This is a genomic window from Cryobacterium sp. (assembly GCF_026786305.1).
In the GTDB taxonomy this organism is placed as follows: Bacteria; Actinomycetota; Actinomycetes; order Actinomycetales; family Microbacteriaceae; genus Cryobacterium.
In genome coordinates this window covers 1-93071 of the sequence record NZ_JAJAYI010000108.1, presented here as the reverse complement: position 1 = coordinate 93071, position 93071 = coordinate 1, and the positions used below count along the sequence as shown (strand labels likewise).

Annotated in this window: 87 protein-coding genes; 28 read left to right on the top strand and 59 right to left on the bottom strand. The window is 65.9% G+C overall.

Annotation, left to right across the window (positions count from 1 at the left end; translation table 11 throughout):
• Positions 1–311: 311 nt before the first annotated feature.
• Together dapA and thyX are read right to left on the bottom strand one after the other, a co-directional pair.
• Complete coding sequence (gene dapA, locus LH475_RS14215) at positions 312–1289, bottom strand: 4-hydroxy-tetrahydrodipicolinate synthase (RefSeq protein WP_196844930.1); 978 nt, start codon at positions 1287–1289, stop codon at positions 312–314.
• A 35-nt stretch (positions 1290–1324) separates the two neighbouring features.
• Positions 1325–2035 (bottom strand): FAD-dependent thymidylate synthase, encoded by a 711-nt coding sequence (gene thyX / locus LH475_RS14210; protein ID WP_297414701.1) that lies wholly within the window; start codon positions 2033–2035, stop codon positions 1325–1327.
• Positions 2036–2163: 128 nt separating this feature from the next.
• Between thyX and LH475_RS14205 the strand changes: the two genes are divergently transcribed.
• The 3 genes from LH475_RS14205 to LH475_RS14195 all read left to right on the top strand — a co-directional run bounded on the left by LH475_RS14205 (position 2164) and on the right by LH475_RS14195 (position 3969).
• Positions 2164–2472 carry a hypothetical protein gene (locus LH475_RS14205; protein ID WP_196844928.1) on the top strand — a complete coding sequence of 103 codons (309 nt, stop codon included), beginning with the start codon at positions 2164–2166 and terminating at the stop codon, positions 2470–2472.
• A 165-nt stretch (positions 2473–2637) separates the two neighbouring features.
• Positions 2638–3069, top strand: a complete 432-nt coding sequence (locus LH475_RS14200) for an OsmC family peroxiredoxin (RefSeq protein ID WP_196844927.1) — start codon at positions 2638–2640, stop codon at positions 3067–3069.
• A gap of 9 nt (positions 3070–3078) precedes the next feature.
• The gene (locus tag LH475_RS14195; protein WP_196844926.1) at positions 3079–3969 is read left to right on the top strand and encodes a TIGR01777 family oxidoreductase; all 891 of its coding nucleotides are present in this window, start codon (positions 3079–3081) and stop codon (positions 3967–3969) included.
• Positions 3970–3984: 15 nt separating this feature from the next.
• Here LH475_RS14195 and LH475_RS14190 read toward each other — a convergent pair whose 3' ends face one another.
• The 4 genes from LH475_RS14190 to LH475_RS14175 form a co-directional block, all read right to left on the bottom strand.
• Positions 3985–4428: a hypothetical protein gene (locus LH475_RS14190; protein ID WP_196844925.1), complete on the bottom strand. Its 444-nt coding sequence runs from the start codon at positions 4426–4428 to the stop codon at positions 3985–3987.
• Complete coding sequence (gene dapB / locus LH475_RS14185) at positions 4425–5201, bottom strand: 4-hydroxy-tetrahydrodipicolinate reductase (RefSeq protein WP_196844924.1); 777 nt, start codon at positions 5199–5201, stop codon at positions 4425–4427. Before dapB ends, LH475_RS14190 begins: the two co-directional genes overlap by 4 nt.
• Positions 5202–5497: 296 nt before the next feature.
• A complete protein-coding gene (locus tag LH475_RS14180) occupies positions 5498–6100 on the bottom strand; it encodes a histidine phosphatase family protein (protein ID WP_196844941.1) in 603 nt (200 codons plus the stop codon).
• Between the two features lie 69 nt (positions 6101–6169).
• Complete coding sequence (locus tag LH475_RS14175) at positions 6170–7513, bottom strand: pitrilysin family protein (RefSeq protein WP_196844923.1); 1344 nt, start codon at positions 7511–7513, stop codon at positions 6170–6172.
• A 213-nt stretch (positions 7514–7726) separates the two neighbouring features.
• Between LH475_RS14175 and LH475_RS14170 the strand changes: the two genes are divergently transcribed.
• Complete coding sequence (locus LH475_RS14170; protein WP_196844922.1) at positions 7727–8317, top strand: TetR/AcrR family transcriptional regulator; 591 nt, start codon at positions 7727–7729, stop codon at positions 8315–8317.
• Between the two features lie 3 nt (positions 8318–8320).
• Here LH475_RS14170 and LH475_RS14165 read toward each other — a convergent pair whose 3' ends face one another.
• Positions 8321–9325 carry an aldo/keto reductase gene (locus LH475_RS14165; RefSeq protein ID WP_196844921.1) on the bottom strand — a complete coding sequence of 335 codons (1005 nt, stop codon included), beginning with the start codon at positions 9323–9325 and terminating at the stop codon, positions 8321–8323.
• Between the two features lie 333 nt (positions 9326–9658).
• On the opposite strand from LH475_RS14165, the gene LH475_RS14160 reads away from it, so the two are divergent.
• On the top strand, positions 9659–11272 hold the full coding sequence (locus tag LH475_RS14160; protein ID WP_196844920.1) for a peptide chain release factor 3: 1614 nt from the start codon (positions 9659–9661) through the stop codon (positions 11270–11272).
• A 68-nt stretch (positions 11273–11340) separates the two neighbouring features.
• Here LH475_RS14160 and LH475_RS14155 read toward each other — a convergent pair whose 3' ends face one another.
• Positions 11341–13026 (bottom strand): ribonuclease J, encoded by a 1686-nt coding sequence (locus tag LH475_RS14155; protein ID WP_297414688.1) that lies wholly within the window; start codon positions 13024–13026, stop codon positions 11341–11343.
• Positions 13027–13298: 272 nt separating this feature from the next.
• Positions 13299–13469: a hypothetical protein gene (locus LH475_RS14150; protein WP_196844918.1), complete on the bottom strand. Its 171-nt coding sequence runs from the start codon at positions 13467–13469 to the stop codon at positions 13299–13301.
• 305 nt (positions 13470–13774) lie between these two features.
• Between LH475_RS14150 and LH475_RS14145 the strand changes: the two genes are divergently transcribed.
• Entirely contained in the window at positions 13775–14278 is a 504-nt protein-coding gene (locus tag LH475_RS14145) for a glutathione peroxidase (protein ID WP_297414685.1), read from the top strand.
• Positions 14279–14362: 84 nt separating this feature from the next.
• On the opposite strand, the gene LH475_RS14140 is transcribed toward LH475_RS14145, so the two are convergent.
• The 5 genes from LH475_RS14140 to LH475_RS14120 all read right to left on the bottom strand — a co-directional run bounded on the left by LH475_RS14140 (position 14363) and on the right by LH475_RS14120 (position 20890).
• On the bottom strand, positions 14363–15316 hold the full coding sequence (locus LH475_RS14140; RefSeq protein ID WP_196844916.1) for a CoA ester lyase: 954 nt from the start codon (positions 15314–15316) through the stop codon (positions 14363–14365).
• Complete coding sequence (locus LH475_RS14135; RefSeq protein WP_196844915.1) at positions 15313–15846, bottom strand: MaoC family dehydratase; 534 nt, start codon at positions 15844–15846, stop codon at positions 15313–15315. Before LH475_RS14135 ends, LH475_RS14140 begins: the two co-directional genes overlap by 4 nt.
• Before the next feature lie 127 nt (positions 15847–15973).
• Positions 15974–17140: an acyl-CoA dehydrogenase family protein gene (locus tag LH475_RS14130; protein WP_297414682.1), complete on the bottom strand. Its 1167-nt coding sequence runs from the start codon at positions 17138–17140 to the stop codon at positions 15974–15976.
• Entirely contained in the window at positions 17137–19278 is a 2142-nt protein-coding gene (locus LH475_RS14125; RefSeq protein WP_196844913.1) for a biotin carboxylase N-terminal domain-containing protein, read from the bottom strand. The genes LH475_RS14130 and LH475_RS14125 overlap by 4 nt, the downstream gene beginning before the upstream one ends.
• 4 nt (positions 19279–19282) lie before the next feature.
• Positions 19283–20890 (bottom strand): carboxyl transferase domain-containing protein, encoded by a 1608-nt coding sequence (locus LH475_RS14120; protein WP_297414680.1) that lies wholly within the window; start codon positions 20888–20890, stop codon positions 19283–19285.
• An 82-nt stretch (positions 20891–20972) separates the two neighbouring features.
• On the opposite strand from LH475_RS14120, the gene LH475_RS14115 reads away from it, so the two are divergent.
• Positions 20973–21608 (top strand): TetR/AcrR family transcriptional regulator, encoded by a 636-nt coding sequence (locus LH475_RS14115; RefSeq protein ID WP_196844911.1) that lies wholly within the window; start codon positions 20973–20975, stop codon positions 21606–21608.
• Between the two features lie 42 nt (positions 21609–21650).
• Here the strand turns inward: LH475_RS14115 and LH475_RS14110 are convergent, their stop codons facing one another.
• From LH475_RS14110 to pdhA, 4 genes are read right to left on the bottom strand one after another with little or no spacing between them, the layout of a single operon-like run.
• Entirely contained in the window at positions 21651–22313 is a 663-nt protein-coding gene (locus LH475_RS14110; protein ID WP_196844910.1) for a 4a-hydroxytetrahydrobiopterin dehydratase, read from the bottom strand.
• A 38-nt stretch (positions 22314–22351) separates the two neighbouring features.
• Positions 22352–23854, bottom strand: coding sequence for a 2-oxo acid dehydrogenase subunit E2 (locus tag LH475_RS14105; RefSeq protein ID WP_297414676.1), 1503 nt, complete (start codon positions 23852–23854; stop codon positions 22352–22354).
• Entirely contained in the window at positions 23851–24909 is a 1059-nt protein-coding gene (locus LH475_RS14100) for an alpha-ketoacid dehydrogenase subunit beta (RefSeq protein WP_297414674.1), read from the bottom strand. The genes LH475_RS14105 and LH475_RS14100 overlap by 4 nt, the downstream gene beginning before the upstream one ends.
• Positions 24906–26009, bottom strand: coding sequence for a pyruvate dehydrogenase (acetyl-transferring) E1 component subunit alpha (gene pdhA, locus LH475_RS14095; RefSeq protein ID WP_196844908.1), 1104 nt, complete (start codon positions 26007–26009; stop codon positions 24906–24908). The genes LH475_RS14100 and pdhA overlap by 4 nt, the downstream gene beginning before the upstream one ends.
• Before the next feature lie 131 nt (positions 26010–26140).
• Between pdhA and LH475_RS14090 the strand changes: the two genes are divergently transcribed.
• The 7 genes from LH475_RS14090 to LH475_RS14060 all read left to right on the top strand — a co-directional run bounded on the left by LH475_RS14090 (position 26141) and on the right by LH475_RS14060 (position 33995).
• Positions 26141–26605: an Lrp/AsnC family transcriptional regulator gene (locus LH475_RS14090; RefSeq protein ID WP_196844939.1), complete on the top strand. Its 465-nt coding sequence runs from the start codon at positions 26141–26143 to the stop codon at positions 26603–26605.
• A gap of 195 nt (positions 26606–26800) precedes the next feature.
• Positions 26801–27286, top strand: coding sequence for an oxidoreductase (locus LH475_RS14085; RefSeq protein ID WP_297414672.1), 486 nt, complete (start codon positions 26801–26803; stop codon positions 27284–27286).
• Positions 27283–29301: a proton-conducting transporter membrane subunit gene (locus tag LH475_RS14080; RefSeq protein ID WP_196844906.1), complete on the top strand. Its 2019-nt coding sequence runs from the start codon at positions 27283–27285 to the stop codon at positions 29299–29301. The genes LH475_RS14085 and LH475_RS14080 overlap by 4 nt, the downstream gene beginning before the upstream one ends.
• A 64-nt stretch (positions 29302–29365) precedes the next feature.
• Positions 29366–30316: an NADH-quinone oxidoreductase subunit H gene (locus LH475_RS14075; protein WP_297414699.1), complete on the top strand. Its 951-nt coding sequence runs from the start codon at positions 29366–29368 to the stop codon at positions 30314–30316.
• 12 nt (positions 30317–30328) lie between these two features.
• Positions 30329–30988 (top strand): hypothetical protein, encoded by a 660-nt coding sequence (locus LH475_RS14070; protein WP_196844904.1) that lies wholly within the window; start codon positions 30329–30331, stop codon positions 30986–30988.
• Positions 30988–32436: a proton-conducting transporter membrane subunit gene (locus LH475_RS14065; protein ID WP_297414669.1), complete on the top strand. Its 1449-nt coding sequence runs from the start codon at positions 30988–30990 to the stop codon at positions 32434–32436. The genes LH475_RS14070 and LH475_RS14065 overlap by 1 nt, the downstream gene beginning before the upstream one ends.
• Entirely contained in the window at positions 32436–33995 is a 1560-nt protein-coding gene (locus LH475_RS14060) for an NADH-quinone oxidoreductase subunit C (protein ID WP_196844902.1), read from the top strand. Before LH475_RS14065 ends, LH475_RS14060 begins: the two co-directional genes overlap by 1 nt.
• 22 nt (positions 33996–34017) lie before the next feature.
• Here the strand turns inward: LH475_RS14060 and LH475_RS14055 are convergent, their stop codons facing one another.
• From LH475_RS14055 to LH475_RS14020, 8 genes are all read right to left on the bottom strand, one after another.
• Entirely contained in the window at positions 34018–34353 is a 336-nt protein-coding gene (locus LH475_RS14055; protein ID WP_196844901.1) for a metalloregulator ArsR/SmtB family transcription factor, read from the bottom strand.
• 134 nt (positions 34354–34487) lie between these two features.
• Positions 34488–35399 carry an SGNH/GDSL hydrolase family protein gene (locus LH475_RS14050; RefSeq protein ID WP_297414666.1) on the bottom strand — a complete coding sequence of 304 codons (912 nt, stop codon included), beginning with the start codon at positions 35397–35399 and terminating at the stop codon, positions 34488–34490.
• A gap of 171 nt (positions 35400–35570) precedes the next feature.
• Complete coding sequence (locus LH475_RS14045) at positions 35571–37859, bottom strand: polyribonucleotide nucleotidyltransferase (protein ID WP_297414664.1); 2289 nt, start codon at positions 37857–37859, stop codon at positions 35571–35573.
• 486 nt (positions 37860–38345) lie between these two features.
• Positions 38346–39884 carry an amino acid permease gene (locus tag LH475_RS14040; protein ID WP_196844898.1) on the bottom strand — a complete coding sequence of 513 codons (1539 nt, stop codon included), beginning with the start codon at positions 39882–39884 and terminating at the stop codon, positions 38346–38348.
• Between the two features lie 246 nt (positions 39885–40130).
• Entirely contained in the window at positions 40131–40400 is a 270-nt protein-coding gene (gene rpsO, locus LH475_RS14035; protein WP_092112143.1) for a 30S ribosomal protein S15, read from the bottom strand.
• Between the two features lie 448 nt (positions 40401–40848).
• Positions 40849–43794: an aminotransferase gene (locus tag LH475_RS14030; protein WP_297414658.1), complete on the bottom strand. Its 2946-nt coding sequence runs from the start codon at positions 43792–43794 to the stop codon at positions 40849–40851.
• Positions 43795–43856: 62 nt separating this feature from the next.
• Positions 43857–44972 (bottom strand): AI-2E family transporter, encoded by a 1116-nt coding sequence (locus LH475_RS14025; protein WP_196844897.1) that lies wholly within the window; start codon positions 44970–44972, stop codon positions 43857–43859.
• Between the two features lie 59 nt (positions 44973–45031).
• Positions 45032–45922, bottom strand: coding sequence for an LLM class flavin-dependent oxidoreductase (locus tag LH475_RS14020; RefSeq protein ID WP_196844896.1), 891 nt, complete (start codon positions 45920–45922; stop codon positions 45032–45034).
• 144 nt (positions 45923–46066) lie between these two features.
• Here LH475_RS14020 and LH475_RS14015 point away from each other — a divergent pair, with 144 nt between their 5' ends.
• On the top strand, positions 46067–47179 hold the full coding sequence (locus LH475_RS14015) for a M4 family metallopeptidase (RefSeq protein WP_196844937.1): 1113 nt from the start codon (positions 46067–46069) through the stop codon (positions 47177–47179).
• Between the two features lie 9 nt (positions 47180–47188).
• Complete coding sequence (locus LH475_RS14010) at positions 47189–47455, top strand: protealysin inhibitor emfourin (protein WP_196844895.1); 267 nt, start codon at positions 47189–47191, stop codon at positions 47453–47455.
• Between the two features lie 27 nt (positions 47456–47482).
• Here the strand turns inward: LH475_RS14010 and LH475_RS14005 are convergent, their stop codons facing one another.
• Positions 47483–49231, bottom strand: a complete 1749-nt coding sequence (locus tag LH475_RS14005) for a BCCT family transporter (RefSeq protein ID WP_297414654.1) — start codon at positions 49229–49231, stop codon at positions 47483–47485.
• Between the two features lie 245 nt (positions 49232–49476).
• Between LH475_RS14005 and LH475_RS14000 the strand changes: the two genes are divergently transcribed.
• Both LH475_RS14000 and LH475_RS13995 read left to right on the top strand, forming a co-directional pair.
• Positions 49477–49920: a pyridoxamine 5'-phosphate oxidase family protein gene (locus LH475_RS14000; protein ID WP_196844894.1), complete on the top strand. Its 444-nt coding sequence runs from the start codon at positions 49477–49479 to the stop codon at positions 49918–49920.
• Between the two features lie 117 nt (positions 49921–50037).
• Entirely contained in the window at positions 50038–50331 is a 294-nt protein-coding gene (locus LH475_RS13995) for a DUF167 domain-containing protein (protein ID WP_196844935.1), read from the top strand.
• Between the two features lie 17 nt (positions 50332–50348).
• On the opposite strand, the gene LH475_RS13990 is transcribed toward LH475_RS13995, so the two are convergent.
• From LH475_RS13990 to LH475_RS13980, 3 genes are all read right to left on the bottom strand, one after another.
• On the bottom strand, positions 50349–50720 hold the full coding sequence (locus tag LH475_RS13990) for an FKBP-type peptidyl-prolyl cis-trans isomerase (protein ID WP_196844893.1): 372 nt from the start codon (positions 50718–50720) through the stop codon (positions 50349–50351).
• A 250-nt stretch (positions 50721–50970) separates the two neighbouring features.
• Positions 50971–52155 carry a PrsW family intramembrane metalloprotease gene (locus tag LH475_RS13985; protein ID WP_297414651.1) on the bottom strand — a complete coding sequence of 395 codons (1185 nt, stop codon included), beginning with the start codon at positions 52153–52155 and terminating at the stop codon, positions 50971–50973.
• Between the two features lie 150 nt (positions 52156–52305).
• Positions 52306–53691 (bottom strand): FAD-linked oxidase C-terminal domain-containing protein, encoded by a 1386-nt coding sequence (locus LH475_RS13980; protein WP_196844891.1) that lies wholly within the window; start codon positions 53689–53691, stop codon positions 52306–52308.
• A gap of 74 nt (positions 53692–53765) precedes the next feature.
• Here LH475_RS13980 and LH475_RS13975 point away from each other — a divergent pair, with 74 nt between their 5' ends.
• The gene (locus tag LH475_RS13975) at positions 53766–55358 is read left to right on the top strand and encodes an AlkA N-terminal domain-containing protein (protein WP_297414648.1); all 1593 of its coding nucleotides are present in this window, start codon (positions 53766–53768) and stop codon (positions 55356–55358) included.
• Positions 55355–56230, top strand: coding sequence for a fumarylacetoacetate hydrolase family protein (locus LH475_RS13970; protein WP_196844890.1), 876 nt, complete (start codon positions 55355–55357; stop codon positions 56228–56230). Before LH475_RS13975 ends, LH475_RS13970 begins: the two co-directional genes overlap by 4 nt.
• Before the next feature lie 312 nt (positions 56231–56542).
• Here LH475_RS13970 and LH475_RS13965 read toward each other — a convergent pair whose 3' ends face one another.
• Together LH475_RS13965 and LH475_RS13960 are read right to left on the bottom strand one after the other, a co-directional pair.
• Positions 56543–57940: an NCS2 family permease gene (locus LH475_RS13965; protein WP_297414695.1), complete on the bottom strand. Its 1398-nt coding sequence runs from the start codon at positions 57938–57940 to the stop codon at positions 56543–56545.
• 152 nt (positions 57941–58092) lie between these two features.
• On the bottom strand, positions 58093–59664 hold the full coding sequence (locus LH475_RS13960) for a carboxylesterase/lipase family protein (protein WP_196844889.1): 1572 nt from the start codon (positions 59662–59664) through the stop codon (positions 58093–58095).
• Between the two features lie 140 nt (positions 59665–59804).
• On the opposite strand from LH475_RS13960, the gene LH475_RS13955 reads away from it, so the two are divergent.
• A complete protein-coding gene (locus tag LH475_RS13955; protein WP_196844888.1) occupies positions 59805–61082 on the top strand; it encodes a solute carrier family 23 protein in 1278 nt (425 codons plus the stop codon).
• Positions 61083–61137: 55 nt separating this feature from the next.
• Here the strand turns inward: LH475_RS13955 and LH475_RS13950 are convergent, their stop codons facing one another.
• From LH475_RS13950 to LH475_RS13940, 3 genes are read right to left on the bottom strand one after another with little or no spacing between them, the layout of a single operon-like run.
• A complete protein-coding gene (locus LH475_RS13950; RefSeq protein WP_196844887.1) occupies positions 61138–61470 on the bottom strand; it encodes a peptidase in 333 nt (110 codons plus the stop codon).
• Positions 61467–62663: an inorganic phosphate transporter gene (locus LH475_RS13945; RefSeq protein ID WP_196844886.1), complete on the bottom strand. Its 1197-nt coding sequence runs from the start codon at positions 62661–62663 to the stop codon at positions 61467–61469. Before LH475_RS13945 ends, LH475_RS13950 begins: the two co-directional genes overlap by 4 nt.
• On the bottom strand, positions 62656–63129 hold the full coding sequence (locus LH475_RS13940; protein ID WP_196844885.1) for an 8-oxo-dGTP diphosphatase: 474 nt from the start codon (positions 63127–63129) through the stop codon (positions 62656–62658). The genes LH475_RS13945 and LH475_RS13940 overlap by 8 nt, the downstream gene beginning before the upstream one ends.
• 57 nt (positions 63130–63186) lie before the next feature.
• On the opposite strand from LH475_RS13940, the gene LH475_RS13935 reads away from it, so the two are divergent.
• On the top strand, positions 63187–63441 hold the full coding sequence (locus tag LH475_RS13935) for a mycoredoxin (protein WP_196844884.1): 255 nt from the start codon (positions 63187–63189) through the stop codon (positions 63439–63441).
• A 68-nt stretch (positions 63442–63509) separates the two neighbouring features.
• On the opposite strand, the gene LH475_RS13930 is transcribed toward LH475_RS13935, so the two are convergent.
• The 10 genes from LH475_RS13930 to LH475_RS13885 form a co-directional block, all read right to left on the bottom strand.
• Positions 63510–64538 (bottom strand): 6-phosphofructokinase, encoded by a 1029-nt coding sequence (locus LH475_RS13930; protein ID WP_196844883.1) that lies wholly within the window; start codon positions 64536–64538, stop codon positions 63510–63512.
• Between the two features lie 159 nt (positions 64539–64697).
• The gene (locus tag LH475_RS13925) at positions 64698–66884 is read right to left on the bottom strand and encodes a DEAD/DEAH box helicase (RefSeq protein ID WP_196844882.1); all 2187 of its coding nucleotides are present in this window, start codon (positions 66882–66884) and stop codon (positions 64698–64700) included.
• 280 nt (positions 66885–67164) lie between these two features.
• Entirely contained in the window at positions 67165–67500 is a 336-nt protein-coding gene (locus LH475_RS13920; RefSeq protein ID WP_297414642.1) for a DUF6804 family protein, read from the bottom strand.
• A complete protein-coding gene (locus tag LH475_RS13915) occupies positions 67500–67925 on the bottom strand; it encodes a hypothetical protein (RefSeq protein ID WP_196844881.1) in 426 nt (141 codons plus the stop codon). Before LH475_RS13915 ends, LH475_RS13920 begins: the two co-directional genes overlap by 1 nt.
• A gap of 43 nt (positions 67926–67968) precedes the next feature.
• Entirely contained in the window at positions 67969–68529 is a 561-nt protein-coding gene (locus LH475_RS13910; RefSeq protein WP_196844880.1) for a GDSL-type esterase/lipase family protein, read from the bottom strand.
• Positions 68530–68616: 87 nt separating this feature from the next.
• Positions 68617–70137 (bottom strand): SDR family oxidoreductase, encoded by a 1521-nt coding sequence (locus tag LH475_RS13905; RefSeq protein WP_196844879.1) that lies wholly within the window; start codon positions 70135–70137, stop codon positions 68617–68619.
• A 57-nt stretch (positions 70138–70194) separates the two neighbouring features.
• Positions 70195–71058 carry an aldehyde dehydrogenase family protein gene (locus LH475_RS13900; protein WP_196844878.1) on the bottom strand — a complete coding sequence of 288 codons (864 nt, stop codon included), beginning with the start codon at positions 71056–71058 and terminating at the stop codon, positions 70195–70197.
• The gene (locus LH475_RS13895; protein ID WP_196844877.1) at positions 71055–72581 is read right to left on the bottom strand and encodes an aldehyde dehydrogenase family protein; all 1527 of its coding nucleotides are present in this window, start codon (positions 72579–72581) and stop codon (positions 71055–71057) included. The genes LH475_RS13900 and LH475_RS13895 overlap by 4 nt, the downstream gene beginning before the upstream one ends.
• A 9-nt stretch (positions 72582–72590) precedes the next feature.
• Positions 72591–73604, bottom strand: coding sequence for a deoxyribose-phosphate aldolase (deoC, locus tag LH475_RS13890; RefSeq protein WP_196844876.1), 1014 nt, complete (start codon positions 73602–73604; stop codon positions 72591–72593).
• Between the two features lie 43 nt (positions 73605–73647).
• Positions 73648–74592, bottom strand: a complete 945-nt coding sequence (locus LH475_RS13885; protein WP_196844875.1) for a sugar-binding domain-containing protein — start codon at positions 74590–74592, stop codon at positions 73648–73650.
• A 139-nt stretch (positions 74593–74731) separates the two neighbouring features.
• Here LH475_RS13885 and LH475_RS13880 point away from each other — a divergent pair, with 139 nt between their 5' ends.
• A complete protein-coding gene (locus LH475_RS13880; protein ID WP_196844874.1) occupies positions 74732–75676 on the top strand; it encodes an ROK family protein in 945 nt (314 codons plus the stop codon).
• Between the two features lie 7 nt (positions 75677–75683).
• Here the strand turns inward: LH475_RS13880 and LH475_RS13875 are convergent, their stop codons facing one another.
• From LH475_RS13875 to truB, 7 genes are all read right to left on the bottom strand, one after another.
• Positions 75684–76907 (bottom strand): MFS transporter, encoded by a 1224-nt coding sequence (locus LH475_RS13875; protein ID WP_196844873.1) that lies wholly within the window; start codon positions 76905–76907, stop codon positions 75684–75686.
• Between the two features lie 9 nt (positions 76908–76916).
• A complete protein-coding gene (locus LH475_RS13870; protein ID WP_196844872.1) occupies positions 76917–77570 on the bottom strand; it encodes a ScbR family autoregulator-binding transcription factor in 654 nt (217 codons plus the stop codon).
• A 458-nt stretch (positions 77571–78028) separates the two neighbouring features.
• A complete protein-coding gene (locus tag LH475_RS13865; RefSeq protein ID WP_196844942.1) occupies positions 78029–78205 on the bottom strand; it encodes a hypothetical protein in 177 nt (58 codons plus the stop codon).
• An 86-nt stretch (positions 78206–78291) separates the two neighbouring features.
• A complete protein-coding gene (locus LH475_RS13860; RefSeq protein WP_196844871.1) occupies positions 78292–79242 on the bottom strand; it encodes a bifunctional riboflavin kinase/FAD synthetase in 951 nt (316 codons plus the stop codon).
• Complete coding sequence (locus LH475_RS13855) at positions 79239–79697, bottom strand: hypothetical protein (RefSeq protein WP_196844870.1); 459 nt, start codon at positions 79695–79697, stop codon at positions 79239–79241. Before LH475_RS13855 ends, LH475_RS13860 begins: the two co-directional genes overlap by 4 nt.
• A 78-nt stretch (positions 79698–79775) precedes the next feature.
• Positions 79776–80144 carry a hypothetical protein gene (locus LH475_RS13850; protein WP_196844869.1) on the bottom strand — a complete coding sequence of 123 codons (369 nt, stop codon included), beginning with the start codon at positions 80142–80144 and terminating at the stop codon, positions 79776–79778.
• The gene (gene truB / locus LH475_RS13845) at positions 80141–81067 is read right to left on the bottom strand and encodes a tRNA pseudouridine(55) synthase TruB (protein WP_297414638.1); all 927 of its coding nucleotides are present in this window, start codon (positions 81065–81067) and stop codon (positions 80141–80143) included. Before truB ends, LH475_RS13850 begins: the two co-directional genes overlap by 4 nt.
• Before the next feature lie 87 nt (positions 81068–81154).
• On the opposite strand from truB, the gene LH475_RS13840 reads away from it, so the two are divergent.
• The gene (locus LH475_RS13840; RefSeq protein WP_196844867.1) at positions 81155–82147 is read left to right on the top strand and encodes a 2-dehydropantoate 2-reductase; all 993 of its coding nucleotides are present in this window, start codon (positions 81155–81157) and stop codon (positions 82145–82147) included.
• A 60-nt stretch (positions 82148–82207) separates the two neighbouring features.
• On the opposite strand, the gene LH475_RS13835 is transcribed toward LH475_RS13840, so the two are convergent.
• Positions 82208–82879, bottom strand: coding sequence for a hypothetical protein (locus tag LH475_RS13835; protein ID WP_196844866.1), 672 nt, complete (start codon positions 82877–82879; stop codon positions 82208–82210).
• A 23-nt stretch (positions 82880–82902) separates the two neighbouring features.
• On the opposite strand from LH475_RS13835, the gene LH475_RS13830 reads away from it, so the two are divergent.
• The 3 genes from LH475_RS13830 to LH475_RS13820 are packed head-to-tail and all read left to right on the top strand — an operon-like array spanning position 82903 to position 85180.
• Positions 82903–83841: an A/G-specific adenine glycosylase gene (locus tag LH475_RS13830; protein ID WP_196844865.1), complete on the top strand. Its 939-nt coding sequence runs from the start codon at positions 82903–82905 to the stop codon at positions 83839–83841.
• A 35-nt stretch (positions 83842–83876) separates the two neighbouring features.
• Positions 83877–84683: a thymidylate synthase gene (locus LH475_RS13825; RefSeq protein WP_196844931.1), complete on the top strand. Its 807-nt coding sequence runs from the start codon at positions 83877–83879 to the stop codon at positions 84681–84683.
• Positions 84683–85180 carry a dihydrofolate reductase gene (locus tag LH475_RS13820; RefSeq protein WP_196844864.1) on the top strand — a complete coding sequence of 166 codons (498 nt, stop codon included), beginning with the start codon at positions 84683–84685 and terminating at the stop codon, positions 85178–85180. Before LH475_RS13825 ends, LH475_RS13820 begins: the two co-directional genes overlap by 1 nt.
• Before the next feature lie 68 nt (positions 85181–85248).
• Here LH475_RS13820 and rbfA read toward each other — a convergent pair whose 3' ends face one another.
• From rbfA to LH475_RS13790, 6 genes are all read right to left on the bottom strand, one after another.
• Entirely contained in the window at positions 85249–85761 is a 513-nt protein-coding gene (gene rbfA / locus LH475_RS13815; protein ID WP_196844863.1) for a 30S ribosome-binding factor RbfA, read from the bottom strand.
• 119 nt (positions 85762–85880) lie between these two features.
• Entirely contained in the window at positions 85881–88739 is a 2859-nt protein-coding gene (infB, locus tag LH475_RS13810) for a translation initiation factor IF-2 (RefSeq protein ID WP_297414633.1), read from the bottom strand.
• A 76-nt stretch (positions 88740–88815) separates the two neighbouring features.
• Positions 88816–89073 carry a YlxR family protein gene (locus LH475_RS13805; protein ID WP_196844861.1) on the bottom strand — a complete coding sequence of 86 codons (258 nt, stop codon included), beginning with the start codon at positions 89071–89073 and terminating at the stop codon, positions 88816–88818.
• 8 nt (positions 89074–89081) lie between these two features.
• On the bottom strand, positions 89082–90119 hold the full coding sequence (gene nusA / locus LH475_RS13800) for a transcription termination factor NusA (RefSeq protein WP_196844860.1): 1038 nt from the start codon (positions 90117–90119) through the stop codon (positions 89082–89084).
• Between the two features lie 182 nt (positions 90120–90301).
• Positions 90302–92065, bottom strand: coding sequence for a proline--tRNA ligase (locus LH475_RS13795; protein ID WP_196844859.1), 1764 nt, complete (start codon positions 92063–92065; stop codon positions 90302–90304).
• A 4-nt stretch (positions 92066–92069) separates the two neighbouring features.
• Positions 92070–92375 carry a hypothetical protein gene (locus LH475_RS13790; RefSeq protein ID WP_297414630.1) on the bottom strand — a complete coding sequence of 102 codons (306 nt, stop codon included), beginning with the start codon at positions 92373–92375 and terminating at the stop codon, positions 92070–92072.
• Positions 92376–92756: 381 nt separating this feature from the next.
• Between LH475_RS13790 and LH475_RS13785 the strand changes: the two genes are divergently transcribed.
• The coding region (locus tag LH475_RS13785; RefSeq protein ID WP_297414628.1) for a hypothetical protein at positions 92757–93071 on the top strand (315 nt) is incomplete at its 3' end.

Below are 93071 nucleotides of genomic sequence, written 5' to 3'. Positions count from 1 at the left end.
GTTTCACACTGGGCCCAAAATGTTTCGAACTCGAGGCGTTCCGCGACCGACACTGGCGAGCATCCGTACGCCGCAACGAACGGATCGACGAAGCCCGGCTCGGGGGTGTCGCCGCTCTGGCTCATGGTTTCATTCTACCAAAACCATGAGCCAGAGTCGAGGGATTCTCAGATATAATCTGATTTCTGTGCGAAGTTGTATTCGGGCGGACTACCGCGTTAGCGAGAAGTACTCACGCGGATCGATGACTCTCGAGTAGGAATCTTTCTCGCAGATTCGACAATCACAACGGCACACAGCGCCGCGCACGCCTAACGGGTGGTGCCGGCAACCTTGGGCAGCGATCCGCCGGCGGCCGCGTTGCGGTCCGGGCGGAAGTTGGAGAAGTCCACGCCGGGAATGTCCACGACCAGCGACAGTTCGTCTTCGATCTGGGCGGCTTCGGAGTCCTCGGGGCCGACCAGGGGCAGCCGCACGCGCGGGCTGCCGATGCGGCCGAGGCCGTGCAGGATGTACTTTACGGCGACGGTGCCGGGAACGTGGGTACTGACGGCCCGCACGAGCGGTTCGAGCATCTGGTGTGCGGCGGTCGCGACTTTGAGGTCGCCCCGGTTGACCGCGTCGACCATGTGCCGATATGGGGTCGCCGTGATGTTGCCGGTGACGCCGATCAGGCCGGTCGCGCCAATGGCGAGGTGGCCGAGCACGTTGGGGTCGTCGCCGGAGAAGTACATGAGGTTGGTCTGGTTGAGCACCCGGCTGGCCTGCGCGAAGTCGCCCTTGGCGTCTTTGATCGCCAGAATGTTGGGGTGCTTGGCCGCGCGCAGGATGGTCTCGTAGGCGATCGCCACACCGGTGCGGGCGGGGATGTCGTAGAGAATGACGGGAAGATCGGTCGCGTCCGCAATCATGCGAAAGTGGGTGAGGATGCCAGCCTGCGTGGGCTTGTTGTAGTACGGGGTGACGATCATGTTGCCGTCTGCGCCGGCCTTTTCACTCTGGCGGGCGAGCTGCATGGCGTGTGCGGTCTCGTTGGATCCACCGCCGGTGATGATTTTGGCACGGCCGTTCGCAACCGACTTGCCGACCTCGACCAGACGGATCTTCTCCGGGTCGGTCAGGGTGCTCGTCTCACCGGTCGTGCCCGTGACGACGATGCCATCGGCGCCCGCATTGATGACGTCGTCGATGTGCTTCTCCACCCCGGCCCAGTCCACTTCGCCATCAAAGGTAAACGGGGTGACCAGCGCGACCAGCACCTGGCCAAAGGGATTCGTAGAGGTAGACACGCAGAACAGGCTATCGCTTTCCCGCTCACAGCTGACTAGGGGGAGACTCGGCCGTTCTGGTTAAAGGCGGCGTAGGTGAGCGGCATGAGCTTCTCGAAATGAGTTTCCATCTGTTCGGCGCACATTTCGATCTCGCGCTGTGGGAACGACGGGAATGAGGAGCCCCCACGCTTGGTGCGCAGGCTGAGAAAGTTCATGAGTGAGCGCGCGTTGAGCGTGACATACATCGAGGAGTAGATGCTCAGCGGCAGCACGATACGGGCGACCTCGCGGGCGACGCCGGCTTCGAGCATCCGCTGGTAAGCCTCGTAGGAGTGAATCGCGGCGGCGCGGGTCTGCTGCTGCACGAGCGCGGTCTGCTCGATCGAGCCGGGCAGAAAGTCGTAGGCGCCCGGCTTGCCGACCTGCACGAGGTTGCGTTTTGCAGACGGCACGTAGAACACCGGGTTGAGCTCCCGGTAACGGCCCGACTCTTCGTTGTAGGAGGCGATGCGGTGCCGCATGAACTCGCGGAACACAAAAATCGGCGCGCGCACGTAGAACGTCATCGAGTTGTGTTCGAACGGCGAGCCGTGCCGGTCGCGCATGAGGTAGTTGATCAGACCGCGGTCACGCTTCTCGTCGGCCTCGCTTTCGGAGCCGTCGAGCTGGCTCTGCTCCAGGGTCTGCTCCCCCAGGGTCGACACCCGGGCAGCGAACAACACGTCCGAGTCGTGGGCGCTGGCGCGCACCAACTCCACGGTCATTTCGGATCGGAACTCAATTTCAGACACGGCCTCAGGCTAGCCGGTCTGCCGGCCCAAACGCCGCCGCGCGCCCGCAATGTGCCGTCATAGTCCCTCGAGCGTGCTCGCGCCCACGTAACGTCGGCATCATGAACCCACTCGAAGCGATCGGACTGCTGTTGGCCCTGTTGGCTGCGACAACCGTTCTGGGCCTGGTCTGGCGGGAACGCCAGGGGCCAGTGGCCCGCCTGACCGGCGACGTCATCACCCCAGCGGATGTCGCCGCCACGATCACGTTTGGCCCCGCCGCCACCCTGCTGCAGTTTTCAACCGAGTTGCGCGCCCGCTGCCCGGGCACCCGTCGTCTGCTGGGAGCCGTGGCCGAGTCCCGACCGGGCGTGGTGCACGTGGACGTGGATCTCACCCACCGGGCCGGCCGAACGTTCGGGAACGCCTGAACCGCCACCCTCACGCTCACTCCAACCTGACCAGGACATGCCCGGTGCGACGTCCTTCGCGTCGCCCGGGCGTGTCGACTGGCTCTCAGGAAATTCCCAGACGAGACTCGTTCACGGGGCAGGTCCGACGGTTAGGGTGGAATTCAACCACCTGGAGGTAACACCATGCCCACGACGCTCACCAGTGAATCAACCACCGTCTGGACCGGCGATCTTCCGACCGGTTCCGGTACCGTCACCCTCGATTCCTCGCACGCCGCCGAATTCTCGGTGAACTGGAAGGCCCGCGCCGAAGGCGTTTCGAACACGACCAACCCCGAGGAACTGCTCGGCGCCGCCCACGCCTCCTGCTTCTCGATGGCCCTGGCCAACGCCCTCGGATCGGCCGGCCACACCCCGGAGAACATCCAGACCACAGCCGCCGTCACGTTCGCGGCCGGCACCGGCGTCATCGGCAGCCACCTACTGGTCAGTGCAAAGGTTCCCGGTCTGACCGAGGCCGAGTTCGAGGTCTTCGCCCAGGACGCCAAGGACAACTGCCCGATTTCGAAGGCACTCGCCGGGATTCCCATCACCATTGAGGCCGAGCTGGCCTAGGTCGCTCCCGTGCGCGTTTTGATCGCCGGAGCGTCCGGCCTCATCGGCAGTGAGCTGAGCCGCCAGCTGGCCGCCGCTGCCCACACCCCCGTCAGACTGGTGCGGCGGGAGGCCTTGGGAACCAATGAAATTCGTTGGGACCCGGCCGCCCTGGTTTTGGATCCGAGCGTGCTCGACGATATCGACGCCGTTGTCAACCTGTCGGGGGCGTCGCTGGCCCGACTGCCGTGGACAAGCGGGTACCGCAAAGAAATTCTGCGCTCCCGTCTGCAGGCCACCCGCACGCTGACCGACGCTCTCGGCCGGGCCGTGACGCCGCCGACCGTTCTGTTGAACGGCTCCGCGGTGGGAATCTACGGGGATCGTCCGGGGGAAGTCTTGAGCGAGGCATCCACTGCTGGAACCGATTTTCTCGCGGACGTCGTCACCCGCTGGGAGGCAGAGGCGCGGCTCGCGCCCGAACCAACCCGGGTGGTGATGCTGCGCACCGGCCTGGTACTTGCCAAGGGTGGTGCGCTGAAACCGGTGTTGCCCCTGGCTAAACTCGGCCTCGCCGGACCTCTCGGTGATGGAACCCAGCACTGGGCCTGGGTGAGCCTGCACGACGAGGCCGCCGCCATCGTGCACCTGCTGACCTCAACACTGTCTGGCCCGGTCAACCTGGTCGGGCCGACCCCGGCGACGTCCAACGACATCATCAGTGCTCTCGCCACCGCAGTGCGCCGCCCGTTCCTGCTGGCGGTCCCCAAACCGATCCTGACCCTGCTGCTGCAGGATGCCGCCCGCCAGCTGCTGCTTGCCGACCAGCAGGTCAGCGCCCAGAAACTCTTGGACGATGGGTTCGAGTTCGCCCATCGCACGCCGGCCACGGCGATAGCCTGGATGTTGCGCCAACCGTAGTCGGCCGGCCTGCCGCTACTTCGGGGTGCGCTCGAGGGCGATCGCGGTACGGATGGCGCCGCGAGCGCGCTTGCGGTCGCCCGACGCGTCGTAGGCCAGACCGAGGCGCAGCCAGGCGTGCCAGTTCTCGGGTTCGGCATCGACCGCGGCCCGCGCGGCCGGAAACTGCTCGTCGGCCGCGTCCCGATAGGGGCGACCGCTCGGGCGCACCGGCAGGTTGGCGGCGGGCAGCTCGCCGAGTTCGCCGAGCCGTCGTACCAAACGCTCCGAGCGGATGCCGAACGCAACCTCACGCGCGAGCGCCCAAAAACCAATCAGCGGCAGAATGAGCAGCGCGAGCCCGATGGCGATGCCAACCGGCTCACCGCTTTGGATGAAGAGCACGGCGCGCACCCCGACCAACACCAGGTAGAAGACGAGCAGCACCGCCATGAGGACGACAGCAACCTTGCCCTTCATTTGGAGGCCCCCGACTCGTTGGCGGTAGCAGCGGCCGAACGGAAGCCCAGATCGACGATTTGGTCAAGACCGACCGTGACTCCCCGAATGGTTCGCGCTGCGGCGAGAGCCAGCAGAATGCCGCTCTCGTAGGCGCTCGGTGACAGCGTGTTGTGGCTGATCGTGAGGGTTTCCCCGGTGCCGCCGAGAAACACGTCCTGGCGGGCCAGTAAACCGGACAGGCGCAGGCTGTGCACGGGCACGCTAGCGACCTGCTGGCCGCGCGCACGCTGATCGGTGTGCGGCGCCGAGACCGGGCCGAGTTCGGCGCGCACCCGGCCGATTAGTTCGGCGGTACGCACGGCCGTGCCCGAGGGTGAATCGACTTTGGAGGGCTGATGTGCCTCGACAATCTCGATGGAGTCGTAGAAACGGGCAGCCAGGGCCGCAAACGCCGTCGCGAGCACCGAACCGATCGAGAAGTTCGGAATGATGATGACCCCGGTATCGTCGCGGCCGGCAAGGCGTCGGGTGAGGGAGTCGATGCCGTCCTGGCTCCAGCCGGAGGTACCGACGAGCACCCGCACACCATGCTCGGTCGCAAAATCGACGACGTCCCGACTCACGTCGGGCCGGGTCAGGTCGACAGCGATCTGCGCACCGAGCATCTCGCTCAGCTCGCTGCGCGAGTCCAGCCGGGCGACGACCTCGAAGCCCTCGGTTCGGTCGATCAGGTCGGAAACCAGGCGGCCCATCTTGCCCGTTGCACCAATAATGGCCACCGTCGTTGTCATATAACCAATCTACCAATCGATCGCGGCATCGCGGTTTGCGCAACAGCCTACGGAAGTGCCTCAGTTTCACGCCGCGTCGGTCAGAGACACTGCGGCCCTCACCCTGCTCACCGAATATTTTCGCAGTCCCGAGCTGTCGTTTCGACAATCCCAGGGCACGTACCACCCGACCTACCAGACGGCAGAGCAGTTCGCACCGCCGTCGGGGCGCTCTATCAGAGCGCCGGGTACGAGAACGTCCATCCGTACAACGACAATCCCAATGCGACGCATTGGTATCGCAAGCGCCTGGACTCTTAGAACATCAGTGGTTCGGGCAGCCCGGTACGCAGCTCGACCGGCAGGTGACCGAGGTCGTTATGGGTGACGAGCGTCCACGGGCGGCCGGGCTTTTGCTGCAGCACGGTGAGGCCGCAATTGGCCTGGTTGATGCCGACCCAGCGCCAGTCGGGGGCCCCGAGCACTTCACGCACGAACCAGGCGATCACGAAATTGTGGGTGATCAGCAGGTCGTGCCGCTGGCTACGGCGCGGTTGCAGAAATTCGGCGACGGCGTCTTCCATTTGGGCCCGTCCCGCAGCGATCTCATCGTCGGTGACCGAGCCGAAAAACGGGTCGTAGGCCGAGGGTGTTTCGGCTGCCCGACCGGAGGGAATGCAGTCGAAGAGCAGCGCCGTCGGCTCGCTGTGCAGGGCTGGCAGCCGCTCGGTAATGAGTTCGGCGGTTTCAGCGGCCCGCTGCAGCGGCGAATGCCAGGCACCCGTGAACGGCACACCGCTGAGCCGGTCGGCGATCAGCAGCGCCTGACGTTTGCCGCGGGGCGACAGCGGGCCATCGTGCAGACCATGTTCGGCGTCCTGCTGCTCGCCGTGGCGTACCAGATAGATGTACTGGGGCATCATTGTCCATTTCGAAGTTCGGGAGTCCGGCCGGGCCGGAATGTGCAGAAGCTGGTGTGGGGTGGCCGGTCAGCCCGGGAGGATCCCCGCGAACGCGTCATCCTCGAGGGCGCCGACGGCGGAGATCGACACGGGTCCGCTCGCGAGCTCGGCGGCGAGCTCCTGCACGTCGGTCGCGGTGACGAGCGCGAGGCGCCGCAACGCCTCGTCGAGGTCGACGAACTCGCCGAGGGTGATCTCCGAGCGACCCAGCCGAGACATGCGGGTGTCCGAATCTTCCAGGGCGAGAGCGGATGCTCCGCTCAGCTGGCCAGACGCCCGCTTCATCTCGTCGGCGGTCACACCGCCATCGGCGAGGCGGTGCAGTTCGCTGAGCATGAGCTCGGCGACCTGCCCGGCTTTGGCCGGCGTGCACCCGGCATACATGCCGAACAGGCCGGCGTCGGAGTAGCCGGGCGCGAACGAATAGACCGAGTAGGCCAGGCCGCGCTTCTCCCGCACTTCCTGAAACAGGCGGCTCGACATGCCACCGCCGAAGATCGAGGTGAGTACGCTCATGGTGACGCGACGGTCGTCGGCAGCCAGCAGGCCGGGCATGCCGAGCAGCAGATTCGCCTGCTCCAGCGGGCGTTTGACGATGGTCAGGGCCCGGCCCTGGTGAATCTCGGCGGGCACACCGCCACGACGGCTGACCGGGGTCTGCGGACTACTGAGGTCCCAGCCGGCTTGTTCGAGGGCACCGGTGACAGCGGCGACGAGCACGTCGTGGTCGACGGCGCCGGCAACCGTGACGACGAGGTCCTGCGGCCGATAATTGGCCTGATAATGCTCCCACACGGCCGCGCGGGTGGCACCGCGAATGTCGTCGGCGCTGCCCCCGATGGGTCGACCGAGCGGATGCTTGCCCAATACGGCTTCGAAGAATCGCTCATTGGCGACGTCGGCCGGGTCGTCGTCGGCCATGGCGAGTTCCTCGAGAATGACCCCGCGCTCGGTTTCGAACTCACCGGCATCCAGCTTCGAGGAGGTCAGCATGTCGGTGAGAACGTCGATGGCCATGCGCAGGTCGCGGTCTTGCACCTTGGCGTAGTAGCAGGTGTATTCCTTGGCTGTCATGGCGTTGTGTTCGCCGCCGACCGCGTCGAAGGAGATGGCAATGTCGAGGGCGGACCGGGTTGGCGTGCCCTTGAACAGCAGGTGTTCCAGAAAATGGGTGGACCCGAAGTGGCCCGGTTGTTCGTCGCGGGATCCGACGGCTACCCAGTAGCCGATGGTGAGGCTTCGGGCACCCGGTACCTGCTCGCTGAGAATGCGCACCCCGCTGGGCAGAGCGGTTCGACGCACGAGGGCATCGCCGGCGGCCCGATACGAGAGTTCGGCTTGGTCTAGGGGAAAGTCCACTGCACCGTTCATGTCATCCCCCACCTTACAAGACCCGTTCATGGCGACGGGGTGCCCGGCGCCGAACCTCCGGCCTACCCCCACTTTGGCCGGAACTGCCCGTGCGGCCCGTTTCGACAGACTGGTCTGTCTAGGGTGTGTTACAGTCTGGAGGCCGACCGGGGAAACCTCCGGATTTACGTTCATCCGGGGCCGATTTCACCCCCTCACCAAAGGAGTGCCCGCATGACCATGCTGACAGATGAAGCCGTTCGGCCGGCGACACACGCCAAGGTGCGCATTCTCGCCACCGCCGACCGTCTGTTCTATACCGAGGGTGTACACACCGTGGGTGTGGACCGCATCATCAGCGAGTCCAAGGTCACCAAAGCGACCTTCTACAAGTACTACCGTTCCAAGGATGCCCTCATCGTCGTGTATCTACAGGGCCGGGACCGGCTTGCCCGCGATTTTCTCGCCAGCCTCGACACCCGCTTCGACACCCCCGAGCAGCGGCTGCGCGGCGTGGTCAACGAGATCTCAGCGCAGGTCATTCGCGAAGGCTTTCACGGCTGCCCGTTCATCAACGCCGCCGCGCAGTTCACCGACGCGGCCCATCCGGTGCGTCAGGCTGTTGCTGCACACCGGGACTGGTACGGCCGGTCGATTGAGGACATGTTTCGTGGCATGGGCCATGCCCGACCCGGTGACGCGGCCGATGACTTCTTTCTGGCCCGAGACGGCGCCTTCGCCGGCGCCAATCTCGGCGACCCGATCGGTGCCCACACCGCTTTGCTGCGCGCTATCCAGCGCGTTCTCGACGAGTCGGGCGACTAACGCTCAGTAGGCCGACACCCGGTCGAGGTCGAGCAGGTCGTTACGGCCCAGGCGGATGCCGGCCGCGGCGACCAGGGAGTGCACCTGGTCGGCCCGGCCGGCGCCAGCCACCGGTGCGACCACGTCGGGGCGGGCGAGCAGCCAGGCCAGGGCAATCGACGCCGGTGCCACGGCGTTCGCGGCAGCGATGCGGTCGACCACGGCGAGCACGCGCCGCGAGCGACGGTTCAGGTAGACCGCGGCGAGCTGCCCGCGAGCGGTGCCGGCGGCATCCGCTTTGGTGCGGAACGCACCGGCCAGAAACCCGTGGGCGAGGGCGAAGCCGGGCATCAGGGCGAGGTGTTGGGCGCGGGCAACGACGGCGACGTCTTTCTCGAGCTCGGCCCGGTGCACTAGATTGTAGGGCGTTTCGACGGCGACGAACTTGGGCAGGCCGAGGGCCGAGAGCACCCGCGCCTCCATGAGCCGGTCCGCCGCGAAGTTCGACGCCCCGAGGTAACGCACCTTGCCGGCGCGAACGAGGGCGTCAACGGCCACGAGGCTCTCTTCGAGTGGGACGGTCTTGTCGTCGAGGTGAAAGTAGAGCAGGTCGAGATAATCGGTGCCGAGCCGCACGAGGCTGGCTTCGACGGCGCCCACGATGCTGCGCTGGGTCAGTCCGGGGTTATCGAGATTGCGGCCGATCTTGGTGGCCAGAACGGTCTCGGCGCGCGCTCCGCGCGAACGCAGCCACGACCCGATAATCACTTCGCTGCGCCCGGCGGCGAAGCTGTCGGCGGTGTCGAGAAAATTGCCGCCGAGGCCCTGGTGCGCGTCGAGAATAGCGATGGAGGCTTCACCCGTCGCCGTCCAGCCGAAGGCGTTGCAGCCGAGGGCCAGCGGATGCACGCGCAGCTCGGTTCCCGAAATCTGGCGGCGAACCGGGCCCGCACCGACCGTCGTCTCAGCCTGGTCCAAACGGTCGATCGCCATCGCATCGAGAGAGGACGAGACAGCCTGTCGGGTCATTGCGTTCTCCTCCCGGTTGTTCGCCCGGCCCCTCAGGTGCGACGGGTTTTCTCTTCGTAGACTTCTCTGTGCCCGACAGTAGGCGAGGCCACCGACATTTTCCGGAGGCACGCGAAACTGTTACCAAAATGTACGTCGGTTGCGGGCTAATCGGGGTGGTGACTGTCGGCTGTGGCCCGCAAGTCGGCACGCGCCCGGTTTGTTAGACTGGAGGTTGCGCGAAAATTGGGCCGGATATGCAGGTGCACATCCGGCCTGGGCCGCCCGCTGTCGAATCTTCTGATCGATCGGCTGGCTAGGTATCCTGCCCGAATCAGCCGCAGGAAAGCAGCCATGACCACCCTCGCCGACGTGCCCAACCCCCAGGTTCCCCGTGAGGCTCGCAGGCGCCGCACCTTCGCCGTGATCTCCCACCCCGACGCCGGCAAGTCCACCTTGACCGAAGCCCTGCTGCTGCACGCCCGTGCGATCACCTCCGCTGGCGCCACGCACGGAAAGGCCGGTCGCCGCGGCACCGTCTCAGACTGGATGGAGATGGAGAAGGCCCGTGGTATCTCGGTCACGAGTGCCGCGATTCAGTTCGAGTACCACGATGCCGTGATCAACCTCGTCGACACGCCCGGCCACGCCGACTTCTCTGAGGACACCTTTCGGGTGCTATCCGCAGTGGATGCCGCGGTGATGCTCGTCGACGCCGCCAAGGGCCTCGAACCGCAGACCATGAAGTTGTTCGCCGTCTGCAAGCAGCGCGGGCTTCCCGTCATCACCGTCATCAACAAGTGGGACCGCCCGGGCGACACTCCCCTGGCCCTGATGGATGAGATCCAGACCCGCACCGGCCTGCTGCCGACCCCGCTCAACTGGCCGGTCGGCGAGGCTGGCGATCTGCGCGGAGTGCTCGATCGCCGTTCGGGCGACTTCCTGCGATACACCCGCACCGCCGGCGGCGCGACAGTGGCCGAAACGGTGCGGCTGGATGCGGCCGACGCGGCGATCGAAGAAGGCCCGGCCTGGGCATCCGCTGTCGAAGAATCGGAACTGCTCGACGCGGAATCCCAGAATCATGACGCCGAGCTGTTTCTCGACGGGCAGACCACCCCGGTGCTCTTCTGCGCCGCCGTGGCGAACTTCGGGGTGCAGCAGCTGCTCGACACCCTGGTCGAGTTCGCGCCGCCGGCCGAAGCCCGTATCGACATCGACGGGAACCCGCGCAAGGTGACCTCACCATTCTCCGGTTTCGTGTTCAAGGTGCAGTCCGGCATGAACTCGGCGCACCGCGACCACGTGGCCTTCGTGCGCGTGTGCTCGGGCGAATTTCGCCGCGGCATGGTCGTCACCCACGCGGCGACCGGCCGACCCTTCGCCACCAAGTATGCCCAGCAGCTGTTCGGCAAGGAACGTACCGTCACCGACCAGGCCTGGCCCGGCGACATCGTCGGGCTCGTCAACGCGTCGGCGCTGCGCGTGGGCGACTCGATCTTCGAAGACGAGCGCGTGGAGTTTCCACCGCTGCCGTTGTTCTCTCCCGAACATTTTCGTGCCATCCGCCCGGTCGACAGCAGCAAGCACAAGCAGTTTCGACGCGGCATCGACCAGCTCGACCATGAGGGCGTCATCCAGGTGATGCGCTCCGAGGTGCGCGGCGAGCAGGCTCCCGTGCTCGGCGCCGTCGGGCCGATGCAGTTCGAGGTCGTTGAAGACCGCATGGTGCACGATTTTCACGCCGACATTCGCATGGAAGCGCTCCCCTACCAGGTGGCCCGCAAGACCGATAAGGAAAGCGCGCTCCTGCTCGCCGGAACCCGTCAGGTGGAGGTGTTCACCCGCTCGGACGGCACGCTACTGGCACTGTTCAGTACGCCGTGGCGGCTGCAGGCGATCGCCAAGGAGAACCCGAAGCTCGTGCTGATCGACATCGCGAACGCAACCGCCGACGACTTCAGGTAGCTTGTTTAGTTATGGCGAAAGGCCGCATCCTCAACGAGGATGCGGCCTTTCGCCCGTGTCGGTGTTGGTTAGGCGTCGACGACCACGGAGGTGATAACCGGGCTGCGACGGTACTTGCGGTTCATCCAGCGGCTCACGGACTGCGTGAACAGGTCCTCAAGTTCGGCGCCGTCAACGATCTTGATGCGGTTCGCGGCCTTCATGGCTTCATCGATGACCTTGGTCGCGCCCTTGACCCACTCGTCGTCGTGCACGAAACCGCGGGCCAGGAACTCGACGGGCTCGGAGAGCGTGCCGGTCTTGGCGTTGAGAATTCCGAGGATGGTAATGGTGACATCCTCGGCGAGCTTACGACGGTCTTCCATCGCGGCAGTGGATGCCCCACCAACAGTCATACCGTCAACGAAGATGTAGTCGGCGACAACACGGCCGGTGACCTTGGCCTGGCCATCGATGAGGTCAACGACGACGCCGTCTTCGACAACGATAACGTTCTCGTCGGGGACACCGGTCTGGATGGCGAGGTCGGCGTTGGCAGTGAGGTGGCGCCATTCACCGTGGATCGGCATGACGTTGACCGGCTTGACGATGTTGTAGCAGTAGACGAGCTCGCCGGCGCTTGCGTGGCCGGAGACGTGCACCTTGGCATTGCCCTTGTGCACGACGTTGGCACCCCAACGAATCAGGCCGTTGATGACGCGGTAGATGGAGTTCTCGTTGCCGGGGATCAACGAGCTAGCGAGCAGCACGGTGTCGCCCTCGCCGATCTTGATGACGTGCTCGCGATTCGCCATGCGCGAGAGAGCAGCCATCGGCTCACCCTGCGAGCCGGTGCAGATGAGAACGACCTTGTCGTCCTTCATGCGCTCGAGCGCCTTCATATCAACGAGAAGGTCCTTGGGAATGTTGAGGTAGCCGAGCTCACTCGCGATCCCCATGTTGCGCACCATGGAACGGCCAACGAAGGCCACTTTGCGGTTGTGCGTCACGGCAGCGTCGATGACCTGCTGAATGCGGTGCACGTGGCTCGCGAAGCTCGACACGATAATGCGACGCGGGGAGGTGCGGAACACGGTGTCGATCGCCGGTCCAATGTCCTTCTCAGCGGTGGTGAAGCCGGGAACCTCGGCGTTGGTCGAGTCCGTCATGAACAGGTCGACACCCTCTTCGGCCAAGCGTGCGAAGGCACCGAGATCGGTGAGGCGCTTGTCGAGCGGGAACTGATCCATCTTGAAGTCACCGGTGGCGAGCACCAGGCCGGCTTCGGTACGAATGGCGATGGCCAGCCCGTCGGGAATGGAATGGTTGACGGCAATGAACTCAAGGTCGAACTGGCCGATGGTGCGGCGCTCACCCTCTTTCACCTCGATGAAGTTCTGGCTGAGACGATGCTCCTGCAGCTTGGCAGCGAGGAAAGCCAGGGTGAGCTTGGAGCCGACGACGGGAATGTCGCCGCGTTCCTTGAGCAGGTACGGTACGGCGCCAATGTGGTCTTCGTGGCCGTGGGTGAGCACGATGGCCTCAATGTCCTGCAGGCGGTCGCGGATGGCCGTGAAGTCGGGCAGGATCACGTTGATGCCGGGCTGGTTGTCCTCGGGAAAGAGAACGCCGCAGTCGATGATGAGCAGCTTTCCCTTGTGCTCGAAGACGGTCATGTTGCGGCCGATCTCGCCGAGGCCTCCGAGCGGGATGATGCGCATGCCGCGAGCCGGCAGTGCCGGCGGAGTGCTCAGGTCGAGGTAGTGGTTATTCATGAATCTCATTTCGTTGTCTGCGGTACTGCACGTCGAGGTGTGTGGGGACCGAGCTCGGGCATGCGAAGCCTCGAAGGATTACTCAGGGGGCTTCAGTGCGCATACGCGTTCCTCGCGTCGTGTCCGGCGGGCAGGCAAAATGCCGGCCAGATACCTCCTTAGTCTACCGATGCATCAACGATCGGCGTTTTCGGGTACGAAAGAGGGACCCCGCGCATGGCGGAGTCCCTCTCGTCGGGTTACCGACCGCCCGGGGACGGTCCAGCTGTTGACTAGGCGGCGCGGGGCGCGGCAGTGCGCGGCGAAACGTATTCGCCAGCCTCGAGGTGCTGCGCGGAACCGCTGACGTAGCCGGTGGCGGTGATCGCACGACGAACGTCGGGCGTGATGAACTGATTGGCAGTGTTGGTGCGGTTCGTGAACTTCGATACGTAGGAATTCATGGTGCTCCTGGTGCAATTGATGACTAGCGAATGCCGACCGTGGACCAGAGCAACGCGCGATCGTCGAAGCGTCCACGAAGATGGCATGTCTGCGCGGGACTTATTCGAGTGAAACTGGGGGGTGGCCCGGTCGGCGGGAAGAATGCGCTGCGCCGCGCGAGCTGAGAAACCCGGGTCCGCTACTGGACCGCCATGACTTCTGAACTGAGTCCAGACTACGTGACCGAGTTCCTGGTTGGGGCACACGCACGATCTACACAGGCGCTGTTCAGGCAGCGCGGAGGCGGTATCGATAATATTTTCGAATGACTTCTTCTGCGCTGTATGACATTCCCCTCACGCTCATCGACGGTGCAGAAACCACCTTCGGCACCTACTCAGGCAAGACGGTTCTTGTCGTCAACGTGGCCTCGAAGTGCGGCTTCACCCGGCAGTACGCCGGCCTGGAGGCGCTCTACCAGCGCTACTTTGACGAGGGCCTGGTCGTACTCGCACTGCCGAGCAACCAGTTCATGGGCCAGGAACCCGGCACCGAGGCGGACATCGTTGAATTCTGCAGCATGACCTACGGGGTGACCTTTCCGATGACGGCCAAGGTCGATGTGCGGGGCAAGCACCAGCATCCGCTGTATGCCGAGCTGACCAAATTCAAAAAGAGCATGCTGCCCGGACTGATAAAATGGAACTTCGAAAAGTTTCTGGTGAGCCCGACCGGTGTGGTCGTGGACCGTTTCGCCTCGTCGGTGGAGCCGGAGTCGACCGAGATCATCGACGCGATCGACAAGGTTCTGGCCGCAAAGGCCGCTTGAGCCCGCCTCTGCCTGTTCCGGGCCCGGGACCGCCACAGGGGCGCAGAACTTACCGTGTTCCCGGGTGGGCCCGGCGAGGCTCGCTCAGCGGGCGGCCCGACGCAGCACGGCCTCGGCGTGACGCAACACCGGGCCATCGACCATGCGGCCCTCGTGCTGGAAGACACCGCGCGCACTCGCGGCGGCCTCGAGCAATCCGAGGGCATAGTCCACTTCGGCGGCGGTCGGCTGGTACGCGGCGCGAATGACGGCGACCTGGCTGGGGTGAATGCAGGCGGAGGCGGTAAATCCGCTTGCGACGGCATCCGCTGCCTCGAGCGCGAGCCCGGCCGTGTCGGTGATGTCGAGGTGCACGGTGTCGATGGCGGCCTTGTCGTGGGCTCCGGCAGCGAGCAGCACCATCGACCGGGCCTGGCGGGCGACGTCACGGTAGCGCCCGTCGGGGTACCGGCTGGAGGTGCCGCCGAGCGAGGCGACGAGGTCTTCGGCACCCCACATGAGCGCGACGACGTTGCGTTCGGCGGCAATCTCGGTTGCCGAGATGACACCGGCTGCGGTTTCGCACAGGGCAATTACCCGAAACGCAGCGAGCAATTCGACCTGACCGGCGCTGACGGTCTTGGCGAGCATGACGTCACGGTAGTCCGTGCGCTCGAGCGCGGCCAGGTCAAGCGCGAAATCGACGCTGTCGGCCGGATTGATGCGCACGATCGTGCGCGCAGGGTCAAGCGGATGCTCGATCAGAGCGCGCCGCGCAGCGGCCCGGTCGACGGGCGCGACGGCATCTTCGAGGTCGAGGATGACAGCATCGGCGCGCTCGCTCGCCTTCGCGTAGCGCTCGGGCCGGTCGGCCGGGCAGAATAACAGGGCAGGGCCGAGGGTGAACGGGGCCGGGGTGAACGGGCTGAGCCCCGCGGTGCTGCCGTTGAAGGGGTCGGGGCCGTCCGGGTCGAAGTCCTGATCGAACGGGCCTGAATCGAACGGGCCTGAATCGAACGGGTCAGAATCGAGGGGGCCGCCATCGAACGGGCCGCTCATTCTGCAGCCTCGCGGCACCAGACCAGCACGGTGCGCACAGCCGTACCGACGACGACACCGTTCTGGTTGCGGCCGGTGTGTTCGAGCGTGATGATGCCCTGCCCCACTCGGCTGTTGGAGAGCCGTTTGTCGGTAACGATGGTCTCCGAATACAGGGTGTCGCCGTGATGAAGCGGATGCGGAAACGTCACGGTCGAAAAACCCAGGTTCGCCACGATCGTGCCCTGGGTCAATTGCGCGACCGAGCTGCCGACCATGGTTGAGAGGGTGAACATCGAATTCACCAGGCGTTCGCCGAACGGCTGGGTGGCCGACCAGGCCGCGTCGAGGTGCAAGGCCTGCGTGTTCATGGTCATCGTCGTGAACAGCACATTGTCGGCCTCGGTCACGGTGCGGCCGGGACGGTGCTGGTAGAGCGCGGCGAGGTCGAACTCCTCGTAGTAGAGGCCGCGCTGCTCCACGGGGTGGCGCTCGCCCGCACTGGGCACGACGACGACGGGCGGGCTATCGGGGGTACCGGGGTCGGGCATCCGCTTCTCCTCAGTCTTATCAGGCCGCTCAGTCTTATCAGGCCGCTCAGTCATATTAGGCCGCTCAGTCATATCAGGCCGCCCAGTCATATCAGGCCGCCCAGCCGATCCAGGCCGATCAGTTCGGTCAGGCCGCGAAGCCGAGCGTCCGGGCGATGACCATGAGCTGTACCTCGGTCGTACCCTCGCCCAGTTCGAGCACTTTAGAATCACGATAGTGCCGGGCGACCGGGTTTTCGTTCATGAAACCGTAACCGCCGAAGATTTGGGTGGCGTCACGGGCGTTGTCCATAGCCGCTTCGCTGCCGATCATCTTGGCGATCGACGCCTCCATCTTGAACGGGCGACCGCTGATCATGGTGAGCGCCGCGTCGTAATAGGCGAGGCGCGCGCTGTGCACACGCGCTTGCATCCGCGCGAGTTTGAACGCGATGTGCTGGTTGGATCCGATGGCGCGGCCAAACACGTTGCGGCTCTTGGCGTAGCGCACCGACTCCTCGAGGCAGCCCTGGGCCGCTCCGGTGCAGAGCGCAGCGAAGGCGATTCGACCCTCGTCGAGGGTTTGCACGAAGTTGGCGAAGCCGCGGCCACGCTCACCGAGCAGGTTCGCCTCGGGTACGCGCACATTGTCGAAAAGCAGCGGATGCGTGTCGGAGGTGTGCCAGCCGACCTTGTCGTAGGCGGGAAGCACGGTGAACCCGGGTGCCGGTGTCGGCACCAGGATGGCGGTGAGTTCTTTCTTGATCGAGCCGTCGCCGCGGGTCGATTGGCCGGTGGCCGCGGTCACCGTGACCAGTCGAGTGATGTCGCTGCCGGAGTTGGTGATGAACTGTTTACTGCCGTTGATCACCCATTCGCCGGCCACGAGTTCTGCCGTGGTCTTGGTGCCGGCGGCGTCGGAGCCGGCATCCGCTTCGGTGAGACCGAAGGCGGAGAGTGCCTTACCGCTCGCGAGCAGCGGAACCCACTCCTGCTTTTGTTCCTCGGTGCCTCGACGGTATACCGGCATGATGCCAAGTCCCACGCCGGCTTCGAGGGTGACAGCGATGCTCTGGTCGACGCGCCCGAGTTGTTCGACGGCGAGGCAGAGCGAGAAGTAGTCGCTGCCCTGGCCGCCGTATTCTTTCGGGAACGGCAGGCCGAACAATCCCATCTCGCCCATCTGGTCGATGATGCCGTAGGGCAGGCTGCGCTTGGTGTCGTACTCGTAGGCGGCGGGCGCGACAACCGTGTCGGCGAAGTCGCGAACCTGGTCGCTGAGGGCCTGCTGGGTGGGGCTGAGTTCGTAGCTCATTGTGGGTCTCCCTGGTCTGGGTGGGTACTGATGCCGGGTTCGGCAGCGGGTTTCGGGATTGCGGGGTCGGGGGTGCCGGGTTGGCGGGTGACGGGTTCGGGGGTGACGGTCGCGACGATCTGGTCGAGGCGCACGAGGTCGCCGGGAGTGACGGTGATGGTGACGGTGCCCGGCTGGTTTGCCACGAGTTTGTGCTCCATTTTCATGGCCTCGATGGTGGCGAGGGTCTGCCCGGCGACCACCCGGTCCCCGGTCGTGACCGGCACGGACACGACCGTGCCCGGCATCGGGGAGCGCACCTCGGGGGGCACCGTGCCCGCAACCCGATCGCGCCCGGCGAGCAGCTCGGCCAGTTGTTCGGCGCGGCTGGGCAGCCCGAGATCAAACACGACACCGTCGTGACCGAGGTGCAGGTGGCTGGTCGTGCGTGCCAGGTCGTACCGGCGCGTCACTCCCGCGAACTCGACTCGAACCCGGCCGACATCCACAGCCCGGATGCTACCGAGGGCCGGCGGGTGCTCGCCGACGGTGACGGATGCTGCGTCCGGTTCCCCAAGAACGCTCACGGTGACGACACCGCCACCCGCAGCCGCACCGCCCGCACCCGCACCACCCGCACCCGCACCAGCCACACCGAGCTGGTAGCGGGTTGGACGGTGCTCACCGAGTCGCCATCCGCTCGGCCGCTCCCAGATCGACGTCTTGGGCTCGGCGGCAACATGAAGCAGCAGGGCTGCGGCCGCGAGCACGTGGTCATCGGCCTGCCTGAAGGCCAGATGCGGCAGGGTGCGCTCGATCAGACCGGTATCGAGCTGGCCGGCACGCACGGCGGGTTCGTGCAGCAGCAGGCGAAGGTATTCCAGATTGGTATGTACGCCGAGCACGAGGGTGTCGGCGAGGGCACGGTCGAGGCGGGCGATGGCGGTGGCCCGGTCGGGACCCCAGGCCACGACCTTGGCGAGCATCGGGTCGTAGGCGCCGCCAATCTCCAAGCCCGGTAGGAGTGCACTGTCGACGCGAATTCCGTCGCCGACGGGCTCCCGCAGGGCCAGGACCGTGCCGGTCATCGGCAGAAAGTCGCGGTTTGGGTTTTCGGCGTAGACCCGCGCCTCGATCGCATGCCCACTGAGGCATATGTCGGTCTGTGCGAGGGTAAGTGGCTCCCCCGCGGCGATGCGCAGCTGCCAGTCGACCAGGTTGACGCCGGTCACGAGTTCGGTGACCGGGTGCTCGACCTGCAGACGGGTGTTCATCTCCATGAAGAAGAACTCGTCGGGGGCGTTGGCGGCGACCAGAAACTCGACCGTGCCGGCTCCGCGATAGTCGACGCTACGGGCGGCGGCGCAGGCGGCCTCGCCAATGCGTGCCCGGGTGGACGCGTCGAGCAGCGGTGACGGGGCTTCTTCGATGACCTTTTGGTGGCGGCGCTGCAGCGAACACTCCCGTTCGCCGAGGTGAATGACGGCACCATAATTGTCCGCGAGCACCTGCACCTCGATGTGGCGGGGCGTGGCGACGAGCCGCTCCAGAAAAAGGGTGTCGTCGCCGAACGCGCTCGCGGCGATGCGACGGGCGGTCACCAGGGCATCGGCGAGGAGCTCGGCGCCCTCGACGATCTGCATGCCCTTGCCACCGCCTCCTGCTGACGGTTTGATCAGCAGCGGATACCCCACCTCAGCCGCGGCCCCGATGAGCTCCTCGTCGCTGAGCCCGGGGCGAGCGATTCCGGGAATGATCGGCACCCCGAAGGCGGCGACGTGGTTCTTGGAGCGGATCTTGTCACCCATCACGGCCAGCGCGTTGACGCTCGGCCCGATGAACACGATGCCGGCGTCGGCGCAGGCCTGCGCGAAGGCCTGGTTTTCGCTGAGGAACCCGTAGCCCGGGTGAATGGCCTGGGCGCCGGTCTGCGCGGCGGCGGCGAGAAGAGCGTCGATGCTGAGATAACTCTGGGCCGGGGCGGCGGGGCCGATGCGCACCGCCGCATCCGCTAGCTGCACGTGCCTGGCCCCACGATCGGCGTCACTGTAGACGGCTATCGAGCGGATGCCCCGCTCGCGCAGGGTGCGCATGATGCGGCAGGCGATCTCGCCGCGATTGGCGACGAGCACGGTATCGAAGGCGGAGTTCTGGGGCATCAGCTCACATCCGAAACAGGCCGAAGGCGGGATCGGGCAGGGCGACGGCGGCGCATACTTCGAGGGCAAGACCGAGTACGGTGCGGGTGTCGGCCGGGTCGATAACGCCGTCGTCCCAGAGCCGAGCAGTCGAGTAGTACGGGCTGCCCTGCTGCTCGTACTGCTCAAGGATGGGTTTCTTGAACGTCGCCTCGGCCTCGTCCGACCACTTTTCCCCACGCGACTCGATCTGCTCGCGTTTAACGGTCGCGAGCACGGCGGACGCCTGCGGGCCACCCATCACCGAGATGCGGCTTCCCGGCCACATCCAGAGGAAGCGCGGCGAGTAGGCGCGGCCGCACATGGAATAGTTGCCGGCGCCGAAGGACCCGCCGATGACGACGGTGAGTTTGGGAACGCGGGTGGTGGCGACGGCGGTGACCATTTTGGCGCCGTGCTTGGCGATGCCGCCGGCCTCGGCGTCCGTTCCCACCATGAATCCGGAGATGTTCTGCAGAAAAATGAGGGGAATGCCTCGCTGGTCGCACAGTTCAATGAAGTGGGCGCCCTTCTGCGCCGATTCGGCGAACAGGATGCCGTTGTTCGCGACGATGCCCACAGGATGGCCGTGCAGGTGGGCGAATCCGGTGACGAGGGTGGTGCCGTATTCCTTCTTGAATTCGTGGAATTCGCTCGCGTCCACAAGCCGGACGATGACCTCACGCACGTCGTAGGGCTGCTGCACGTCGACGGGCACGGCGCCGTAGAGTTCGTCGGCGGGAGCGGTCGGCTCGCGCACCGGCAGCACCGGCCAGGCCGATGAGGCGGGCGGCGGCAGGGTTGCCACGATGTCGCGCACGATCTGCAGGGCGTGGTCGTCGTTCTCGGCGAGGTGGTCGGTGACGCCCGACACTCGGGAGTGCAGGTCGCCGCCGCCCAATTCCTCGGCCGAGACGATCTCGCCGATCGCGGCCTTGACGAGCGGCGGTCCGCCGAGAAAGATCGTGCCCTGGTTGCGCACAATCACGGTTTCGTCGCTCATCGCCGGAACGTAGGCGCCGCCAGCCGTGCACGAGCCCAGCACCGCGGCGATCTGAGGAATGCGGGCCGCGGACATCCGCGCCTGGTTGAAGAAGATGCGACCGAAGTGGTCGCGGTCGGGAAAGACCTCGTCTTGCCGCGGCAGGAAGGCGCCGCCGGAGTCAACCAGGTAGACGCACGGAAGGCGGTTCTCGAGGGCAATTTCTTGGGCACGCAGGTGCTTCTTGACCGTGAGCGGGTAGTAGGTGCCGCCCTTGACGGTGGCATCGTTGCAGATGACGAGCACGGGGCGGCCGTGAACGAGGCCGATTCCCGCGATGAGACCGGCGCCGGGACTGTCGTCGTGGTACAGCCCGGTGGCGGCGAGCGGGGCAATTTCGAGGAAGGGGCTGCCCTCATCGAGCAGCCGGTCGACGCGCTCCCGCGGCAGGAGCTTGCCGCGGGCGACGTGCCGCTGCCGGGAGGCCTCGGGGCCGCCGAGCGCAGCAGTGGCGAGGCGCGAGCGGAGATCGGCGACGAGGGCGCGCTGCTCGGTGTCGTTGGCGCGAAAGGTCGGGGCGCTGTGGTCGAGCTCACTCGTGAGTGCGTGCATCGCCGGCTGAGTCTCCTTCGACTTGACGCCAATCACAGTTAATGATTGGTAACTCAGATCAGGTTAGCTAGTATTAACTGAAATGTCCAGCGTTCAGAGAAGCACACCGCGCAGTCCAACAACTCCGCGCAGTCCAACAACTCCGCGCAGCCAGGCTAAGGCCGACCGGCGGAGCGCCCTGCTGCGCGCGGCGGCTACCCTGTTTGCCCGATCGGGCTTCAACGGTGTCTCGATCGAAGACCTCGGTGCGGCCGTCGGGGTGAGCGGACCGGCGGTGTACCGCCACTTCACCGGCAAGCAGGCCGTGCTCGCCGCCCTGCTCACTGACGTGAGCGAGGATCTCGTCGCCGGGGGCGGTTCGGTCGTCACGGCGACAACGGATGCCGCGGCCGCCCTGCGCGATCTCGTGCGTTTTCACGTGAACTTCGCCCTGTCGAACCCCGACGTGATCCGCGTGCAGGACCGTGACCTCGACAGCCTGGCCGAGTCGGACCGGCACCGCGTGCGAGTGCTGCAACGCGAGTACGTGGAACTCTGGGTACGGGTGTTGCAGCGAGTGCACCCCCCGGTCGACGAGGCGCAGCTGCGCATTCGCGCCCACGCGACCTTCGGGCTGTTGAACTCGACGCCGCACAGCGCGCGCGCCTCAGCGCAGCCCGCCGTGCGCGCCCTGCTCGAGGAGATGGCGCTCGCGGCCCTCGGCCTGACCGGGGACTAAGTTTCTTTGGCGAGCCGACCTTCACCGGTCCGTTCGAGCAGCTTAGAACGCGGCCGTACAGACGCAGAGCTCGTTGCCCTCGACGTCGGTGAGCACCCACCAGTCTGGAGCGTGTTCGTCGGTGAGCAGCACACCACCGGCCTCGAGCACGGCCGCGACCCGATCCTCGGCATCATCGCTGGGAACGTAGACGTCGAGGTGGATACGGTTGCGATCAGTGCGGGAGATTTCCATGTGCTGAAACCAGACCTTGGGGGCGAGGCCACGCGGGTCGACCAGCTCAACGCCGTCGTCGCCGGCAACCTCGATGTAGCCGAGGCCGACCCGCCAGAACGGGCGAACCGCGTCCGCGTCGGTGCAGTCGATGGCAATGTCGTAGCGGGTCGGCCGCGCGTCGCTCGCAGTGGCGCCGAGGGTGTCGGCGATCTGCTGCACCCGGGCCGCCAGATCAAGGTCGCGCGCGGTGACTCCCCCGACGTCGTGGGACGTCAGGGTGAGTGACACCGTGCCGTAGCCCAATCGCACGTCGGGGTGGTGATTCATGGCCTCGGCGACCTCGCCCACCCGGTTGACAAGTTCCAGAGCCGACGCGAAGTCTTTGGTGCGGAACGTGGCGTGCAGGCATCCGTCGAGGTGCACGAAAGCCGTCTCCGCCAGCTGCTTCGTCGTCGTGAAAGGGGCGAGGAGTGCGCCGTGAGCATTCATGACTCCACTCTGCTCCGCCCCCGCACCCCAGTCAACCGCTAGACCATGGTCAGAACCCGGGCGGGATTGGCGAGGACAGTTCCGATGTCGGCCAGAAAGCGTGAACCCTGCTCGCCGTCGACCAGGCGGTGGTCGAATGACAGGCTGAGCGTGAGCACCTTGCGCAAGGCGACCTGCCCACGATACTCCCACGGCTTGGAGCGGATGGCGCCCAGTGCGAGAATCGCCGCCTCCCCCGGGTTGATTATCGGCGTACCGGCGTCAATGCCGAACACCCCGATATTGGTGATGGTGATGGTGCCGCCGGACAGCGCCGCCGGGGTCGTCGTGCCGGCCCGGGCCGCAGCGGTGAGCTCGGCGAGCGCGTCGGCGATGCCGCGCAGGTCGAGGCGGTCGGCATCGACGATGTTCGGCACGAGCAGCCCGCGCGGCGTCGCCGCGGCGATGCCGAGGTTCACGTGGTGGAACTGCACGATTTCCCCGGCCGGCTCGTCCCACCGGGTGTTCACCGAGGGGGTGCGGCCCACGGCGAGACAGAGCGCCTTGGCCACCACGGCGAGGATGCCGATCCCGGCGTCGGCGAAGTGCCGGTCGGCGCGCAGAGCATCGAGCAGCTCGAGGGTTGGTGTGACGTCGACGGTGAGAAACTCGGTCACGTGCGGCGCCGTGAACGCGCTCTGCACCATGGCCGCAGCGGTGAGTTTGCGCAGGCTCTTGATCGGTGTGCGGGTCTCGCGCACCCCGACGTCGAGACTCGTGGCCGACGTGGCCCGGCCGCCCGTTGTCGTCGGGGGGGCCCCGTGCAGGGCGCGCGCCGGCACCGACTCGGTGCTGTGGGCACGCACGTCAGCGCGTGTGATCAGGCCGTCGCGACCGGTTCCGGTGACGGTGTTGAGGTCGATTCCGAGGTCACGGGCCAGGGCCCGTACCGGCGGCGTCGAGCGCGGCCGGTCCCCAGCGGATGCGGCGGCGGGCTGTTCGGTAGGGGTCGCGGCGGGCTGTTCGTCGGGCTGTTCTGCGGGCTGTTCGGCGGGCTGTTCGGCGGGCTGTTCGGCGGGCGTCGCGGCGGCCACAGGCTGGTCAGCCTCGGCTGACGGTGCGTGGTCGGCCGCGGGCTGATCTTCCGGCACCAGTGGACCGCTGCCCGGGCGAGCCCGACGCTGGGGGTGGCCGCCGCGCTCCACCGTCGGGCCGTAGCCGACCAGGTTGGCCTCGCGCTGCTCGGCCGGAGCGGAGTCCGAAGCCGACGCTGCGGCCGACGCTGCGGCATCCGTTGGTGGAGCGGAAGCGGGCTCGGCGGCGCCGCCGATGTCGAAGGAAACGATCGGTTCGCCGACGCGCACGACCACGCCGGCCGGCTGGTGCAGCACGCGCACCACTCCGGCGAACGGGCTCGGCAGCTCGACCACGGCCTTGGCCGTCTCGACGTCAGCGATGTGCTGGTTGAGCGTGACCTCGTCGCCCGGCGCCACGAGCCAGGCCACAATCTCACTCTCGGTGAGCCCCTCACCGAGGTCGGGCAGCTTGAATACCTTGATCATCGTCGCCCCATGACCCGGTCGACGCCGTCGAGAATGCGATCGAGGTCGGGCAGGTGGTGGCTTTCGAGCTTGGCCGGCGGGTACGGCACATCGAAGCCGGTCACCCGCACCGGCGCAGATTCCAGGTAGCTGAAACAGCGCTCGGTGACGGTCGCGATGATCTCGCCGCCGAGTCCGCCCGACTGGGCCGCCTCGTGGGTCACGACGAGACGCCCGGTCTTTCGAACGGATGCCTCCACCACCGCGTAGTCCACCGGTGACAGTGAGCGCAGGTCGATGACCTCGATCGAAACGCCCTCATCGGCGGCGGCGAGCGCCGCGTCCCGCGCGGTCGACACGAGCGCGCCATAGGTGAGAAGGGTGACATCCGTTCCGGGGCGCACGATGACGGCCTGCTCCATCGGAGCCCCCAGCTCGGGCACGACCTCGCCCTTGACGTGGTAGCGGCGCTTGGGCTCGAAGTAGAGCACCGGGTCGTCGCTCGCGATGGCCTGCCGAATGAGGCTGTAGGCATCCTGGGCGTTGGAGACGGCGATCACGCGCAGGCCGGAGGTGTGGGTGAAGTAGGCCTCGGGCGATTCGGAGTGGTGTTCGGCCGCTCCGATTCCGCCGCCGAACGGCACCCGAATGGTGATCGGCATGCGCACGGCACCCTGGGTGCGGTAGTGAAACTTGGCTACCTGGCTGACAATCTGGTCAAAGCCGGGAAATATGAAGCCGTCGAACTGGATCTCGCAGACCGGGCGGTAGCCGCGGTAGGCCAGGCCAACGGCGGTGCCGATGATCGCGGATTCGGCGAGCGGCGTGTCGATCACGCGGCGGGCGCCGAACTGGGCGAGCAGGTCGCTCGTCACGCGAAAGACACCGCCGAGGGCACCGATGTCCTCGCCGAGCAGCACGACCTTGGGGTCATCGAGCATGGCTTGGCGCAGACCCTCGTTGATGGCCTTGGCCACGGTGAGGGTCGTCGTTTCACTGAGCGGGCTGGGTTGCGGCGCGTTGAGGCCGGGCACCGTCGACACGATTGAGGGGGTCATCAGGGTCGTCATGGTCATCGTCCTTCTCCAGGCTGATCTGAACTTCCGAAGCTCGTGAGGTACCCGGCGTAGTCGGTGCGCTGGCGCTCGAGGGTGGCGTTGGGGGTGGCGTAGACGTGGTCGAATACGCTGAGCGGCTCGGGGTCGGGCATGCCGATGCAGCCCGCGCGCAGCTCGGCGGCCGCAGCATCGGCGAGGGCCTGGGTGGCCGCCTCGACCTCGGGGGTGATCTCACCGAGCTTCGTCAGCAGCCGGTGCAGGCGCACCAACGGGTCGCGCGTCTTCCACTCGGCGAGTTCGGCCGGGTCGCGGTAGCGGGTGGGGTCATCCGCTGTGGTGTGTGGCCCCATGCGGTAGGTGACCGCTTCGATGAAGGTGGGGCCATCGCCGGCTCTGGCGCGATCGAGGGCGATGCGGGTCGCCGCCAGCACCGCGATCACGTCGTTACCGTCAATGCGCAGGCTGGGAATGCCGAAGCCCGGCGCGCGATCGGCGATGTTGCGGTGCGCCTGCACCCCGACCGGCTCGGAGATGGCCCAGTGGTTGTTCTGGCAGAAGAAGATCACCGGGGCCTGGAAACTCGCCGCGAAGATCAAGGCCTCGTTGACGTCGCCCTCGCTCGTGGCGCCGTCACCGAAGTAGGTGATGGCGACGGAGTCGACCTCGTCGCGCTGGGCGCCGAGCGCCCAGCCGGTGGCGTGCAGGGTCTGCGCGCCGATGATGATCGCCGGGGTGGCCATATTGACCGTGTACGGGTCCCAGCCGGACTGGGCGTTGCCCCGCCAGACCCTGACGATATCGGTCAGTTGAACGCCGCGGCAGTAGGCGACCGCGTTCTCGCGGTAGCTCGGAAAGACGAAGTCGTCGTTGCGCAGGGCGCGAGCCGAGCCGACCTGGGCGGCCTCCTGGCCGAGCAGTGGCGGCCACAGGCCCAGTTCACCCTGGCGTTGCAGGGCGGTCGCCTCGGTGTCGATGCGGCGGACCACGACCATGTCGCGGTAGAGGGCCAGCAAAGCCGGCCCGTCGAGATCGGAGACCCACGGGTCGAAGTCGGGGCGGGAAATCCGCTCGCCGTCAAGCGAGAGAAGCTGCACCAGCGGGGGGGAAAAATCAATCATGGTTCGCTCCGAGCGTCATTGCTAAAGTTGTCGTGAGCCTATGTCGAGGCAACAGGGAGCACAACCGCTGTCAGAAATAGTGAGCAGAGTGCCCTATTCAGGCTCGCCAGACCGTGTTAATGTTTTGCACTATGTACAGCCTTGACAAGACCGACACGAAGCTCCTCCAAGCGCTCTCCGCCGACCCGCGCAGCACCTTTGTTGCGCTCGCCGATACCCTGGGCCTGTCACGCAACACCGTGCAGGCCCGCATGAAACGATTGGAAGATTCTGGCGCCTTTCTCGGCTTCGATCGCCGCATCAATCCGGCCGCCCTCGGCTACCCGTTGACCGCGTTCATCGAGGTACACGTGCAGCAGAAACGGCTCGCCCAGATCGTGCTCGACCTTGCGCTGATCCCCGAGATCGTGCAGGCGCACGGTATGAGCGGGCAGGCCGATCTGCTCGTGCGGGTGGTCTGCACCGACGCCGCCGATCTGTTTCGCATCGACGGCACAATTCTTGCCTGCAACGGTGTCGAGCGTACCGAGACCTCGCTCGCGATGGGCGAGGTCATCCCCTATCGGCTCACACCGCTGCTGGACCGACGCGGGTAGGCAGTGCTCGCCTCTCGATCTATTTGCTAAATTCTTCATATAGTTATATAAAGAAGTAATGAAGTTACTTGCGCTGGTAGTATTGCACTCAACCAGACGCACCGCAGAATCCGTCGCCTGCCCTTCACCCTTCGACTTCGCGCTCCCCACAGAAGGCACCAGCTTCGTGAACATGCATGCACACCGGGGACTCGTATGAGTTTCCTGCGATTGGCCACGCTTATTCGTCACGGCGCTCGCATCGCCGAACCGGCACCATCGGCCCCGCCGCTGTTTGAGGGTGCGCAGGTCTTCGGCGGCAGCGTGCAGGTGCGTTTCATCAATGCTGGCGGCTGTAATGACTGTGCGCTTGAAGTGTCCGCCGCGTTCGGCCCGGTTTACGACGTGGAACGCTACGGCGTGCGCCTTGTGCCTTCGCCGCGGCACGCCGACGTGCTGCTCATCGTCGGCAGCGTGACCCGCAACATGGCTGAGCCGCTGCGCCGCACCATCGAGGCCACCCCCACGCCCCGGTTTGTGATCGCGGTCGGTGACTGCGCCCTGCACGGTGGAGCCTTCCGCGACGGCTATGGCATCATGGGGCCCGTGTCGGACTTCGTGCACGTCGACATCGAGGTGCACGGCAGTCCGCCGGAGCCGGCCGACATCGTAGAGGCCCTGCGCAGGATGACCGGCCGATGACCGGCATCGGCGCAGGACTGCTCCTGCAACTGGGCCTCGGCGCGCTGGCCGTGGTGAGCGCCCTCGCGGGGGCACCGTCTCTGCGGTCGCGGGCGGGCGGCATCCTCTGCACCCTGATCGCGGTGACCGGTTTTCTGACCGGACTCGCCGCCCTGCTGGGCGCCACCGGCGGCCTGCTCATTCCGATCGCGCTTCCGATGGACCCGCTGCTGCTGGCCCCCGATCGTCTCGGCGGCCTGTTCATGCTCATCGTCTCCGGCGTCGGTATTCTCGTGTCGCTCTACGCCATGAGTTCCACCCGCGGCCCCGACGCGAGCCGTACCGCTTGGGCAGCCATGCCGGTGTTCCTCGTGGGGATGCAGCTCGTCCCAGCCGCGACAGACTCGGTCTCGTTCCTGCTCGCCTGGGAAATCATGACCCTCGGCTCGACCGTGCTGCTGCTCGCCGACCACGCGAGCCGCGCCACCGTCGCCTCCGCCGGCATCTGGTACTCGGCAATGTCGCAGCTGAGCTTCTTCTTCATTCTTGCCGGATTCGCCGTGCTCGCAGCCGCGTCGAATGGTACGAGCTTCACCAACCTGCAGGCGATTGAACCCGGCTCAGGGCCGGCGAACGTGGCCTTCGTGCTGTTCCTACTCGGCTTCGGCGGTAAGGCCGAACTCGTGCCGCTGCACGTCTGGGTGCCCCGGGTGTTGCCCGAAGCGCCCAGCCACGTCTCGGCCGCGATGAGTGGCGCCATGGTCAAGATCGGTGTCTACGGCGGTCTGCTGGTCTGCGTGCGCCTGCTGCCCGACGGCCCCGCCTGGTGGGCCATCGCGATCATGTTGGTCGGTGGCGCATCCGCTCTCTACGGCATTCTGCAGGCCTCCGTATCGAGCGATCTCAAGGTACTGCTCGCCTACTCGACGACCGAGAACATGGGCCTGGTCTTTCTCGGACTCGGCGCGAGCATGCTGCTGCGCGGGTACGACGCCACGGCGGCAGCGGATGCCGCGCTCGTCGCCGCCCTGCTCCTCGCCGTCAGCCACGCCGCGTTCAAATCGACGCTGTTTCTCGGCGCCGGTGCCATCATCCACGCCACCGGGGAACGCAACCTCGACCGGCTCGGCGGGCTCGGCGCACGCATGCCGGTGACCGCTTCGGCGTTCGGCATCGCGAGCCTCGGCGCCGCCGCCATCCCGATCACGAGCGGTTTCGTCGCCGAGTGGATGCTGCTGCAGTCACTCATTCACGGCGGTCGCCTTGACGGGGCGGTCGTCTCGGTCGCGGCATCCGTTGCCATGCCCCTCGCCGTTGCCGTGATCGCGCTCACCGCCGGCCTGGCCCTGCTTACCTTCGTCAAGGCCTACGGCATCGCCTTCCTCGCGCGTCCCCGCAGCGTTGAAGCCGCGGATGCCCGTGAGGTGCCGCCGCTCATGCAACTCGCCCTGGCCCTCGGCGCCCTCTCGGTGCTCGCCCTCGGGCTGCTCCCCGGGCCGATCGCCGCGCTCGTGGCGAACACGATCAGCTCGAACCCCACCGTCGCGGTGCAGTCGGTCGGCCTCGGCGGCGTGTCACTTCCGGGCATCGGGGCGGTCCTCGACCCGATCATACTCGTCGCACTGTCGGCCCTCGTCGCCATCCCGGTGATCGTGTCGATCATCGTGTCGGCTCGCCGGCATCCCCATCGCACCATTGACCTGCCATGGGGTGGCGGCGGCTCCCGAGCACGGCCGCGCATGCAGTACACCGCGACCTCCTACGCCGAGCCGCTCGTGCGGGTCTTCGACGACGTGCTCAAGCCGTCGCGCGACGTGCAGGTCACCCACGTGGCCGAGTCCCGCTATCTGGTGGAACACGTCCGGGTGGAACAGCGTGTCTCGGATGTCATCGAAACCCGGCTGTATCGGCCGGTGCTCAACCTGTTCCAACGCTACGGAATCGTCGTGCGCCACGTCGCCAACGGCAGCATCCACCGCTACCTGTCCTATTCTTTTGTTGCTCTCCTGATCGTGCTGATTGTGGTCTCGCTATGAACGCCCTCGGTACTCCCGCCACCGTCGCGCTGGCCCCACGCGAACTGAGCGCGGTGTCCCTGTGATGGCCGCCGTCAGCGCGATCATCATCGCTCTCGTTCAGGTTGTGCTGTTCGTCTTCCTCGCCCCGCTGCTCATCGGTGTGATCCGCCAGGTGCGGGCCACGATCGAAGGACGCGCCGGCGCCGGAATCTGGCAGCCCTGGCGTGACGTGCGCAAGCTGCTCGTGAAGAACCCGGTGCGCGCCGCCGACAGCAGCTGGATGCTGCGGGTCGGCCCGGTAGCCCTGATGGTCTCGAGCCTCCTGCTCTGCGTGCTGCTGCCGCTCGTGGGCACCATCCCGTTTCCATCCATTCCAAGCGATCTGTTTGTCATCGTCTCGGTCATGCTCATCGGCGTGGTCGCGCTCGCCCTGGTCGGGCTCGACGGCGGAACGGCATTCGGCGGCATGGGCTCGAGCCGGCACATGACCGTCGCCGCGCTCGTCGAACCGACACTGCTGCTCTCGGTCTACGCCCTGTCGATCCCGGCTGGAACCAGCACCATCTCTGCCATCGTCGAAACCCGGCTGTTCTCCCCCGAGGTCATCATCTCGCCGGTCAGCGTCCTCGCCCTCGTGGCACTGTCGATCGCGATCATGGCCGAAACCGGCCGCCTGCCGGTGGACAATCCGGGCACCCATCTTGAACTGACCATGTTGCACGAGGCAATGACCCTCGAAGCGAGCGGACGCGACCTGGTCTGGCTCGAAGTCGGCTCCTGGCTGAAGCTCGCCGCCCTGCTCGGACTGGTCAGCAACCTGATCGCGCCGTGGGGCGTCGTCACCGATTTCAGCGCCCTCGGCCTGCTGATCGGCGTCGTCAGCATCGCCGTGAAGGTGCTCGTACTCGGCGTGCTGCTCAGCGTCGGCGAGATCTTTCTGGCCAAGGTGCGCCTGTTCCAGGTGCCCGAGCTACTCGCGGGCTCCTTTGCCCTCGCCTTCCTGGCCGTCACCGCCTCCTATCTGGTCGCCTGAGGAGCATCCGTCGTGTTCGAAACGTTCTATCCGCAACTGATCGGCCTCTGCACCGGCGCCCTGCTCCTTACGAGCGCACTCATGGTCTGGCGTCACTCCCTGCTCGCCTCGATCCGGTTGCTCGCCCTGCAGGGCGTCGCCCTCGCCGCGCTCGTCGCGGTGATCGGCATCGCCGAGGGCGAATCCGAACTCGTGCTCGTGTCGCTGCTGATTCTCTCGGTCAAGGGCATCGGCCTTCCCTGGGTACTCGCACACCAGTCCAAAGCGTCGATCAAGCAGATTCAGGAGTCCCCCAGGCTCAACCCGACCGCCGCGCTACTCGCCGTCACCCTGCTGACCATCCTCAGCTACGTCGTGGTCAGCCGAGTCTTCGGCCTCGGCGACACCACGACCGGCCACGCCGCACCGATCGGCCTCGCCATGGTGCTCATCGGCTTTCTGCTGCTGATCAGCCGACGCCGCGCCCGCTCGCAGCTCATCGGCTTTCTGCTGCTCGATAACGGCATTGCCACGATCGCGTTTTTGACCAGCGGCGGCGTGCCGATTCTGCTCGAGTTCGCGGTCTCCCTCGACGTGCTGCTGGTCGTTCTCATCCTGCACGTGTTCGCCGGCCGCATGCGCACCAAGTTCGGCGGCACCGCCGTCGATCAGCTCAGAGAGTTGCACGATTAATGTCTGTTGTTCTGTGGATTCCCTTGGTCGGCCCCCTCTTCTTCGCCGGTCTCAGCCTGCTGCTGCGTACCTCGGAGCTTCGCCGTTTCGTCGGTGTTGCCGCCTCGAGCGCGGTGCTCGTCTCGGGACTGTTCCTGGTCAGCGCGGTACTGAACGGCACCGTGCCCGCCAGTGGCGGCGGCATGCTGCGCGCCGACGCCCTCTCGGCCTACATGCTCAGCGTCGTCGGAGCGGTCGGGCTCATCTCGACCTGGGGCGGCCTCAGCAGCGCCGCATCGAGCCGCACCAAGGACGCAGCCGGCTACGAGGCGCTCATCGCCCTGTTCCTCGCCGCGATGTCGCTCGCCGTACTCGCTGACAGCATCGGCCTGATGTGGGCCGCCGTCGAAGCCACAACCATCGCCACCGCGTTCCTGGTCGGCCACCACCGCACCCGCCGGTCCCTCGAAGCTGCCTGGAAATACGTCATCCTCGGCTCGGTCGGTGTGGCTATCGCACTGCTCGGCATCGTGCTGATCTACGCCGCCTCGGTCGGTACCGACACCCCAACCCTGTCCTGGTTGCTGCTGAGCCAGTCCGACCTCGGCCTCGACCCGGCGCTCATTACGGCCGGCGGCGCCCTCGCCGTGCTCGGTTTCGCCACCAAATCGGGCCTCGCCCCGATGCACAGCTGGCTACCGGATGCCCACAGCCAGGCCCCGGCCCCGGTCTCCGGCCTGATGTCCGGCGTGTTGCTGTCGGTCGCGCTCTACGCCATCCTGCGCATCCAGTCGATCACCAACCTCGTGATCGGCCCGGAGTTTCTGCGCACCATGCTCAGCATCGGCGGCCTGCTGTCGCTGCTCGTGGCAGCCTCCCTGCTCATTCGGCAACGCGACTACAAGCGGATGCTCGCTTACTCCAGCATCGAACACATGGGCCTCATGGCGATCGGTGTGGCCATCGGCCCGGCCGCCCTCCCGTCGGTGCTGCTGTACATTCTCGGCCACGGCCTGATCAAGGCGACCCTGTTCGTGATCTCCGGGCGAATCCTCAAGGTCGAGGGCACCCCGGTGATCTCCGATGTGCGCGCCCTGCTGGTCCGGCGACCTGGCCTCGCCGTGCCCTGGCTCATCGCCATGGCCGCCATCGTCGGCTTTCCCCCGTTCAGCATCTTCTTTTCCGAGGTCGGCATCATCATGGCCGGCTGGTCGGTGGGCCTCGGCGTCGTCGTCGGAGCAGCTCTCGTGCTGCTGCTCGTGATCTTCGCCGCGTTCACCCGTCTGACCGTGCAGATGACCATCGGCGCTCCCCCGCACGACGTTGCGTTCACGCCCGACTATTCGGCCCACGGCCCGCGCCTGCCGATCATCCTGGCCCTGGCAACGACGGCCGCGGTGGCCTTCGTCGCCGAACCGGTCGGCGCCCTTCTCCTGCAGGCCACAGCCGTTCTCGGAGGTTCCAACTAATGCGTGACGAGCGAACACCAGAAGACCTGACCGCCGCCAACCCGGCCGCCAGTCATCCCATCCCTGGCGGCCGGGCGGCTGGCGGAGCCGAACTGCGCCACCTCGACCGGGCACAGCTACCGGCCGCCGCTGGCGCGTTGCTCGACTCCGGCAGTCGCCTGGCCCTGGTCGCCTGTCACGAAGACGACGATGATTTTCGCATCGTGTACTCCTTTGTCGGCGCGACCCCGTCGCTACGCGCCGAGCTGTCGGTCAGCGTTCCGCGGGACGACGCGTGGATACCCAGCCTCGCCGAGATCTCCCTATCGGCCGGAAACTTCGAGCGCGGAATACGCGACCTGTATGGCGTTGTTCCTCTCAACCACCCGCAGCCGCACCGCCTGGTGCGGCATGGCCACTGGCCGCGCGGCTGGTACCCGATGCTGCGCGCCAACACCGTCGTGCCCGAGTTCGAGCCCGACGTCGAGTCATTCCCGTTCGTGCCGGTGGAGGGCCCCGGCGTCTACGAGATCGCCGTCGGTCCCATCCACGCCGGCATCATCGAACCCGGACACTTTCGATTCTCGGTCGTCGGTGAAACCATCGTGCGCATGGAAGCCCGTCAGTGGTACCTGCATCGCGGTGTCGAGAAGGTGTTCGAGGGCAAGTCCGCGGCCGAAGGGGTGTTCCTGGCCGAGCAGATCAGCGGCGACACCGCCGTGGGCCACTCCCTCGCCTTCGTCATGGCCGTCGAGCAGGCCGCCGGTATCGAGGTCTCCGAGCCCGACCGGCTGCTGCGTGCCCTGCTGCTGGAACTGGAACGCCTCTACAACCACGTGACCGACCTCGGCTCCCTCGCCAACGACGTGGGCTTCGGCATCATCGACGCCCACGCCCAAGGGTTGCGCGAACAGCTTCTGCGCATCAACAAAACGGTCACCGGACACCGCCTGCTCCGCGGCGCCCTCAGCGTCGGCGGCACCCGGGTGAACGCGCTCCCCGATGCGGCCGACCTGTCCCGCATCGCCGCGGCCATGGCCGAACTGGCTGGTATCACTCTCGGCCACGCCATCGTGCGCGGTCGTTTCAGCGGCACGGCCCGGCTCTCCACCGCGCGCGCGACCACGATCGGAACGCTCGGGTACGTCGCCCGGGCGTCCGGCATCGATACGGATGCCCGCAACGAGCATCCGTTCGTCAACCTCGGCGAAGCCTTCCACGTCGTGATCGAGGACGGTGGCGATGTGCTCGCTCGGTACACCGTGCGCGCCCGCGAGGTCGAGGTGTCGACGGCGGTCGCCCTCGACCTGCTGCGTCGGCTGCAGGGCCACACCGGAACCGCGTTCAGCGTGAACCCGACCACAGCCGGCACCGGGCTCGCCCTGGTCGAAGCGTGGCGCGGAACGGCGACCCACCGGGTCGAGCTCGCCGCGGACGGCACGCTCGCACGGGTGAAGGTCGTCGACCCGTCCTTCCTGAACTGGCCCGCCGTGCCGGACGCCCTGTCGGAGACGATCGTTCCGGACTTTCCGCTCGCCAACAAGAGCTTCAACCTGTCCTACGCGGGAAACGACCTGTAGACCGGGTTGCGCCCGGGCGGAACTACTCCTGCTCGAGGTGGCGGAGCAGGGCGTGTGAGTCGGTGAGGTTGGCCATGACCATGCGTTTGGCGGCGACGAGCAGCTCGGCCGCATCGGTGCCCCGCACCGCGTAGAAGATCGTGTTGCCGTCGCGCCGGGTGGTGACGACGCCGGCCCGGCGAAGCACGCCGAGCTGTTGGGACAGATTCGACAGTTCGCAACCGATGGCCTCGGCCAGGCTACCCACCGATCGTTCACCGGCTACGAGCTGTTCCAATACCTGCACGCGCAATGGATGCCCGAGCGACTTGAACAAGTCAGACTTGAGTTGGGCGGCGGGCAGACCAGAACTTAGCACAGCTTTATTATATAGCTAGTTTCTAATTCTTTCAATTAGTTAGCCGCTGCGTGGATCAGCGGGGTCGACCGGGCAGATGCTGCGCGGCACGTCGCGGACGCAGCATCTGTCGGTGGTTATCTGGCCGCGGTCAACTAGCGGCGAAGCAACCCGTCGTGGAGTAGGGCGCGATAGTAGCCGAGTGCATTACCCAGGGCGTTCGGGTGAAAGTTGGCCGGTGCTGCCGGGTTGCTCGGGTCGAAACTGATGAACGGAATCCTGGAGCCGATGCCGTGGCCGGCGAACTCCTGGGTCGGGTCGACATAGCGGATTCGGTTCCCGCCCAGGGCTGCAGGAACCAGATCCTCCGACGCCGCAATGACGCTATTGAGACCAACCGTGCCAGCGTTTACGAGGTCTCCGACCGGCGGAACCGCCGGTTCGAACAGCAGTGGATAGCCCAGAACGGCGATCCTGGCCCGGGGAAACTTCGCGGCGATGGCGACATAGAGCGTGGGCAGCGTGGTCGCCAGCGCGAGGGTCTTCTGTTGACTGAGAGCGATGGTGGCCAGGCACGTACTATTCGGATTCACTGGATAGTCCGCGCAGGCGGCCAGGACCTGATTGGAACCGGCATCGATGCCGCCGACGGTCAGTGTCACCAACCCGGGGGAACTCGTGATGGCATCCAGTTGTTGATATACGCTCTCCACGGTCGCGCCCGAGCACGCCCGGTTGGTGGGGAGTCGGAACGGACTGAGCACAGAAACAATGGTCGGGTAGCTCGAGGACCTGCTGCGCAGGCATACCCCCGAACTGAGATCATACGGGGGGGCACCCTGCCCGGCCGTGAACGAGTCTCCGATAGCCACGTAGTCGAGGGCTGGCGAAGCACCGGACCGCACAGAGGATGCTGCGGCCAGGCCTGATTGTGCGATGGTGGCGTTGGCCATCGCTGGCGTTGCCGCGGCGGGCATGGCAGACACGCCCGCGACGAGGCCGAGAACGAGCACGGACAGTGCAGCTGTGCGCGTGAGCAACCGCGCTTTGTTCTGAGGATTCATCATGTGGGCACCGTACCGCGCCACACTACGGCCGAGCAATAGGGCCGCATGACCAGTTGTTGGCCCAACACAGCGAAAAGGCCCGAACCGCCGAAGCGGCCCGGGCCTTCCGTCTACCCGACCGACCTGGCGAGAGGTGATCGGGAGATCTTCGGGGCTGGTTGGCCCCCTGTATTAAACCTCGGTCGAAGCGTCTGCACTGTCGGAGGCCGCAGCGCGACCTTCGGTGTCAGCGGCCTCGTCGAGAACCGGGGCGAGCGACAGCTTGCCACGGTCGTCGATCTTCGTGATTTCCACGAGCACCTTCTGGCCGACGCCGAGCACGTCTTCGACGTTCTCGACCCGCTTGCCACCAGCAAGTTTACGCACCTCGGAGATGTGCAGCAGACCATCCTTGCCCGGGAGCAGGGAGACGAAGGCGCCGAACGCGGCGATCTTCACGACGGTTCCGAGGAACTGCTCGCCGACCTCAGGGTTGGTGGGGTTGGCGATGGCGTTGACCTGGGCGCGAGCGGCCTCGGCCGACGGTCCATCGACGGCGCCGATGTACACGGTGCCGTCTTCCTCGATCGAGATGTCGGCACCGGTGGTGTCCTGGATCGAGTTGATCGTCTTGCCCTTCGGGCCGATCAGCTCGCCAATCTTGTCGACCGGAATCTGCACGCTGATGACGCGGGGCGCGGTGGGCGCCATTTCGTCGGGGGCGTCGATCGCGGCGTTCAGCACGGACAGGATCGTGGTGCGGGCATCCTTGGCCTGTGTCAGCGCGCCGGCCAGGACCGAGGCGGGGATGCCGTCGAGCTTGGTGTCGAGCTGGATCGCTGTGATGAATTCGCTCGTACCGGCAACCTTGAAGTCCATGTCGCCGAGGGCATCTTCGGCGCCAAGGATGTCGGTCAGGGCCGCGTAACGAGTCCGGCCGTCAACGGTGTCGCTGATGAGGCCCATGGCGATACCCGCCACCGGGGCGCGCAGCGGCACTCCGGCGTTCAGCAGCGACAGGGTCGAGGCGCAGACGGAACCCATCGAGGTGGATCCGTTGGAGCTGAGCGCTTCGGAGACCTGACGGATGGCGTACGGAAATTCCTCTCGCGAGGGCAGCACGGGAACCAGGGCACGCTCAGCGAGGGCTCCGTGCCCGATCTCACGGCGCTTCGGGGTACCGACGCGTCCGGTTTCACCGGTCGAGTAGGGCGGGAAGTTGTAGTTGTGCATGTAGCGCTTCTTGGTGACCGGGCTCAGGGAGTCGATTGACTGCTCAAGCTTGAGCATGTTCAGGGTGGTGACGCCCAGGATCTGGGTTTCGCCGCGCTGGAAGATGGCTGAGCCGTGCACGCGCGGGATGACCGCAACCTCGGCGTCGAGCGGACGGATGTCTGCCAGCCCGCGACCGTCAATACGGATACCCTCGTCGAGCACGCGTGAACGCACGACGAGCTTAGTGACCGACTTGTAGGCCGCGTTGACCTGGTTATTGGCGCTCGAGTCGAGCTCGCCGGCGTCGACCTTGGCCGCGACGGCGGTCTTCACGGATGCCTTGAGAGCGTCGTCAGCGTTCTGACGTTCGACCTTATCGGCGATCATGTAGACCGCCTTCAGCTGGTCGTAGGACAGCGCCGCGACGGCGTCGTAGGTGGCGCTCTGGTACGGCGGGAACAGGGCGAAGTCGGCGGTCGGCTTCGCGGCCGCGTCGGCTACCTGCTGCTGCGCGAACACGAGCTGCTTGATGAACGGCTTGGAGGCCTCGATGCCCTGGGCAACGACCTCTTCGTTTGGCGCGATGGCGCCACCCTTGATCAGGTTCCAGGCGGCGTCGGTCGCTTCGGCCTCGATCATCATGATCGCGACGTCCTGTGCCCCGGCAGCATCCGTGACGACGCGGCCGGCGACGACCATGCTGAACACGGCGTCAACGATCTGCGAGTGCTTCGGGAAGGCAACCCACTGCCCGCCACCGTTCTCGTTGGGAATGAGGGCGACGCGAACGCCACCGATCGGTCCGGAGAACGGCAGTCCGGCGAGCTGGGTCGACATGGAGGCCGCGTTGATCGCGAGCACGTCGTAGAGTTCGTCGGGCTCGATGGCCAGAACGGTGATGACAACCTGGATCTCGTTGCGGAGACCGTCAACGAACGACGGGCGCAGCGGCCGGTCGATCAGACGGCAGGTGAGGATTGCGTCGGTCGAGGGACGACCTTCGCGACGAAAGAAGCTGCCCGGGATGCGTCCGGCAGCGTACATACGCTCTTCGACATCGATGGTGAGCGGGAAGAAGTCGAAGTTGTCCTTCGGCTGCTTGCTGACGCTCGTGGCGGAGAGCAGCATCGTCTCTTCGTCAATGTACGCGGCAGCTGAACCCTGCGCCTGCTGGGCGAGACGCCCGGTTTCAAAACGGATGGTGCGCGTGCCGTACTTGCCGTTATCGATAACGGTTTCGGCGAACGTGATCTCTGGACCCTCCATGTGGGGGTTTTCTCCTTTAAGTATGCTTCTCGCCATTCTGGCGACGAAGGCTCGCGTGCCCATGTGGCGCACGAGTGGGACGAGGAGCCCGAACAGGCAGGACTAAGCCGCATGTCAACGCTTACGCTTTGCTGGCCACCAGTAGAAATTCACCAGGAGCTACGCGTCTGGGAAACCACCACCGAGGACCAGCTTCCTGCCAGCCTGCTCCGGTTGCTCGGCCACTTCCGAAGAAGGGCCGGTGTCAGCTTATCAGACAGCCGGTTTTTGCCGGTCCTGAGCCGCTGTGCGCGTGTGAGTCCGTGGTGCAGCCGGCGCGGGACGGATGCCTGGCTCCAGCTCGGAGCGATTGTCGTAGGCGATACCCATGTGGACGATCGATTTCGCGGCAGGCGCTGTGTTGTAGGTCCGCGGTAGATTCGGCTCTATCCGGGGTTTCCCATTGGGTCGCCGTTGGGCAAGCGATGAGTTCACCGACAGCAAGAGCTAGTCGATGGGCCTGGATTCAACGGACCTGGGGTCGAAGGCTGCCTCCGCAGCCGCCGCTGTGGCAGCGCGCTGCTTGATGCCGAGCACCGAGTGGCGTCGACCGTAGGAAAAGTACACGACGAACCCGATCGCGAGCCAGACCAGGAACCGTACCCAGGTCAACGTGGTCAGGTTGAGCATGAGCCACGTGCAGAGCACCGCCGAGAGAATCGGCAACACGGGAGAGAACGGCACCTTGAACGCGCGCGGCAGGTCGGGGCGATTCTTGCGCAGCACGACAACGGCGATGCTCACGAGCACAAAGGCCGAGAGGGTTCCGATGTTGATCATCTCTTCGAGTACGCCGACGTCGGTCAATCCGGCGATGAGGGCGACGGCGGTGCCCGCGATGATCTGGATGCGGGCCGGCGTGCGGCGCTTCTCACTCGTCACGCTCAGCCAGCGTGGGAGCAGACCATCACGGCTCATGGCGAACAGCACCCGCGAGAGCCCGAGCAGCAGCACCATAATGACGGTCGTGAGACCGACGAGGATACCCACGGAAATGATCTGGGCCGCCCAGCCCGCACCGACGGCCACGAAAGCCGTCGCGAGCGAGGCATTGGGATCGTCGGCGAGCACCGTGTACGGGACCATGCCGGTGAGCACCAGGCTCACGCCGAGGTAGAGCACGGTGACGATGGCGAGCCCCGCGAAGATACCGCGCGGCAGGGTCTTCTGCGGGTTCTTGACCTCTTCAGCGCTCGTGGCCACGACGTCGAACCCGATGAACGCGAAAAACACGAGCGAGGCGCCGGCGAGCAGTCCGAACAGGCCGTACTGGGCGGGCGCCGCGCCGGTCATGAACGAGAACAGTGACTGCATCCACACGTCGCCCTCGCCCGGCTTGGACGGCACGGACTCCGGGATGAACGGGGTGTAGTTCTTCGGGTTGATGAAGAACGCGCCGACGATGATGACGAAGACGACGATGGCGACCTTGATGATCGTGAAGACGCTCGCGACCCGGGCGGAGAGCTGGGTGCCGAGCACGAGCAGCGCGGTGAAGATCGCGACGATGACGAAGGCACCCCAGCTCACGTCCAGGCCGAGCACATTGATCGTGGACGGAACGTTCCAGCCGGCCAGGTCGAACACGGTGCTGAGGTAGATGCCCCAGTACTTGGCGATCACGGCGGCCGCGGTGAGCATCTCGAGAATGAGGTCCCAGCCGATGATCCAGGCGAGCAGTTCGCCGAGGGTGGCGTAGGTGAAGGTGTAGGCGGAACCCGCGACGGGAACGGCCGAGGCGAACTCGGCGTAACACATGATCGCGAGCGCACAGGTAAACGCGGCCAGGAGAAAGGCGAGGGTGACCGACGGTCCGGCGTAGCTGCCGGCGGCCTTGGCACCGACCGAGAAGATTCCCGCGCCCACGGCAACGGCGACGCCCATGATCATGAGGTCCCAGGTGCCGAGGGTGCGTTTGAGGCTGTGGCCCTTCTCCAGCGAGTCTGCTATCGAATCTTCAATACTCTTGGTGCGCCAGAGACTCATGCGTAGTGGTATCCGTTCGTTTTTGCCAACTCCCCATGCTAGCAACCCCGTTCTCCCCCCGTTCAGTTGTAGCCGGCCCGTGCGGGGCTGATTCGAGAGAAAGGGCCGGGCGTGGGCAGAGCGCCGACAGACCCGAATGAGCACCGTTTCGGTCTACGTTGGGGAACGCAGAACGGGCCGCCACCCCGAGGTGACGGCCCGTTCTGAAGAAGTTCGCGGTATCAACGCTGCATTCGCTACGAAAAATTAGCGACGCAGGCCGAGGCTGCCGATCAGTGTGCGGTACCGAGTAATGTCGATGTCCGACAGGTAACCGAGCAGACGGCGACGCTGACCAACCATAAGAAGCAGGCCACGACGTGAGTGGTGGTCGTGCTTGTGCTCTTTCAGGTGCTCGGTGAGGTCGAGAATGCGCTGCGTGAGCATTGCAATCTGAACTTCCGGGGACCCGGTGTCGCCTGGGTGGGTAGCGTACTTTTCGATGATCGCCTTCTTAGCATCTGGTTCGAGTGCCATAAAGTAGATCCCCTTTCTCTCACTGCGCGGTGCCCCTGGCTGAATGCCTGAGCTCTCTTTATCCGCGGCCGTTGAACGGCAACCTAAACACTTTAGCAGAACGGGCGACCGGCGCGGTCCCACGGTGCATATTTGGCGGCATCCCTTCCGGTCCGTCCCCTACCTGTGTGCCGCTACAGCGTGGGAAATAATCGAGGAGGTGCACTCATGGGTACGTTGCTCTCCGGCAATCCGGGCACCGTGATCATCTTCGACGATCGACGCGCTCATGCCCTCGGCCAATAGCGCCGGCGGCCTGGTCTTCATCGCCGCACCAGAGCCGTCGAAACCTCGCCGCTGGGCCGAGCACTCAGGTGCTCCGCGCAGCATCCCGGTGTGATGGCGCAGTGGCCTCCAGCTGCGTCAGATCGAACGCGATGGTAATGAAGATGAAACCGTTGGAGACTCCTCATGCCGAAATTTCGCTGAGCACGTCCTCGAGAGCGTGTAGAAAATGGTCGGCGCTGGCGATGGTGAGGCAGAGCGGCGGCTTGATCTTGAGCACGTTTTTGAAATCGCCGGTGGGCTGTGCGATGCAGCCGCGCAGCAGCAGCTCGGTGCAGATCAGGGCGGCGGCGGCGGTGGCCGGCGTGAAATCGGCCCGATCGCTGACCAGTTCAACGCCGAGATAGAGACCCAGGCCGTAGACCGCACCGATCAGGTCGAATCGTTCGCCGAGCTGTTCGAGTCCGTGCTTCAGGTGACGACCGACGACCTCCGCGTTCTGTTGCAGGCCTTCGTCACGCATGATGTCGAGCACGGTGAGGCCGATACGGCAGCTGAGCGGGCTGCCGCCGGCGGAGGAGAAGAACGGTCCGTCGTCGGCGAATCGTTCGGCGATGTCGCGGCGAGTGATGACCGCTCCAAGCGGATGACCGTTGCCCATCGCCTTGGCGATGGTGATTATGTCGGGGACCACGTTTTGCTGCTCGGCACCCCAGAAGTATTCGCCGAGGCGCGCGTAGCTCACCTGGACCTCGTCGGCGATGCAGAGTCCACCGCGGGCGCGCACCCTGTCGTACACGCCGGTCAGGTAGCCATCGGGCAGCAGCACGCCGCCGGCATTGCCGAACACCGGCTCAGCGATGAATGCGGCGACCGTGCGCCCGTCGTCAGCCACGGCCTGCAGGTCACCGTCGAGATCGTCGAGGTAGTGCGGCGCCGAGTGCATGCCCCGATACTTGCCGCGCACGGCGTTGGGCGCCTCGACCAGGTGCACCCAGTCCGGCCTCGTATCGAGCGCCCGGGGGTTGTCGGCAACCGAGGAGGAGACGGCCTCGGCTGCCATCGACCAGCCGTGGTAGGCCTCCCGCACCGACAAGACGGTGTCATGGCCGGTGTAGGTGAGGGCCAGGCGCAGGGCCAAGTCGACGGCTTCGGTACCGCTGTTGACGAGGAAGACGGTGTCCAGCGGGTCGGGCGCGAGCTCGGCGAGGCGTTCGGTGAACCGCACGAGCTCTTCGTAATGAAAACGGGAGTTGGTGTTGAGCAGCGACCACTGGCTGCGTGCGGCCTCGGCAATGCGCGGGTGTCCGTGTCCAACGGTCGTGACATTGTTGACCATGTCGACGTAGCTTTGCCCGTGGGTGTCGATGAGGTGCTGTTTCCAGCCGCGCTCGATCTGCGGCGGGTCCGCATAATAGTGTTCCTGAACGCGCGCGAACGACGCATCGCGGCGCTGCAACAGGGCCGCCGGGTCGTCGAGCGACCGGAAGGTTTCCAGCCCGAGCAGCGCGGAGGGGTCGGGGCACACCCGCTGCCACAGTGCAGCGTTCGACGGTGCGACGAAAAACGGGGGACGGATGCCGCGGAGCCGGCTGGCCTGCACGGTCACGCGAGCGATGACGCTGCTGTGCCGTGCGCCGCCGGAGCCGGCGTCGACCGTGCCAACAACGGCGCCAAAAACGGTTCCCGCCCCAATCGCCTGACCGTCCAGGGCCCTCGCGTCGACGCCGGTCAGCCACAGGTCATGGTCGGCACCTTCAAGTCGCACCGCGTCGGCATCAACCACAACGACGGTCCCGTCGATCGGCGCCATGACCGGGCTTTCGGCGGGCAGGTACACCTCGACGCCGAGGGCCAGGGTGACCGACTCCTTGGCTGTGTCACGGCGGGTCTGCGATAGCCGGTACTCGCCGTAGCGGGTGACGGCGTGGCCGAGGCGGGCTGCGGCATCCGCTGCCACCCGCTGGTCTATGCCCGGTTCGAGCCAGCTGCCGGCGTCGAACACGGCGCTCGTGACCGACAGGTCGATGATGGCTGCGCGGTCCAGTGGACCGGCCAGGGGGTGTTCGGTTGCCCCGATCGGCGCATCCGCGCCGGTCACGGCGAAGCGGATGAGGGCTTCAAGCTCGGCGCCGTCCTGGCCGGCCGCCGTGTCGAAGGCGAGCCACTCGCGGGCGCGGTTCGCGTCGGCGTAGTCGTTGTCACCGTCGAGGTGCACCTGATGTTCACCGCTCACAACGAGCACCGCCGTACGAAGCACGATAAGGGGCCAGAGCGCCTCAAGTTCGGCGTCGGAGAGCGGCACCAGCCCGGTGAAGGCGACGATCGGGTCGAGGATGGCGAGCGGATGCTTGGGGCTCCGGTACAGCACGCAGGCGCACGTCGCGGCGAGTTCGGCGACGAGCCAGCCCTGCGCCAGATCACCGAAGTCGATTACGCCGGTGATCGTGTCGCCGCTGATCGTGACGGCAGCGTCATCGCGGCTCACAACGTTGTCGTCGGTCAGGTCACCGTGAATGGTCTGCACGCGCAGGTCGACCGCGACCCGGGCGAGCTGCTGCCGGGCCCGGTCAGTGACGGTGCGCAGCCGCTCGCGATGGTCGCCGTCGTCGACAAACCGCAGGAGCGCGTCGACGACCTCACCGCCGCGCCGCAGATCCCACTGCAGAAACCGGTCGGTTCCCGGGTGCTCGAAGTCGGCGAGTCCCCGAACGATGCGACCGGCCACGTCACCGAGCGCACGCATCTGCCCGGTCGACAGGCGCCGCGAGTCGGTCAGCGGATGCCCGTCGACGTAGGTCAGCAAACGCAGGTCAAGGTTTTGCCCGTCGATGCTGACGCGCTGAATCTCGTCTGCGTCGGTCCCGGCAACGGCCGAGGGCAGGTCGAGGCCCAGGCCGCCGAGGTGCGCCAGGGCGGCGTTTTGAGCCTCGAGCTCGACGGTGGTGATGGCCGGGTTGGAGACCTTGAGAACGACGGTGGCGGCATCCGTTTCGATGCGAAAATTGCGGTCCTGGTGGCTGCCGAGCTCGGTGACGGTGCCCGTGACGCCGAACCGGTCCCGGGCGAGCTGGGTCGCCTGCTCGAGAGTCAGGCGCGGGCGGGGCAGGTGAAAAAGGCTCTGCGTCAAGTTGTTCTCCAGTCACGCGGGTGGCAGCGGTGGCACGGGCAGGGGAAAGCGGATGCGCCGGTTCAGCGCTTGCGCATGCGACGCTTGGGCGGGATGGCACGGGGGCGCGGGGTTTCCGGTGTGTTCCACGCCTTGGCGATTGCCCACGCGACGGCCGCGATCGGCACCGAGAGCACGGCGCCGACGATGCCGCCGAGGATGGTTCCGGCGGTCAACCCGACCAGAATGACGAGCGGGTGCAGCTTGAGCGATTGCGCCATGACGACCGGCTGCAGAAAATTGCCCTCGAGCTGGTTGACGGCAATCACGATGATGATGACGATGAGCGCGACGCCCGGCCCACTCGCGACGAGGGCGACCAGCGCCGCGAGCACACCGGCTGCGGTCGCGCCAATCAGCGGAATGAACGCACCGAGGAACACGATGACCGCCAGCGGCAAGGCGAGCGGCACCTGCAAGACGGCCAGTCCGATGCCGATCGCGGTGGCATCGACGGCAGCAACGATCGCCGTGCCGCGCACGTAGCCGCCGAGCACCCGCAGCGAGGTGTGGCCGATTCGGCGTCCGCGGGCGAGGCGCTCGCCCGTGAACGGCGTCAGGAAGAAGTTCCAGATTTGGCCACCGTCTTTGAGAAAGAAGAACAGAATGACCACGAGCAGCACGGTGCCGGTTATCAGTTCGAAGACAGCGGATGCTCCGGCGAGCGCCCCGGTGCCGAACTGGCTACTGGTGAGAAAGTCCACGATCGCGGTGCGCGCGCCGTTGATCTGCTTCGCGTCGACCTGAATCGGCCCGTCGATCAGAAACTGCTGGAGACGGTCGATGCCGGTGGAGGCCGAGAAGAACAGTTCGTTCCACTGGTCGCGCACCGCGAAGACGATGAGGGTGATGATGCCGCCGAAGACGGTGATGCCGCCGAGCAGGGTGATCCAGGTGGCCAGGATGGCGGCGACGCCGCGCTTGCGCAGTCCGTTAATGACCGGGCTCAGCGCCGAGGCGAGGATGATCGCGATCAGTACCGGGATGACGACGAGCTTGAGCTGAACCAGGCCGAAGATGACCGCGGAAGCGAGAATGATGACGAGCAGAATCTGGCCGCTGCGCAATCCGAGCCAGCCGAGCCGATCGTTCCGTGGGGTGCGAGGTACCAATGGCGTGGGGTCGTCTTGTGCGCGCATGCACCCAGCCTAGACATCCGCTGGGCAGAAACACCGATCGACCGGCCTCTTTGACTGATTCAGTGCAGGGCACCCGCGACCGTGTCGAGGATGCCCTCGTCGCCCGCGTAGAGGCCGTGCTCGCGCGGCCAGTGGCTGATCACATCGGTGAAGCCGAGCTCAGCGGCCCGGCCGACGGCATCCTCAAAGGCGTTCATGCTCTGCAGGGAATATGTTCCGCCACTGTCGAGCGAGAGGTAGCGGTCGATCGCGGCGGGGTCCCGGCCCGCGCCGCTGACGACGTCGTCGAGCCGGAGGGTGAGAGCGCGCACGCTGGTCCACCAGTCCTCCCCCTCCGCGCCGTCCTGCCCGGTCGTCACCCAGCCCTGCCCGAAACGGCTGGCCAGTCCGAGACCTTTCGGCCCGTTGGCGGCGATCAGGAACGGTACCCGCTGGCGGTCTCCGTCACCGATATCTGGTTGCACCATGCGCGCGTGATCGGCGGTGTACCACTCGCCGGCGAAACTGATACCGTCGGTGGCGCCCTGTTCTTCGCCGCGCAGCAACAGGTCGAGGTCGGTGACGAATTCAACAAACCGTTCGTGTCGCAGTCGAGGCGTGAACTGTGCCTGGCCGAGAACGCTCGCGTCAAAACCGGTGCCGCCCGACCCGATGCCGAGCAGAAACCGCCCACCCGACACATCGTCGGCCGTTGCGACATCCTTGGCAAAGGGCACCGGATGCCGAAAGTTCGGTGACGAGACAAAGGTGCCGAGCGTGATGCGCTCGGTCACGACCGCCGCCGCGGTGAGGGTGGGGATGGTCGCGTTCCACGGCTCGTCGGCGAGTGAACGCCAGGACAGGTGGTCGTAGGTGAAGGCGTGGTCGAAGCCGTATTGCTCGGCGCCAAGCCACTTTCTGCGAGCAATCGGCCAGGGGTCCTGTGGAAGGATGACGATTCCAAAGCGCATGAGTCGAGTCTATTCAGTGGGATAAAAACCCGCGGTTGCAATGTCGCCGGCCAGTGCCAGACTCTGCACATGGACACTCGGCACATGGACACTCCGCACATAGACACTCCGCAGATGCACACTCCGCAGATGCACACTCCGCAGATGCACCCGGCGCTCCACGCCCGTTGCACGATCGTTCCGCCGTATCTGCTGGTGCGACTGGCGAAACTCGACGATCCCCGATTTGCGCAGACGGCAGCGGCCGCACGAGCGTCGCTGCTGCGGGACTCGCAAATTCGACAACTGCGGGGCGGGGCGCATCCGGTTCCCCGTTCCGGAGCACGCACCCTGCCGGCGCGCACCCCGGGCGAGTCTGATCGCACCATTTCGGATGCCGGCGGCCAGGAACGCCTGCCCGGTCGCCGGGTGCGTGCCGAGGGCCAGCCGGCCGGCAGCGATCCGGCCGTGAACGAGGCGTACGACAGTCTGGGCACCACACAGAACCTGTTTTGGACGCAGTTCGGCCGGGACAGCATCGATGGCTTCGGACTTCCACTGGACGCGACCGTGCACTACGGCAGGCAGTACGACAACGCCTTTTGGGATGGCGAACGCATGGTGTTCGGCGACGGTGATGGGCAGGTCTTCAACCGATTCACGATCTCGCCCAGTGTGATCGGGCATGAGCTCACGCACGGCGTGACACAGTTCACGGCCAATCTGGAATATCGGGGCCAGTCCGGGGCGCTCAACGAATCCATCTCCGACGTGTTCGGAGCCCTGGTCGAGCAGTACGCCACGGGGCAGTCGACGGCGCAGGCCAGTTGGCTGATCGGCGAGGGCCTGTTCACCGACCAGGTCGAGGGCGAAGCACTGCGCTCGATGAAAGCGCCCGGGACCGCGTATAACGACGACGTGCTCGGAAAGGATCCCCAGCCCGACAGCATGGCCGGCTACGTCGAAACCGACGACGACAACGGCGGAGTGCACCTCAATTCGGGCATTCCCAACCGGGCGTTCTACTTGGTCGCCGACGCCCTCGGCGGCAATGCCTGGGAGACGCCGGGCCGGATTTGGTTTGACACGCTGACCGGCACCGGGCTCAGCCGCCAGAGCGATTTCGCTGCATTCGCCGCGGCCACGGCCGACACCGCGGCCAGGCTGTACGGCAGCGGCGGGGGCGCCCACGACGCGGTTATGCGCGCCTGGGCGACGGTGGGGGTGATGGCGGGCAGCCCCACCCCGCTTCCGGCCGCACCGCTGCCACCGGAGTAATATCACGGTATGAAAGTCATCGTCTCGCGCAGCGGCGGGATGGCGGGAATCCGCCTCACCTGGGAAGTTCGAGTCGAAGAACAGCCCGACCCGAATACCTGGGCCGAGTTCTTGAACTCGTTGCCGTGGGACGACGTCACCGACAGCGAGGCCACCCCGGACCGTTTCGCCTATCGCATTCGGTGCGCTCCGCACGAGGTGGTGCTCGCCGAACCCGAGGTGAACGGTCCGTGGCGCGATCTGGTCAACCGGGTCAGGGCCGCCAACGGCATGTAGCAGCCTCGACCGCGGTCTCAGGCGGTGCTAGACCTTCGGTCGACGGCCCCAGCGTGGTCGGCGAGCCGGATCGTCGGTCAGTGCCGCCTCGATGTGTCCGTCGACCTGGTCACCGAAGTGGTCGTCGAAATTCTCCTCGAGGTGCGCGGTGACGGTCTTGCCGATGCGGCGGGCCATCTCCTCGCGACGCTGGCGGCGTTCGGCGGTGACCAGAACCTCGTGTTCGATGCGGAACGCCTTGTAGGTGGCGATACACATGCCAATCATGACGATGCTCACCGGAATCGCGGTCAGAATCGCGCCGGTCTGCAGAGCGGCGAGTCCACCAGCCAACAACAGGGCGATAGCCACGATTCCGCCGAGGCTGGCCCACATGATGCGGCTCCACTTGGGCGGGTTGGTGTCGCCGCCGGAAGCGAGCATGTCGATCACGAGCGAACCGGAGTCGGCCGAGGTTATGAAGAAAATCGCCACGACAATAACCGCTAGCACCGAGAGGATGCCGCCGAGCGGCAATTGGCCGAGAAAGTTGAACAGCACGTTCTCGGAAATGATCCCGACCGCAGGGTCGAAGAGCCCGCCGCCGTCGCCCTCCCAGGCGAGACGGATGGCGCTGCCACCCATGACGGCGAACCAGACGAAGGTGACCAGGGTGGGAACGAGCAGCACGCCGGCGATGAATTCGCGTACGGTGCGGCCGCGCGAGATACGGGCGATGAAAACACCGACGAACGGCGCCCACGAGATCCACCAGCCCCAGTAGAAGACGGTCCAGGCGCCCTGCCAGTCGATACCGGCCTGGCCGGTGAAGGAACCGGCATCGAAGGTGAGTCCGACGACGTTCTGAAAATAGGCACCGATGGACTCGACGAGCACGCGCAACAGGTACAGGGTGGGGCCGAGCGCCAGCACCGCAATCAGCAGCAGGCCAGCCATGCCGAGGTTGATGTTGGAGAGCCATTTAATGCCCTTGCCGACACCGCTGACCACAGAGGCGGTGGCGACGGCTGTGATCGCGATGATGAGCACGACAAGGAGGGTGTTGTTGACCTCTCCGACAACACCGAGGTAGCTCAGCCCAGCGGCAATTTGCTTGACGCCGAGGCCGAGTGAGGTCGCCACGCCGAACAGCGTTCCGACGATGGCGATGACGTCGATGGCGTCACCGAGACGACCTTTGACCCGGTCACCGAGCAGCGGCTCGAGCGCCCAGCGAATGGATACCGGGCGGCCCTTGCGGTGAATGGAATAGGACACCGCGAGCCCGACCACGGCATAGATGGCCCAGGCGTGGAAGCCCCAGTGCAGGAAGGTTTGCGACATGGCGGCAGCGGCGAGTTCCTGCGCGTCACCGGTCACACCGGGTTTCGGGTTTGTGAAGAAGGTAAGCGGCTCGGCCGCTCCCCAGAAGACGAGTCCGATGCCCATGCCCGCGGCGAACAGCATGGCGAACCAACTCATGATGCCGAATTCGGGCTTGTCGTCGTCCTGGCCGAGCTTGATGTCTCCGAAGCGGCTCGCGCCCATCCAGATCGCGAACACCACGAACGCCGCCACGATGACCATGTAGTACGGGCCGAGGCCGGCTACCACCCAGCCCTGCAGGAGGGCCAGAACGCTGCCGGTGCGTACCGGGAAAGCGATGGCAATGATGACGACGGCCAGGATGATGCCAAGCGCTGGGAAGAACACTCGGGGTGCCGAAATGACCAGTCGCCGGGATGTGGGCGGGCTGCTCTTCGGCTTTTTCGACGGAATCTCGGGTAGTGCACTCACGGTGGAACTTTCTCAACGACTAGATTGCGGAGCACGATAAGAAACCGCTTCGGCACCGTCAGGTGCGTGCCCCGCTGGGCAACATTACAGTGTACAGGCAAAGCGCACCGCCGGGGAGAGCAATATATATATATGCCTTTTTTTGTTCGTCGTGTGATCACCCGTTCATGATTTGTCCGCCGCGGGCGGAGTAATAATGTGTCTACCCCGCTCGCCGTGGGGCGCTGGGCGTGTGACGATGGACCATGACTTTCGATGACGTAAACGCGACTGCAGTCCCCGTGCAGGTTCTCAGCGAAGAGGAGTGCTGGGATGCGTTGCTTTCGGCCAGTCTGGGCCGCCTCGCCGTGGCCGTCGGCGGCATCCCCGATATTTTTCCGGTCAATTTCGTGGCGGCCGACCGACGCCTGCTGTTTCGCACCGCGTCGGGCACCAAATTGATCGAACTCACGGTCAACAACCGAGTCGCTTTCGAAACGGATGGCGTGGGTCGCGACGAGGCGTGGAGTGTCATCGTGCACGGAACGGCCAAGGCGCTCGACACCCAGCGTGAGATCGATGACGCCGTCGCATTACCGTTGCGGCCGCTGATTCCCACGGTCAAGCCGATCTTTGTCGAGATCGTGCCGCAGTTGATCACCGGGCGGCGGTTCGCGCTCGGCCCGGAGCCGACGGCGACCCTGCTGTAGTAGCGGCCTGCGCTCATGCTGGCCTGCGCTCGTACTGCCCGGCAGCTGGCGGGGCGCTACCGTTGCATTTTGCCCGGTGGCCGCAAACCCGGGGCAAACAGGAGTGCCGTGCCCGCCATGCTCAGCCTGACGGTGCACGTGAAGCCGGACAGTCGAAAAGGCCCACTCGTTGTGGAGGACCCGGAGAGCACACCGGATCACGTGTCGGTGACGGTCTTTCTGCAGCAGCGCGCGATCGAGGGCGCAGCCAACGATGCCCTGGTCGCGCTCTTGGCCAAGCATTTCAAGGTGGCCAAGCGCGACGTGAGCATCATCCGCGGTCATAGCCCGTCGTGTTCACCGGTCGCAGTCATCTGTGAACCTCACCGAAACCGGGCTGCGACTGGCTCAGCCGCAGCCCGATCGGTGTGAAACTGGTGTGCCTTGACCTAGCTCACGCCGAGCAGGTCGATGACGAAGATCAGGGTCTGTCCGGAGAGACGGTGGCCGGAACCGGCCGGTCCGTAGGCGAGGTGCGGGGGCACCACGAGCTTGCGACGGCCGCCGACCTTCATGCCGGGGATACCTTGCTGCCAGCCGGCGATGAGCGAGCGCAGCGGAAAGTTGATCGACTGGCCGCGGTTCCAGGACGAGTCGAACTCGTCCCCGGACGCGAACTCGACGCCGAGGTAGTGCACGTCGACGGTGGCGCCGGCGGTCGCCTCGGCGCCGGTGCCTTCGACGACATCGGTGATCTCGAGTTGTTCGGGCGCAGCGCCCTCGGGGAAATCAATTTCGGGCTTGGAATTCAAATCAGTCATACCCCCATCCAACCGGATTCGGCACCGGAATGCACACCGAGCAAGACCTACGAAAATAATGCTTGCGCCCGGCCGCCGGCGGGTGCATCCTTGATGTACACCAACTCGTCGCATCGGTAGAGTCGTCGGCATTGCCACACCACCGAAGCGGCGAGTTTCTGTTGGTGCTCGTTGTTACCGGTGCCACTTGGTTCCGGTGCCACTTGGTTCCGATGCTGCGCTTCGGCGCGATCGCGCAGCCCCAGCGCCACTATTGTTCCGGTGGCCCCGAACCCGGCAGCGTGTGCCCGAGCATGTCGGCCCGGTGATTCATCAGCAGCTCGAGCAGTCGCGCCTCGAGGGCGTGCAGAGCCGGCGTGCTCTGCCCCCGAACGAGGCGGTCGCGCACAAAGGCGAGCCGCGTCGCATCCGCTATGAAGTGGCGCGTCGCGAGTTTCTTCGGTCGCTCCTGGTGTCGGCCCCAGGCCAGCGCCTGACGTCGGCCGGCGCCGGTGCCGAGCATGGAGACCTCCGCCGGCGTGAACCACCCGGCCTGCGAGTATTCGTGCAGCCGGCGCAGGGTGATGCGGGCCTCCTGCCGGCGCAAAAACACCACGATGAGGACAGCGGCGACGAACAACGGTACCTGTACGATCACGTAATAAAAGAGTACGGAGGCGTCGCCGGTGAGCACGAAGGTCGAGCCGTTCCAGAGCGCGTGCAGGGCGATCGCCGGCATCAGGCCGAGCAGAAAGTAGCCGACCACCCCGCTCTTGGTAGCGCTGCGGCGCGCGGCCAGGCCGAGGGCGAGCCCGGTGCAGATCGTGAAGGTGACGTGCGCGAACGGCGAGAATACACCGCGCAGCAGAAAGGTGATACCGAGGCTCTGCGCGTTGCCCTCGGTCATGGCGAGGCCGAAATACTGAATATTCTCCGAAAACGCGAAGCCGGCCGCAATCGTCGCGGCGTAGACAACGCCGTCGAGGGGTCCGTCGAAATGCCGGCGCACCGCCCAGAACAGCACGAGCACGCCGAAGCCCTTGGCGACTTCTTCCACAATTGGGGCTTGAATAACAGCGGATGCGAAATCACTCCCGGTAAGCGAGCCCGCGCTGGCCGCAATCGTGATCTGAACGCCGAGGTCAAATACCAGCGCGGTAACGATGGAGATGCCAGCGCCCCAGAGCAGCGCGAAGATCAGCGCGGGCCGCGGCTCCGGGTCCCAGCGGTCCATCCAACGCACCGCGAACAGCACGACCGCGAGCGGCAGCAGTGCCAGGAGCAGTCCGAACAGCAGCGCCCCGGTGCCGAGAAACGTCGTCAGGTAGGCAAACACGGCGAGCAGGGCCAACCCGGCGAGCACGATGCCGACAAAGGCCACGACGATTCGGCCGGTGCGACGCGGAGGAACCGGCCTGCTCCAGACCTGTTGTACCGGGTTGGGACTCGGCTGCACGGGCAGCTGTTGGACTGGCTGCTGTGCGGTCGGCCGGGGTTTTGCGGGCTGGTGGCCTGGCGGCTGATCGAGGCTCATTACTTGAGAATACCGGCCCCAGTGCCAGACCCGTCTGGAGATCGAACCGGCGCGATCCGTCGGTCCCGCGCCTCAGGCGTCGAACATGGTGCCCGGGTTCAGCAGACCCAGGGGGTCAAAGACTGCTTTGAGTTGACGTTGCAGGGCGAGGCTTGTGTCGCCGATCTCGTCACGCAGCCAGCGACGTTTCAGCACGCCCACGCCGTGTTCGCCGGTGAGCGTGCCGCCGAGAGCGAGCGCCGCCTCGAACATCTCGTCGGCGGCCGCCCAGATCTCATCGGGCACCGCCGCATCCGCGGTCCCTCCGCGCGGAATGACGAAATTGGGGTGCAGGTTGCCGTCGCCGGCGTGGGCAACCGTGGGAATAGCGATGCCGGTGCGGGCACTGATCTCGTCGATTACGGCGAACATCTCCGCCATGCGCGAACGCGGTACCGACACATCTTCAATGAGCACCCGGCCGAACTGCTCCAGGGCCGGGTGCATGGCGCGGCGGATGGCCAGCAGGCGGTCGCCGGAGGCTGCATCCGTTGACAGGCTGGCTTCGCCGCCGCCCGCCCGCAGCACCTCCACGGCCGCCTCGGCTTCGGCGAGCGCCGCCGGACCGTCGGTCTGCACGAGTAGAAACGCACCCCGACCAAGGGGCAGGCCGGCGGAGCCCTCTGGCCCGAGGTAGGCGGCGACCAGGCCGAGCGCGACCGGATCGATCAGTTCCATCACGGCAGGGCGGATGCGTGCGGCCGTGATGGCCGCGCTCGCTGCGGCCGCCGCAGTGACGGTCTCAAAAACCGCACCGATCGTGGCAACGGTGCCCGCCGTGCGGGCCCGCACCCGCACTGTCGCCTCGACGATGACGCCGAGCGTGCCCTCGGAGCCGGTGAGCAGCGCGGTCAGATCGTAACCGGTGACGCCCTTGATGGTGCGGTGCCCGGTGCGCAGCAGGCTGCCGTCGGCGAGCACGACGGTCAGGCCGAGCACCGCCTCCCGGGTGACCCCGTATTTGGCGCAGAGTAACCCGCCGGCGTTCGTGGCGATATTGCCGCCGACGGTGGAGATGGCTTTACTGGCCGGATCGGGGGCGAACCACAGGTTCTGTTCCGCTAGTGCGTCGTTGAGGTGCTGGTTGATCACGCCCGCTTCGACGACAGCGAGTTCGTCATCGTGGTTGATTTCGAGGATGCGGGTGAGCCCGGCAACGCTCAACACAATGGATTCGTCGGTGCCGCAGGCTCCGCCAGACAGGCCGGTGCCGGCGCCGCGGGTCACCACCGGCACCCGAAATTCGGTTGCGATGCGCAGCACGGCTTGAACCTGCGCGACCGTCGTGGCGCGCACGATAGCCAGCGGTGTGCCATCGGCCACCCAGCCGGACTTGTCCGTGCGACTGGCTGCCAGGTCGAGTGGTTCAACGCTGACGATGTCGCCGAGCTCGGACTGGAGGCGCGTCAGTGCGTTCATGTCCCCAGCCTATCGAGCCGCTCCAGGTCTGTTTTCCGCTACCGCCGCGCGGCCAGGCGTGGCAGGCTCAAAAGGTGTCCTTCTCTCCCGCCGCCGCACCCGGGTTGACCGACCCGGTCTTCGCCGAGCGCTACCGCATCATGTGCGCGCGCGACACCCGGTTCGACGGCCAGTTCATCACCGGCGTGCACACGACGGGCATCTACTGCCGGCCGAGCTGCCCGGCGACCACGCCCAAGCCCGGCAATGTGTCGTTCTATCTCACCATTGCAGCCGCCCATGATGCCGGGCTGCGGGCCTGCAAACGCTGCCTGCCCGACGCGGTGCCCGGCTCACCGGCCTGGAATATGCGCGACGATCTCGCCGCCCGCTCGATGCGACTCATCTCCGACGGCGTCGTGGAGCGTGACGGTGTGCCGGGTCTCGCCGCCCGCCTCGGTTACACGCCCCGGCACCTGACCCGGGTGCTCGTCGCCGAGCTCGGCGCCGGTCCGCTCGCACTCGCCCGAGCCCATCGTGCGCAGACCGCCCGCCTGCTCTTGCTCGGCACCGACCTGAAGATCACCGACGTGGCCTTCGCCGCCGGTTTTGGCAGTGTGCGCCAGTTCAACGACACCGTCACCGCCGTGTACGAACGCACCCCCTCCGAGGTGCGCGCCGCCCGGCGCACAGCGCCTGAGCATGCGGTGTCAGGCGTCGATCACGCCGAAACCAAAATTACGCTGCAACTGCCGGCACGGGCGCCCTTCGATGGCGTCGGCGTGCTGCGTTTTCTCGGCACGCGCGCCCTGCCCGGCGTCGAAACGGCCACCGACACGAGCTACGCCCGCACCGTGCGGTTGCCGCACGGCACGGCCACGGTCGAGGTGACCCTGTCGGGAACGGATGCGGCCCCCGCGGTGGCCTGCAGCATCCGTCTCGCACAACTCACCGACCTGGCACCGCTGGTCAGCCGCGTGCGTCGATTGTTCGACCTCGATGCTGACGCATCGGCGATCGACCGTCACCTCGCGGCGGACCCGACGCTGGCCGCCTCGGTCGCGCAGACCCCTGGCATACGTGTGCCGGGCAGCATGGACGCCGAGGAAACCCTGTTTCGGGCGCTGATCGGGCAGCAGATCTCGGTCGCCGCCGCCCGCACCGCGCTGACCCGGCTGGCCGACGCGCTCGGCGAGCGCCTGCCCGGTCCCGAGCTCCGGCTGCTTTTTCCGACCGCGGCGCAGATCGCCGCGGGCGGTCGTACGGTGCTGCGCGGGCCGGGCGCCCGCGTCGAGGCGATCCTCGGGGTCGCGCAGGCACTGGCTGTGGGCGATCTGGCGCTGTCGTTTGGGCAGACGCGCGCCGAGCTGGAAGCCAGCCTGGTCGCCCTGCCCGGAATCGGACCATGGACGGCCGGGTACGTGGCCATACGGGTGCTTGGCAGCCCTGACATTCTGCTGACGAGCGATCTGGCGCTGCGACAGGGGGCCGGCCGACTCGGGCTCGCCGTTGAACCGCGGGCGCTGGCCGCCCGCGGGGCGGACTGGGCTCCGTGGCGCAGTTACGCCGGAATGCACCTGTGGCGGGCCTACGGCAACACTTCGCCCGTTTCCTCCAAGCAGACCGACCGAGGGTTGGAGCACCTCGCAGGGCAGCTCGGGGCAGGGCCAGTTAGCCTAGAAGAGTGAAATTTGCGCATTTGAGAGTTGACGGCTCCTCCGTTCCCCGATTGGCCGTGATCTTCGACGATGCGGCACTGTTTCTCGACGACGTCACTGACGACGCCCCCCGCGACCTGCAAGACCTGCTCGAACAGGGCGACGCCGGGTACGAACGCACCCGCGCGATCAGCCTCGATGCCGTCTCCAACGGGGCTGTCCTGACCCCGGTCGACGAGCTGCGGCACTCCTCCGCGGTGCTGCGCCCGCCGCAGATCATCGCGATCGGCGCCAACTACGCCGCCCACTCCTCCGAGCTGAGCCTGCGCCTGGAGACCGCAGCGACCGTGTTCTCGCTCTGGCCGAACTCGCTCACCGGACACGAATCCGTTATCACCTGGCCGCGCGACCTCACCACCCAGGTCGACTACGAGGCCGAACTCGGCGTCATCATCGGCCGCCCGGCCCGCAATGTGTCGGTCGCCAATGCCCTGGACTATGTTTTCGGTTACACCGTCGTGAACGACATCACCGCGCGCGACCTGCAGTTCTCCGAAGCGCAGTGGTCACGCTGCAAATCGTTCGACGGCTTCACCCCGACCGGCCCGCTCGTGGTCACGGCCGATGAGATCGGCGACCCACAGAACCTGTGGCTGACCACCCATGTCGACGGTCGCATTCTGCAGGACGCCTCGAGCGGGGACATGGTGCGCACCGTGGCGGAGATCATCTCCTACCTGTCGAAGACGTCCACGCTCATGCCCGGCACCTTGATTTCCACCGGCAGCCCGGGCGGCGCCGGCTACAGCCGTAAACCGCCGATCTTTCTGCGCGATGGCTCGACCGTGACCATTTCAATCGACAAGATCGGCATGCTCACGACGCACTGTCGCGAAATCTAGCCGCCTTCGCAACGGGCGCCGCAGCATCCGATGGGGCCGTGCCCGAATGGTGGGAAAAGCACCGTCCTACGAACACGACGGTGCTTTTCTTACGAATCAGCGGCCAGTTCAGCGCGGTCGCGCACAGTTCGGGCAGGAACGCGCCGACCGGGCCGTAGAATCCGGCGACGATGTCGAGAATCGTAAAACAGCACGAGAAACCACGGCACCGCCACAATGCAGGCGGTCACGATGGAAGCCCGACGGCCGACGCGATCGAAGAGGATGGCGGGGCCTGCAGGGCCGGAAAGGCGCGTGCGCTCGCCGGGAACCCTAGCCGATCAGCGCCTCGACCGGGCCGCGCACGAAGTAGAGCACAAAACCGACCGCGACGACCCAGAGCAGCGGACTGATCTCGCGGCCCTTGCCCGACAGACTGCGCACGAGTACCCAGCTGATGAACCCCGCGCCGATTCCGTTGGCGATGGAGTAGGTCAGTGGCATGACGATGATAGTCAAGAAGATCGGCAGCGTGCTCGAGAATTCGGTGAAGTCAAGGTGGCGAATCTGCGACACCATGAGCGCTCCGACGATGACGAGTGCGGCGGCGGCCACTTCGAGCGGCACGATCTGGGTCAGCGGGGTGAAGAACATGGCGGCCAGAAAGAGGATGCCGGTGATCACGTTGGCCATGCCGGTACGGGCTCCCTCTCCGATGCCGGCCCCCGACTCGATGAACACCGTGTTCGACGAGGCGCTGGTCGCACCGCCGGCGACGGCGCCGATGCCCTCGACGATCAGTGCGGATTTCAGCCGCGGAAACTTGCCGTCCTGGTCGGCAAGTCCGGCCTCACTGGCCAGGCCGGTCATCGTACCCATGGCATCAAAGAAGTTCGTGAAGACGAGGGTGAAGACGAGCATCACGGCGGCGAGCATGCCGATGCGCTCGAAGGCACCGAAGGAGACCTGGCCGATCAGTCCGAGGTCGGGCAGGGCGACGACGCTCGTCGGCAGCACCGGGGCATTCAGGTTCCAACCGTCCGGGTTCGTGCCGAGCGAGGGGCCAACCGTGAAGATGGCTTCCAGGATCACGGCAATGACGGTGGTTGCGACGATGCCGATCAGCAGCGCGGCCTTGACCTTGCGGGCCAGGAGCACACCGATGATGATGAGCCCGATCACGAATACTGCGGTCGGCAGGGTGGCGATCGAGCCGGCGTCGCCGAGCTGCACCGGCGGCGAGTTCGCGCCGCTGGCCCGCACAAAGCCGGAGTCGACGAGGCCGATAAACGCGATGAACAGGCCGATACCGACGGTGATGGCAATTTTCAGCGGGCGCGGAATGGCGTTGAAGATGAGTTCGCGCAGGCCGGTCGAGGCGAGCAACACGATGATGAGACCGTTTATGACGACGAGGCCCATCGCTTCAGCCCAGGTGACCTGGCCGACGACGCTCACGGCGAGGAACGAGTTGATGCCGAGGCCGGCGGCGAAACCGTAGGGCAGGCGGGCGATGACCCCGAACAGAATCGTCATGACGCCGGCGGTCAGCGCGGTGACGGCTGCAACCTGCTCGTTGGGCAGCCAGCCGCCCTCCACGTCGACGGCGGCCTGGTCGGCGCTGAACCCGCCGAGAATCAGCGGATTCAGAATAACGATGTAGGCCATCGTGACAAAGGTGACGACTCCGCCACGAAATTCTCGAGACCAGGTCGAGCCGCGGCTGGTTATCTCGAAGTAAGAGTCGACGCGGGCCTTCAGGCCACGTGCTGCCGGCTGCGGCGAGGCCGCGGTGGTGGGTGTGTCAGTGCTGCTAATGGTGTGCTCCCGTTGCCGTGGCTCTTAACGCAAGGTTCCAGTCTACGACCGGCCAGGCAGGCAGCTCACACGTGGGGCACGAACCGTCCCCAGGCCAGACGCCGTTCACGGTGCGGGTCGGATTCGACGTGGTCGGCCTGATCGATGATGAGCGTCTCGCGCGTGGTTTCGTCGTAGCGCGGCCACCCGGCCGATGGAACCCCGCCCTGCACAAAGCCGAGCCACCAGCCCTGCATCCGGATTCCGATGTTCTGAAAGGAGCGGCGCCCGCCGAGCGCCGTCATGCCGCGGCCGAACCAGCCGTCGAGCCGGTCGAACAGCGGAAACAGTTCGAGGCCGTGCGTGGCATCGAGACCCATCAGCCGCAACAGCCGCGGAGCGGCATCGAACCGGTAGAAATACACCGGCGCATACCGCGAGTGTCGTTCGCCGACCTTGACGCTCGGGTACCAGAACGAGTAGTCGCCGCCGAAATCAAGCGCGGCTCGCAGCGCCGGAATGCCCGGATACTGCGCTTTGAGAGCTTTCTTCGCCTTCTTCGTTGTCTTCTTGAAGATCGCCCGGATTCGTGCGGGCGTCGTGGCGAGAATATCGATCCGGCCGCTGAACAGTGAACCCTCACGCGCGTTGGTGCCGATGATCAGCGGGATGCGCGCAGCCCGGCCGTCCCGAAAGGCGTCGAGCGGGCGTTCCGGCAGAAATTCGCCGTCGATCACCGGGCAGAGCGGAATCGTTCCCGGGTCCTGGTCGGGCGTGCGCACGGTCAGTGCCGTCGTCGCCGCGGCGAGCCGCGCCGGATCAGCCGCGAAAAGCAGCCGGGCGGCATCAGCGTCGCTGTACTCTCCGGGGCCGCCGGCCTCGATCAGGCTGTCCACGAACTCGCCCGCCCAACGTGCGGTGAGGTCGCCCGGGTAGACCGCGTTCGGCGGCGCACTCTGTGCGATGGCCCGATGAAACAGGCCGGTCGCCCTCGGAACGGTCATCAGCGTGGTGACCGCGTTGCCGCCGGCCGACTCACCAAACAGGGTGACGGCATCCGGGTCCCCTCCGAAGGCGCGAATGTTGTCCCGCACCCACTGCAGGGCGGCGACCTGATCGCGCAGGCCCAGATTGCTTTCAAACGGATGTTCCGGCGTGGCAAACCGGGAAAAGTCCAGGTATCCCAGAGCCCCCAGCCGGTAGTTGAGGCTGACGTAGACGATGCCGCCCCGCCGCACCAGCCCCTCCCCCTGGCGGGGAACCTCGCGGCTGGAGCCGACGCTGTAGGCGCCGCCGTGGATGAACACCATCACCGGTCGGAGGGCGTCCTGCAGTTGCCAGCCCGGGCGCATCTTCTCGTCGGGCGCGATCACGTTGAGGTTGAGGCAGTCTTCCCCCTGCGGAATGCGCGGGTGAGCGCCGCGAAACTGGCCCCTGTGACTCTGCGGGGCGATCAGACCCCACTGGCTTGCATCGCGCACGCCGTGCCAGGCGGGCGCCGGCTGCGGGGCACGAAAACGCCGATCGCCAACCGGAGCCGCCGCATAGGGAATACCCCGCCACGCGAGCACGCCGCGCTCGCGCACCCCTCGAAGCAGTCCGGTGGCCACTCGTACCTCGAGACCCTCCGTGGTGGTCGAATCGGCGAGCTGGCTCATGCGCCCGAGTCTATGGGTCCCTCCTGCATATTCGGCGCTCGCTCACGGCGGGATCCGCTGCGACTACGCTCAACAGTGATCACGCAACAGAACTGATCACGCAACAGAACTGATCACGTAGCAGACGAGACGAGAACCACATGCAACTGCCCTGGACCCTGCACGGCGACGGAAAGACGGTCGGGGTTCAGGAGGTCGTCGGCCCGGGTGAACGGCTGAGCTGGCCGCTGACCATCGGCATCGGCTCGCAGCACGTCGTCGCCATGTTTGGTGCAACCTTTCTGGTGCCGCTGCTCACCGACTTTCCCCCGAGCACGACGCTGCTGTTCTCCGGCGTAGGAACCCTACTGTTTCTTCTGATCACCGGCAATAGACTGCCCAGCTACCTTGGCTCGTCGTTCGCGTTCATCGCACCGATCACCGCCGCAACCGCCTCGGCCGGCATGGGCAGCGCCCTGTTCGGCATCATGGCTGTCGGTGTGCTGCTCGCCCTCGTCGGCGTCATCGTGCAGCTCACCGGTACCGGCTGGATCGACCGGCTCATGCCGCCGATCGTGTCGGGTGCCATCGTCGCGCTGATCGGTTTCAACCTCGCCCCGGTGGCCAAGGCGAACTTCGACAAGGCACCGCTAACCGCGCTCATCACACTCGTCGCCGTAATCCTGTGCACGGTGCTGTTTCGCGGCATCCTCGGCCGGCTGTCGATCTTTCTCGGTGTGCTCGTCGGCTATGTCGCGGCGGTTTTCTTCGGTGAGGTCGACTTCAGCAGGGTTGCCGAGGCTGCCTGGATCGGACTGCCGCCGTTCACCGCGCCGGCCAACCCGTTTGAGAACCCGGCCGCCGTCTTCGGTGTGCTGCCCGCTTTTCTGCCCGTCGTGCTCGTGCTCATCGCCGAGAACGTTGGCCACATCAAGGGCGTGGCGCAGATGACGGATGCGAAGGTGAACCGGCTCACCGGGCGCGCTCTGCTCGCCGACGGGCTCGCCACCATGCTCGCCGGTTTTGGCGGCGGCAGCGGAACCACGACGTACGGCGAGAACATCGGCGTCATGGCGGCGACCCGCATCTACTCCACGGCCGCCTACTGGGTCGCCGGAATCGTCGCGATTCTCCTCGGCCTCTCCCCGAAGGTCGGTGCGATCATCTTCACTATTCCCAACGGTGTGCTCGGCGGCGTCACCACGGCGCTCTACGGGCTGATCGGCGTCATCGGCGTCAAGATCTGGCTCGACAACAAGGTCGACTTCTCCAAGCCGGTGAACCAGTTCACGGCCGCGACCGCGCTCATCATCGGCATCGCAGACTTCACCCTCAACGCCGGCGCGCTGAGCTTCAACGGCATCGCGCTCGGCACGGTCGCGGCCATCGTGATCTACCACCTGATGACCTGGCTCGGCCGCGTGCGCCGGACCGCGTAGCCCCACCGCCACCATCACCGCCACCCGTGCCCGGGCACGGAACACACGGCGGGCGCTATCGGTGCAGGGCAGGCACGATCAGGTAGACGCCGTAGAGCACGGCGACGCCGCAGAGCACAAAACAGGCGTAGCCAGCGTTCAACGCCAGGCTCTTCAACCCGGGAGTCAGCGGGTTGGCCGCGGCGGCCTTCCGCGCCCGTTTCAGCTGTTTTGCGGCCTTCTTCGGGGTCAGCACGGTAATCGCGCCGGTGAACTCGCGCGGCTCCACCAGCGGGATGCGGCCGGCCGTGGTGAGTAGGCGCAGCCCGAGCGAGTAGAGGCTCACGAGCAGAGCGGCCGAGAACAGTGACGCGGCCGAGACAATGAGGAATGCGCTCCAGCCGATCACAGCGACACCTTCCTATGGTCTCGACGGGTGGGGCGGCGCGGCGTCTTCTTGATGTTGACGACCCGTCCAGCGTCATCGATGTCGTTGCGGAGCGTGTTGTGCGTGACCCGGTTGCGCCGGGACCAGCGGAACAGCGCCATGATCACGATCGTTCCGATCACCATGTCGAGCACGATACCGATCGGGCCCAGCAGGGCGAGTCCGGCGGCGAAGGCGCCCACGATGGCCGCGGCCGGCAGCGTCATCACCCAGCCGAGCGCGATGCGTCCGGCCATCCCCCAGCGAATGGTCGAGCCTCGGCGACCGAGGCCGGAACCGATCACAGAACCGGACGCCACCTGGGTGGTGGAGAGAGCGAATCCGAGCTGGCTCGAAGCGAGGATCGTGGCCGCAGTGCTGGTTTCGGCGGCGAAGCCCTGCGCCGGCTTGATCTCGGTCAAGCCCGAGCCCATGGTTCGGATGATGCGCCAGCCGCCGGTGTAGGTGCCGATGGCAATCGCGAGGGCGCACGCGGCGATCACCCAGAAGGTGGGTCCGCTGCCGACGGCCTGAAACCCCCCGGCGATGAGCGTGAGTGTGATCACTCCCATGGTCTTCTGCGCATCATTGGTGCCGTGGGCCAACGCGACGAGCGAGGAGGAGAAGATCTGCGCGTAACGAAATCCGCCGCGGCCGTCGGGCTTGCCGACGTCGCGACGGGTGATCGTGTAGGCGAGACGAGTCGCGACGAGTGCGACGACTCCGGCGATCAGCGGTGCGATCAGTGCGGGCAGCATGACCTTGGCGACGACGACGTTGTAGTCGACCGCCTGGGAACCGACCCCGATGATGGTCGCGCCGATCAGCCCGCCGAACAGGGCGTGGCTCGAGCTCGATGGCAGGCCCATCAGCCAGGTGACGAGGTTCCACACGATTGCGCCGATCAGGCCGGCGAAGATGAGCTCGGGGGTGATCAGCACCCCACCGTTACCCTCCTTGACAATGCCGCCCGACACGGTGCGCGCAACCTCGGTCGAGAGAAACGCCCCAACCAGGTTGAGAACGGCGGCAACACCAACGGCGACCTTGGGCTTCATTGCCCCCGTTGCGATCGGGGTGGCCATGGCGTTCGCCGTGTCGTGAAAACCATTGGTGAAGTCAAAAATGAGCGCAAGGGCGATGACCAAGACGATGATGAGGCTGAATTCAGGCACGAGACACCACGCTTTCCAGGTCGGCACCGAACGTGAACGTGGCGCGCACCGGCACGCCGGCGAGCACCCCCGGCAGCCAGTGGCGCGCGTCGTCCCACATCTCATCGACCGGCAGGCTCGCGACGTCGAACCACACCGGGTTCAGCTCGTTCGATTCCCGAGGCGTTCCCGACCAAGCGTCGCAGACGAACACGGTCGATTCCTGGCTCCACTCCTCGCGGTGCGGAAAGAGATAGGTGAGGTACCCAGCTTCGGTGAGGGCGGATGCCGCCACCACGAGACCGGATTCTTCTTCGATTTCGCGCACCGCAGCGTCCACTGCGCTCTCGCCGACCTCCAGCTTGCCGCCGAGGCCGACAATGTTGCCCAGGCCGAGGCCTTTCTTCTTGCGCCCCAGCAAGACTTGCCGGTTGCCTTCGGGAGATAGTCGAGTGAGGTAGCACACGCATACCTGGGGCAAAGTCATTACGTCATCTTAACCCTCACGGAGCGGTTTTGGAGGCGGCTCGGATAGGCTGCAAACATGAACTTTGTACCCGCTAACGGAACCATCACCATGTTCACAACCGACTGGTGCGGCTACTGCAAACGTTTGAAGAAGCAGCTCGACACCGCCGGAATCGGCTATACCGAGGTGAACATCGAGCAGGTTGACGGCACACCAGAGCTGGTGATGAGCCTCAACGGCGGCAACCAGACGGTGCCAACCATTCTCTACCCCGATGGATCGGCGGCGACGAACCCCTCGCTGGCCCAGGTGCAGGCCAAACTCGCCTGACCCGAACCGCGGGTCGAGCCGGTCGGGACCGTTTTCTGGTCATCACTGTCAGGCTCGACCAACATGGGTTAGCCGAAGAGTACGGCGGCCTCGTCGTAGCGGGCCGGTGACACCCGCTTGAGGCCGATGGTGGCCGAGGCGATGCTCACGACGTCGATTTCCGTGCCGCGCAGCGATACCATCGATCCCCACTGCGCGTTGTGGATCGCGTCAACGGCGGCCATGCCGAGACGGGTGGCGAGCACCCGGTCGTAGGCCGACGGGGCACCGCCGCGCTGGGTGTGACCGAGCACGGTGGCCCGACTTTCGATTCCGGTGCGTTCCTCGATGAGCGGGGCGATGACCTCACTGATTCCGCCGAGGCGGGGGCGATGAAAGGCGTCGAGGCCTTTCGTGGAATGAGCCTCCTCCATGCCGGAGAGGAGAAAGCCTTCGGAGACGACGATGACCGGGGCCCGGCCGCGGTCACGCACGTGCTCGACCCAGTCGCAGATCTGCTCGATCGACTTGGGCTGCTCGGGAATGAGGATGGCGTGGGCGCCACCGGCCATGCCGGAGTGCAGCGCAATCCATCCGACGTGGCGTCCCATGACCTCAACGACCATGCAGCGGCCGTGGGATTCGGCGGTGGTGCGCAGGCGATCGATGGCCTCGGTGGCGATCTCGACGGCGGTGTTGAAGCCGAAGGAGTAGTCCGTGGCCTCCAGGTCGTTGTCGATGGTCTTGGGCACCCCCACAATATTGAGGCCGGCCTCCGTGAGGCGGTGCGCGGCGGTGAGGGTGCCCTCGCCGCCGATCGCGATCACGGCGTCGATGCCGTTGGCGTCGAGGGTGCGCTGAATGTTCTCCGGGCCGCCGTTTTCGCCCTCGAACGGGTTCGTGCGTGAGCTGCCGAGAATGGTACCGCCCTGACGGGACAGGCCGCGCACACTGTGACGATCGAGGGGCATGAACTCGTTCTGAACGAGTCCACGCCAACCATTGCGAATTCCAATGAACTCAAAATCGTGCGTGCGCACACCCTTCAGCACGGCGCCACGAATGACCGCGTTCAGTCCGGGGCAGTCGCCTCCGCTGGTGAGAATACCGATCTTCATAGCTGGCCGATCTTGGTAGCGGGACGAGTCTGGTCGTGATGATCATGTCGTAACTCAGGATCGGTGACAATCATGTGCTTGCAAGCGCTGTGCCACAATCATGGTGCCTGAAGCGGGATCGACTCAAATCGGCCGAGCCCCGCCGAGGTGACTGCCCGCCTACAGCTTTCCGTCCAGGGCCTGGGTGAGCACATAGATGAGCGCACTCGCCTGCACCGAATCGGCCGCCGTGTATTCCGCCTGGGAACCGTCCAACGCGCGCGCCGCGAGGCCCTGCTTGCTGCCGATCAAATCGGCGATGCGCGCGTCAATGGTGTGCGCGGCGATGATGCGCCACGCGGTGACCGGCTCGTCCTGGCCGATGCGATGTACCCGGTCGATGGCCTGGGTCTGCTCGGCGGCAGTCCAGCTGAGTTCGGCGAGCACGACGTTCGATGCGGCCTGAAGGTTGACGCCGACGCCGGCCGCGGTGAGCGAGCACACTGCGATCGCGACACCCGGATCATTGTTGAAGGAGTCGATCGCGGCTTGGCGGGCCAGCGCGGTCTGGTCGCCGCGCAACGACACCGTGCGCAGGTCGCGCTTTGCGAAGATCTCCTCGGCGGTGTCCATCACGTCAATGTGCTTGGCGAAGAACACGACCTTGCCGACCGAGCGTGCCAATTGCGCGGCGTAGTCCGCCGCCAGGCCGGCCTTGGCCTGACCGATCTTGCGCACCATGGTGAAGACGTTTTCACCGGTGGTCTGACCCTTGGATTCTTCGAGCTCAGCGTGGGCGACGGCGCGAATGTAGGCATCCCGTTGGTCTTCGTCAGGAACGGCGGGACCGCCCGAGCCGGCCTGCCGGGCCGCGACGAGCGCCTGATAGCGGGTGACCAGGCGGGCGCCCAGTTCGCGCTCGGCCTGCCGGATGGATCGGCCGAGGTCGTCGTCGAGTTCGACCGGTAGGTCGGCGATGCGCTTGGCTGGCAGATCGGCGGCGACGTCGACCTTGCGGCGACGCACGATGCCCATGTCGATGACGGCCGCGCGGGCCTCCTTGTAGAAACCCATGTCGGCCGGGGTCAGACCGGTCTCTTCGAGGCGCTTCAGCAGAGCGGGGGCCGGCTTGTCACCGTCGATCCAACCGAGGAACTGCCAGATAGCGCGAAAATCGTCGACGTCGTTGATCAGGGGGGTTCCGGTCAGCGCCATCAGCAGCGGGTTGCCGCCCGGGGTGCGGCGACGAATCTGGTCGGCGAGCGAAAGCACGTGCTTGGACCGCTGGGACGACAGGTTCTTAATGAAGTGCGCCTCGTCGACGACCATTCCCTTGAATCCGAGCGTGCCCAGCCAAGCCAGGTGCCGGTCGAGCACGTCGTAGTTCACCACGACGACATCGGCGAAGGCGTCGAGCGTGTCGCCGTCACCGTGAATGACAGTGGCGCGCCGGTTCGGCGTCCACAGTTGCACTTCACGGGCCCAGTTCATCTTTACGACGTTGGGCACGATGGCCAGCAGCGGGTAGGCATTGGCAACGGATGCCGCCAGCAGGCTTTGCGCCGTCTTGCCGAGGCCCGGCTCGTCAGCGAGCAGATAACTGCGGTGGCCGAGACGAGCGCTCTCGATAAAGCGGGCCTGGTGCCGCATGAGGTCCATGCCGTTCGGCGAGAGCCGGTCCAGTTTGGGGGCCTCCGGCATGTCCATGCTGGCCGCCTGGCCGCCGGAGCCGTACTCGAACGATTTGAAGAGGGGGCCGAGAAGTTCCCAGTTGGCGAGCCTTCGCGGGTGCACGATCGGTTGAGCGGCGGCGCTGAAGTCCGGCGCGAGGAACGGGTTGGCCAGCTGCCTGGCCTTCACCGACTGCGGGATGACCTGGTTCGGCAGCACGATCGGTGCGGCTTCGGGCTCGCGGGTGATAATGAGCTCGTCGGGGCTCAGTTCGGCACCGGATTCGAGCAGCCAGTCACGGCGAAACCTCTGGGCAACCGTGGAGACGCCGGCGTCGGGCTCGAGCAGGGTGATCAGGCTCGTGTCACGGGCCGCGGTCTTGGCCAGAATCTGGGCGATGCCGTCGAGGCGTTTGAGCAGCTCTGCTCGGTTCGCGTCGGAAAGTTCCTTGTCACCTTTGACGCGGGCACGTTCTTCGCGCATCAGCAGGGCGATGACCTGGTATTTCGTGCGGTTGGTCGGCCCGAGCTTGGTGCCAGACTGCGCCTTTGCCTCGACCTCGCGAACCTTGCGGGCGAGAATCGGAATGATGGGCGCGTCGTCATCACGCGAACGCGGGTGGGCCCGATTGCGGGTGGCTCCATTACGACCGAGGTTGTTCCGGCTGCCCGAGGCATCGGTACGGGTATAAGCCATTGTTCTCCACTTCGAAGCAGCACGGTACGGGTACCACGCCTCGCCGGTCACGGCATTCTGGTGTTACCGGAACGCTGCATTTCGCAAATCATTTCCGCGGTGTGCAGAAACGATCGTTTCACGAAACACAGCACGGATCGCGATCACGACGCCACACCCGGCGTCAAGCGGATGCTGTCGCAGCGGTGGTGCTGATCTGACGGGTGCTGCCACCGAATGCGAGCGCACAGCACAGACCTGACCCGGTTCCCTCAACGCGAGTGTAGTCTACGCCCGACGTTCAATCCTTGCGAATTGGTACCTTGGTGCGCAGACCGACCACGATGAACACAATTGCCGCGATGAATTGTGCCGATACCCAGCCCTGGCCGCTCAGGTCGAGAATCACAACCGGGTTCCACAGAATGGCCATCGGAACGAGTCCGATCAGCCAGTACCAGGAACGCGCCTGAATCACGAAGACGCAGATGATGAGTGCAAGAATACTGACCGCGTAGCGGATGATGATGAAACCCTCGCCGTCCAGCAGGGCGAGTCCGGCGATCAGCACGATGGCGCCGAGCAGACCCGGCGCGAGGGCCGAGCGGGTGAAGGTCGGTGCTGCGGGGGTGCCCATCAGACGCCCTCGCCGCGGTCGGAGAAACCGCCGCGCCCGCCCCAACTCGAGGTGCTCGTGGCGCTGCCCGGCCCTGACGCCGTCGAGAATGGGCTGATCGCATTCGCGAAGTAGGCTGCCTGGAGCATTCCGGATCCACACTGCCAGTCGGGCTGGGTGCCGCTCTCGGCGTAGTCCTGGCTGAGCACGCCCGACCCGTCTTTTTCCGGCCCGAACAAAACGGCCAGGGGACGGACGCGTTGGTGGATTTTCACACTCTGAACGCTGGGAGCATCCGCTTGCGCGGTGCTGCTGGGGCGGCTGGTGCTGCTGTTGCTGGAGAGGGCGGTCGCGGCCTGCGCGGGTGGTGCCACCGCGAGCACGGCTCTCCCCACGATCAGCGCACCGGAAGCCGGGACACGTGCGAGACGAACCGATCGGAGCATGCGTCCACTCTACCGAGCGTGCAGCGCGGGCGCTGCGTGCCTCTCAGGCGTGCTGGATGGGAATCGAGGTCGTTGATGGCGGGCGTTCGAACAACGTCTCCAGTGCGGGCTTCAGTTCCGCCAGCCAGGCCGCATAGCCGGCCGGGTTCAGGCGCAGACGATCGATGCCGAGGGTGGGGTCGAGCTCGCCGTCGGGCAGCGCGAGGGCCGGCCACAGGTCGAGGTACTGCACGTGCTGGGTGGGGGCGTACTGCCAGACGTGCCGGTTGATGGAGCGGATGGTCTCGGCAAAGTCCCGGTCGCGTGGCAGTACTGACTGCACCATGATGCGGGTCTCCGGCAGCGCGCGCCGCAGTGTGTGCAGGATGGTTTCGAGGTTGCGAACAACGTATTCATCGGACTTGCGCCAGCCGAGGTCGTTGGTGCCGACCCCGATCACGACGGCGTCGGGCCGCATCTCGATCACCCGATCAAGCTGGGAAATGACCTCGTCGGTGGTGTTGCCGTTCGCGGCCAGGTTGTGCACATCGTGCTCGGGAAACCATTCGTCCCACTGACCGTCCGCAATGAGCCCGTCGCCCAGAAAGGCGAGAGAAACTGACATGGAGTCCTCCTACTCTTATACCATCATGCCCCGAACCGGGCCGAGTAGCCAGAATTCTCAGACTATACGCACGTTCTACCCGCAGCCTCAGTGCTCGTCCGAGCGAGAAAGAGACGCAAGCGGATCCTGCGCCGGGGCTTCACCCTCCCCAGCGGCCGTCGCCGTGATCCGGGTGGCCATCCCCTCGAAGATGATGCCGTGGAACGGCAGGATCGCCGCCCAGTACAGCCGACCACCGAGACCGCGCGGAAAGAACACCGCGCGCTGCCGGTAAATCGAGCCGCCGGTATCCGTCGGGGTGACGCTCATTTCGAGCCAGGCTCGGCCGGGAACGCGCATCTCGGCGCGCAGCCGCAGAAAGCTGCCGTGGTCGATCCGTTCCACTCGCCAGAAGTCGAGCACCTCGCCGTTGTGCAGGTGGTCGGGGTTGCGGCGGCCGCGGCGCAGGCCCACGCCGCCGACCGCCTTGTCCAGCAGACCGCGAGCGGCCCAGGCCAGCGGAAAGGAATACCAGCCGTTTTCGCCGCCAATACTTTCGATGACCCGCCAGAGCGCGGCGGGGGCGGCCCGAGTGGTCTTCTCGCGCAGGTCGGTGTAGACGGCGTGGCCGGCCCAGTCCGGGTCGCTCGGCAATGGGTTGCTCGACGCGCCTTCGATCGAAGAGTTGCGCCAGCTGGTCTCCACGTCTCCGTCGCGCATGCGGCCGAGCGCCAGGCGCACCGCACGACGGTAGCCGGTGAGACCCCCCTTCGGCTTCGGAATGAACTCGTCGATGTCGCTCTCGTGCACGACGCAGTCGTACTGCAGCGAGGCGATGATGGGAATGGCAAGACTGCGCGGAATGGGCGTGACCAGGTTCACCCACTGGGAGGCAAGCCACGGAGTGAGCACGGGCAAGGCGGCGATAGCCCGCTGTTTGAGGCCGGCCTCGAGAGCGTAGCCGTTCATCATCTGGCCGTATCGCAGCACGTCCGGGCCGCCGATGTCGAAGGTGCGATTCACCTCCGGCGCAAGGTCAGCCGCGGCCTGCAGGTAGTAGAGCACGTCGCGCACGGCGATGGGCTGGATGCGGTTGCGCACCCATTTGGGCGCGGGCATATAGGGCAGCACGTCGGTCAGGTGGCGGATCATCTCGAACGAGGTCGAGCCGGAGCCGATCACCACTCCGGCCTGGAATGCGATCGTTGGTACGCCACTGTCGAGAAGAATACGGCCGACCTCCATCCGGGAACGCAGGTGGGCGGAGAGCGAATCGGTATCGGGGTGCAGCCCGCCAAGGTAGACGATGCGAGCCACGTGGGCTGCGGCAGCTGCCCGGGCGACGTTTTCGGCAGCAGTGTGCTCAATTTTCTCGAAGTCGCCGGCTGCGCCCATCGAGTGCACGAGGTAGTACAGCACATCGATGTCGGCGCAGGCGCGCTGCACGGAGGCCAAGTCGCCCAGGTCTCCCGCCACGATCTCTACCTGGTCCGCCCACGGCACGTCGCGCAGCTTCGACGGGGTGCGCACAAGCACCCGCACCTCGAAGCCCGCCTCCAGAAGCCTGGGAACCAGGCGTCCCCCAATGTAACCAGAGGCGCCCGTGACAAGTGTTCTGCGTAAAGTCATGCGGCGGAGTTTATCCCCTTATCCAGGCGGACTCCTGAGTGGATGCTCCGAGGCAGGTCACAGGACAGCCTTGGTGTGCCAGACCGTCTTCAGCTCGGTGAAGGCCAGGATGCGCGAGAGTGCCGGAGCTGCGGCATCCGCTCCCGACTCCGGCGGAAGTACCCGCTTGAGCGTGTCGGCCGCGCTGATCTGCAGCTCCACCCAGTCGAGGTCGCCCGCACCGACCAGGTCGAGGGCGTTGACATCGGCGTGGCTGGCGAGCCACGGGGCGATCTCGGCCGGCGAACCGGTCAAAATGTTGACCACTCCGCCGGGCACGTCGCTCGTGGCGAGCACCTCGCCGAGGCTGATCGCTGACAGCGGAGCGTTCTCGTTGGCGACGACGACGACCGTGTTGCCGGCCACGAGGGCTGGCGCGATCGCGCTGACCAGCCCGAGCAACGATTCATTTCCCTGCGGAGCGATGATCGCGACGACACCGGCCGGTTCGGGCACCGACAGGTTGAAGAACGGTCCGGAGACCGGGTTGGCGTTTCCGGCGACCTGCAGGTACTTGTCGGCCCAGCCGGCATACCAGACCCAGCGGTCGATGGCCTCGTCGACCTGGCCGCTTGCTACGGCGGCATTCACGCCCTCGCAGCTCATGATTTCGTCGATGAACTGCGCCCGACGCCCTTCGAGCAGTTCGGCAATGCGGTACAGCACCTGTCCGCGGTTGTAGGCCGTGGCGCCGGCCCAGCCGCCGAGGGCGCTGCGGGCGGCCACGACGGCGTCGCGGGCATCCTTGCGGCTGCCCTGTGCGGCGTTGGCCAGAAAGTCGCCCTTGTGCGAGAGCACCTCGTAGACACGGCCGGATTCGCTGCGCGGAAACGTGCCGCCGATGTAGAGCTTGTAGGTCTTGGGGATGGCGAGGCGGTTCACTTGGCGGCTTTCTTTGCAGATGCGGACTTCTTGGTGACGGGTGTCGTCACCGGGTCAGCGGCGGCGATCGACCGCGAGCCGCTTCTCACGGCGGGCTTGAGGTATGCGGCGAGGCCGTGACGGCCGCCCTCGCGGCCGTATCCGCTCTCCTTGTAGCCACCGAACGGGCTTGACGGGTCGAATTGGTTGAAGGTGTTCGCCCAGATCACGCCGGCCCGCAGCCTGTCGGCGACGGCGAGAATGCGGCTGCCCTTGTCGCTCCAGATTCCGGCGGAAAGACCGTAGGGGGTGTTGTTCGCCTTGGCGATGGCCTCGGCCGGGGTACGAAAGGTCAGTACCGAGAGCACCGGACCGAAAATCTCGTCGCGGGCAATGCGATGGCTGGTCGACACGTTGGTGAAGATGGTCGGCGCAAACCAGAAACCGTTCTCCGGAATGACGCAATCGGCACTCCAGCGTTCGGCACCCTCTCGCTGTCCGAGGTCGGAGAGTTCCCGAATTCGCGCCAGCTGCTCGGCGCTGTTGATCGCGCCGATGTCGGTGTTCTTGTCGAGCGGGTCGCCCAGGCGCAGTGTCTGCATGCGACGCTTGAGTCGGTCGATGACGTCGTCGTGAATGCTTTCCTGCACGATCAGGCGGCTGCCGGCGCAGCAGACCTGGCCCTGGTTGAAGAAGATGCCGCGCACGATGCCCTCGACGGCCTGGTCGATCGGGGCGTCGTCGAAGACGATGTTGGCGCCCTTGCCGCCGAGTTCGAGGCTGAGCACCTTGCCGGTTCCGGCGACCGAGCGGGCGATGGACCGACCGACCGAGGTCGAGCCGGTGAAGGCGACCTTGTTGACACCCGGGTGGTTGACCAGGGCCTGGCCGGTGCTTCCGTCGCCCGTGATGATGTTGACGACGCCGGCGGGCAGGTCGGCCTGCTGCAGAATCTCGGCGAACAGCAGCGCGGTCAGCGAGGTGGTTTCGGCGGGCTTGAGCACGACGGTGTTGCCGGCGGCGAGCGCCGGGGCGATCTTCCAGGCCAGCATCATGAGCGGAAAGTTCCACGGGATGACCTGGGCGGCAACGCCGAGCGAGGCCGGGTTCGGGCCGACTCCGGCGTGGTCGAGCTTGTCGGCCCAGCCGGCGTAGTAGAAGAACCAGGCCGCGACGAGGGGAATATCGACGTCGCGGGTTTCCTTGATCGGCTTGCCGTTGTCGAGGGTTTCGGCGACGGCGAGTTCGCGGGCGCGTTCCTGCACCAGGCGGGCAATGCGAAACAAGTACTTACCGCGGTCGCTGCCGGATAGCCGGGACCAGACCCCGTCGTAAGCGTGACGGGCGGCAGACACGGCGGCGTCGACATCCGCTTCGTTGGCGGTGGCAATCATCGCGATCGGCTGCTCGGTGGCCGGGTTGATGGTCTGAAACGGTGTGCCGCGGCCGGCCGTGAAGTCGCCGTTGATGAAATGGCCGTAGTCGCTCTTGAGGTTCAGTAGCGCCTGCGACTCGGGGGCCGGGGCGTAGTCGAGAAATTTCATGGTCGTTCCCTAGTCAATCGTCACGTAGTCGGGGCCGGAGTAGTGCCCGGTCGTCATCTTTTGGCGCTGCAGCAACACGTCGTTCAGCAAGCTGGAGGCGCCGAAGCGGAACAGGTGCGGTGTGAGCCACTCCTCCCCCACCGTTTCGGCAACCGTGACGAGATACTTGATCGCGTCCTTGGAGGTGCGAATGCCGCCGGCTGGCTTCACGCCGATACGCACGCCGGTGAGCCGGTGCCAGTCGCGCACGACCTCAAGCATGGACAGCGTCACCGGAAGCGTCGCGGCGGGCGCGACCTTGCCGGTGGAGGTCTTGATGAAGTCGCCGCCGGCCAGAATGGCAAGCCAGGAGGCTCGTCGCACGTTGTCGTAGGTGTTCAGTTCGCCGGTCTCGAGAATCACCTTGAGGTGGGCGAGCGAACCGTCGGCGCGGCGGCAGGCCTCTTTCACGGCGACGATTTCGTCGTAGACCTGGCCGAACCGGCCGGCCAGAAACGCTCCACGGTCGATGACCATGTCGATCTCGTCGGCGCCGGCCGTGACCGCGTCGCGCACGTCGGCGAGCTTGATCGCGAGTGCGGCACGGCCGCTCGGAAAGGCGGTCGCGACGGCAGCAACGTTGACGCCCTCGGTGGCGCCGGCGGCGTGCAGGGAGCCGAGCGCCGTCACGGCAGCGCCGACCATGTCGCCGTAGACGCAGACCGCTGCGACGCGAGGGCAGCCGGGGTCGCCCGGGTCGGGCACGAGCGCCTTGGCGACGAGGGAGCGCACCTTGCCGGGCGTGTCAGCTCCCTCGAGGGTGGTGAGGTCGATCAGGCCGATGATGGTGTCGATGGCCCAGCGTTTGGAGCTCGTCTTGATCGAACGAGTGCCGAGGTCGGCGGCGCGGGCTTCGAGGCCGACGGCGTCGATTCCGGGGATGCCATGCAGGTACCGGCGCAGGTTGGCGTCGGTGGCCTCCCCGCCGATCAGCGCGAGGGCGCGCTGATCGGGCTGGTAGGTGGCCAAGGGGCTACTGGTCATGGGGTGTCCTTTTGAGCGTTGACGCTGTTAGTCACTGGAGGGTTCAGTCGTGAAGCAGGGCGTTCGCGGTGTCCTCGTCGGTCACCAGCACGGTGCATAACCCGTTGCGCACGACGGCGCGAGCAATGGCGTGTTTGGAGGGTCCGGAGATCACGGCGATCGTGAGTGGGGCGCGGCGCAACTGGTCGATCTGAATGCCGACGGTGCGCTCGTTGAGTTCCGGATCGACGATCCGGCCGTTCTGGTCGATGTAGCGGCCGACGACGTCGCCGACGGCGCCACGGGCGACGAGGTCGTTGATCTGGGCGACACTCAGGTAGCCGCTGTCGACGAGGGCGGAATTCGCATCCGCCTGGCCGGCGCTAAAGACGTAGGCCTGCGCGTTGCGGGCCAAGGCGAGCACCCCGGCAACGGTGCGGTCGGCTTCCATCGCCTGCTTGGTTTCCAGGCGTTCGAAGATGGCGGGGCTCGGCAGCAGTGTGGCCGAACCGTCGGCCTTGTGAGCGATGGTCACGGCAGTGGATGCCGCGGTGCCGGTGCGCTGGTTCAGGCTGACGCCGCCGTTGATCTGCACCACGTTCACCCCCGGTGCCCAGCCCTGTTTCAGATGCAGGGAGACGTCGTGCAGGGTGCGACCCCAGCTGATGCCGAGTGTGCGCGGAATCGGGCGGAGGCTCGTGAGGTAGTCGGCGGCGGCCTGTGCGGTGCGCGACTGCAGTTCGGAGTCACTGGACACACCGGCGGAGGAGACCACGATCGCGTCGGTGAGGCCGGTCGATTCCCGCAGTCGGCGTTCGATCGGCAGGCGGCGCGCGCGCGGGTGCACGATCTCGATGCGAATGAAGCCGTTGGCCTTGGCGCTCGCAAGCAAGCGGCCGACCTTCCAGCGGGTCAGGCGCAGAATCACACCGATCTCGTCCTGGGTCTGATTTTCTTCGTAGTACAGCTCGGCAGCGCGGATGGACAGGAGTTCGTCGTTGTCGCTCATGTAGGTGGGCCGGTCCAATCGTTCGGGTCCAGCCTACGTCGACCAACCATCCGAATCAACAGCCGTGGGTATCATTGCTCATATGAGCAGATCAGCCTGATTGGGTAGGCGTGCAATCGTGCACCAGTACGATCAATTCATGAGCAGCACTGCCTGGCCCCGTTTCGTTCTCGCCGTTGATGTCGGGGGCACCAAGGTTGAGGCCGCCCTCGTCGACGAACGGGGAGTCGTGCTCGGGGCCAGCCGGCACCGAGCGGTAACCGGGGCGAGCGCTTCGAGCGAGCAACTCGCATCCGCTGTCCGCAGGGTCGTCGCCCAGACCCGCGCGGGTCTGCCCGCCGGCGCGGCCCTGATCGGGGTCGGGATCGGCTGTGCCGGGCCGATTCACCTGCAGGAGGGGGCGGTATCACCGCTGAATCTGCCGGTCTGGCGCGAGTATCCCCTGAAAGATCTGGTCGCCGCGCTCGTGCCCGACCTGCCGGTGCGCCTGCGCATGGACGGGCTGTGTATCACCCTCGCCGAGCATTGGGTGGGGGCCGGGCAGGGCGTCGATAATCTGATGGGCATGATCGTGTCGACCGGCATTGGTGGCGGCCTGATTCTCGGCGGCGTCACTGCGTCGGGGCCAACCGGCAATGCTGGCCACATCGGGCACATCGAGGTCGGCGGTTTTGACGTTCCGTGCGTCTGCGGCGGGGTGGGCTGTATTGAAGCGGTCGCTTCGGGACCGAAGACCGTCGCCTGGGCGCGTACACGGGGATTCACGGGCGAGTCGGGCGAAGACCTCGCGGCAGCCTATGCGGCCGCGGATCCGATCGCGGTGGCGGCCGTGGCGCGCAGCGGCCGTGCGCTCGGCCAGGCGATCGCCTCCGCGGCGACCCTGCTCGACCTCGATCTGGTCGCCATCGGCGGCGGATTCTCCAACGTCACCCCTGATCTGCTTGATTTTGCTCGCGCCACCATTGCCCACCGCGTGCAGTTCGCCTACGCCACCCGGGTGCGCGTGGTGCCATCGGCGCTATCGGGCGACGGCCCGCTGATCGGCGCCGCCGCGCTGATTCACCGCGCCGAGCTCGTGCCCTGACCGACAGTCAGCGGGAGCGAGCCAGGTCGTCCTCCAGCATGTGCGGACGCCCGATCACCGCGCCGGCGATGACGATGGCCAGTGCAATGACCATCAGAAAGAGGAGCGGCCAGGTCCACCCGCCAGTGAGATCATGTACCAAGCCGAAGACCAGCGGCCCGAGCGCTCCGAGGGTATAGCCGATGCTCTGCACGAAGCTGCTGAGCGCAACAGCGCCCGCGTGGGTGCGGGTGCGCAGGTTGATGAGCACGAGCGCGAGCGGAAAGAACAGTGGACCAAGGCCCGCGAGGCTGACCCAGAGCCAGGTCAGGGTGTCTGGCGCGAACAGCAAGCCCAGGTCGCCGGCCACGAACGCGAACACACCGATGTAGACGAGCGGCCCGACGTTGGTCATGCGGGCGGTGAGCACCGGAATAGTGAGTGCACAGGGAATACCCATGCCGGCGTAGACAGCCAGGAGCGTTCCGGCCTGGGCGGGGGTAACCCCGGCGGTGTCGACGAGCAACCGCGGAAGCCAAGCGAACATGGCGTAGGCGTTGAGCGACGAGGCCGCGAACACGCCGGTGATCGCCCAGGCAATCGACGACGTCCACAGGCGACCCAGAATCGTGGCGTCGGCCTCCTCGACCTCCGGGCTCGGTGTTCGCACGGCGCGGTGCCGCATGAGCAGGGTGATCCACGGTACGAGAGCGAGCAGGGCGAGCAGCATCCACATGCCGAGCGACACGCGCCAGCCGGCGGCGTCCGCTACCGGAACCGCGATCAGTGGTGGTACCAGCGTGCTCAGCGACACGACGGTGACGTAGAGGCTCGTCACGAGCCCGACGCGGTCGGGGAAGTACTTCTTGACCAGCGGCGGTAGCAACACGTTGCCGATGCCGAGCCCGGCGAAGGCGATGACACTGCCGATGATGAGCATGGTGATCGACCCCGACAGGCCGCGGGTGACGTGACCGACCAGGATTGCGACGAGGGCGAGTATGAGTGGCTGTTCGAGACCATGGCGGCGCGTGATCATGGGGGTGAAGATGCCCGAGACGGCGAAGCACACCGGCGGGAGCATGCCGAGCACCCCGAGGGACACTGCGCCGAGTGGAATGTCGACGTTGATCTCGGTCACGATCGGTGACAGGGCGGCGACCGCGTTGCGCAGGTTTGCCGCGACCAGGATGATTCCCAGAAGCGCGAGGCCTCGTCCCGCCCACAGTCGGCGGGAGACGGCGGTATTCACTCGGTCAGTCTAGGACCGAGCCGTGACCCGTTCCCGCTGCACGTCGGTGGCCAAATTTTTCAGGTCGTCCCAGCGCCCGGGTGTGACGAGGCCGGGGAGCAGCAGCGCCCACATCTCGGTCAGCCGCTGGTCGATGTCGCCGCGTCTGGTCAGCACGTCGGAGACCACCTGTACTCCCGTGAAGGCGGCCGTGAAAAAGCGTGCCGCACCGCTCACGTCGACCGCTGGATCCACATCGCCGTCGGCTATTCCCCGGCGCAGGAATTCCTCGCAGGTGACCATCCAGTCCAGATAGGGCGCGGACACCGGTGTTGCGAAGTTGACGGCTTCGATGGTCAGGCGCACCCCGGCACTGACGATGAGGTCATCGCGCAGCTGGCGAGCCAGTTCATACGACATCGAGACGAGGGCACGCAGCCCGGGCACATTGTTTTCGAGCAGCTGACGACCGGCACCAACCGATTGCTCGTGCTGGGCATCGATAATGGCGACCGCGAGGGCTTCCTTGGAATCGAAGTGAAAGTACAGCGCGCCCTTGGTGACACCGGCGGCGGCACTGACCTGCGCGAGGGACGTACTCCCATACCCGCGTTGTTCAAAGGCCGCCGCAGCGCCGCGAATTATCGCCGCGCGCGTTTCTATCGCTCGTGCTTGTTGTGGCATGGAACCCCCAGGACAATCAACCAGATCCCAGCGTACCTGTGCGCGTCTCTGCCCCGGGCCGACATGCTGGAGAGTGCACCCCTTCTTTGTGGCTATACAATAAGCATTCTGCGTGGTGATCGTTGATCCCGAAGTGACCCTGGCGCCGCGCCGGGGCGTGGAATGAACGATGGTTCCCGCGGGTGACTCTGCGGCGCTCTGACCGCCATCGACGAAACCGTCCGGACCGGTCACCTCGTCGTTGGCGACCGGACTGCACGTCGTCCCGTCGTTGGCAATGTCGGCATCCTTCACGACTGGCCGATCTGTTCCGAGGACACCTCGACTCGATTCTGGTCATAACCAGACGCCAGTCCCACTGTCGCCCAGTGAGAATAGTTCTTCCTCTGGATCACGCACGAACCCAGGCCGAGCTGCTCGTCGTAGACGATATCGACCCCTTCGATGTGATTGTTGTTTCACAGCGGTTCGAAAATGCGATTGGCAAGGCGCAACCCAGGCAGGTTGAAGACGGTTGAGCGCCAAAGAAAGTGATCAACTCGGTGGATGCGCTCTTCGGGCACGAGCTTGGCCCGGAGCGCGTTGAACGCGTCGCAGACCAAGACAGTGATCCGAGGGGTCACGGCAAAGTACATGGCCGGCTCCCACAATCAGAAGCGTGCGGACCAGCCGCGGCATCTGACCACCGTAGCTGTCATGATGGGCAAACAGCACCAGATGTTTAAGACTGTGCCGACTGACTACCCAGGATCGCGCGGACCCGTTCGACGTCATCGCGAATCTGCTCGATCAGCGGGTCGATACCCGAGTAGGCGACCATGCCGCGAATGCGTTCCACGAACGATACGTCGACGACGTGGTCGTAGAGGTCCAGGTCGACCTCGTCAAGCACGTACGCTTCCACCTGCTTCTGGGCGACGCCGTCGAAGGTGGGGTTGTTACCCACCGAAATCGCCGCCGGGTAGCGAGATCCGGCATCCGTCAGCCAGCCCGCATATACGCCGTCGGCGGGAATCAGGCCCTCGGAGTCGGCTGACAGGTTGGCAGTGGGAAAGCCCAGCTCGCGACCGCGAGCGGCACCGTGAACGACGAGGCCGCGCACTGTCGGCAGGTGTGCGAGCAGTTCTCCCGCCGCGGTCACGTCGCCCGTTCCCAGAAGCTCGCGAATCCAGGTTGAGGACACGCGGCGTTCGCCGTTCGGCTTCACGTCGTCGATTATGCGCACCTCGTAGCCGAACTCGACGCCGAGATCACGAAGCAGGGCAACATCCCCCCCGCCCCCAGCCCCGAACCGAAAATCGCGACCGACCAGCACGAAGCGGGCATGCAGGGCGGTGACCAAGATGCGCTCGATGAATTCCCGCGGCGGCAGGCTCGACAGGGTGTGGTTGAATTCGAGCAGCAGGGTGGCGTCGACCCCGGTCTCGGCGATGAGCTTGAGCTTTTGCTCGGCGCTGACCAGCGTGCCCGGGCAGGTGGCCGGCGAGAGCAGGGCAAGCGGATGCCGGTCGAACGTGACGACGACGGCCGCGAGCTGCTCTCGCGCGGCAATGGCCTGGAGCTCGGTGATGACCGCCCGATGCCCGGCATGCACGCCATCGAACTTGCCGATACTGACGGCGGAGGCGGGCCATCCGCTCGGTACCGAGTCGACCCCGTAGAGGGTGTTCATGCGCGGCCCGTACCGGCCGCCGTGCGGGATGCGGCGGACAACACCGGGTGGCGCGCGAGCCACCACATGCCGAGCAACGGCAGCACGAGCGGTATGAAGATGTATCCAACGCCGTAGATCGACCACACGGTGGCGTGCTGAAACAGGGCAGGGTCGACGAGGCTCAGTGTTCCGACAACGAGCACACCCAGCAGTTCGAAGCTGATGGTGACCCAGGCGATGCGATACCAGCGTGCGCTGCGCTTGATCAGTGCGGCCGTCGCGACGATGTAGACCACGGCGGCGAGAGCGGAGAGGGAGTACGCCAGCGGAGCCTCATCGAATGCCCGCACGATCTGCACGAACGAACGCCCCGTGGCCGCGAGGGCCAGCACACCGTAAACGGCGATAAGGAGTCGGCCGATGCCGCTCACCCGACTGGAAGGGGCGTGCACTTGGGTCTGGGAATCTGTCATCACTCGGCATTCATTAGAGCTCGGCCATCATCATTGCTCGGTAATTATCGCAGCATCCGCACCGCACCCGGAACCGGGTCAGCTGCCCTGCACGTTCCAGATCTGGTTCATTCGATACAGCATGACCGCGACCGACAGGCAGGTCACGCCGAGAATGACTGTACTCCAGCGGCTGCGTTCGACGAGGGCCCAGAATCCAGCCGCGACCGGCAGCAGAATGGCGCTGACCAGGTAGGTGTAGAACTCGAGCAGGCTGCCCGTGGCGTCGTTACCGGCCAGCGGCGCCGCGATCGCGGCCGCGAGCTGCACGATCAACAGCAGTTCAACAAGCGCGGTCACCCCCATCGTGAGGTCGGTGGGTTTACGCCCGAAGAGTCCGAGGAAGACGCTGAGCAGTCCGCCGGGCACGGCGATGGCCAGTTGCAGCCAGGTGAACCAGTCGATCATGAGGCGGGCGTCGATTCGCTCGGTTCGGGTTCGTCTGGCGGAAAGTTCAGCAGCGACCTGGCCTGGTCGCCGCGGTATTCGACCAGGCCGACCAGGCGGCCGTTGGGTGCAATGGCAGCGACCGGTCCGGTGGCACCCGCCTGCACGGCGCTCAGCACGGTGATGCGTTTGCCATGGCCGAGGTCGATCGCCTGCTCTGTCGACAGGTCGAGGCGTGGGAGCAGCCGGGTGGCGGCATCCGCTGGTGAAATAAGGTGCGCGGCGACATCGAGTTCTTCCAGCGTGGCGGCGTTCTCGAGGCGGAACGGGCCGATGCGGGTGCGGCGCAGTGCGGTGAGGTGCCCGCCGACGCCGAGGGAGAACCCGAGATCTCGGGCCAGGGCCCGAATATAGGTGCCGGAGGCGCACTCCACGCGCACATCGAGGTCGAGAAAACCGTCACGGTGCGTGCTCGAGCGCAGTTCGAATTCGCTCACAGTCACCGGGCGGGACGGCAACTGCACATCTTCACCGGCGCGCACCCGGGCGTACGCGCGTTTGCCGTCGACCTTGATGGCGCTGACCGCGCTCGGCTGCTGGCTGATGTCGCCGGTGAGGTCGGCGATCCCGGTGGTGACGGCGGCGGGGGTGATGGCGGCAACCTGCTCGGGCGTGGCACGGGTGAGTTCGTCGCCCTCCGCGTCATCCGTTGTGGTCGACTGGCCGAGGCGAATGGTCGCGAGGTATTCCTTGTCGAGGCCGACGATGTAGGTGAGCAGCCGGGTCGAGCTGTTGATGCCGAGCACGAGCAGCCCCGTCGCCATCGGGTCGAGGGTGCCGGCATGGCCCACCTTGCGGGTTCCGGCCAGACGCCGGGTTCGGGCGACAGCGTCGTGACTGGTCCAGCCCTGCGCCTTGTCAATGAGTAGAAGGCCGCTGGTCACTCCCTGAGGGTACCAGCGTGCGACTGGGGCCGCGGTCCGAATCGGGTGCGGGCTGTGGACCCACGGCGGCCCCGTAGTATGTGAGCCGTGAGAATCGCGGTGATCGGTGCGGGCGCCCTGGGCAGTACGTTTGCGTGCCTGCTCGCTGCGCAGGGGCACGATCTGGTCGTGACGATGCGCGGGGCAGCCCTGCCCACGGTGCTGGCCGACGGTATTCGCTTGACGGGTGGCTACGGTGACCGCTTCGCGCGGCCGCTGGCCGTTGAACGGCTGATTGAACCGTGCGATCTCGCGCTGATCTGCACGAAGGCGCAGGATGCTGCCGCCGCGATCGCCGAGAACGCCGCCGTGCTTGATGGCACCCCGGTGATCGTCGTGCAGAACGGGCTCGACGGGGTCACGACCGCGCAGCGGCTGCTGCCGCAGTCCGAGTGTTTTGGGCTGATCACGATCATTGCGGCCCACTATGAGGGGCCCGGTCGGGTACGAGTGACGACGACGGCGCCCAGCTATCTCGGCCGCGGCATCGGCCCGGTCGATGCGGGGACGCTGCGCTGGCAGGCGGTGCTGGGCGCCGCCGCGCCCACTCTGGCCCTCGAAAACTTCGTCGGCGCCCAGTGGACCAAACTCGTCGTCAACATGCTCAATGCCCTGCCTGCTATCACCGGGCGCAGCGTGCAGGAGGTGATCGGGCAGGCGGGCCTGCGCCTGTTGATGACCCGGAGTATGCGCGAAACCGTGCGGGTCGGCCTCGGCAGGGGGGTGCTGTTTGGCTCGCTGCAGGGCCTCTCCCACCGGCGACTGCGTGTTTTTGCGCTGGCGCCGATCTGGGCGGGCCAAGTGCTGCCACTGTCGATGCGCTCGCGCATGGGTACGGTGTTGAACCAGGGTTCGACCCTGCAGAGCCTGCATCGTGGCCAGCGCACCGAGATCGATTTTCTGAACGGGGCGGTCGTGCGTGCTGCAGCAGCAGCCGGCGTGGTCGCGCCCGTGAACGCGCTGCTGACCGAGCTCGTGCACGAGGTCGAACGCAGTGGTGCTTTTCTCGCACCGGCCGAGGTTTGCGCCCGGTTTCGGTAGCCCGGCAGGCGCGGCCAAGCGGATGCGCAGCAGCTTGCTCGCTCGCTCAGCAGCGGTCGGTCAGCAGCGGTCGGTCAGCACGCGGCGCGGGGCCTGTTGGTTCGTCGTGTCGACAACGGCCGACACGATGTCGCGTGGGTGTACCTCGGCGAGGTAGCGCGGATCGGATTCGGTTCCGGGTGCGCCCTCCAACAACACGCTGTACAGCCAGAGTCCGTGCAGTTCGGGACGGTTGATGTAGTCGCCGTCGATGATCAGAATGGCATCAGCGGGAGCGGTCTGCCAGGTCGGTTGAATCCAGGCGTCCCGGTCAGGATCAAATTCTTCGGTGACGAATCCGGTGCTGCCGCCCATGCGAAACGGCTCGACGAGCACCCGGCGCAGGGCCGAGTCGTCGTAGCCGACCCGGTACGGATGGTCGCTTGAATCGGCGCTCTTTGAATCGGCGCTGTTTGAATCGGCGCTTCTTGAATCGGCGCTGCGGGAATCGGGCAGCTCCGGCGCGAGCCGCTGCCGTTCGGCGCGTGAGCGCTGAAAGTAACGCAGGCTCGCCCGGAACACGTGCCGTTCGTCTTCGCGGAACACCGCGGCCAGGTCGTCGGCGAAGGCTGCGCGACCAGCGGCATCCGTTCCATCGATGGCAACGATCGTGCGACCGCGGCCGTAATTGTGCAGGATCTCGGCGGCGAGGGTGCGCAGAAAGTTGATGCGCAAAGTGGAGACCAGCTTCATGAATCGAGCTTAGGTTAGAACAGATGAACGCCACACCCTCCAATCACGCCGCGCGCAGGCAAGCGACCACCGTCACCGCCACACTCAACGCCTGGTTCGTCGCCAATGCGCGCGACCTGCCGTGGCGCCGCGACGGTTTTGGGGCGTGGGGCATTTTGGTGAGCGAGTTCATGCTGCAGCAGACACCGGTGAACCGGGTCATTCCCCGGTTGGAGGAGTGGCTGGCGCGCTGGCCCACCCCCGCCGACCTCGCCGCGGTGCCGCCGAGCGAGGCGGTGCGGGCCTGGTCCAGCCTCGGGTACCCGCGACGCGCGCTGTGGTTGCACTCCGCAGCGGTACAGATCACCGATCTACACGGCGGCATCGTGCCCTCCGACATCGACGATCTGCTGGCATTGACCGGGATCGGTGACTACACCGCGCGGGCGGTGGCCGCGTTTGCGTACGGCCATCGGCATCCGGTCGTCGACACGAACACACGTCGGGTGATCGCCCGCGCCATCGCCGGCGCGGGTGAACCGTCTCCTCCCAGTCGCGGCCGGGACCTGCACGCGATGGGCCTGCTGCTGCCGGAGAGCGTGCACGAGGCTGCACTGTTCAACGCCGCGATCATGGAACTCGGTGCGGTCGTCTGCACCAGCCGCACCCCGCACTGCGATGTATGCCCGATTCGGAATGTGTGCGCCTGGCGGGCCGCCGGCTACCCCGAATACACCGGAACGCGCAAGACCGTGCAGAAGAAGTTCGCGGGCAGCGACCGGCAGGTGCGCGGCCTGATCTTGGCCGAGCTGCGCTCCACCCACCGCTCGGTAACGGATGCCGAGCTCGCCACGCTCTGGCCGGATGCGGCGCAGCTGCAGCGCGCGCTGGCCAGCCTCATCGCCGATGGACTGGCCAGACCGGCGCCCGATGGGTACATCCTGCCGGACGAGCTGGCTTCGCCGAGTACGATTGACCGGTGACGTCAACAACTTCTCCGGCTGCTTCTTTCGCCCCCATACCCGATGCTGATAGCCAGTACTCGGCGTTGCTACGCGACACCCTCGAAAACGGCACCAGGAAGGCCGACCGCACCGGAACCGGCACTCGAAGCGTGTTCGGCCGCCAGCTGCGTTTCGATCTGGCCGCCGGTTTTCCGCTCGTCACCACCAAACGGGTGCACTTCGCGTCGATCGCCTACGAGCTCCTCTGGTTTCTGCGCGGCGACTCCAACGTGACCTGGCTCCAAGAGAAGGGCGTACGCATCTGGAACGAGTGGGCCGACGAGAACGGCGAGCTCGGCCCCGTCTACGGGGTGCAGTGGCGTTCATGGCCCACCCCCGGTGGCGACACCATCGACCAGATCAGCCAGGTGCTCGACACCCTGCGCACCGATCCGGACTCCCGTCGCATGATCGTCTCCGCCTGGAACGTGGCCGATCTGCCGAACATGGCGCTCGCACCCTGCCACGCCTTGTTTCAGTTCTACGTCGCCGACGGCAAGCTCTCCTGCCAGCTCTATCAACGCAGCGCCGACCTCTTTCTCGGCGTGCCGTTCAATATCGCCAGCTACGCACTGCTCACCCAGCTCGTCGCCGAGCAGGCCGGCCTCGAACTCGGCGAGTTCGTCTGGACCGGCGGGGACTGCCACATCTACGACAATCACGTCGAGCAGGTCACCGAGCAGCTCTCGCGCACCCCGTTCACCTCCCCCACCCTGCGCATCAAGCCGGGCCGCACCAGCCTGTTCGACTACGACTACGACGACCTCGTGCTGGAGAACTATCAGCACCATCCCGCCATCCGCGGCCGGGTTGCCGTCTGATGATCGGCCTGATCTGGGCCCAGACCCTGGGCGGCGTCATTGGTGCCAACGGGCTCATGCCCTGGCACCTGCCCGAAGATCTCGCCCATTTTCGTTCCGTCACCCACGGCGGCGCCGTCATCATGGGCCGGCGCACCTGGGATTCACTTCCGGAGCGCTATCGCCCGCTGCCCGGCCGGCAGAACGTCGTGGTCACACGGCAGCGGGACTGGGCCGCGGAGGGGGCATCCGTTGCGCACAGCCTGGAAGATGCTCTCTCGCAAACCGAGGGGCCAGTCTGGGTGATCGGCGGCGCCGAAATCTATCGGCTCGCGTTGCCCTACGCCGACATTCTTGAGGTGACGGAGATCGACGCGGTGATTACCGGTGACACCTTCGCTCCCACGATCACTACCGGTTGGAACAACGTCGAGACGGGCTCGACAACCGGATGGCTGCGCTCCAGCGCCGGCCTGCCGTTCCGTTTCGTACGATACCAGCGGGCCCCCACCAGCTGACCCCGAGTCGCAAATCGCGCCTCAAAGTGCACCGGGCCCGGGCCCGGTGCGAGGTACTGCTACCGCTGTTAGTTTTTGGTGCTGGATTCGCCGGACTCGTCGGATTCGTCGGACTCATCGGAGCCATCGGACTCTTCTGAATCGTCGTCTTCGAGATCGTAGTCGCGCGGTTTCTTGTAGGGGTCGGCGTCGCCGGCGTAGGTGGCTGCACCCTTACTGTCGTTGGTTGCGCTGTCGCGATCGTGCGCTTCGCGCAGCAGATCATCAATGAGCGCGGCGTTCTCGGGGATTCCGTCGGCGATGAACTCAATCGACGGGGTGAGCCGTGCGGTGATGTTCTTGCCGACCTCGCTGCGCATGAGCCCGGTCGCGGCCTTGAGCGCGGCCGCGCTGTCGGTGCGCTCCTCGATCGAACCATAGACCGTGTAGAAAACGGATGCGTGCTGCAGATCGCCGGTCACCTTCACATCGGTGATGGTCACGAACCCGAGCCGCGGGTCGCGCAGGCCGCGTTCCAGTCGCTTGGCGATGATGACCTTAATACGGTCCGCCATCTTTCTCGCGCGTTCCGGATCTGCCATGACTTACTCCTTATCGAGAACGCTCTCGCGCTCGTATTGTGCCTACCTGCCCGTGCGGCGGTAATGAGGTAGTGGGCCCCCGCTTGGCGAAGACCCACTACCCCGAAACCTGCGAGTCGTTAGACGCGCGGCTTCTCCTTCATTTCGATGGTTTCAATCTCATCGCCAATCCGGATGTCGTTGAACTTGCCCAGTCCGATACCACACTCGAAGTCCGTGCGGACCTCGGTGACATCGTCCTTGAAGCGACGCAGCGACTCAATGCCCAGGTTGTCCCCCACCACGATGCCCTCGCGAATAACGCGAGCCTTGGCATTTCGGGTGATGGTACCGGAGCGCACGATGACACCGGCGACGTTTCCGAACTTCGACGAACTGAAGACCTCGCGAATTTCGGCGATACCACTCTGGATCTCTTCGTACTCGGGCTTGAGCATTCCCGTGAGGGAATTCTCGATGTCCTCGAGGGCGGAGTAGATAACGGAGTAGAACCGCACGTCGACGCCTTCGCGAGCTGCACGCTCACGGGCCTTCGTGTCGGGACGAACGTTGAACCCGATGATGATGGCGTTGTCGACGGTGGCGAGGTTGACGTCGCTCTCCGTGACCGCACCGACACCGCGGTGGATGATGCGCAGCTGAACCGAATCGTCGACCTCGATCTTGAGCAGCGACTCTTCCAGGGCCTCAACGGCACCGGAAACGTCACCCTTGATGATGAGGTTGAGCGACTCGACCTTGCCCTCTTCGAGTGCACGGGTGAAGTCTTCGAGGCTGATGCGCTTGCGGGCCTTGGCCAGCAGGGCGTTGCGCTCGGCAGCTTCACGCTTCTCGGCGATCTGACGTGCGGTGCGGTCTTCCTCGATGACGAGGAAGGTGTCGCCGGCGCGGGGAACGCTCGACAGACCCTGGACCTGAACCGCGCGGGACGGCGTGGCGGCGAGAACGGCAACACCGTTTTCATCGGCCATCGCACGAACGCGGCCGTAGGCCGTTCCGGCGACGATGGAGTCTCCAACATGCAGCGTTCCGGACTGGATGAGAACGGTTGCCACCGCGCCGCGGCCCTTGTCGAGGCGTGCCTCGATGGCGACACCACGGGCATCCTTGTTCGGGTTGGAACGCATGTCGAGTCCGGCGTCAGCGACCAGGAGCACGGCGTCAAGGATTTCCTTGATGCCGGTCCTGTTCTTGGCCGACACGTCGACGAACATGACGTCTCCGCCGTACTCTTCGGCGACGAGGCCGAATTCGGTGAGCTGCTGGCGCACCTTCTGCGGGTTGGCCCCGGGCTTGTCAATCTTGTTGACTGCGACCACGATCGGCACGTTGGCGGCCTGGGCGTGGTTGAGCGCCTCAATCGTCTGCGGCATGATGCCGTCATCGGCAGCTACCACAAGAATGGCGATGTCGGTGACCTGCGCACCACGAGCACGCATGGCGGTGAACGCCTCGTGACCCGGTGTGTCGATGAATGTCAGCGCGCGATCGATACCCTCGTGCTCGGTGATGATCTGGTACGCACCGATGTGCTGCGTGATTCCACCGGCCTCACCCTCGGCGACCTTGGCGTTACGGATCGCGTCAAGAAGCGCGGTCTTACCGTGGTCGACGTGGCCCATAACGGTGACGACGGGAGGACGAATCTCGAGGTCTTCATCGGTTTCGTCTTCGAGTTCCTGGTCAATGTCGATGTCGAACGCGAGCAGCAGCTCACGGTCTTCGTCATCGGGAGAGACCATCTGAATCTTGTAGCCGAGCTCGCTGCCGAGCACGTCGAACGTGGCCTCGTCGAGGGACTCCGTTGCCGTGGCCATTTCACCGAGGTGAAACAGTACGGTAACGAGGTTTCCGGGGCTCGCGTCAATCTTGTCGGCGAAGTCGGTGATGGATGCCCCCCGACGGAGACGAACAACGGTTCCACCGTCGCCGCGGGGTACGGATACTCCACCCAACGACGGGGCCTCGCGCAGCTCGAACTCTGCTCTCTTCGTGCGCTTCGACTTGCGCGCCTTGTTCTTGCCGCCACCGCGACCAAAGGCACCAGCGGTGCCACCGCCCGGGCCGCGACCGCGACCGGCTCCACCGCCACCACCGGCGGGGCGGGGCGGGCCGAAGCCGGGGGCTCCGGCCGGAGCGCCCGGACGCGTGAATCCGGGGCGTGCTCCACCGGCTCCACCCGGGGCGCCGCCGGGGCGCTGGAAGGCGCCGGGACGCTGACCGAAACCGGTTGGGCGTGCAGCCTGGCCGGGTCCGCCGGGGCGCGGAGCGCCGGGACGAGGCGCCGGAGGGCGCGGAATGTTGCTCGGTGTGGGTGTTGCGGGACGCTGGCCCATGCCCTGCGCGCTCGCGAACGGGTTGTTGCCCGGACGCGGCGGCTGGGCGGGTCGCTGGCCCAAGCCCTGGTTGCTGGCGAACGGGTTGTTGCCCGGTCGTGCTGCTCCCGGGCGAGGCATCCCCGGCTTGACCGGCGTAGCCGATCCTGCCGTAGTCTTCGCTTCTGGGGTGTCGGTGCTGGGCTTGTCGGCGACATCAGCTGCGGCAGCCCGGTCGGCAGCAGCAGCCTTCTGTGCAGCGGCAGCCTTCTCGGCGGCCTGGGTCTGGCGCTCGGCGACGGTGAGCGGTGCGACCGGAAGCGGCGCGGCATCCACTGCCGAGGTCGGTGCAGACTCGGCAACAACGGTGGCGACCGGTGCAGCGACGGGCTTCGGGCTGGGGCGAGCGCCCGGTTTGGCGCCGTGGCTCGGACGTGCGGGCGGTGCCGTGACGGCAGCACCAGCGGTGGGCGCGGGCGTTGCAGCCTTCGCGGCGGCACTTTCCGTCTCAAGAGCGGCGCGTAGGCGACGGGCTACGGGCGGTTCAACGCTACTGGACGGTCCTTTGACGAACTCGCCCATTTCTTTCAATTTAGCAAGGGCTACCTTGCTGTCGACTCCGAGCTCGGTAGCGATCTCGTGTACGCGTGGTTTCGCAGCCACAATTCTCCTGTTCCGGGTCTGCACCCGGAAAGGGGCAGACCGTTAGTAACGGACGGGTCTCATTTCGAGCCGCTCATTAGTTATCCATAAGCCAATTCAGCCTGTTCTCTAGTTGTTTCGCGTCCAGTGACCTGGTCACGCGAAAGGCACGCCCGAAAGCGCGTCGCCTTACGGCATCCTGAAAGCACGAGTCGCGGGCATGCAGCCACGCACCTCTACCGGGGATTGTGGCGGTTTCATCCACCACAATTTCTGATTTCCCAGCAACGATCCGCAAAAGTGAGGATCGAGGGGCGCGCGAACGGCAGCCAATACACGTTCTTACGGACTTCATCGTACCCCCTATTCGGCATCCTCCAGAATACTGTCGGGCTGAATGTCGATTTTCGCACCGGTCAACTTGGCTGCGAGGCGGGCATTCTGGCCCTCTTTACCGATCGCGAGCGAGAGCTGATAGTCGGGTACGAGGGCACGCACCGCCTTGATCGACTGATCGATCACGTAGGCGCTGGTCACCTTGGCCGGCGACAGGGCGCTTGCGACGAAGGTCGCGAGGTCGGGCGAGAAGTCGACGATATCGATCTTCTCATTGTTGAGTTCAACGGTCACGGCGCGCACGCGCTGTCCGAGTTCGCCGATGCAGGCACCCTTGGCATTGACGCCGGGTTCGGTCGCGCGCACGGCGATCTTGGTGCGGTGGCCGGCTTCACGGGCGAGCGACACGATCTCGACGACACCGCTGGCGATCTCGGGCACCTCGAGTGCGAACAGCTTGCGCACGAGCGACGGGTGGGTGCGCGACACGGTGATCTGCGGGCCCTTGAGTCCACGTCCGACAGCCGTGACGAACACGCGAATGCGCGCGCCGTGCACGTAGCTTTCGGTGGGAACCTGCTCCTCGGGGGGCATGATCGCTTCGATGGTGCCGAGGTCGACGTGAATCATGCGCGGGTTGGGACCCTGCTGAATGATTCCGGCGATGATGTCACCCTCGCGACCCTTGAACTGACCGAGCACCGCGTCGTCGGCCAGGTCGCGCAGACGCTGGTTAATGACCTGCTTGGCGGCGAACGCCGCGATACGACCGAAGTCGGTCGGGTTGTCGAGGGCTTCGCCGATGACATTGCCCTCTTCGTCGTGCTCGGGAATGTAAATGTCCACGTGCCCGGATTTGCGGTCGAGAACGACGCGCGCTTCGGGGACATCCTGGATGTCGTGCTTGGCGTCAGCAATCTTCGAAGCTTCAAGCTTCGTGACGTCCTGCTGGATGTGCTTGACATAGGCGGTCAGAATCGCCTGTTCGATGATTTGCACGAGTTCCTCGAAGGGAATCTCTTTTTCGCGCTCCAGTAGCCGCAAAACACTGAGGTCGATGTCCATGGCCGGCCTCCTCTATTCAGATCTTGCCGCCGCGAAACCGCGCAGCGGGCTGAATACTACGGTACCCGAATCTGCGGCGCCCCGTCACCCACTCGCCTGTGCGCGAAAAGATGGGCGGGGTCTTCACAGAACGGATGCTGCCGGCTCAGCCAGTCGGCAGCATCCGCTCTCGAAATATCGGGTTAGACGAAGTGCTTGGCAACGTCGGCGACGTCGATCTGCTCGCGCTCGCCGGTGCGGCGGTTCCACAGTTCGACGATGCCGTCGGCGGCGCCGCGGCCCACGATGACGATCCGCGGTACGCCGATGAGTTCGGCGTCGCCGAACTTGACGCCGGGCGAGACCTTACGGCGGTCATCGTAGAGCACATCGCGGCCGGTGGCCTCGATCGCGGCGACGACGGCCTCTGCGGTGTCGAAGACGATCTCGTCACGGCCGGTGGCGATCACGTGCACGTCGAACGGGGTGACCGATTCGGGCCAGATGAGTCCCTTTGCGTCGTTGTTCAGCTCGGCGATGACCGCGAGGATGCGGGTGACGCCAATGCCGTAGGAGCCCATCGTGACCGTGACCAGCTTGCCGTTCTCGTCGAGCACTTTGAGGCCGAGCACCTCGGCGTACTTACGGCCGAGCTGGAACACATGCCCGATCTCCATACCGCGAATGAGTTCGACCGGGCCGGAGCCGTCGGGGGCCGGGTCGCCGGCGCGCACGTCGGAGGCCTCGACCACATCGTCGACCCCGAAGTCACGGCCGGCGACGAGGCCGAACACGTGGCGGTTGTCTTCGCTGGCGCCGGTGATCCACTCGGTGCCGGCGACCACACGCGGGTCGACCAGAAAACGGATGCCGGTGGTCGAGCCCGCGCCGAGCACCGCGCCGTTCTCGCTCCACGGGCCGATGTAGCCCTTGACCAAACCGGGGTTCGTGGCGAAGTCGCCCTCATTGGCGGCCTCGACCTCGGCGGGAGCGAAGACAACCTCGACGCGCTTGAGGTCAACCTCCCGGTCGCCGGGAACACCGATCGCGATGAGCTCACGCGTTCCGCCCGGGCTCGTGACCGCGAGCACGACGTTCTTGAGCGTGTCGGCTGCCGTCCACTCGCGGCCATCGGGACGAGGGTGCTCGGAGTTGGCCTTGTCGACCAGCGTCTGAATGGTCGGGGTGTTCGGGGTGTCGAAGACCTGCGCGGCGGGCAGTGCGCTGAAATCTTTGTCAGCCGGAACGAGGGTGCGGAACGCCTCAATGTTGGCCGCGTAGCCGCCGGCACTGCGCACAAAAGTATCTTCGCCGACGGGGGTGGGGTGCAGAAATTCTTCGCTCTTGGAGCCACCCATCGCGCCGGCATCAGCTTGCACGATCTCGTAGTCGAGGTCGAAGCGGGTGAAGATGCGCTCGTAGGCGTCGCGCTGCAACTGGTAGCTCACGTCGAGGCCGGCGTCGGTGTAGTCGAAGGAGTAGGCATCCTTCATGGTGAACTCGCGTCCGCGCAACAGTCCGCCGCGCGAGCGGGCCTCATCGCGGTACTTGTCCTGAATCTGGTAGATCGACAGCGGAAGGTCTTTGTAGCTGCTGTAGAGGTCTTTGACGAGCAGCGCGAAGACCTCTTCATGGGTCGGTGCGAGCAGCATGTCGGAGCCCTTACGATCTTTCAGGCGAAACAGTCCCTCGCCGTATTCGTCCCAGCGGCCGGTCAATTCGTAGGGTTCGCGCGGCAGCAGGGCCGGAAAGTGCACCTCGTGCGCGCCGGCAGCGTGCATCTCTTCACGGATGATGCGCTCCACTTTGGCCTTCACCCGCAGGCCGAGCGGCAGCCAGGCGAAAATGCCCGGCGCCTGGCGACGGATGTAGCCGGCCCGCACGAGCAGACGGTGGCTGGTCACCTCGGCGTCGGAGGGGTCCTCGCGGAGAGTGCGGAGAAAGTAGTTGGAGAGACGTGTAGGCACCCGTCTACCTTACGCGCGCGCCGACATCCGCTCTCCCACGGTGTGTACTCACGATTCCCCGGCGACGATCCCGGGCGTGAAAAGCCAGATGGCTGAGGCCGGCCTGGCGTCGATCGTGTCTGAGCGGATGCGCGCTGCGCTCCAGCACTATACAGGTGGCGCCAAGTTTCCAGCTCGTGCCGTCAGCCCAGGATTGCAACTCGTCATAACCGAACTCGGCCAGGAGCCATTGCCAGGCTGGAAGCGCCGTGTGGAGGTCTGTCACCCGCAGTTCAACGTGGTGCAGCGATCCGCGAAGTGGTGACGTCATACCTCGAGACTTCGGCTGCCCGTGCACGACTCGGCGGATGTTCTCCTTCACGGTTGCCAGCGGCGACACGACGATTTGCTGCGTTCAGGACATCCTGGTGCGAGCGGCGGTTCAGGACATCCTGGTTCGAGCGGCGGTTCAGGGTCGCGGGAAGGGTGGAGCGGTGTTAGACCAAGTGAAGTTGAGATATGAGCACGTGCGACAAACGGTTCTCATCACCCGGTTCTCATCACCCGGTTCTCATCACCCAGTTCTCATCACCGACACGCAGCACTTTACAAAGCAGAATTCAATCTAAATTGATATCAGCAAATTACTGAGATTCTATCGTTTTTATGTGCTTTTGGGGCTATAATTGTGGGTGAAGGAGGCACCGCCGCCATGACCCTCACCGCCCCGCCCGCCGCCGCCGGCTCCACCCCGGATCCGGTGTCCTCCCGGGTCGCGGCGATAGCTCAGGCCGGTGCGATTCTGGCCTCCGCGTTGGACGGGGTGCGGTTTGGTCACCTCGACGATTCCGAGGCCATCGCGGTGATGAGCGCTCTAGAGGGGCTGGGGCGCAGGGTGGATGGGGCCAGACTCCGAGCCACCACCGACATCGGTGCCCGCGCCGACACCGACCTCGGCGCCGGGTCGCTGGCCTACCGAAACGGCTGCCGCACCCGCATTGATTTCATCACCCAACTCGCCGGCATC

Excerpts from the sequence above, each read along its gene's own strand:
- thyX (WP_297414701.1), bottom strand. The coding sequence starts at position 2,035 with ATGACCGTGGAGTTGGTGCGCGCCAGCGCCCACGACTCGGACGTGTTG.
- LH475_RS14205 (WP_196844928.1), top strand. The coding sequence starts at position 2,164 with ATGAACCCACTCGAAGCGATCGGACTGCTGTTGGCCCTGTTGGCTGCG.
- LH475_RS14200 (WP_196844927.1), top strand. The coding sequence starts at position 2,638 with ATGCCCACGACGCTCACCAGTGAATCAACCACCGTCTGGACCGGCGAT.
- LH475_RS14190 (WP_196844925.1), bottom strand. The coding sequence starts at position 4,428 with ATGAAGGGCAAGGTTGCTGTCGTCCTCATGGCGGTGCTGCTCGTCTTC.
- dapB (WP_196844924.1), bottom strand. The coding sequence starts at position 5,201 with ATGACAACGACGGTGGCCATTATTGGTGCAACGGGCAAGATGGGCCGC.
- LH475_RS14180 (WP_196844941.1), bottom strand. The coding sequence starts at position 6,100 with ATGCCCCAGTACATCTATCTGGTACGCCACGGCGAGCAGCAGGACGCC.
- LH475_RS14175 (WP_196844923.1), bottom strand. The coding sequence starts at position 7,513 with ATGAACGGTGCAGTGGACTTTCCCCTAGACCAAGCCGAACTCTCGTAT.
- LH475_RS14170 (WP_196844922.1), top strand. The coding sequence starts at position 7,727 with ATGACCATGCTGACAGATGAAGCCGTTCGGCCGGCGACACACGCCAAG.
- LH475_RS14165 (WP_196844921.1), bottom strand. The coding sequence starts at position 9,325 with ATGACCCGACAGGCTGTCTCGTCCTCTCTCGATGCGATGGCGATCGAC.
- LH475_RS14160 (WP_196844920.1), top strand. The coding sequence starts at position 9,659 with ATGACCACCCTCGCCGACGTGCCCAACCCCCAGGTTCCCCGTGAGGCT.
- LH475_RS14155 (WP_297414688.1), bottom strand. The coding sequence starts at position 13,026 with ATGAATAACCACTACCTCGACCTGAGCACTCCGCCGGCACTGCCGGCT.
- LH475_RS14150 (WP_196844918.1), bottom strand. The coding sequence starts at position 13,469 with ATGAATTCCTACGTATCGAAGTTCACGAACCGCACCAACACTGCCAAT.
- LH475_RS14145 (WP_297414685.1), top strand. The coding sequence starts at position 13,775 with ATGACTTCTTCTGCGCTGTATGACATTCCCCTCACGCTCATCGACGGT.
- LH475_RS14140 (WP_196844916.1), bottom strand. The coding sequence starts at position 15,316 with ATGAGCGGCCCGTTCGATGGCGGCCCCCTCGATTCTGACCCGTTCGAT.
- LH475_RS14135 (WP_196844915.1), bottom strand. The coding sequence starts at position 15,846 with ATGCCCGACCCCGGTACCCCCGATAGCCCGCCCGTCGTCGTCGTGCCC.
- LH475_RS14130 (WP_297414682.1), bottom strand. The coding sequence starts at position 17,140 with ATGAGCTACGAACTCAGCCCCACCCAGCAGGCCCTCAGCGACCAGGTT.
- LH475_RS14125 (WP_196844913.1), bottom strand. The coding sequence starts at position 19,278 with ATGCCCCAGAACTCCGCCTTCGATACCGTGCTCGTCGCCAATCGCGGC.
- LH475_RS14120 (WP_297414680.1), bottom strand. The coding sequence starts at position 20,890 with ATGCACGCACTCACGAGTGAGCTCGACCACAGCGCCCCGACCTTTCGC.
- LH475_RS14115 (WP_196844911.1), top strand. The coding sequence starts at position 20,973 with ATGTCCAGCGTTCAGAGAAGCACACCGCGCAGTCCAACAACTCCGCGC.
- LH475_RS14110 (WP_196844910.1), bottom strand. The coding sequence starts at position 22,313 with ATGAATGCTCACGGCGCACTCCTCGCCCCTTTCACGACGACGAAGCAG.
- LH475_RS14105 (WP_297414676.1), bottom strand. The coding sequence starts at position 23,854 with ATGATCAAGGTATTCAAGCTGCCCGACCTCGGTGAGGGGCTCACCGAG.
- LH475_RS14100 (WP_297414674.1), bottom strand. The coding sequence starts at position 24,909 with ATGACCATGACGACCCTGATGACCCCCTCAATCGTGTCGACGGTGCCC.
- pdhA (WP_196844908.1), bottom strand. The coding sequence starts at position 26,009 with ATGATTGATTTTTCCCCCCCGCTGGTGCAGCTTCTCTCGCTTGACGGC.
- LH475_RS14090 (WP_196844939.1), top strand. The coding sequence starts at position 26,141 with ATGTACAGCCTTGACAAGACCGACACGAAGCTCCTCCAAGCGCTCTCC.
- LH475_RS14085 (WP_297414672.1), top strand. The coding sequence starts at position 26,801 with ATGAGTTTCCTGCGATTGGCCACGCTTATTCGTCACGGCGCTCGCATC.
- LH475_RS14080 (WP_196844906.1), top strand. The coding sequence starts at position 27,283 with ATGACCGGCATCGGCGCAGGACTGCTCCTGCAACTGGGCCTCGGCGCG.
- LH475_RS14075 (WP_297414699.1), top strand. The coding sequence starts at position 29,366 with ATGGCCGCCGTCAGCGCGATCATCATCGCTCTCGTTCAGGTTGTGCTG.
- LH475_RS14065 (WP_297414669.1), top strand. The coding sequence starts at position 30,988 with ATGTCTGTTGTTCTGTGGATTCCCTTGGTCGGCCCCCTCTTCTTCGCC.
- LH475_RS14060 (WP_196844902.1), top strand. The coding sequence starts at position 32,436 with ATGCGTGACGAGCGAACACCAGAAGACCTGACCGCCGCCAACCCGGCC.
- LH475_RS14050 (WP_297414666.1), bottom strand. The coding sequence starts at position 35,399 with ATGATGAATCCTCAGAACAAAGCGCGGTTGCTCACGCGCACAGCTGCA.
- LH475_RS14045 (WP_297414664.1), bottom strand. The coding sequence starts at position 37,859 with ATGGAGGGTCCAGAGATCACGTTCGCCGAAACCGTTATCGATAACGGC.
- LH475_RS14040 (WP_196844898.1), bottom strand. The coding sequence starts at position 39,884 with ATGAGTCTCTGGCGCACCAAGAGTATTGAAGATTCGATAGCAGACTCG.
- rpsO (WP_092112143.1), bottom strand. The coding sequence starts at position 40,400 with ATGGCACTCGAACCAGATGCTAAGAAGGCGATCATCGAAAAGTACGCT.
- LH475_RS14025 (WP_196844897.1), bottom strand. The coding sequence starts at position 44,972 with ATGCGCGCACAAGACGACCCCACGCCATTGGTACCTCGCACCCCACGG.
- LH475_RS14020 (WP_196844896.1), bottom strand. The coding sequence starts at position 45,922 with ATGCGCTTTGGAATCGTCATCCTTCCACAGGACCCCTGGCCGATTGCT.
- LH475_RS14015 (WP_196844937.1), top strand. The coding sequence starts at position 46,067 with ATGCACCCGGCGCTCCACGCCCGTTGCACGATCGTTCCGCCGTATCTG.
- LH475_RS14010 (WP_196844895.1), top strand. The coding sequence starts at position 47,189 with ATGAAAGTCATCGTCTCGCGCAGCGGCGGGATGGCGGGAATCCGCCTC.
- LH475_RS14000 (WP_196844894.1), top strand. The coding sequence starts at position 49,477 with ATGACTTTCGATGACGTAAACGCGACTGCAGTCCCCGTGCAGGTTCTC.
- LH475_RS13995 (WP_196844935.1), top strand. The coding sequence starts at position 50,038 with ATGCTCAGCCTGACGGTGCACGTGAAGCCGGACAGTCGAAAAGGCCCA.
- LH475_RS13990 (WP_196844893.1), bottom strand. The coding sequence starts at position 50,720 with ATGACTGATTTGAATTCCAAGCCCGAAATTGATTTCCCCGAGGGCGCT.
- LH475_RS13980 (WP_196844891.1), bottom strand. The coding sequence starts at position 53,691 with ATGAACGCACTGACGCGCCTCCAGTCCGAGCTCGGCGACATCGTCAGC.
- LH475_RS13960 (WP_196844889.1), bottom strand. The coding sequence starts at position 59,664 with ATGAGCCAGCTCGCCGATTCGACCACCACGGAGGGTCTCGAGGTACGA.
- LH475_RS13955 (WP_196844888.1), top strand. The coding sequence starts at position 59,805 with ATGCAACTGCCCTGGACCCTGCACGGCGACGGAAAGACGGTCGGGGTT.
- LH475_RS13940 (WP_196844885.1), bottom strand. The coding sequence starts at position 63,129 with ATGACTTTGCCCCAGGTATGCGTGTGCTACCTCACTCGACTATCTCCC.
- LH475_RS13935 (WP_196844884.1), top strand. The coding sequence starts at position 63,187 with ATGAACTTTGTACCCGCTAACGGAACCATCACCATGTTCACAACCGAC.
- LH475_RS13930 (WP_196844883.1), bottom strand. The coding sequence starts at position 64,538 with ATGAAGATCGGTATTCTCACCAGCGGAGGCGACTGCCCCGGACTGAAC.
- LH475_RS13925 (WP_196844882.1), bottom strand. The coding sequence starts at position 66,884 with ATGGCTTATACCCGTACCGATGCCTCGGGCAGCCGGAACAACCTCGGT.
- LH475_RS13920 (WP_297414642.1), bottom strand. The coding sequence starts at position 67,500 with ATGGGCACCCCCGCAGCACCGACCTTCACCCGCTCGGCCCTCGCGCCG.
- LH475_RS13915 (WP_196844881.1), bottom strand. The coding sequence starts at position 67,925 with ATGCTCCGATCGGTTCGTCTCGCACGTGTCCCGGCTTCCGGTGCGCTG.
- LH475_RS13910 (WP_196844880.1), bottom strand. The coding sequence starts at position 68,529 with ATGTCAGTTTCTCTCGCCTTTCTGGGCGACGGGCTCATTGCGGACGGT.
- LH475_RS13905 (WP_196844879.1), bottom strand. The coding sequence starts at position 70,137 with ATGACTTTACGCAGAACACTTGTCACGGGCGCCTCTGGTTACATTGGG.
- LH475_RS13895 (WP_196844877.1), bottom strand. The coding sequence starts at position 72,581 with ATGAAATTTCTCGACTACGCCCCGGCCCCCGAGTCGCAGGCGCTACTG.
- deoC (WP_196844876.1), bottom strand. The coding sequence starts at position 73,604 with ATGACCAGTAGCCCCTTGGCCACCTACCAGCCCGATCAGCGCGCCCTC.
- LH475_RS13885 (WP_196844875.1), bottom strand. The coding sequence starts at position 74,592 with ATGAGCGACAACGACGAACTCCTGTCCATCCGCGCTGCCGAGCTGTAC.
- LH475_RS13880 (WP_196844874.1), top strand. The coding sequence starts at position 74,732 with ATGAGCAGCACTGCCTGGCCCCGTTTCGTTCTCGCCGTTGATGTCGGG.
- LH475_RS13870 (WP_196844872.1), bottom strand. The coding sequence starts at position 77,570 with ATGCCACAACAAGCACGAGCGATAGAAACGCGCGCGGCGATAATTCGC.
- LH475_RS13865 (WP_196844942.1), bottom strand. The coding sequence starts at position 78,205 with ATGTACTTTGCCGTGACCCCTCGGATCACTGTCTTGGTCTGCGACGCG.
- LH475_RS13860 (WP_196844871.1), bottom strand. The coding sequence starts at position 79,242 with ATGAACACCCTCTACGGGGTCGACTCGGTACCGAGCGGATGGCCCGCC.
- LH475_RS13855 (WP_196844870.1), bottom strand. The coding sequence starts at position 79,697 with ATGACAGATTCCCAGACCCAAGTGCACGCCCCTTCCAGTCGGGTGAGC.
- LH475_RS13850 (WP_196844869.1), bottom strand. The coding sequence starts at position 80,144 with ATGATCGACTGGTTCACCTGGCTGCAACTGGCCATCGCCGTGCCCGGC.
- LH475_RS13835 (WP_196844866.1), bottom strand. The coding sequence starts at position 82,879 with ATGAAGCTGGTCTCCACTTTGCGCATCAACTTTCTGCGCACCCTCGCC.
- LH475_RS13830 (WP_196844865.1), top strand. The coding sequence starts at position 82,903 with ATGAACGCCACACCCTCCAATCACGCCGCGCGCAGGCAAGCGACCACC.
- LH475_RS13820 (WP_196844864.1), top strand. The coding sequence starts at position 84,683 with ATGATCGGCCTGATCTGGGCCCAGACCCTGGGCGGCGTCATTGGTGCC.
- rbfA (WP_196844863.1), bottom strand. The coding sequence starts at position 85,761 with ATGGCAGATCCGGAACGCGCGAGAAAGATGGCGGACCGTATTAAGGTC.
- LH475_RS13805 (WP_196844861.1), bottom strand. The coding sequence starts at position 89,073 with ATGAAGTCCGTAAGAACGTGTATTGGCTGCCGTTCGCGCGCCCCTCGA.
- nusA (WP_196844860.1), bottom strand. The coding sequence starts at position 90,119 with ATGGACATCGACCTCAGTGTTTTGCGGCTACTGGAGCGCGAAAAAGAG.
- LH475_RS13790 (WP_297414630.1), bottom strand. The coding sequence starts at position 92,375 with ATGACGTCACCACTTCGCGGATCGCTGCACCACGTTGAACTGCGGGTG.